The 113,955-nt window shown below is 62.5% G+C and carries 102 protein-coding genes (1 of these 102 only partly in view); 51 read left to right on the forward strand and 51 right to left on the reverse strand.

The window, feature by feature from the left end; translation table 11 throughout:
• Positions 1–1,491: dipeptide ABC transporter ATP-binding protein (locus M0654_RS02985; protein ID WP_248681773.1), on the reverse strand; the 1,491-nt coding region annotated here is incomplete at its 3' end.
• 18 nt (positions 1,492–1,509) lie between these two features.
• Positions 1,510–2,673, reverse strand: a complete 1,164-nt coding sequence (locus M0654_RS02990; protein ID WP_248681774.1) for a M20 aminoacylase family protein — start codon at positions 2,671–2,673, stop codon at positions 1,510–1,512.
• Between the two features lie 328 nt (positions 2,674–3,001).
• Here M0654_RS02990 and M0654_RS02995 point away from each other — a divergent pair, with 328 nt between their 5' ends.
• The 3 genes from M0654_RS02995 (at position 3,002) to M0654_RS03005 (ending at position 6,716) form a co-directional block, all read left to right on the forward strand.
• On the forward strand, positions 3,002–4,711 hold the full coding sequence (locus M0654_RS02995; protein WP_118850531.1) for a peptide ABC transporter substrate-binding protein: 1,710 nt from the start codon (positions 3,002–3,004) through the stop codon (positions 4,709–4,711).
• Positions 4,712–4,786: 75 nt separating this feature from the next.
• On the forward strand, positions 4,787–5,797 hold the full coding sequence (locus M0654_RS03000; RefSeq protein WP_118850530.1) for an ABC transporter permease: 1,011 nt from the start codon (positions 4,787–4,789) through the stop codon (positions 5,795–5,797).
• Positions 5,790–6,716: an ABC transporter permease gene (locus M0654_RS03005; RefSeq protein WP_118850529.1), complete on the forward strand. Its 927-nt coding sequence runs from the start codon at positions 5,790–5,792 to the stop codon at positions 6,714–6,716. Before M0654_RS03000 ends, M0654_RS03005 begins: the two co-directional genes overlap by 8 nt.
• 317 nt (positions 6,717–7,033) lie before the next feature.
• Here the strand turns inward: M0654_RS03005 and M0654_RS03010 are convergent, their stop codons facing one another.
• Both M0654_RS03010 and M0654_RS03015 read right to left on the reverse strand, forming a co-directional pair.
• The gene (locus M0654_RS03010) at positions 7,034–7,975 is read right to left on the reverse strand and encodes a sensor histidine kinase (RefSeq protein WP_248681775.1); all 942 of its coding nucleotides are present in this window, start codon (positions 7,973–7,975) and stop codon (positions 7,034–7,036) included.
• Between the two features lie 374 nt (positions 7,976–8,349).
• Positions 8,350–9,144: a response regulator gene (locus M0654_RS03015; RefSeq protein WP_118850528.1), complete on the reverse strand. Its 795-nt coding sequence runs from the start codon at positions 9,142–9,144 to the stop codon at positions 8,350–8,352.
• A gap of 170 nt (positions 9,145–9,314) precedes the next feature.
• Here M0654_RS03015 and M0654_RS03020 point away from each other — a divergent pair, with 170 nt between their 5' ends.
• Entirely contained in the window at positions 9,315–9,497 is a 183-nt protein-coding gene (locus tag M0654_RS03020) for a NepR family anti-sigma factor (protein ID WP_199925290.1), read from the forward strand.
• The gene (locus tag M0654_RS03025; RefSeq protein ID WP_118850526.1) at positions 9,494–10,060 is read left to right on the forward strand and encodes an RNA polymerase sigma factor; all 567 of its coding nucleotides are present in this window, start codon (positions 9,494–9,496) and stop codon (positions 10,058–10,060) included. The genes M0654_RS03020 and M0654_RS03025 overlap by 4 nt, the downstream gene beginning before the upstream one ends.
• Before the next feature lie 190 nt (positions 10,061–10,250).
• On the opposite strand, the gene M0654_RS03030 is transcribed toward M0654_RS03025, so the two are convergent.
• The 7 genes from M0654_RS03030 to M0654_RS03060 all read right to left on the reverse strand — a co-directional run bounded on the left by M0654_RS03030 (position 10,251) and on the right by M0654_RS03060 (position 16,711).
• A complete protein-coding gene (locus M0654_RS03030) occupies positions 10,251–10,706 on the reverse strand; it encodes a hypothetical protein (protein WP_150132716.1) in 456 nt (151 codons plus the stop codon).
• A gap of 18 nt (positions 10,707–10,724) precedes the next feature.
• Positions 10,725–11,069, reverse strand: coding sequence for a DUF883 family protein (locus tag M0654_RS03035; protein WP_248681776.1), 345 nt, complete (start codon positions 11,067–11,069; stop codon positions 10,725–10,727).
• 219 nt (positions 11,070–11,288) lie between these two features.
• Positions 11,289–12,683: an amidase gene (locus tag M0654_RS03040; protein ID WP_248681777.1), complete on the reverse strand. Its 1,395-nt coding sequence runs from the start codon at positions 12,681–12,683 to the stop codon at positions 11,289–11,291.
• Between the two features lie 33 nt (positions 12,684–12,716).
• Complete coding sequence (locus M0654_RS03045) at positions 12,717–13,535, reverse strand: ABC transporter permease (protein ID WP_248681778.1); 819 nt, start codon at positions 13,533–13,535, stop codon at positions 12,717–12,719.
• The gene (locus tag M0654_RS03050; protein ID WP_248681779.1) at positions 13,532–14,482 is read right to left on the reverse strand and encodes an ABC transporter permease; all 951 of its coding nucleotides are present in this window, start codon (positions 14,480–14,482) and stop codon (positions 13,532–13,534) included. The genes M0654_RS03045 and M0654_RS03050 overlap by 4 nt, the downstream gene beginning before the upstream one ends.
• Before the next feature lie 160 nt (positions 14,483–14,642).
• Positions 14,643–16,142 carry an ABC transporter substrate-binding protein gene (locus M0654_RS03055; RefSeq protein ID WP_390919562.1) on the reverse strand — a complete coding sequence of 500 codons (1,500 nt, stop codon included), beginning with the start codon at positions 16,140–16,142 and terminating at the stop codon, positions 14,643–14,645.
• Between the two features lie 152 nt (positions 16,143–16,294).
• Positions 16,295–16,711: a DUF1801 domain-containing protein gene (locus M0654_RS03060; protein WP_248681781.1), complete on the reverse strand. Its 417-nt coding sequence runs from the start codon at positions 16,709–16,711 to the stop codon at positions 16,295–16,297.
• Positions 16,712–16,798: 87 nt separating this feature from the next.
• Between M0654_RS03060 and M0654_RS03065 the strand changes: the two genes are divergently transcribed.
• Positions 16,799–17,545 (forward strand): sulfate transporter family protein, encoded by a 747-nt coding sequence (locus M0654_RS03065; protein WP_248681782.1) that lies wholly within the window; start codon positions 16,799–16,801, stop codon positions 17,543–17,545.
• On the opposite strand, the gene nth is transcribed toward M0654_RS03065, so the two are convergent.
• Positions 17,498–18,301: an endonuclease III gene (gene nth / locus M0654_RS03070; RefSeq protein ID WP_248681783.1), complete on the reverse strand. Its 804-nt coding sequence runs from the start codon at positions 18,299–18,301 to the stop codon at positions 17,498–17,500. The genes M0654_RS03065 and nth overlap by 48 nt on opposite strands.
• 23 nt (positions 18,302–18,324) lie before the next feature.
• Here nth and M0654_RS03075 point away from each other — a divergent pair, with 23 nt between their 5' ends.
• Positions 18,325–18,822 carry a DUF2244 domain-containing protein gene (locus M0654_RS03075; RefSeq protein ID WP_248681784.1) on the forward strand — a complete coding sequence of 166 codons (498 nt, stop codon included), beginning with the start codon at positions 18,325–18,327 and terminating at the stop codon, positions 18,820–18,822.
• A gap of 126 nt (positions 18,823–18,948) precedes the next feature.
• Positions 18,949–19,845 (forward strand): methylated-DNA--[protein]-cysteine S-methyltransferase, encoded by an 897-nt coding sequence (locus M0654_RS03080; RefSeq protein WP_248681785.1) that lies wholly within the window; start codon positions 18,949–18,951, stop codon positions 19,843–19,845.
• Positions 19,846–19,851: 6 nt separating this feature from the next.
• Here the strand turns inward: M0654_RS03080 and M0654_RS03085 are convergent, their stop codons facing one another.
• The gene (locus tag M0654_RS03085; RefSeq protein WP_390919564.1) at positions 19,852–20,784 is read right to left on the reverse strand and encodes a sugar-binding transcriptional regulator; all 933 of its coding nucleotides are present in this window, start codon (positions 20,782–20,784) and stop codon (positions 19,852–19,854) included.
• 249 nt (positions 20,785–21,033) lie between these two features.
• Here M0654_RS03085 and tal point away from each other — a divergent pair, with 249 nt between their 5' ends.
• Positions 21,034–21,999 carry a transaldolase gene (tal, locus tag M0654_RS03090; protein WP_248681787.1) on the forward strand — a complete coding sequence of 322 codons (966 nt, stop codon included), beginning with the start codon at positions 21,034–21,036 and terminating at the stop codon, positions 21,997–21,999.
• Positions 22,000–22,217: 218 nt separating this feature from the next.
• Complete coding sequence (locus tag M0654_RS03095; RefSeq protein WP_248681788.1) at positions 22,218–23,351, forward strand: hypothetical protein; 1,134 nt, start codon at positions 22,218–22,220, stop codon at positions 23,349–23,351.
• Between the two features lie 58 nt (positions 23,352–23,409).
• On the opposite strand, the gene lysS is transcribed toward M0654_RS03095, so the two are convergent.
• The 5 genes from lysS to M0654_RS03120 all read right to left on the reverse strand — a co-directional run bounded on the left by lysS (position 23,410) and on the right by M0654_RS03120 (position 30,246).
• Positions 23,410–24,909, reverse strand: a complete 1,500-nt coding sequence (gene lysS / locus M0654_RS03100) for a lysine--tRNA ligase (RefSeq protein WP_248681789.1) — start codon at positions 24,907–24,909, stop codon at positions 23,410–23,412.
• Positions 24,910–25,112: 203 nt separating this feature from the next.
• Positions 25,113–26,570 (reverse strand): glutamate--tRNA ligase, encoded by a 1,458-nt coding sequence (gltX, locus tag M0654_RS03105; RefSeq protein WP_248681790.1) that lies wholly within the window; start codon positions 26,568–26,570, stop codon positions 25,113–25,115.
• A 152-nt stretch (positions 26,571–26,722) separates the two neighbouring features.
• Positions 26,723–28,513 (reverse strand): SLC13 family permease, encoded by a 1,791-nt coding sequence (locus tag M0654_RS03110; RefSeq protein ID WP_256371651.1) that lies wholly within the window; start codon positions 28,511–28,513, stop codon positions 26,723–26,725.
• Positions 28,514–28,676: 163 nt separating this feature from the next.
• Positions 28,677–29,447, reverse strand: a complete 771-nt coding sequence (locus M0654_RS03115; RefSeq protein ID WP_248681791.1) for a TerC family protein — start codon at positions 29,445–29,447, stop codon at positions 28,677–28,679.
• Between the two features lie 97 nt (positions 29,448–29,544).
• Positions 29,545–30,246, reverse strand: coding sequence for a TetR/AcrR family transcriptional regulator (locus M0654_RS03120; protein WP_118850511.1), 702 nt, complete (start codon positions 30,244–30,246; stop codon positions 29,545–29,547).
• Positions 30,247–30,378: 132 nt separating this feature from the next.
• Between M0654_RS03120 and M0654_RS03125 the strand changes: the two genes are divergently transcribed.
• The 9 genes from M0654_RS03125 to M0654_RS03165 all read left to right on the forward strand — a co-directional run bounded on the left by M0654_RS03125 (position 30,379) and on the right by M0654_RS03165 (position 42,324).
• Positions 30,379–31,587, forward strand: a complete 1,209-nt coding sequence (locus M0654_RS03125) for an HlyD family secretion protein (RefSeq protein ID WP_248681792.1) — start codon at positions 30,379–30,381, stop codon at positions 31,585–31,587.
• An 18-nt stretch (positions 31,588–31,605) separates the two neighbouring features.
• Entirely contained in the window at positions 31,606–33,195 is a 1,590-nt protein-coding gene (locus tag M0654_RS03130) for a DHA2 family efflux MFS transporter permease subunit (protein ID WP_248681793.1), read from the forward strand.
• 137 nt (positions 33,196–33,332) lie between these two features.
• Positions 33,333–34,358, forward strand: a complete 1,026-nt coding sequence (locus M0654_RS03135; protein ID WP_248681794.1) for a LacI family DNA-binding transcriptional regulator — start codon at positions 33,333–33,335, stop codon at positions 34,356–34,358.
• Between the two features lie 24 nt (positions 34,359–34,382).
• Entirely contained in the window at positions 34,383–35,837 is a 1,455-nt protein-coding gene (gene xylB, locus M0654_RS03140; protein WP_248681795.1) for a xylulokinase, read from the forward strand.
• A gap of 122 nt (positions 35,838–35,959) precedes the next feature.
• Entirely contained in the window at positions 35,960–37,270 is a 1,311-nt protein-coding gene (gene xylA / locus M0654_RS03145) for a xylose isomerase (protein ID WP_248681796.1), read from the forward strand.
• Between the two features lie 231 nt (positions 37,271–37,501).
• Positions 37,502–39,025 carry a sugar ABC transporter ATP-binding protein gene (locus tag M0654_RS03150; RefSeq protein ID WP_248681797.1) on the forward strand — a complete coding sequence of 508 codons (1,524 nt, stop codon included), beginning with the start codon at positions 37,502–37,504 and terminating at the stop codon, positions 39,023–39,025.
• A 2-nt stretch (positions 39,026–39,027) separates the two neighbouring features.
• A complete protein-coding gene (locus M0654_RS03155; RefSeq protein WP_118850504.1) occupies positions 39,028–40,041 on the forward strand; it encodes an ABC transporter permease in 1,014 nt (337 codons plus the stop codon).
• A 75-nt stretch (positions 40,042–40,116) separates the two neighbouring features.
• Positions 40,117–41,079: a substrate-binding domain-containing protein gene (locus M0654_RS03160; RefSeq protein WP_118850503.1), complete on the forward strand. Its 963-nt coding sequence runs from the start codon at positions 40,117–40,119 to the stop codon at positions 41,077–41,079.
• Positions 41,080–41,271: 192 nt separating this feature from the next.
• Complete coding sequence (locus M0654_RS03165; RefSeq protein ID WP_248681798.1) at positions 41,272–42,324, forward strand: sugar phosphate isomerase/epimerase family protein; 1,053 nt, start codon at positions 41,272–41,274, stop codon at positions 42,322–42,324.
• A 5-nt stretch (positions 42,325–42,329) separates the two neighbouring features.
• Here the strand turns inward: M0654_RS03165 and M0654_RS03170 are convergent, their stop codons facing one another.
• Positions 42,330–42,965, reverse strand: coding sequence for a CatB-related O-acetyltransferase (locus tag M0654_RS03170; RefSeq protein ID WP_248681799.1), 636 nt, complete (start codon positions 42,963–42,965; stop codon positions 42,330–42,332).
• 197 nt (positions 42,966–43,162) lie between these two features.
• Between M0654_RS03170 and M0654_RS03175 the strand changes: the two genes are divergently transcribed.
• The 6 genes from M0654_RS03175 to M0654_RS03200 all read left to right on the forward strand — a co-directional run bounded on the left by M0654_RS03175 (position 43,163) and on the right by M0654_RS03200 (position 51,062).
• Positions 43,163–44,335 (forward strand): Gfo/Idh/MocA family protein, encoded by a 1,173-nt coding sequence (locus M0654_RS03175; protein WP_248681800.1) that lies wholly within the window; start codon positions 43,163–43,165, stop codon positions 44,333–44,335.
• Positions 44,336–44,512: 177 nt separating this feature from the next.
• Positions 44,513–45,895, forward strand: a complete 1,383-nt coding sequence (locus M0654_RS03180) for a GH1 family beta-glucosidase (RefSeq protein ID WP_248681801.1) — start codon at positions 44,513–44,515, stop codon at positions 45,893–45,895.
• A gap of 310 nt (positions 45,896–46,205) precedes the next feature.
• The gene (locus tag M0654_RS03185; RefSeq protein ID WP_248682000.1) at positions 46,206–47,246 is read left to right on the forward strand and encodes a methionine ABC transporter ATP-binding protein; all 1,041 of its coding nucleotides are present in this window, start codon (positions 46,206–46,208) and stop codon (positions 47,244–47,246) included.
• On the forward strand, positions 47,236–47,904 hold the full coding sequence (locus tag M0654_RS03190; protein ID WP_118850497.1) for a methionine ABC transporter permease: 669 nt from the start codon (positions 47,236–47,238) through the stop codon (positions 47,902–47,904). Before M0654_RS03185 ends, M0654_RS03190 begins: the two co-directional genes overlap by 11 nt.
• Before the next feature lie 68 nt (positions 47,905–47,972).
• Complete coding sequence (locus tag M0654_RS03195; RefSeq protein ID WP_118850496.1) at positions 47,973–48,749, forward strand: MetQ/NlpA family ABC transporter substrate-binding protein; 777 nt, start codon at positions 47,973–47,975, stop codon at positions 48,747–48,749.
• Between the two features lie 120 nt (positions 48,750–48,869).
• A complete protein-coding gene (locus M0654_RS03200) occupies positions 48,870–51,062 on the forward strand; it encodes a bifunctional diguanylate cyclase/phosphodiesterase (RefSeq protein WP_390919505.1) in 2,193 nt (730 codons plus the stop codon).
• A 29-nt stretch (positions 51,063–51,091) separates the two neighbouring features.
• Here the strand turns inward: M0654_RS03200 and trhO are convergent, their stop codons facing one another.
• The 3 genes from trhO to M0654_RS03215 are packed head-to-tail and all read right to left on the reverse strand — an operon-like array spanning position 51,092 to position 53,539.
• Positions 51,092–52,036, reverse strand: coding sequence for an oxygen-dependent tRNA uridine(34) hydroxylase TrhO (trhO, locus tag M0654_RS03205; protein WP_248681803.1), 945 nt, complete (start codon positions 52,034–52,036; stop codon positions 51,092–51,094).
• Positions 52,037–52,080: 44 nt separating this feature from the next.
• Positions 52,081–53,067, reverse strand: a complete 987-nt coding sequence (locus M0654_RS03210; RefSeq protein ID WP_248681804.1) for a CHAD domain-containing protein — start codon at positions 53,065–53,067, stop codon at positions 52,081–52,083.
• Positions 53,042–53,539 carry a CYTH domain-containing protein gene (locus M0654_RS03215; protein ID WP_248681805.1) on the reverse strand — a complete coding sequence of 166 codons (498 nt, stop codon included), beginning with the start codon at positions 53,537–53,539 and terminating at the stop codon, positions 53,042–53,044. Before M0654_RS03215 ends, M0654_RS03210 begins: the two co-directional genes overlap by 26 nt.
• Positions 53,540–53,701: 162 nt before the next feature.
• Here M0654_RS03215 and M0654_RS03220 point away from each other — a divergent pair, with 162 nt between their 5' ends.
• The 4 genes from M0654_RS03220 to M0654_RS03235 all read left to right on the forward strand — a co-directional run bounded on the left by M0654_RS03220 (position 53,702) and on the right by M0654_RS03235 (position 56,150).
• Positions 53,702–54,352 carry a 2-dehydro-3-deoxy-phosphogluconate aldolase gene (locus M0654_RS03220; RefSeq protein WP_248681806.1) on the forward strand — a complete coding sequence of 217 codons (651 nt, stop codon included), beginning with the start codon at positions 53,702–53,704 and terminating at the stop codon, positions 54,350–54,352.
• 110 nt (positions 54,353–54,462) lie between these two features.
• Positions 54,463–55,179: a tellurite resistance TerB family protein gene (locus M0654_RS03225; RefSeq protein WP_248681807.1), complete on the forward strand. Its 717-nt coding sequence runs from the start codon at positions 54,463–54,465 to the stop codon at positions 55,177–55,179.
• 75 nt (positions 55,180–55,254) lie between these two features.
• Complete coding sequence (locus M0654_RS03230) at positions 55,255–55,944, forward strand: GNAT family N-acetyltransferase (protein ID WP_248681808.1); 690 nt, start codon at positions 55,255–55,257, stop codon at positions 55,942–55,944.
• Positions 55,941–56,150, forward strand: coding sequence for a hypothetical protein (locus M0654_RS03235; RefSeq protein ID WP_248681809.1), 210 nt, complete (start codon positions 55,941–55,943; stop codon positions 56,148–56,150). Before M0654_RS03230 ends, M0654_RS03235 begins: the two co-directional genes overlap by 4 nt.
• 22 nt (positions 56,151–56,172) lie before the next feature.
• Here M0654_RS03235 and M0654_RS03240 read toward each other — a convergent pair whose 3' ends face one another.
• The gene (locus M0654_RS03240; RefSeq protein WP_248681810.1) at positions 56,173–57,054 is read right to left on the reverse strand and encodes an aldo/keto reductase family oxidoreductase; all 882 of its coding nucleotides are present in this window, start codon (positions 57,052–57,054) and stop codon (positions 56,173–56,175) included.
• Between the two features lie 99 nt (positions 57,055–57,153).
• On the opposite strand from M0654_RS03240, the gene M0654_RS03245 reads away from it, so the two are divergent.
• Positions 57,154–58,062: a LysR family transcriptional regulator gene (locus M0654_RS03245; protein ID WP_248681811.1), complete on the forward strand. Its 909-nt coding sequence runs from the start codon at positions 57,154–57,156 to the stop codon at positions 58,060–58,062.
• A 4-nt stretch (positions 58,063–58,066) separates the two neighbouring features.
• Here the strand turns inward: M0654_RS03245 and M0654_RS03250 are convergent, their stop codons facing one another.
• The 3 genes from M0654_RS03250 to M0654_RS03260 form a co-directional block, all read right to left on the reverse strand.
• Complete coding sequence (locus tag M0654_RS03250; RefSeq protein ID WP_248681812.1) at positions 58,067–59,122, reverse strand: nickel/cobalt transporter; 1,056 nt, start codon at positions 59,120–59,122, stop codon at positions 58,067–58,069.
• Positions 59,116–59,757 carry a DUF1007 family protein gene (locus M0654_RS03255; protein WP_248681813.1) on the reverse strand — a complete coding sequence of 214 codons (642 nt, stop codon included), beginning with the start codon at positions 59,755–59,757 and terminating at the stop codon, positions 59,116–59,118. Before M0654_RS03255 ends, M0654_RS03250 begins: the two co-directional genes overlap by 7 nt.
• A gap of 86 nt (positions 59,758–59,843) precedes the next feature.
• Complete coding sequence (locus M0654_RS03260) at positions 59,844–60,740, reverse strand: LysR family transcriptional regulator (protein ID WP_248681814.1); 897 nt, start codon at positions 60,738–60,740, stop codon at positions 59,844–59,846.
• 546 nt (positions 60,741–61,286) lie between these two features.
• On the opposite strand from M0654_RS03260, the gene odc2 reads away from it, so the two are divergent.
• Positions 61,287–62,420: an ornithine/lysine decarboxylase gene (gene odc2, locus M0654_RS03265; RefSeq protein WP_248681815.1), complete on the forward strand. Its 1,134-nt coding sequence runs from the start codon at positions 61,287–61,289 to the stop codon at positions 62,418–62,420.
• A 96-nt stretch (positions 62,421–62,516) separates the two neighbouring features.
• Entirely contained in the window at positions 62,517–63,086 is a 570-nt protein-coding gene (locus M0654_RS03270) for a GNAT family N-acetyltransferase (RefSeq protein ID WP_248681816.1), read from the forward strand.
• Positions 63,087–63,096: 10 nt separating this feature from the next.
• On the opposite strand, the gene M0654_RS03275 is transcribed toward M0654_RS03270, so the two are convergent.
• Both M0654_RS03275 and M0654_RS03280 read right to left on the reverse strand, forming a co-directional pair.
• On the reverse strand, positions 63,097–63,756 hold the full coding sequence (locus tag M0654_RS03275) for a glutathione S-transferase family protein (RefSeq protein WP_248681817.1): 660 nt from the start codon (positions 63,754–63,756) through the stop codon (positions 63,097–63,099).
• Between the two features lie 113 nt (positions 63,757–63,869).
• Positions 63,870–64,610 (reverse strand): SDR family oxidoreductase, encoded by a 741-nt coding sequence (locus M0654_RS03280; protein ID WP_248681818.1) that lies wholly within the window; start codon positions 64,608–64,610, stop codon positions 63,870–63,872.
• Between the two features lie 104 nt (positions 64,611–64,714).
• Between M0654_RS03280 and M0654_RS03285 the strand changes: the two genes are divergently transcribed.
• On the forward strand, positions 64,715–65,608 hold the full coding sequence (locus tag M0654_RS03285; RefSeq protein WP_248681819.1) for a LysR family transcriptional regulator: 894 nt from the start codon (positions 64,715–64,717) through the stop codon (positions 65,606–65,608).
• An 11-nt stretch (positions 65,609–65,619) separates the two neighbouring features.
• Here M0654_RS03285 and M0654_RS03290 read toward each other — a convergent pair whose 3' ends face one another.
• A complete protein-coding gene (locus M0654_RS03290) occupies positions 65,620–65,859 on the reverse strand; it encodes a hypothetical protein (protein ID WP_248681820.1) in 240 nt (79 codons plus the stop codon).
• Positions 65,859–66,125: a hypothetical protein gene (locus tag M0654_RS03295; RefSeq protein ID WP_118851614.1), complete on the reverse strand. Its 267-nt coding sequence runs from the start codon at positions 66,123–66,125 to the stop codon at positions 65,859–65,861. The genes M0654_RS03290 and M0654_RS03295 overlap by 1 nt, the downstream gene beginning before the upstream one ends.
• Before the next feature lie 162 nt (positions 66,126–66,287).
• Here M0654_RS03295 and M0654_RS03300 point away from each other — a divergent pair, with 162 nt between their 5' ends.
• Positions 66,288–67,358: a serine hydrolase domain-containing protein gene (locus M0654_RS03300; protein WP_390919566.1), complete on the forward strand. Its 1,071-nt coding sequence runs from the start codon at positions 66,288–66,290 to the stop codon at positions 67,356–67,358.
• 395 nt (positions 67,359–67,753) lie between these two features.
• On the opposite strand, the gene M0654_RS03305 is transcribed toward M0654_RS03300, so the two are convergent.
• The 5 genes from M0654_RS03305 to M0654_RS03325 form a co-directional block, all read right to left on the reverse strand.
• The gene (locus tag M0654_RS03305) at positions 67,754–68,740 is read right to left on the reverse strand and encodes a WD40 repeat domain-containing protein (protein ID WP_248681821.1); all 987 of its coding nucleotides are present in this window, start codon (positions 68,738–68,740) and stop codon (positions 67,754–67,756) included.
• Positions 68,740–69,879 carry a CobW family GTP-binding protein gene (locus M0654_RS03310; RefSeq protein ID WP_248681822.1) on the reverse strand — a complete coding sequence of 380 codons (1,140 nt, stop codon included), beginning with the start codon at positions 69,877–69,879 and terminating at the stop codon, positions 68,740–68,742. Before M0654_RS03310 ends, M0654_RS03305 begins: the two co-directional genes overlap by 1 nt.
• 107 nt (positions 69,880–69,986) lie before the next feature.
• The gene (locus tag M0654_RS03315; RefSeq protein WP_248681823.1) at positions 69,987–70,385 is read right to left on the reverse strand and encodes a type II toxin-antitoxin system VapC family toxin; all 399 of its coding nucleotides are present in this window, start codon (positions 70,383–70,385) and stop codon (positions 69,987–69,989) included.
• On the reverse strand, positions 70,382–70,645 hold the full coding sequence (locus M0654_RS03320; protein WP_248681824.1) for a type II toxin-antitoxin system Phd/YefM family antitoxin: 264 nt from the start codon (positions 70,643–70,645) through the stop codon (positions 70,382–70,384). Before M0654_RS03320 ends, M0654_RS03315 begins: the two co-directional genes overlap by 4 nt.
• A gap of 66 nt (positions 70,646–70,711) precedes the next feature.
• Positions 70,712–71,503: a creatininase family protein gene (locus M0654_RS03325; RefSeq protein WP_248681825.1), complete on the reverse strand. Its 792-nt coding sequence runs from the start codon at positions 71,501–71,503 to the stop codon at positions 70,712–70,714.
• Between the two features lie 84 nt (positions 71,504–71,587).
• Here M0654_RS03325 and M0654_RS03330 point away from each other — a divergent pair, with 84 nt between their 5' ends.
• Entirely contained in the window at positions 71,588–72,088 is a 501-nt protein-coding gene (locus M0654_RS03330; RefSeq protein WP_248681826.1) for a MarR family winged helix-turn-helix transcriptional regulator, read from the forward strand.
• 96 nt (positions 72,089–72,184) lie between these two features.
• Positions 72,185–73,207, forward strand: a complete 1,023-nt coding sequence (locus M0654_RS03335; RefSeq protein ID WP_248681827.1) for a LacI family DNA-binding transcriptional regulator — start codon at positions 72,185–72,187, stop codon at positions 73,205–73,207.
• A gap of 10 nt (positions 73,208–73,217) precedes the next feature.
• Here M0654_RS03335 and M0654_RS03340 read toward each other — a convergent pair whose 3' ends face one another.
• Positions 73,218–73,991 (reverse strand): gamma-glutamyl-gamma-aminobutyrate hydrolase family protein, encoded by a 774-nt coding sequence (locus M0654_RS03340; RefSeq protein ID WP_248681828.1) that lies wholly within the window; start codon positions 73,989–73,991, stop codon positions 73,218–73,220.
• 305 nt (positions 73,992–74,296) lie between these two features.
• Here M0654_RS03340 and M0654_RS03345 point away from each other — a divergent pair, with 305 nt between their 5' ends.
• Positions 74,297–75,403 carry a TRAP transporter substrate-binding protein gene (locus tag M0654_RS03345; protein ID WP_118850467.1) on the forward strand — a complete coding sequence of 369 codons (1,107 nt, stop codon included), beginning with the start codon at positions 74,297–74,299 and terminating at the stop codon, positions 75,401–75,403.
• Positions 75,404–75,554: 151 nt separating this feature from the next.
• On the opposite strand, the gene M0654_RS03350 is transcribed toward M0654_RS03345, so the two are convergent.
• Positions 75,555–77,342, reverse strand: a complete 1,788-nt coding sequence (locus M0654_RS03350; RefSeq protein ID WP_248681829.1) for a TRAP transporter large permease — start codon at positions 77,340–77,342, stop codon at positions 75,555–75,557.
• A 1-nt stretch (position 77,343) separates the two neighbouring features.
• Positions 77,344–77,904, reverse strand: coding sequence for a TRAP transporter small permease subunit (locus tag M0654_RS03355; protein ID WP_248681830.1), 561 nt, complete (start codon positions 77,902–77,904; stop codon positions 77,344–77,346).
• Between the two features lie 400 nt (positions 77,905–78,304).
• Between M0654_RS03355 and M0654_RS03360 the strand changes: the two genes are divergently transcribed.
• The 8 genes from M0654_RS03360 to M0654_RS03395 all read left to right on the forward strand — a co-directional run bounded on the left by M0654_RS03360 (position 78,305) and on the right by M0654_RS03395 (position 85,740).
• A complete protein-coding gene (locus M0654_RS03360) occupies positions 78,305–80,626 on the forward strand; it encodes a putative bifunctional diguanylate cyclase/phosphodiesterase (protein WP_248681831.1) in 2,322 nt (773 codons plus the stop codon).
• 198 nt (positions 80,627–80,824) lie between these two features.
• Entirely contained in the window at positions 80,825–81,580 is a 756-nt protein-coding gene (locus M0654_RS03365; protein ID WP_248681832.1) for an N-acyl amino acid synthase FeeM domain-containing protein, read from the forward strand.
• Between the two features lie 176 nt (positions 81,581–81,756).
• The gene (locus M0654_RS03370; RefSeq protein WP_248681833.1) at positions 81,757–81,981 is read left to right on the forward strand and encodes an aa3-type cytochrome c oxidase subunit IV; all 225 of its coding nucleotides are present in this window, start codon (positions 81,757–81,759) and stop codon (positions 81,979–81,981) included.
• Positions 81,982–82,066: 85 nt separating this feature from the next.
• Positions 82,067–83,293: a Re/Si-specific NAD(P)(+) transhydrogenase subunit alpha gene (locus M0654_RS03375; RefSeq protein ID WP_248681834.1), complete on the forward strand. Its 1,227-nt coding sequence runs from the start codon at positions 82,067–82,069 to the stop codon at positions 83,291–83,293.
• A complete protein-coding gene (locus tag M0654_RS03380) occupies positions 83,293–83,691 on the forward strand; it encodes a proton-translocating transhydrogenase family protein (protein ID WP_248681835.1) in 399 nt (132 codons plus the stop codon). Before M0654_RS03375 ends, M0654_RS03380 begins: the two co-directional genes overlap by 1 nt.
• Before the next feature lie 18 nt (positions 83,692–83,709).
• Entirely contained in the window at positions 83,710–85,110 is a 1,401-nt protein-coding gene (locus M0654_RS03385; protein ID WP_118850459.1) for an NAD(P)(+) transhydrogenase (Re/Si-specific) subunit beta, read from the forward strand.
• Positions 85,111–85,196: 86 nt separating this feature from the next.
• The gene (locus tag M0654_RS03390) at positions 85,197–85,457 is read left to right on the forward strand and encodes a ribbon-helix-helix domain-containing protein (protein WP_248681836.1); all 261 of its coding nucleotides are present in this window, start codon (positions 85,197–85,199) and stop codon (positions 85,455–85,457) included.
• The gene (locus M0654_RS03395; protein WP_248681837.1) at positions 85,450–85,740 is read left to right on the forward strand and encodes a type II toxin-antitoxin system RelE/ParE family toxin; all 291 of its coding nucleotides are present in this window, start codon (positions 85,450–85,452) and stop codon (positions 85,738–85,740) included. Before M0654_RS03390 ends, M0654_RS03395 begins: the two co-directional genes overlap by 8 nt.
• Positions 85,741–85,755: 15 nt before the next feature.
• Here the strand turns inward: M0654_RS03395 and M0654_RS03400 are convergent, their stop codons facing one another.
• Positions 85,756–86,646: a tetratricopeptide repeat protein gene (locus M0654_RS03400; protein WP_390919515.1), complete on the reverse strand. Its 891-nt coding sequence runs from the start codon at positions 86,644–86,646 to the stop codon at positions 85,756–85,758.
• Between the two features lie 126 nt (positions 86,647–86,772).
• Entirely contained in the window at positions 86,773–87,021 is a 249-nt protein-coding gene (rpsU, locus tag M0654_RS03405) for a 30S ribosomal protein S21 (protein WP_118850455.1), read from the reverse strand.
• A gap of 244 nt (positions 87,022–87,265) precedes the next feature.
• Between rpsU and M0654_RS03410 the strand changes: the two genes are divergently transcribed.
• From M0654_RS03410 to M0654_RS03435, 6 genes are all read left to right on the forward strand, one after another.
• On the forward strand, positions 87,266–88,240 hold the full coding sequence (locus M0654_RS03410) for a zinc-binding dehydrogenase (protein WP_248681838.1): 975 nt from the start codon (positions 87,266–87,268) through the stop codon (positions 88,238–88,240).
• 174 nt (positions 88,241–88,414) lie between these two features.
• Complete coding sequence (locus M0654_RS03415; RefSeq protein WP_248681839.1) at positions 88,415–89,095, forward strand: hypothetical protein; 681 nt, start codon at positions 88,415–88,417, stop codon at positions 89,093–89,095.
• 193 nt (positions 89,096–89,288) lie between these two features.
• Complete coding sequence (locus M0654_RS03420) at positions 89,289–90,542, forward strand: sarcosine oxidase subunit beta family protein (RefSeq protein ID WP_118850452.1); 1,254 nt, start codon at positions 89,289–89,291, stop codon at positions 90,540–90,542.
• Between the two features lie 15 nt (positions 90,543–90,557).
• On the forward strand, positions 90,558–90,899 hold the full coding sequence (locus M0654_RS03425; protein WP_248681840.1) for a sarcosine oxidase subunit delta: 342 nt from the start codon (positions 90,558–90,560) through the stop codon (positions 90,897–90,899).
• Positions 90,896–93,874, forward strand: coding sequence for a sarcosine oxidase subunit alpha (locus tag M0654_RS03430; protein WP_248681841.1), 2,979 nt, complete (start codon positions 90,896–90,898; stop codon positions 93,872–93,874). The genes M0654_RS03425 and M0654_RS03430 overlap by 4 nt, the downstream gene beginning before the upstream one ends.
• The gene (locus M0654_RS03435; RefSeq protein ID WP_248681842.1) at positions 93,867–94,415 is read left to right on the forward strand and encodes a sarcosine oxidase subunit gamma; all 549 of its coding nucleotides are present in this window, start codon (positions 93,867–93,869) and stop codon (positions 94,413–94,415) included. Before M0654_RS03430 ends, M0654_RS03435 begins: the two co-directional genes overlap by 8 nt.
• 64 nt (positions 94,416–94,479) lie before the next feature.
• On the opposite strand, the gene M0654_RS03440 is transcribed toward M0654_RS03435, so the two are convergent.
• The 11 genes from M0654_RS03440 to M0654_RS03490 all read right to left on the reverse strand — a co-directional run.
• Entirely contained in the window at positions 94,480–94,965 is a 486-nt protein-coding gene (locus M0654_RS03440; protein WP_248681843.1) for a MaoC family dehydratase, read from the reverse strand.
• A gap of 77 nt (positions 94,966–95,042) precedes the next feature.
• A complete protein-coding gene (glgX, locus tag M0654_RS03445; RefSeq protein ID WP_248681844.1) occupies positions 95,043–96,977 on the reverse strand; it encodes a glycogen debranching protein GlgX in 1,935 nt (644 codons plus the stop codon).
• Between the two features lie 33 nt (positions 96,978–97,010).
• The gene (locus M0654_RS03450) at positions 97,011–98,639 is read right to left on the reverse strand and encodes an alpha-D-glucose phosphate-specific phosphoglucomutase (RefSeq protein WP_248681845.1); all 1,629 of its coding nucleotides are present in this window, start codon (positions 98,637–98,639) and stop codon (positions 97,011–97,013) included.
• 3 nt (positions 98,640–98,642) lie between these two features.
• Positions 98,643–100,088, reverse strand: coding sequence for a glycogen synthase GlgA (glgA, locus tag M0654_RS03455; protein WP_248681846.1), 1,446 nt, complete (start codon positions 100,086–100,088; stop codon positions 98,643–98,645).
• A gap of 6 nt (positions 100,089–100,094) precedes the next feature.
• Positions 100,095–101,357, reverse strand: a complete 1,263-nt coding sequence (glgC, locus tag M0654_RS03460; RefSeq protein ID WP_248681847.1) for a glucose-1-phosphate adenylyltransferase — start codon at positions 101,355–101,357, stop codon at positions 100,095–100,097.
• A 19-nt stretch (positions 101,358–101,376) separates the two neighbouring features.
• Positions 101,377–103,587: a 1,4-alpha-glucan branching protein GlgB gene (glgB, locus tag M0654_RS03465; RefSeq protein WP_248681848.1), complete on the reverse strand. Its 2,211-nt coding sequence runs from the start codon at positions 103,585–103,587 to the stop codon at positions 101,377–101,379.
• Positions 103,587–106,046, reverse strand: coding sequence for a glycogen/starch/alpha-glucan phosphorylase (locus tag M0654_RS03470; RefSeq protein WP_248681849.1), 2,460 nt, complete (start codon positions 106,044–106,046; stop codon positions 103,587–103,589). The genes glgB and M0654_RS03470 overlap by 1 nt, the downstream gene beginning before the upstream one ends.
• Positions 106,047–106,231: 185 nt before the next feature.
• Positions 106,232–107,506, reverse strand: coding sequence for a TadE/TadG family type IV pilus assembly protein (locus M0654_RS03475; protein ID WP_248681850.1), 1,275 nt, complete (start codon positions 107,504–107,506; stop codon positions 106,232–106,234).
• Between the two features lie 144 nt (positions 107,507–107,650).
• A complete protein-coding gene (locus M0654_RS03480; protein ID WP_248681851.1) occupies positions 107,651–108,529 on the reverse strand; it encodes a transglutaminase family protein in 879 nt (292 codons plus the stop codon).
• Between the two features lie 17 nt (positions 108,530–108,546).
• Positions 108,547–110,964 carry a circularly permuted type 2 ATP-grasp protein gene (locus M0654_RS03485; protein WP_390919520.1) on the reverse strand — a complete coding sequence of 806 codons (2,418 nt, stop codon included), beginning with the start codon at positions 110,962–110,964 and terminating at the stop codon, positions 108,547–108,549.
• 9 nt (positions 110,965–110,973) lie between these two features.
• Positions 110,974–113,955, reverse strand: partial view of a transglutaminase family protein gene (locus tag M0654_RS03490; protein WP_248681852.1) — the 3' portion only. It continues 357 nt past the right edge of the window; 2,982 of the gene's 3,339 nt are visible here — the last part of the coding sequence; its start codon lies beyond the right edge, outside the window; it ends in the stop codon at positions 110,974–110,976.

Genomic DNA, 113,955 nt, shown 5'->3' on the forward strand with positions numbered 1-113,955 from the left:
AACGTCGAGCGCCGAGACCGCTTCGTCGGCGACGATCACCTTGGGGTCGAGCATCAGCGCCCGGGCGATTGCGATGCGCTGCCGCTGGCCGCCGGAAAACTCGTGGGGGAAGCGCTTCATCATGTCGGCGGAAAGGCCGACTTTTTCGAGAAGCGCAGCTGCCTTTTCGCGCGCCTGCACCTTTGTGCCCAGCCCGTGTTCGATGAATGGCTCCATTACGGCCGAGCCGATGCTCATGCGCGGGTTGAGCGAGGCGAACGGATCCTGGAACACCATCTGGATCGAACGGCGCATCTTGCGAAGCGACGGCTGGTCGAGCTTCATGACCTCGAACCCGTCGACGCGCACTTCGCCGCTGGTCGGCGTGATCAGCCGTGTAACCGAGCGTCCGGTGGTGGATTTGCCGCAGCCTGATTCGCCAACGAGCGACAAGGTTTCACCCTCGAAGAGGTTGAACGAGACCTTTTCCACCGCGTGGACGGCGCCCGACTTGCGGCCGAACAAACCGGAATGGATGTCGAATCGCGTCGTCAGGTCCTTGACGTCGAGGATCGGCGTCTTGGTCTTGGCGACGGTATCGGTGACATCCTCCAGCACCTGCTGCTCGCCGGTCTTCACGTCGATCAGCGGGAAACGCAGCGGCAGCTTGCGATCGCCCATCGAACCGAGCCGCGGCACGGCCGAGAGGAGGGCGCGCGTGTAAGGGTGCTTGCCGTGGTTGAAGATCTCGTAGGTCGGGCCGGTTTCCACCGCATCGCCGCGGAACATCACGATGGTGCGGTCCGCCACCTCGGCCACCACGCCCATGTCATGGGTGATGAAGAGGACGGACATGCCTTCCTCTTCCTGCAGCGTCTTGATGAGGTCGAGGATCTGGCCCTGGATCGTCACGTCGAGCGCCGTGGTCGGCTCGTCGGCGATCAGCAGCTTCGGCTTGGAAGCGAGCGCCATGGCGATCATCACGCGCTGGCGCATGCCGCCGGAGAACTGGTGCGGGTATTCGTCGAACCGGTTCTTGGCGTTCGGGATGCGAACCTTTTCGAGAAGCCGGATGACCTCCGCCTTGGCCTCGGCGGTGGAGATGTTCTTGTGGACCGTCAGGGCCTCGGCGATCTGCTTGCCGATCGGGAAGATCGGGTTGAGCGAGGTCATCGGCTCCTGGAAGATCATCGAGATCTCGTTGCCGCGCACCCGGCGCATCTGTTCTTCTTGAAGCCCCAGCAGTTCGCGACCGTTCAGGAACACCTGGCCCTCGATGCGGCTCGAGTTCTTCGGCAGGAGGCGCATGATCGACAGCGAGGTGACGGACTTGCCTGAACCTGATTCGCCGACGATCGCCACCGTTTCGCGCGGCGCGACATCAAACGAGATGTTGCGCACCACGGTGCGCCACTCGTCGTTGACGCGGAAGGAGGTGGACAGGTTGCGGACGGAAAGGACGGGGGTTACCGAGCCGCCGCCTTCTTCCATGGACGTGCCGGAAAGCAACATGGGCCTCTCCTTCCTGGCTCAGGCCGCGAGGGCGGTTTCAGCGAGCGTCACCCAGTAGCTCACGCCATAGGGGATCGCTTCGTCGTTGAAGTCGTATGCGGCGTTGTGAAGGTTGGCGGTGTCGCCGTTGCCGATGAAGATGAAGGCGCCCGGACGCTTCTCCAGCATGTAGGAGAAATCTTCCGCGCCCATATGCGGCGCCATGCCGGTTTCAACAGCCTTCGGACCGGCCACCTTGGAGGCGATCTCGACAGCGAAATCAGTTTCCTGGTCGTGGTTGAAGGTGACGGGATAACCGCGGCCGTAGACCACGCTTGCGGTGGCGCCGTGGGCGGTGGCCGTTGCCTCGGCCACTTCCTTCAAGCGTTTTTCGGCGTAGTCACGGGTTTCGGGAAGCAGCGTGCGCACCGTGCCCGTCATCTTCACCGAAGCGGGGATGACATTGCTTGCCTCGCCACCGTGGATGGAGGCCACCGTCACCACGAGCGACTTCAGGGGATCGGTTTCGCGAGAAACAACCGACTGCAACGCCAGGATCACGTGCGAGGAAACGAGAACCGGGTCGACCGACTTGTGCGGCTGGGCGGCGTGGCTGCCGCGGCCGTTGATGGTGATCTCGAACGTATCAGCCGCGGCCATGATGCCGCCCTTGCGGATTGCGAAGCTGCCGACCGGAAGCTGTGGCTCGTTGTGCATGCCGTAGACCTGGCTGATGCCGAACTTTTCCATCATGCCATCATTGATCATGGCAAGCGCGCCGGCGCCGCCTTCTTCGGCGGGCTGGAAGATCAGCGCCACGGAACCCTTGAAGTTGCGGGTTTCTGCGAGGTACTGGGCAGCGCCCAGAAGCATCGCGGTATGGCCATCGTGGCCGCAGGAATGCGCCTTGCCCGGTGTCTTGGATGCCCAGGGCTTTCCGGAGGTTTCGAAGATCGGCAGGGCGTCCATGTCGGCGCGGAAACCGATCACCGGCCCTTCGCCGCGATTGCCCTTGACGACGGCCACCACGCCGGTGCGGCCGATGCCGGTTTCCACCACATCGCAGCCGAAGGACTTGAGCTTCTCGGCGACGAAAGCGGAGGTCTGGTGAACGTCGTAAAGCAGCTCCGGATTTTCATGCAGGTGGCGCCTCCACTCTGCAACCTGATCCTGCATTTCTGCGACGCGATTGATGACCGGCATGCCAAAATTCCCCGTTGTTTTTCTCGTGTTCGAACAGTGGTCGGATGAGATACTGCGCTGCGAAACGGCGACTTTGCAAGCTTCAATTTTCCGTCTTGAACGTAAAATAGGCCTATGCTTAGATGGCTCAAAATTTGTTCAAGCTCGCACAAGACGAGCAGGACAGAACTTGTTCTTGAGGCTAAGTCTAAGGAGAAAGAACAGGGAATAAATCTGCAACGTCAATATGTTGAGGAATGAGACGTTGCAGCGGCGGCACGCGCATATACCGGCAGGTCCGGGCGCCATGCACACAACTCACAAGAGAACGATAAAGGGGAATATCAGCATGAAAAACCTCAAGCTTCTTCTGGCCGGCACCGTCGCCGCGCTTGCCTTGGGCGGCACTGCCGCGCAGGCAGAACGCGGAACGGACGGGGATCTCAAGATCCTCTTCTGGCAGGCGGTTTCCACCATGAACCCGTACCTGTCGGGGGGCACCAAGGAAGTCTACGCGTCCTCGATGGTGATCGAGCCGCTGGCGCGCTACGACGAGAAGGGCGAACTGGTTCCGACGCTGGTGACCGAGATCCCGACGCTCGAGAACGGTGGGGTTGCCCAGGACCTCCTGAGCATGACCTGGAAGATCAAGCCGGACGTGAAGTGGTCGGACGGCACGCCGTTTACCGCGGAAGACGCGATCTTCACCTGGAAGTACTGCACGGCGCCGGACGGCGGCTGCGCGCAGGCGGCCCAGTATGAAGGCGTCAAGAGCGTCGAGGCTCCGGATCCGCAGACGATCAAGATCACCTTCACCGAGCCCAAGCCTTACCCCTACAGCGCATTTGTCGGCGCCCAGTCGCCGATCATCCAGAAGAAGCAGTTTGAAAACTGCGTTGGCGCCAAGGCGCCGGGCTGCACGGACGCCAACTTCAAACCGGTCGGCACCGGCCCCTTCGTCGTCAAGGACTTCAAGCCGAACGACGTGATCACCCTGACGGCCAACGAAAACTACCGTGACCCGGCCAAGCCCGCCTTTGCAAGCGTGACGCTGAAGGGCGGCGGCGATGCGGCCTCTGCTGCCCGTGCGGTTCTTGAAACCGGCGAATACGACTACGCCTGGAACATGCAGGTCGAGCCGGAAGTGCTCGCAACCATGATGAAGGCCGGCAAGGGCACGCTGGTCACCGCCTTCGGCACCCAGGTCGAGCGTATCAACCTCAACCACTACAATGCCGATCCGGCACTCGGCGCGAAGCGCTCCACCAAGGAAGCAGGTCCGCACCCGTCCTTGTCTGATCCTGCCGTTCGCCGCGCGCTTTCGCTCGCGATCGACCGCGACATCATCGATGAGGCCGGTTACGGCGAAGCTGGCAAGCCGACCTGCAACATCGTCCCCGGCCCGCCGGCCTATGCTTCGACCAAGAACGACAGCTGGTGCCTGAAGCAGGACATCGAGGGCGCCAACAAGCTGCTCGAAGATGCAGGCTGGAAGAAGGGTCCGGATGGCATCCGCGCCAAGGACGGCGTTCGTCTTTCCTTCCTCTACACCACCTCCACCAACTCGGTTCGCCAGGCGACCCAGGAACTGGTGAAGGCGATGTGGGCTGAGATCGGCGTTGACGCCGAACTGCGCAACGCTTCGGCTTCCGTCTTCTTCGGCGGCGATCCGGCAAGCCCGGATACCTTCCAGAAGTTCTATGCCGACGTTGAAATGTACACCAACAACTTCGACGGCACCGACCCTGAAAAGTACCTGGCCGAATGGCTTTGCGACAAGGTTCCGGGCCCGGAGAACGGCTGGCAGGGCCAGAACATTCCGCGCTATTGCAACCCGGAATACGACAAGCTCGTCAACGAGCTTTCCAAGACCGCGGACATTTCCAAGCGTGAAGAGCTCGCCAAGCAGCTCAACGACATGCTGACGGAAGAGGGCGCCCATATCCCGCTCATCTACCGCGGTCAGATCTCCTCGCATTCCGTCACGCTGGAAGGCGTGAAGATGAATGCCTGGGACTCCGAACTGTGGAACGTCGCCGACTGGTCGCGCAAGAAGTAACGCCACAGACCGGGCCTGCCTTCCAGGGCGGGCCCGGTCGCTGGTTTTTCTCCCGCGCCAGCTCGGAGACATTGCATGTTCACATACACTCTGCGGCGATTGCTGTTTGCAATCCCGACCCTGCTGATCATCAGCTTCGTGATTTTCGCCCTCCTGGATCTCGCTCCCAATGATCCGACGGGCGACCTGCCCCTGACCATTCCGCCGGAAGTCCGCGAACAGATCAGGGCCTCGCTTGGTCTCGACCAGCCTTTCTTCATCCGTTACCTCTACTGGCTGCAGCAGTTCTTCATCAACGAACCGCTCAATATTCTCGAAAGACTGACCGGCTGGCAGTTCGGCGATGGCGACCGCATGCGCGTCCTGTCCTGGGCAACGCGTAGCCCGGTGGTCGACCTCATCGTGCAGCGCCTGCCGCAGACGCTGTGGGTTGTTGGGCTCGCCTATCTCTTCGGCGTGTTGCTGGCGATCCCGATCGGGGTGATTTCCGCTTATCGCCAGTATTCGATCTTCGACCAGATCGGTACCTTCCTGGCGATGGTCGGTTATTCCGTCCCGACCTTCTTCACCGGCGTGCTCCTGATCGTCATCTTCTCGTCCTACCTGCAGTGGTTCCCGTCGGTCTATGACACGAACCTGGTGGTGACGGACGTGTCGAGCTTCATCCAGCAGGTAAAGCAGATGGCCCTGCCGGTGACCGTGCTGGCGCTCTACAACGCCTCGCAGATCACCCGTTTCGTGCGTGCCTCGATGCTGGACAACCTGCATCAGGACTATGTGCGCACGGCGCGTGCCAAGGGCGTGAAGGAAAAGGCGGTTCTGCTGGTGCATGTGCTGCGCAACAGCTTGATCCCGGTCGTCACCGTCATCGCACTGGGCGTGCCGACGATCTTCTCGGGCGCCATCATCACCGAACAGATCTTCCGGGTGAACGGGCTTGGCCAGTTGCTGATCACGGCAGTGCAGGGGGCGGATATCCCGCTCGTCCAGACGCTGACCTTCATCTTCGCCGTGCTGATCGTGTTCTTCAACCTCATCGCCGACGTACTTTACGGCATTCTTGATCCGAGGATCCGTTATGACTGATGCGACCATTGCCGATGCGCCGCCGGCCAAAGCGGCCACGCCTGCCCGATCCGCCTTTGCCGACATCTGGCGCCAGTTCCGCTCCCACAAGGGCGGGGTGGCCGGGCTGATCGTCTTCACCTTCATCGTGCTGGCGGTTTTTGTCGGGCCTTACATCCACCGCGTGGCGCCAAACGCCATCAACATCAAGGACAAGAACCAGTGGCCGTCGCTGGCGCATCCTTTCGGGACCGACAATCTCGGCAAGGACATGCTGGCGCAGGTGCTGGCCGGCGGGCGGATCTCGCTTGCGGTCGGCATCACGGCGATGCTGCTTGCGCTGGTGCTCGGCACGCTCGTGGGCGTGCTGTCGGGTTACTTCCGCAGGCTGGATGGTCCGCTGATGCGGCTGACCGACTTGTTCCTCGCCTTGCCGCTGTTGCCGCTGCTCCTGGTGATCCTGATGCTGTTCCGTGATACGCTTCGCGCAGCATTCGGCCCCGAGACCGGCATCTTCATCCTGATCGTGGGGGTGATCGGCATCACAAGCTGGATGCATACCGCCCGAATTGTGCGCGGCGATGTGCTGGCGGTGAAAAGCCAGGAATTCATCCTGGCGGCCAAATCGAGCGGCATGCGGGAATATCGGATCATCCTGAGGCATATCCTGCCCAACGTGCTGAGCTCGATCATGGTGTCGGCGACGCTCGGCATCGCCTCGGCGATCATCACGGAATCGGCGCTCAGCTTCCTCGGGCTCGGCTTCCCGTCCGACTTCCCGACCTGGGGGCGCCTGTTGTTCGATGGCGCAAACTTCCTGCAACTGACGCCGTCGCGCGTCCTGTGGCCCGGTCTGGCGATCTCGCTCACCGTGCTCAGCGTCAATTATATGGGTGACGCGATCCGCGATGCGCTGGATCCACGGGCGCTCAAACACTGAGGCTCACGCCGGAAACGCGCGGAAATGGCGGCCTTGTGCCGCCATTTTATTTTTCTTCGCCGACCCTCAAAAATAATTGCGACGGAGCGGAACCAAAGTCCGGGCGGCCCGTTATGTGAGTGTTCGAAGGCGACCCCCCGTCCCCCGCCCTACAAAGCCTTCGGACATACTCTTCAATCCCCCTCGAAGAGACGAACTGGGTCGGCTCCGCAAAATCGGAACCGACCCAGCTCAGTTTTGGGCATCTGTTTCCTCACGACATTCGGATAACCGCGGAAGCGGCACGGTGTGCCTGCGCATTTGCAGATGCCGTGCGCCTATTCTGCGCCGGTTTCCAGCGGGAAGGTGAGGCGGTAGCTGATGCGCTCCTTGGAGATCACATAGGTCGCCTTGCCGTTCACCGAAGCGGGAACGACGCGCTCAAGCACCGTGCTGCCGAAATGCGCCTTCAGCGCCTCGTCATGCTGGTCCGGCTCGCTGCCCTCGTCGAGCACCTCGTCCCACACCATTTCAAGCATGTCGTGATCATTGATCTGCGTGCGCGTGCACGTGACGTTGATCACCCGGCCGCTTCGCAACAGCGAGCCGTGGCTGACGGCGTTGACGATGAGCTCGTGTAGGGCAAGGCCGAGATGCAACGAGGCATTCGGAGTGAGCAGCAGGTTGTCGCCGTGAACGCGCACCAGGTGCTTGTTCTCCGGCAGGTATTTCTCCGTCTGCTGCTGCACCAGTTCAAAGAAATAGGCGCCGCGCCAGCTGGAATCGGTAATCAGGTCCTGGCTCTGCGAGAGCGAATAAAGCCGCCCGCGGAACTTGTGCAGGAAAAGTTCCAGCGATCCGGAATAGCGTGCGGTCTGCAGCGCAATGCTTTGGATGATCGCGAGGAGGTTCTTCGAGCGGTGGCTGACTTCACGGAGAAGCGCGCGCAACAACCTTTCGCGATGGCGCTCCTCGGAGCGGTCGATGATGGTGGTGACGAGATGCACGCCACCCTTGGCGAATTCGACGGCCTGGACGCGGAACTCGTAGACTTGTTCTGTTCCGACGATGATTTCGATATGACCCTTGTTGCCCGCTTCCCGGATGTCAGCCTTCAGCGCAGCCAGGCGCGCGGCAACCTCCTCGCCAAACAAGCTGAGGTCACTCGGGGTGGACTTGTGCTCCACCGCCCAGATCTCAGGAAGGTTGGTGACGAACAGATATTCGCGGTCGGCGTTCTGGATGATGATGCTCGCCCCTAGGTCCACCAGGGCCGGCATGAAGAACTCGCGTAGCTTGTCATCACTCTGACCAGCTTGCTGCCATGTCAGGGGATGCACCAATTCATTCACTCCGCCTGGTTGCTTCTGGGACCGCCGGACGCCTCGAATATACGGCATCCAAAATGTGCGAGCATCCGTTTCTTCGGGGCATCACATGTGCCGGCATCCGACAGTATGTGCCTGACAAGGTAAAGAAAGTCGTGCCAATGGCTCCGTCACAGCCGGTCGGGCCAGCAGCGAAGCGAACCGAGATCCGGCAGAAAAAGCGGCAGATGCATTCGACGTCATAGGTATCTCCGTTTGAATACCCACAACATCACGCAGTTGCCGTTTGTTCCTGCCGGTCATTTCTTCATCTGTGGAAGATCGTCTTATGCAGCCGCCTTCACTGCCTCATTGAAGAACAGCGCCTGGCTGATCAGCGCCTTCACCATGTCCGGGTTGAACGGCTTGGTGACCAAGAAGGCCGGCTCCGGACGCTCGCCGGTGAGCAGCCGCTCCGGGAAGGCGGTGATGAAGATCACCGGTACGCTCGACGACTTCAGGATTTCGTTGACCGCGTCGATGCCCGAGCTGCCGTCGGCGAGCTGGATATCGGCGAGCACCATCTTGGGGTTCGACGAGTTGAACAGTGCCACGGCTTCCTTGTGGGTGCGGGCAATGCCGGTGACGCGGTGGCCGAGGTCCTGTACCATCTGTTCGATGTCGAGCGCGATCAGCGGCTCGTCCTCGATGATCATGATATCGGTTGCGACCTGGCGCGAGATTTCGCGGGTGGCTTCGTCGAGCAGGCGGTTCACTTCGGCAACGCTGACATCCAGTACTTCCGCAGTTTCTTCAATGGTGAAGCCTTCAACGGAGATCAGCAGGAATGCGTGGCGCGCCTGAGAGGGAAGAGCCGAAAGATTGGCCGCAGCGCGCTGTTCCCAGGCAAACGGCGACTCGATCGGGCGGATCTCGATGTTCGTGGAACCAAAAATTGCGACGAACAGTTTGTAGAGCGAGACGCGATCCTTCGACGACTCCGGAAAAATGGACACGTCTGCGATCAGAGCTTCCAAGACAGCCGCAACGTAGGCATCTCCCGAAGTTTGTGATCCGGTGACAGCTCGAGCGTAGCGGCGCAGATATGGAAGGTGAGACGCAACGCGTGTGGTAAGTGACATACAAAATCTCCCCTGGTGCCCAGACGGGCAATTGACCTGTAGTGAACGTGGGTACCAAAAAAATGTTCCGCAAGGTGGGAACTTTTTTTCTCGTCGCGTATTATCCGCGGACGATATCGTAACAGGCTGCCCGCGTGATGAGTGACGAAGAGAACAGAAACCCGAATGATATGACAGTTCTACAATCGAGTGAAGTCAAACCGGGAGCGGTGCAGCCAAACGCATCGATTTCTAGAAAACTGCGCGAGTTTTACGACGCCGTGCAGGAAGAAGGCATCCCCGATCGTTTCCTTGATCTTCTTGAACGTCTTGAACAGGCGGAAAAGAACGCAAAGTCGGTGAATGCAAAATGAGCCAGGAGGAAGAGATCGACGACCGCGGCTTCAAGCGGGACCTCCTTTCGTCTCTGCCCAACCTGCGTGCCTTCGCCGTGTCCCTGACCGGACGACACGACAAGGCGGATGACCTTGTGCAAGACACGATCATGAAGGCCTGGGCCAACCAGTCCAGCTTCACCGCCGGCACCAATATGCGCGCCTGGCTCTTCACCATCCTTCGCAACGAATTCTACAGCCAGATGCGCAAGCGTGGCCGCGAAGTGCAGGACAGCGATGGCCTGTTCAGCGAGCGCTTCTCTGTGCACCCGGAACAATATGGTCGCCTCGACTTGCAGGATTTCCGCAAGGCGCTCGACAAGCTGCCGGATGACCAGCGTGAAGCGATTGTCCTGGTTGGCGCTGCGGGCTTTGCCTACGAGGAAGCAGCGGCGATTTGCGGATGCGCCGTTGGCACCATCAAGAGCCGCGTGTCGCGTGCACGCACCAGGCTCCAGGAACTGCTTGGCGTTTCCGGCGAGAGCGACTACGGCCCGGATGCCGGTGACGCAGCAATCACCGCACGCGCCTTCGGAAGCTGATCGCTTCCACCTCACCAAAACAAAAGCCGTCCGATGATCCATCGGGCGGCTTTTTCTTTGCCGGATGCCAAGCTGAGGTGTCACTGAGAGCCGCAGATCGTAGGGCGGGCGTACCGTCTTGGAGCCGGCACAAAAGAAATCGGCCGCCTGACGAACAAGCGGCCGATCCAGATAAACAATATTGTTTCGATCAGTAGTCGGTGGGGTCTTCGTAGCGGCGCTTGGTGCCCATCGTCTTCATCATCAGGAAGCCAAGCCCACCCGCAGCAGACAAAAGTAGCAGCGGCTTCGACTTGATGACCGCCGGCAGTGCAGAAAGCGCGGCCGTCATCATCAAGGCCTTGCTGCTGTTGGCGGAAGCGGCTTCACGCTTGCGGCGTTCTTCAGCGCGGTTGGCGGCAGAGGCCCAGATCATCAGGATGAGCGCCAGAAAGAATGCGCCGCCGGCCACGGAAAGGAGCGCGATTGGTAGGCCCAGAGTCTGGCCGAGATAAATGGCAAGTGCTGCAACCGCCAGAACATAGGCCGTTAGCAGAAACAGCAGCGCGACCGAATAAAGCAGCGCGTTGCGTTTCAGCTTGCGGGTGAATGTCGCGATGTCGACTGCGGCAAACGAAGCCAGAACCGGCCCCAATCCTGTGAGCATGTCAGCCGTCCTATGCTGTTAGCGGCGGGTGATCAGCGCGAAAAGGAAACCAACGCCGGCAGCGATCGCAACAGACTGCAGCGGGTTGCTGCGGATCTGGCGCTCGAGGTCGCGCTCCAGCGACTTTGCCTGCTCGCGGGCGGCATCCACCATCTGCAGCGAGGCATCGGCGGCATCGCTTGCGGCGCGGCGAGCCTTGCCCTTCACTTCGTCCGCCTTCTCGTTGCCTGCCGCGGCGACGCTGCGGGCAAGGTTGCGGATGTCTTCACGAAGCTGCTGGAGCTGTGCCTCGATGTCGCTGGCCGAGCCATCGGTCCGATTGCTGTTGAAATCGCTCTGGCTACCGGTCGTCGTCGTAGGCATGTCTGTCTCCTTTGGATCGGGCGTTGGAGCGCACCGCGAAAGCGGCGGCTTTCAGAAATCATCTGCACCGAGCGGCCGAGGGAGATGGATCAGGATCCACTGTATGTGAGAATGCCTCTTGTCCCCGTCCACCTCCGCAAGCGTCATCGGCTCGCGTGGTGCTGCGGGCGGTAAACGCGGCGAAACCGTGAAGGTTCCCGTGTACGTGAAACAAAGTCGCTACGCTGTCGGCGGTTCCGGCCAGCGGGTGATGCCGCCCGTCCATTGCTCGAAAGCGCGCGACAGCTTCAGCACCGCGAGGTCGCCAAACCGCGGCCCGACGATCTGCAGGCCGATCGGCATGCCGGAAGAGGAGAAGCCGCAGTTGATCGAGGCCGCGGGCTGCTCCGACATGTTCCACGGTACGGTGAAGCCGATGTGCTCGAAGGGTTTGGACGGATCGTTCGTGGGCGAGGCCCAGTCGGCGGGATAGGATACGATCGGGTTGGTGGGAGACAGCACGGCGTCGACGCGGGTGAACAGGGCGCCGGCGGCCTTGCGCATCTCGATCGTCTGGTTGAAACCGCGCACCGCCTCGACGCCGGAGATATAGGTGCCGCCTTCAGCCCATTGGTGGATGTAGGGCAGGATGAGTGCCCGCCGTTCCTCCGGCATCTTCTCGATGTCGCCCCAGAAGCGTGCCCGCCAAAAGTTGTCGAGCCCGTCCAGCATGACGCGTGTCATGATCGGCTCGACGGGGATGATCTCCGCGCCGGCCTCCTCGAAATGCCTGGCGGCCATGGTGACGGCATCGCGCACCTCGCCCTCGACGGGCAGGCCGATGCCGGCCTCCAGCATCAGCCCGATCTTCATCCCCTTGAGGTCGATTTCGAAATCCATCCAGTCGAAGTCGTTCGGGGGCAGCGACGTCCCGTCCCGCCAATCGGGCCGCGACAGGGTGGCCATGGAGATTGCCGCGTCATCCACCGTGCGCGTCATCGGGCCGGCGCAGCGACCGACATAGAACGGGTCGACCGGGATGCGGCCGTGGCTCGGCTTGAAGCCATAGAGGCCGGTCCAGCCGGCGGGCAGGCGGACGGATCCGCCGATATCGGTGCCGATATGGAGGGGGCCAAAACCGGCAGCGCCGGCAGCCGCTGCACCCGCACTGGAGCCGCCGGGGTTCTGCGTCAGGTCCCATGGATTGCGGCTCAGGGGGTGGAAGCTCGACAGGCCGGAGGAGAGCATGCCGTAGTCCGGGCAGGTGGTCTTGGCAAAGATCACCGCGCCGTCTTCGCGCAGGCGCGCTGCTGCCGGGGCATCCTCGGCGGCAGGCACAAGCTCGACCGCGGCAGTGCCCAATGGCACCGGGTCGCCCTTGGTGGCAATCAGTTCCTTCAGCGTCACCGGGATGCCGTCGAGCAGGCCAAGCGTCTCGCCCTTCATCCAACGGTCGGTCGAGGCTGCCGCCTGCTGTCGCGCGCTCTCGGGATTGTAGAGATACAGCGCCTGGACATGCGGCTCGAACGCCTCCACGCGCGCCTCCACCGCCGACCAATATTCGGAAGGAGAGAGCGTTTTCGCTGCGTACAGCGCAAGGATTTCCCGGATCGTCAATTTCAACAGGTCATGCATGGCAGTATCTTCTTCTCGTCATGAAAATCGGGATCAGCCGTCGTTGCGAGGGTCGAGCAAGTCTCGCAGCCCGTCACCCAGCATGTTGAGACCCAGAACGGCAAAGGCAATGGCAAGGCCCGGCATCAGCGCAAGCCAGGGCGCCTGGCCGAGATAGGTCTGGGCATCGGCCAGCATGCGGCCCCAGGTCGGGTTTGGCGGCGGCATGCCTAGCCCTAGGAAGGAGAGACCTGCTTCCGTCAGGATGGCCAGCCCGAGCTGGATGGTGACCTGCACGATGATCTGGTTGGAAATGTTGGGCAGGATATGGACGAGCGTGATGCGGCTTTTGGAGCGCCCCATGCCGATCGCCGCGACCACATAATCGCGCGTCCAGATCTGCAGGGCCGCACCCAGCGTCAGCCGCGCGAAGACCGGCACCATGAAGGTGCCGATCGCGACGATGGCGGTGAAGCGGCCGGAGCCGATGAAGGCCCCCAGCATCATGGCGGAAAGGATCGGCGGCACGGCAAAGATGATGTCACAGCCGCGCATGACGAAGACTTCCAGCCAGCCGCGACGCATGGCGACGATGACGCCGATCGCGGTGCCGACACAGGCGCCGAGCGCTACTGCGAGAAGCGATGTCGAGAGCGAGTTCCAGGCGCCCACCATCAGCATGGAGGCAACGTCGCGGCCGAACTGGTCAGTGCCGAGCAGGCCGAATTCCAGCGGCGCCTTCAGCTTGTGGACGATATTCATCTTGGCCGGTGGCAGCGGCGTCCAGACCAGCGACAGGAGCGCAACCGCAAACAGCGCCACGGTGATGACAAAGCCGATGATCAGGACGGGGCGGTGCAGGGCGCGGATCATTGCGCATCCGCCCGCAGGCGCGGGTCGATCAACAGGTAAACGAGATCGACCAGGAAATTCATGAGGATGACCAGCGCGGAGAAGAACAGCACGACGTCCTGCATGACGATGATGTCGCGCTGGGAAAGCGCCTGGTAGGCGAGCCGGCCAAGGCCCGGCAGGTTGAAGACATTCTCCACCAGCACCGCCCCGGCGATGAGGAAGGTGAATTGCAGGCCGAGCATGGTGACCACCGGGATCGCCGCATTCGGCACCGCATGACGCCAGATCGCGGTGCGTTGGCTGACGCCCTTTGCAAGCGCGGTGCGCACGTAATCCTCGTTCATCACCTCCAGCACGGCCGCGCGGGCGACGCGGGTCAGCACGCCGGCCTGCGGCAGGGCGAGCGCAATGGCTGGCAGGAGCAGCGCCTGCAGCCCGGCAAGAAGGCCGGCGTCCCATCCGGGGAAGCCGCCCGCCGGCATCCAGCCCAGCATGGAGGAAAACAGGATGATGAGCAGCAGGCCTACCCAGAAGGCGGGCACTGCAATGCTGACATAGGAGAGGAGACCGACGACATAATCGAACAGGCCGTTGTGGCTGCGCGCGGCCTGTACGCCGAGCGGGATGGCGATGAGGATCGACAGGAGGACCGCCATCAAGGCAAGCGGGATGGTGACCGCCAGCCGCTCCGCGATCAGTCCTGCGACCGGCACGCCATAGGTATAGGACTGGCCAAGGTCGCCCTGAAAGACGCCGGAGAGCCAGCCGAGGTAACGCAGCGGCAGCGGTTGATCGAGCCCGAGCTGGGTCCTGAGCGCCGCCAGCGTGTCGGGGCTCGCCGACGTGCCAAGCATGATGGAGGCCGGGTCGCCCGGAAGCAGGTCCATCACCGTGAAGATCAGCAGCGACACGACGATCAGCGTGACGATGAGGCTGATGATGCGGCGGATGAGGATGGCGATCATGTTTGTGTCCGCCTCGCATCTAACTGCCGCCACCTTCTCCCCGCTTGCGGGAAGAAGGGCGATGCCGCTTCCTCACCGGATGGCACGCGGGGAATGACTGGGAGGAGATTCCCTCTCCCTGTCAGAACGAGGAACGGGCTAGGGTGAGGGGCAAAGCGCTTCACTCTTCCCAATGCACCTCCGTCAGGACGTTGGAAGGAATGGGCTCGTTTTCCCAAAGGCCTTTGACCTTGGCGTCCCAGATACCGAGCTTCGGCATGACGAACAGGAACAGCGCCGGCACGTCATTGGCGAGGATCTCTTGAGCCTCACCATAAAGCCGTTCCTGTTCGGCCGGGTCGGCCGTTGCCTCGATCGCCTTCAGCACCTCATTGAAGGCGGGGTTCTTGTAGTTGAAGTAGTAGGGATCGCGGGCATAGATATCGATGTCCATCGGCTCGGCATGCGCCACGATGGTCATGTCGTAGTCGGCGGCCTTCAGCACGTCCGCCACCCACTTGGCCGGAAACTCCGTGGTCTCGATGTTCATCGTCACGCCGACCTCAGCGAGCATCGCCTGCAGCACCTGCGAGGTGCGCTGCGCATAGGCCATCTGCGGCGCCTTGATCGTGAAGGTGAGGCCGTTCGCATACCCGGCTTCCGCCAGAAGCGCCTTGGCCTTTTCCGGATCGTAGGGATAGACGCCGGTCAGGTCCTTGTAGCCGCGGTCGTTCGGCGTGTAGTGGCTGCCGATCGGCGTGCCGTAGCCCGACCATGCGCCTTCAACCACCGTGGCGCGATCAACCGCCATCATCAGCGCCTGGCGCACGCGCTTGTCGTCAAACGGCTTGCGGCTGTTGTTCATGCCGGCAACGACCTTGAGTTCGGTATTGCCGATGACGGTTGCGAGCCGCTTGTCGCCCTCGAAGGATTTGACGAGTTCCGGCGCACCGAATTCCGGGAAAGCATCGACGTCGCCAGCGCGAAGCGCGGCAGCCTGCGCCTGCGGATCGCCGATGAAACGGAAAGCAGCACTCTCGAGCTTCACCGAGACAGACTTGTTCCAGTAGTCGGCGTTTTTCGCCAGGTCCACCTTGGAGCCCTTGGCCCAGCTGACGAACTTGAACGGCCCGGTGCCGATCGGGGTCGTCTTGTTGTCGGCAGCGGATTTCGGTTCGACCATGCTGGAGGCGGGCCAGCCCAGCCAGTAGAGCAGACTTCCGGCGGGTTCGCTGAGCTTCAGCACCAGGGTCGACGCATCCGGCGTTTCGACAGCTTCAATCGAGGCGAAGTAGCGCTTCTGCGGGTTGACGGAGTCGTTGCCGCGGGCTCGGTCGATCGAGAACTTTGCGACCGAACTGTCGAAGGGAACGCCGTTGTGGAAGGTCACGCCCTGGCGCAGCTTGAAGGTATAGGTCTTGCCGTCTTCGGAGATCTCCCAGCTTTCGGCAAGCTGCGGCTGGACCTTGCCATCCTTGTCGATGGTGGTCAGGCCTTCGAAGATATTCTGCCAGGTTACCTGGCCGATCGCGACCGGGGCGGCGACCGTCGGATCGAGGCCGGTCGGCTCGATGGCCATGCCAATCGTGATCGCAGTCTTCGGGGCAGCGAACGACGCCGGCGCACCGGCAAACACGGCTGTCCCCGCTAGGGCCAGCGCCATCAAGCCGCGTCGCGACATCATCCCCAGAGCGAACATACCCTTCATACCCAACGTCCCCTTATTCGTTAAGCAATTGGCCACAAGCAGTCGTAGTCTAAGGGCATTTCGCAGATGCACAATGGAGAATCTGACGGAACGCAGTGCCGTCCACGTTCCCGTCACGACCCCCGTCAAGCCTGCTTCTTCTTGCCCGGTTTTGGCGCCGTGTTCAGCGCAATCGCCGCGCGCACCAAAGCCTGGAGCGCCTCGCCATTGATCCGCTCGCCCTCATGGAGGTCGATCGCGCGGCGCGTGTTTCCCTCAAGGCTGGCGTTGAAAAGCCCGGCAGGATCCTCGAGCGCCGCGCCCTTGGCAAAAGTCAGTTTCACCACCGTCTTGTAGGTTTCGCCGGTGCAGATGATGCCGCCCTTTTCCCAGACGGGAACGCCGCGCCATTTCCACTCCTCGACGATCCCGGGCTCTGCCCCAAGGATGAGCTTTCGAACATTCGCAAGCGCCTCGCCGCGCCAGTCGCCGAGTTCGCGGATACGCTCGTCGATCTTGACGGACGGGCTGGTCTCGGTCGCTGCATTCGCTGGTCTCTCCATGTGCTGACCTCCTCACCGTCATCACGCCTGGCAACTTGCCCCCGGTTTTACGCCATCCTACATCTGTGCGGCAACCGGAGACCGTTCATGATCCTCGAGGCCGCTCGTCTTTCACTCGTCAATCTTTTCGCGCAGGAAACACGCGCGGCATTCTGGAAGACGCTGGGGCTGACGCTGCTTGTGCTGGTCGCGCTGTGGTTCGGCTTGCGCGAGATCTTCATCCTCTATGCCTGGCCATGGTTTGCCGCCTTTTTTCCGGACCTGCCGGAATGGGCCGGCTGGCTCACGCTTTTTGCGGCGATTGCCGCCGGTCTCGGGCTTGCGCTTGCGTTGGCATTGCTGATCGCGCCCATCACCGCGCTGATTGCCGGCCTGTTTCTCGATGACGTGGCGGAGGTGGTCGAGAAGCGCGATTATCCTAACGAGCCGCCGGGGAAGGCGCTGCCGCTCGGGCAGGCGATCCTCGGCTCCATTCAGTTCTTGGGCGTGGTGATCGTCGGCAACATCATCGCGCTCTTCTTGCTGTTCATCCCGGGCGTCAACCTGATCGCCTTTTTCCTGGTGAACGGTTACCTGCTCGGCCGCGAATTCTTCGAGTTCGCGGCGATGCGCTTCCGCTCGCCGAAGGAGGCGCGCGCCTTCCGCTCCAAGCATTCTTCGACAGTGTTCATCGCGGGGCTGCTGATCGCCTGCTTCCTGGCGATCCCGATCGTCAACCTGCTGACGCCGCTGTTTGCTGCAGGATTGATGGTCCACCTGCACAAGGCGGTCAGTAAGCGCGATCCGTCATTCACCCTCGACGGCGGCGCCGGCGCCAATCAACTGCGGCGGTAGCTCCACCAGCGGCGCCGGGATGTCGCAGGATTTTTCCGGCGAGCGGCAGAGATCGGCGATCACGCAGTGCTCGCATTCCGGGCGGCGCGCCTTGCAGGTGTAGCGCCCGTGCAGGATGAGCCAGTGGTGAGCGTGGAAGAGATATTGCTCCGGAATGACCTTGAGGAACTGCTCCTCCACCTCATCCGGTGTCTTGCCCGGCGCCATCAGCAGCCGGTTGCCGAGCCGGAAGACGTGCGTGTCGACGGCAAGCGTCGGAATACCGAAGGCCATGGACATGACCACGTTGGCGGTCTTGCGGCCCACACCCGGCAGCCGCGTCAGTTCTTCGCGCGTTCGCGGTACTTGTGATCCGAATTCGTCGATCAGCATGCGACAGAGCGCGATGACGTTCTTGGCCTTGTTTCGATAAAGCCCGATCGTCTTGATATGCTCGATGACGCCTTCTTCGCCGAGGGCCAGCATCTTTTCCGGCGTATCGGCCACCTTGAAGAGGCCGCGCGTCGCCTTGTTCACGCCGGCATCGGTCGCCTGCGCCGACAGCGCCACCGCCACCACCAGCGTGAACGGGTTTACATGCTCCAGCTCGCCCTTCGGCTCCGGCCGCTGGACGGAGAAGCGGCGGAAGATTTCTTCCATCTCGGCGGGCGTATAGGCAGACTTGAAGCGCTTCGGCCGGCGCTCGACCTTCTTGGCCGGAGCGCGATTTGACTTTTGCAAACTGCTGATGCTGGATTTCGGTTTGGGGCTTGCCATATGCACCTCTATAGCCAGCCTCCATGAAGGAACGCAACGTGGACGTCACCAATGACACGCCTGTCTTTGCGGCTGAACTGACGCCGTATCGCTCGCTCGGCAAGACCGGGTTTCGCGTCGTGCTGGCGCTGACGGGTGTCATCTGCCTCGGCTATGGCGTGTTCTTCTTGGCAACCGGCGCCTATCCGATCGGCTTCTTCTTCGGGCTCGATTTCCTCGGCCTCTATCTTGCGCTGAAGATGAGCTACCGGTCCGGGCGGCAGCGGGAAGAGGTGGTCGTGTCACGCACCGACCTGTCCATCCGCAAGTTCTCACCGGCGGGCCGCATGGTGGAGCACCGGTTCAACCCGTTCCGGGCGCGTTTCGACGTCAGGCGTCACGATGAATTCGGCATCATCGGCATGTATGTGACGGGCGAGGGCAGGGCGACCGACATCGGCTCCTTCCTTAACCCGGATGACCGCGAAAGTTTCGCCAAGGCCTTCATGGGCGCGCTTGCGACGGTAAAGCGCCGGATCTGACAATTTCTCGCAAAGCCACAAGAAACGGGTGGTTCGTGCGGCACTGAAGGGGCATGTTTGGCATCACGAACAGGCGATGAAGGTAGTCAGCGCGAGCTGATGACTTTGTCGCGGAGGAGAATGACCATGAACATGCTTGCAGAGATCACCGAAGCGAAGCTCGCCGAAACCGCGATCGACGTGACGCCGGAGGGTTCCGACTACGAGACGGTGCGCCAGGTCATCGAACTGGTAACGCTCGATTATCGCAACCAGCCGACGCTGGAGGCGATCGCCGCCGAGATCGGCCAGTCGCCGACGCAGCTGCAGAAACTTTTCACCCGCTGGGCGGGGCTGTCACCAAAAGCTTTCCTGCAGGCCGTGACGCTCGACCATGCCAAGCGCCTGCTCGGCAAGGAGGAACTGCCGTTGCTCGAGGCTTCCTATGAACTGGGGCTTTCCGGTCCGGGCCGCCTGCACGACCTTTTCGTGACCCACGAAGCGATGTCTCCCGGTGAATGGAAGGCACGCGGCGGCGGCTTGACGATCCGATACGGTTTCCACCCGTCACCCTTTGGGCAGGCGCTGGTGATGGCGACGGAGCGTGGCCTCTCCGGGCTCGCCTTTGCCGATCTTGGCGGCGAGACCGCGGCCTTCGAGGACATGGCGCGGCGCTGGCCAAATGCGCAATACGTGCATGACCAGGAAGCAACGGCTCCGTTTATCCGGCGCATCTTCGACCGTTCGCAGTGGTCGGCGGACCAGCCGTTGAAGGTCGTGCTGATCGGCACGGACTTCCAGGTGCGCGTCTGGAAAAGCCTGCTGAAGATCCCGTTCGGCAAGGCGGTGACCTATTCGCATGTCGCCAATGACATCGGCCAGCCAACGGCAAGCCGTGCGGTGGGTGCTGCGATCGGTGCCAATCCGATTTCCTTCGTGGTGCCCTGCCACCGGGCTTTGGGAAAAAGCGGGGCGCTGACCGGTTACCACTGGGGGCTCACCCGCAAGCGGGCGATCCTCGGCTGGGAAGCGGGGAATGCCTGAGGCGCCTCAGGCCTCTTCCGCCAGCCGCAACAATTCCCGCGCCGCCGTCTCGTCGGTAATCAGCGTATTGCAGCCGATGCGGCGGATGGTGGCGCGGATGGCCACCGCCCGGTGGGCGCCGCCCGAAGAAAGCACGATGTGCCTGGCTTTCTTCAGCGTATCGAGATCGACCGACATCACCCGGTCGTTCAGCGCGTGATCGACCGAACGGCCGTCCTCATCGAGGAAGTTGAACATCGTGTCGCAGACGCAGCCGGCGGCGATCAGCCGTTCCAGCTCCGCCTTGGAGATGAAACCTTCGGAAAGCGATGTGGAATGCGGGCCGATGTCGCCGCAGCTGACGACCGCGAGGTCGAGGTTTTCCGCCAGGTCGTAGATCGCCTTCAGACCGCATTTTTCGATCAGCGCCTGCTTTGTCTTCACCGAATCGACAAGCAGGGGGGCGAGGAACATGTAACACTCGGCGTTCAACTGTCCGGCAAAACGCCATGTATAATCGATCGGGTTCGTCTGGTGCACGGCGACGATGCCGCCAAGCAGGGAGACGACCTTGCAGTTCTCCTTGCGCTGCGGGCGAAAGCTTGAAAGCGAGGCGGTCATGGTGCGCCCCCAGCCGACGCCAATCGTCATGTTGTCCTGCACCGATTCGGTCAGGAACTGGCCGAGCGCCAGGCCGACAGCCGTTGCAATCGATTCCGCGCTCGTGTCCTTGGGCTCCGGCACGACCAGCGCCTCGTCCAGCCCATAGGCCTTTTCCAGCCGAGTGCTGAGGTCAAGACAGCTGTCGATGCCCTCGCTGATCCAGATCTGCACCTCTGACCGCTTCATCGCCTCGTCGAGCATGCGAATGACCGTGGACCGGCTGATTCCCAGCCGTTCGGCCACGTCCTTCTGCGTCAGGCCCTGGTTATAATAGAGCCACGCTGCGCGCAGCCGCATCGAGGCCGCGTCGGAATAGGCATTATGGGTCTCGCGTCTCAGTCTCGCCAAAGGGCCGTCCTAATATTCATTCCATCGTCCCTTGCATATTGTTCGAGATGGAACATATGTCAATTCGTGAAGACAAATGTCTTGACTTGCTAACCATGAAGCGGTGATAGTCAGTCATCGCGCTGCGGCTCTCCCTTGAGGAGCCAATCGAAGCCGCCTGCGTTCAGGGCTTACGCTTCCCAATGAGGATTTATTCGGATGACGTCGAAACTAGAGCAACTTCGTTCCATGACTGTAGTCGTCGCCGATACCGGCGACATTGAAGCCGTCGCGCGGCTGAAGCCGGTGGATTGCACGACCAATCCGTCCATCGTGCTGAAGGCGATCGGCTCACCGGCCTTTGCCGACAAGTTCAAGGAAGCCGTTTCCTGGGGCCGCAAGCAGAACGGCAATGACGATGCGATCGTGGCAGCCGTTGCCGACCGCCTGGCGATCAGCGTTGGTGCCGCTCTCGCCGAAATCGTCCCTGGCCGCGTTTCGACCGAAGTTGATGCCGACCTGTCCTTCGACACCGAAGCCTCGATCGCCAAGGCGCACCAGATCATTGCCGCCTACAAGGAGCTCGGCATCGAGCGCGAGCGCATCCTCATCAAGCTGGCGTCGACCTGGGAAGGCATCCGCGCTGCCGAAGTGCTGCAGACGGAAGGCATCGATTGCAACCTGACGCTTCTCTTCAGCCAGGCCCAGGCGATCGCCTGCGCCGAAGCCAAGGTCTTCCTCATTTCGCCCTTCGTCGGCCGCATCCTCGACTGGCACAAGAAGGCGACTGGCCAGGACTACACGGCTGAAACGGATCCGGGCGTCATCTCGGTTCGCAACATCTACAACTACTACAAGGCCAACGGCATCTCGACGATCGTGATGGGCGCGTCCTTCCGCAATGTTGGCGAAATCGAAGCGCTGGCGGGCTGTGACCGCCTGACGATTTCGCCGAACCTGCTCGACGAGCTGGACAAGGCCGAAGGCAAGCTGGAGCGCAAGCTGAGCCCCGAAACCTTCACCGCCGAACCGATGCAGTCGATCGACGAGAAGACCTTCCGCTGGATGCTCAACGAAGACCAGATGGCGACCGAAAAGCTGTCGGACGGTATTCGCCTGTTCTCCAAGGACCTCACGGCGCTCCGGGAACTCGTCCGCAAGGAACTGCTGCGCGCCGCCGCCTAAGGCGACCTGAAGCTGACGAATTGAGAAAGTCGGAGCCCGCCCTTGCGCGGGCTTCGGCTTTTTTATGTGCCGCCTGAACTATTGCCGAAACAACGGCCGGTCGTTCAAAATTCAGCGCGCCGCTTAAACCTTCATCAAGAACAATGACCCATGTTAGCGGCCATATTCCATTTGTTGGTTTTTGCGTTCGTGGAGTTGTTCATGCCGGAGCTCGGCACGTGAAGGGTCTCAAGTTCCGGTTATCGAAGAAGCTCATCTTCGTCTTGATGGGCAGCATTGTCGTGCTTGGCGGGGGCAGTGGCGCGGCGGCCGTATTTGTCGGCACCGACAAGATCCTCGGCCCTTCCTATCTGGAACTTAACGGCCTTTCCTGCACCACCATCGAGACGGTCAAGATCAAGCGCAACAAGCGTTATTGGGTCCGTAAATTCGTTGTTGCCGACGGGCAGGGCGACGGCATGGCGCGGCTGAAGACGGCGCTTCGTGTTGCCAAGGCCGTGCAGGAAAAGGAAAAGGCGGACCTCGTCCAGGTGGCCATGCTCGACAAGAGCGGCCCGACGACGCGCGCGCAGATGCGCGGTCGTATGATCGGCGCGCAGGTGATCTACATCCCTGATACGTCCAAGGCGCCCGATGGCGTCACGGCGCAGACCTATTCCGCTTATTATGTCGATGGCACTGCGGCGCCCTCCGGCGAGTTCTACGGCATGCGCATCGACTTGCCGCTCGAAGACGTGGAAGGCATGACCGCACGCCTTACCGACACTGCAGATTGCGTCGATCCGCCGTCCGCCATTCCCGCGGATGGTCATGGCGCCGCGTCCGGCCACGGCGACAAACCGAAGGGCGATGCGCACGGCGAAGCCAAGGACCACGGCAAGACGGAAGGCTATGGCGAAGCGTCCGGACATGATGCGGCCCCCACCGCGGAAGGCCATGACGCGCCGGCCGAAGGCCATGGCGAAGAGGTGGCTGCCAAGCAGAGCGGTGGTTTCCTGAGTTCGATCACCGGCATGTTCTTTGGCGGCAGGCAAGAAGCGCCCGCGGAGGATCATGCTGTGGAAGGCGCCGAGCATTCCGCACCGGAAGACGAACCTGCCCAGGCCGCGCATGCACCCGAGCCTGCGCCGGAACCCCGCACGTCTGCTGAAGGCGGAAAACGCTGGTCGAAACAGACGGCGGCTGATGCCTTGCATTCCGACACGCTAAAGCCGGAAGTAGAACACGCCGAAGCTGCACCCAAGCCGGTGGACGGGTCAACGGAGGCGGATGCCGCCGGTGCCGCCTGGCTTGCAAAATTGCGCGGTGAAGCCGCCGCAGAACATCCCGCGGAGCCTGCACCCACGCATTGAGAGACAAACGAAAAAGGCGGCCGTTGAGCCGCCTTTTCTTGTTTCACTTGTCCGACAGTTAGTCCGCCTTGGCCCGGCGTGCCGGGAAGAGGATGACGTCGCGGATCGACGGCGCGTCGGTCAAGAGCATCACCAGCCGGTCGACGCCGATGCCGAGGCCGCCTGCCGGCGGCATGCCCTGGTCGATCGCGTCCAGGAACTCGTCGTCCAACTGCTTGTCCTTTTCGCCACGCGCATGCGCCTGCTCGAGCTGTTCGACCATGCGCCTGCGCTGCTCTTCCGGGTCATTGAGCTCGGAGAATGCGTTGCCCAGTTCCCAGGCATTGCAGTAGGTCTCAAAACGTTCAACGAGGCGCGGCTCGCCCGGTACTTCCTTGGCGAAGGGCGAGATGTCCTTCGGGAAATGCGTGACGTGGCTCGGCTGGATCAGCGTCGGCTCGACCTTTTCCTCAAAGATGAAGGCAAGGCATTCGCCCCAGGTCCAGTCCTTCTCGACCTCGAAACCGGCAGCCTTGGCGGCGGCGCGGGCTTCCTCGTCGGTCTTGATCGCCAAGAAGTCGATGCCCGTCGCTTCCTTGACGGCATCCGGCATAGGCACGCGCTTGAACGGGCCCTTGAAGGACAGTTCCTTGTCGCCGAACTTGAACTCGGTGGTGCCGTGGATGGTCATCGCAAGCCGGGCAAACAGGCGCTCCACGAGATCCATGATGTCCTCGTAGTCGGCGTAAGCCCAGTAGCACTCCATCATGGTGAACTCGGGATTGTGCCGGGTCGACACGCCCTCGTTGCGGAAGTTGCGGTTGATCTCGAAGACCTTGTCGGTGAGGCCCGATACCAGCGTGCGCTTCAGGAACAGTTCCGGCGCGATGCGCAGGTACATGTCGAGCTTCAGCGTGTTGTGGTGGGTCTTGAACGGCTCGGCGGTCGCGCCGCCATAAACCGAATGCAGCATCGGCGTTTCGACTTCCATGAAGCCGTCGTCTTCCATGAAGCGGCGGATGCCGGAGACAATGCGCGAGCGCTGCTGGAAGCGGAGCTTGGATTCCTCGTTCGTCATGATGTCGAGGTGCCGCTTGCGGTAGCGCAGCTCGATGTCGGAGAGACCATGCCACTTTTCCGGCATCGGCAGCAGCGATTTGGTCAGCATGATGATCGACTGCGCGTTGATCGTCAGCTCGCCACGCTTGGTGCGACGCACGACGCCGGTGACGCCGATGATGTCGCCGAGATCGATCAGCGGCAGCATAGCGCGCGCCTCTTCCGGCGTGGTGTCCTTGTGGGAGAAGATCTGAACCTTGCCGGAAGCATCATGGATATCCATGAACATGCCGGAGTTGCGCGAGGAATAGACACGGCCGGCAACGGTCACGACATCCTGCGTTTCGACGTCCGCCTCGAGGTTCTTGTACTTCTCGGCCAGCTCCGCATTGGTCATGGTGCGGTGGAAATGCGCCGGATAAACGTCGCCGATCTTCTCGCGCAGGATAGCAAGCTTCTGGGCGCGCACCTGGGTGGCATCGGAGGAGAGGGCGGTTTCGGTCGTGGTGTTCTCGGTCATCGTTCAAATCCTGTTGCGGCGGTGCCGCGCGGCCAACGTCTCCGTATCCGTCATTCCTGTGCTTGTCACAGGAACCCAGTGCGCCCGACTCCTTGGGCGCGAGAGACCTTATGCATTCCTTACGGCGCCGACGCGCCGTAGCTGGGTTCCTGTTACAAGCACGGGAATGACGGAGGGAAGGGAGTGCCTTGCCTCCGCAGGCATTATTTCCCGTCGCCGACCATCGAGGCGACGACCGTCGCGGCAACCTTCAACCGCTGGCGCACGACCGAGCGGCCGAGGATCGCCATTGAATCGAACAGTGGCAGCGACCGCGACGAACCGGACATGGCAACGAACAGCGGCGGGGTTACCACGCGCAGCTTCTTGCCGAGCTTGTCGGCGACGTTACGCAGTTCCGCGTCGATCGACTCGACGTTCCACTCGACCATCTTTTCGAAATCGGCCTGGACCGTGTTGATGATCTCCAGCGTCTCCGCCGGGCTGGTCTTCAGGCCCGCGAAGGAAGCCGGCGTCAGGCCGACATCGCTCGAAAGGAGGAAGCCGGCCAGGTTCGGCAGTTCGCCAAGCTTGGAAATGCGGCTCTGCGAATGCTTCAGGCCTTCCGTCAGGCGGCTGTTTTCCATCGCCCATTCGAGCGTGCGGGACACGAATTCTTCCGGCGAAAGCTTTTCACGGATCCAGCGACCGTTCAGCCAGTCGAGCTTCTGGATGTCGAAGATCGCACCGGCCTTGGACAGGTTGTCGGCATCGAACTTTTCGATCAGCTCGTCCATGGTGAGCAGTTCCTCGCCTTCCGCCATCTGGATGAAGAAGAGGCCGAGGAAGTTCATCAGCGCTTCCGGCAGGTAGCCGAGGGCCGAGTAGTAGGAGATCGAGGTCGGGTTCTTGCGCTTCGACAGCTTCGACTTGTCGGCATTGCGCATCAGCGACAGGTGCATGAAGACCGGCTGTTCCCAGCCGAAATAACGGTAAAGCAGGATGTGCTTTGGCACAGATGCCAGCCATTCCTCGCCGCGCGCCACATGGGTGATCTTCATCAGGTGGTCGTCGATGACGTTCGCCATGTGGTAGGTCGGCATGCCGTCGCCCTTGATGAGAACCTGCATGTCCACCGAGTCCCACGGGATCGACACGTCGCCGTAGACGCCGTCGGTGAAGTCGCACGAACCTGAGGTCGGGATCTTCATGCGAATGACCGAGGTCTCGCCGGCTTCCATCTTGGCCGTCACTTCCTCAGCCGTCAGGTTGAGGCAGAGGCCATCGTATTTCGGCGGCTTGCCGGCGGCGCGCTGGCCTTCGCGCATCTGTTCGAGACGTTCCGGCGTGCAGAAGCAGCGGAAGGCATGGCCCTTGTCGAGCAGTTCCTGCGCGTAGGGCTGGTACATGTCCTTGCGGTCGGACTGGCGGTAGGGGCCGTAGGGCCCGCCGATATCCGGGCCCTCCGCCCAGGACAGGCCGGTCCAGCGCAGCGCGTCGAGGACCTTTTCTTCGAACTCGCGCGTCGAACGCGTCGCGTCGGTGTCTTCAATGCGCAGGATGAACTCGCCGCCATGCTTCTTGGCGAAGAGGTAGTTGAACAGTGCGATATAGGCCGTCCCGACATGCGGCTCGCCGGTGGGCGACGGTGCGATACGGACGCGGGGTTTCGTGGCAATCATGGAAAATGCTCTATCTGCGGCGCAAAGGCGCCAGCCTGTCTTCAAACAATGCGGATTGGCGCAGGCTTAGGCCATAATAAGGCGCAAGCGTCAAGATTATGTGGGAAAAGTCGTCGCGGGGCGGGTGGTGAAGCGTCCCTCAGATCACGCCGTCAGTTCACGGGCCACACATATAGCAGCGCGGGGATGCTGACGAGCACGATCAGGCAGGACAGCGGCAGGCCGAGCCTCGGATAGTCCGAGAACTTGTAGCCGCCGGGGCCGAAGACAAGCGTATTGCACTGATGGCCGACGGGGGTGAGGAAGTCGCAGCCGGCACCGATCGCAACGGCCATGAGGAAGGCTTCCGGCCTGAAGCCAAGATTGGTCGCAAAGCTTGCGGCGATCGGCGCCATGACCAGCACGGTCGCGGCATTGTTGAGGAACGGGGTCACAGCCATGGCGGTGACGAGGATCAGGCCGAGAGCGCCCCAGGCCGGCATGCTCGCAGCCGCCTCGCCGAGCCAGCCGGCGATCAGGTCGCTGCCGCCGGTCGTCCTCAGCGAGTCCGATACCGGGATCAGCGCCGCCAGCATCACCAGGATCGGCCCATCGACGGACTTGTAGATATCGGCCAGCGGGATCACCCGGAACACCACCATTCCCAGTGCCGCAGCAAAGAAGGCGACGGCAACCGGGGCCAGGCCGACCGCGGTCGTTGCCATGGCGAGCGCCAGGATGATGAGCGGAATGAAGGCGCGGCGCTTCGTGCCGAGCATGATTTCCTGCTGTGCGAGCGGCAGCAGGGCAAAGTCCTGCATGACCCGCGGAAGGTTTTCACGCGTTCCCTGCAGTACCAGCACGTCGCCGCCGGAAAGGGTCAGCGAACCAAGGCGTTCCTTGACACGTTCGCCGCGGCGGCTCACCGCCAGGATGTTGACGCCGCGCGTATAGGAAAGCGCCATCTCCTTCGCCGACAGACCTTTAAGCGGCGAGTCCTGGCTGATGATCGCCTCGATCGAGATCAGGTCCTCGGCAAGCTGGCCGTTGTGCTTGAGCGGCTTGCCGGACAGCTTCAGCTTGCCGGACGAGATGATGCGGTCGAGCGCCGAGGATGGGCCTTCGAGCAGCACGATGTCGTTCTCCCGCAAGGTGAGGTCCGGGAAGGGCGACATGCGCACCGTCCCGCGTAGCACGGCAGTCGCGATCGCCTCGCCGTCGCCGAGCTTCAGAAGCTCACTGACCGGGCCATTCAGCACCGTGGAGTCGGCCTGCACCATGGCTTCGGAGGTGTAGTTCTTGATCTCGATGGCATCCTCGATCGATGAGTTCTGCTTGGTGCGGCTCGGGACGAGCCAATGGAAGAAAATCAGGAAGGTGACGCCGACAAGGGTCAGGATCACGCCCATCGGCGTGAAGTCGAACATGGTGAAGGAGGTGCCGGTCATCTCTTCGCGCAGCCGCGACACGACGATGTTGGGCGAGGTGCCGATCTGTGTCATCAGGCCGCCAAGCAGCGCCGAAAACGACATCGGCATCAGGTATTTCGAAGGCGACACGCCGGACTTCTTGGCGAACTGGAAAGCGACCGGCATCATGATCGCCAGCGCGCCGATATTCTTGATGAAGGCGGAGAAGACCGCGACCACGATCATCAGCAGCGCCAGCTGCAGGTGGACCGAGCCAAGGTTCGGGAAGAATTTCTTGATTGCGGTGTTGACGATGCCCGAGCGCGCCACGCCGGCGCTCACGACCAATGCGCTGCCGACGATGATGACGATATCGTCCGAAAAGCCCGAAAATGCCTTGTCTGCCGGCACGACGCCAAGCACCACCGCCACAATCAGGGCGCAGCAGGCGACGACGTCATAACGGAAGCGATCCCAGATGAAGACGACCATCATCGCAGCGATGACGGCGAAGGCGAAAATCTGCGGCTGGGTCATGCGGCTCCGGGCAGGCAGGATCGGCAAGAACTGCCGAACGTGTTGAAGTGCTCTTCAACTTCCATCTGCCCGTGAAGTTCCGCTGTCGATAGGCTTGCCCGATGAATGTCCGGAAACGGACGTTGCTGGCGTCAATAAGCGGTGGCGGCCGTCACGCAACGGCCGCCACCGTGTCACTATCTCAGTGCAGCGTCTTTGCCACCTGCCCCGCCTTTTTCTTCGCCCGGGCGTTGCGCGCAAACATGTTGAGCGCTTCGACGCCGGCGGAAAACGCCATGGCCGCGTAGATGTAGCCCTTCGGCACATGCACGCCGAACCCTTCGGCAATCAGCGTGCCGCCAATCATCAGCAGGAAGGCGAGCGCCAGCATGACGATGGTTGGGTTGCGCTCGATGAAGTTGGCAAGCGGTGTTGCGGCCACCAGCATCACCGTGACGGCAGCCACGACGGCGACGATCATGATCGGCAGGTGAGGGGTCATGCCGACGGCGGTGATGATGCTGTCGATCGAGAAAACGAGGTCGAGGACCAGGATCTGGCCGATCGCCGAGGTGAACGTCATCTGCGCGACATCCTTGCCGGCGCCGACCAGGTCTTCCTTATGGTCGACCACGTCCACCGAGTGGTGGATTTCCTTGGTCGCCTTGTAGACGAGGAACAGGCCTCCGGCGATCAGGATCAGGTCCTTCCAGGAGAAGGCATGGCCGAAGGCCTCGAAGATCGGGTTGGTCAGCTTGACGATCCAGGCGACGGTGCCCAGCAGGCCCAGGCGCATGATCAGCGCCAGTCCGATGCCGATCTTGCGTGCCCGTTCCCGGTGCTCGGGAGGCAACTTGTTCGTCAGGATGGAAATGAAGATCAGGTTGTCGATGCCAAGCACGACTTCCATGACCACGAGTGTAACGAGCGCTACCCAGGCCGCCGGGTCTGCTACGAGCGCCGCAATGTCCATCCATATCTCCTGTCTCAATCAGAGCGCGTAAATGCGGCCCCGATCTAGGAAGCGGAGGATGAAAAACAAGATGAAGTTGTACCTGGACCGCCTGAAATCAGGCGGGTTCGGGCACTTTTGCGATCACGGATGCGTCATGCGTGCCATATGCTGCCATAAAGACGCGTATCGCACCCTTCACTGCTCGTGAAAGTTCGTGTTCCGGCGGCACGTCCAGCAGGTCCCCAAACAGGCGCGCCTTGAAGAAGGTCGCGCTCGACATGTCGATGAACTGGCGTGCTGCAAGCTCCTTGTCGTCCACCTTCAGGTTCCCGAGCTCGATATGGCGCTCGATGAATTCCTCCAGAACGGTTCGCACGTTCTGAGAAGGCGAATTGAAGAAGTGCTGACAGAGGCGCGGCAGCCGGTCAACGACGCCGATCACGGTGCGCATCGCATCGATCACCTGAGGAGCGGTGATGTGGCTCGTGAAGCCCATGCCGAACCGGTATAGACCGTCCTCGACTTCCTCACTGCCAGCGAGGATGTCGCGCATCTGGTGGGTGATGCGTTCCTTTTCCTGCGCAACGATCGCGCCGAACAGGGCTTCCTTGTTTTCGAAGTAGACGTAGATGGTGCCCTTGGAGACACCTGCTTCGCGGGTAATGTCGTTCATGCTGGCCGCATCGAAGCCGAGACGCATGAAGACAGCCTTGGCGCCTTCTATGATCTGCTCACGTTTGGCCGGATCCGCACCCGCGGCGAAACGCCCCGCTGGAACGGGATCGGCTTTTTCTTGTTTCCTTTTCTGGCTGGCCATGTTGCGCCCTTTTTAACCTTTTCGAACCGCGTGGTTCGATTGGACTTGATATGTGGCATCGAAAGGTCTATGTCAAGGCCACTGAACCGATCGGTTCGATTTGATCACGCTCCCAAACACGGTATCGAGACGATGACGGCCTCTCATAATTCCAGCGCCCTTCGCGCTGTAAAGACGGAAAATGCTGGTCCGGAGACCGAGGCACGGCAGGAGCCTGCGCAAGAGCAGCCGGCGGCAGCCGACGCCGTTGCGGCTCCCGCTGCGCATCAGGCCCCTGAAAAGAAGAAGCGTCGCGGCTTCATCTTGCCCATTATCGCTCTTGCTGTTCTGGGTGCCGGCGGCTGGTATGGCTATGGCTGGTGGACCGATGGTCGCTTCATGGTTTCGACCGACGACGCCTATGTGGAAGGTGACATTGCGGTCATTTCTCCCAAGGTTTCCGGTTATGTCGCCAAGGTGAACGTGGTCGAGAACCAGGCGGTGAAGGCAGGCGATCCGCTGGTCACGCTGGATGACGAAGATTACCAGCTGGCGCTGCGCAAGGCGCTGACCGCAATCGAATCCGCCAAGCTTGCGGTGTCGCGCATCGATGCACAGATCGCCGGCGCCGAAGCCGCACTCGCCCAGGCGAAGGCGCAGGAAGGTGCCCTTCAGGCCGCCGTTCGTGGCGCCGAGATCAATGAAAAGCGCGCCACTAGCCTGCAGCAGAGCTCGGTCGGTACCGCCGCCTCGCTCGACAATGCGCAGGTCGCATTGGAGCAGGCGCGGGCCAACCTCGTTGCCGGCCAGGCCGGTGTCAGCTCGGCCGAAGCCAATATCGGCCTCCTCAAGGCTCAGCGCGCCGAAGCGATCAATACGATCCGCATCCAGGAATTGGCACGTGACCAGGCGCAGCGCGACCTCGGCTTCACGGTGCTGAAGGCGCCTTATGACGGCGTGATCGGCAACCTGTCGGTCCAGACCGGCGATCTGGTGTCTGCGGGCAAGCGCCTCGCATCACTGGTTCCGCTGAGCGAGCTGTATATCGAGGCTAATTTCAAGGAAACGCAGATCGGCAATCTGCAGCCTGGTTCCAAGGTTCGCGTCCATGTCGACGCCTACGAGGAACACACGATCACCGGCACGGTGGAGTCGATTGCTCCGGCCTCCGGCGCTGTGTTCTCCATGCTGCCGCCGGAAAATGCGACCGGCAACTTCACCAAGGTGGTGCAGCGCGTCCCGGTGCGGATCTCGATCCCGAAGGAAGACCTGGAACGTCAGCACCTGCGTGCAGGGCTCTCGGTTGTCGTTGATGTCGATACGCGCACGGCGCCCGGCAACACGGCCGTGGCCCAGAACTAACACCCAAGGAGAACGGCCATGGCAGGAGCAACGGCCGTAGCGGGCGCGCCTCAGGCGATGCCCGACGATCAACCTATGGATCGCCGCAAGCTCATCGCGTTCTTCGCGATGGTCTTCGGCATGTTCATGTCGATCCTCGACATCCAGATCGTGTCGGCATCGCTGGCCGAGATCCAGGCCGGTCTGTCGGCCGGCTCGGATGAGATCGCCTGGGTCCAGACCTCCTACCTGATCGCCGAAGTCATCATGATCCCCCTGTCGGGGACCCTGGCGCGCATCATCTCGACGCGCTACCTGTTTGCGATCTGCGCCGCCGGCTTCACGATCGCCAGCGCGCTCTGCGCCACCGCCTCGAACATCGAGGAAATGATCGTCTACCGCGCCCTGCAGGGCTTTATCGGTGGCGGCATGATCCCGTCGGTCTTCGCGGCAGCCTTCACCATTTTCCCGCCATCCAAGCGCAGCATCGTTTCGCCGCTGATCGGTCTCGTGGCAACGCTTGCGCCCACCATCGGCCCGACGGTCGGTGGTTATCTTAGCCACGCCTTTTCCTGGCACTGGCTGTTCCTGGTCAACATCATCCCCGGCGTCATCGTCACCGCCGTCACCTTCACGATGATCGACTTTGACAAGCCGCAGCTGCAGCTCATCAAGAAGTTCGACTGGTGGGGGCTGGCCTCCATGGCGGTCTTCCTCGGCTCGCTCGAATACGTGCTGGAGGAAGGCAACAACAAGGACTGGTTCAGCGACGAGCATATTGTCATGGGCACGGTCTTCGTTGTGCTCGGCGCGGTCGTCTTCTTCTGGCGGGCGTTCAAGGTCGAGTTCCCTGTGGTGGAACTGCGCGCCTTCGGCAATGCCAACTTCGCCTTCGGCTCGCTGTTTTCCTTCATCATGGGCGTCGGGCTTTACGGCCTCACCTATCTCTACCCGCTCTATCTCGGGCGCATCCGGGGATATGACTCGCTGATGATCGGCGAGACCATGTTCGTTTCCGGTATCGCCATGTTCGTGTCGGCGCCGATCGTCGGCAAGCTGTCGAACAATATGGACTTGCGGGTGATGATGGCGATCGGCTTTGCGGCGTTTGCGGCCGGCACCTGGCTGATGACCGGGATCACCGCCGACTGGGACTTCTATGAACTGCTGCTGCCGCAGGTGCTGCGTGGCTTCGGCATGATGATGTGCATGGTGCCGATCAGCAATATCGCGCTTGGTACGCTTGCGCCGCATCGCATCCAGGGTGCATCGGGTCTGTTCAACCTGACCCGTAACCTTGGCGGCGCCGTCGGTCTTGCCATCATCAACACGGCGCTCACCCAGCGTTCCGACCAGCATTATGCACGGCTTTCAGAACACGTGAATTACGGCAACCCCGCCGCCATGAACTGGCTGGACAGCGTCGGAGCGAACTACGATTCCTTCGGGCTCGATGGCGCGGCCGTGGCGCTCCAGAAGCTTTCCGGCATCCTCACCCAGCAGGCCTGGCTCCTGTCCTTCATGGACGTGTTCCTGGTGCTGACGGTGCTGTTTGCCAGCCTGATCCTGTTTGTCTTCATGATCGCCAAGCCTGCTCGGCCCGCCGGTGCCGGCGGCGGCGGCCACTGACCGCCAGAACACATTCCACCGCCGGAAAAGGGCCGCCACGCAAGTGACGGCCCTTTTTCTTTGCAAACGTTCCAACCGGCCAATTTTCTGATTTACGTACCTCAAATTCTGCGCTACGACCTCCTGCGGAGGAACGCATGAAGCCTACAGTCCACGACATCGCGCGATCCGCAGGCGTCAGCCTTGCCACCGTCGATCGCGTGCTGAACGGACGTCCAGGGGTGCGGGCGGTGACGCGTAGCAAGGTGGAGGAGGCCATCGCCGCACTCGGTTTCGTGCGCGACCTGGCGGCCGCAAACCTTGCCAAGAGCCGCACCTATTCCTTTGTTTTCATCCTGCCGGACTACGACAACTCCTTCATGAAGGGGTTGCGCCGCGAGGTGGTGGCGGCGAGCGAACGTGCCTCGACCGAACGCACCGAAATCCGCATTGTCGCCGTGCCGCATTTTGATCCGCATGCACTCGTGGCAGCACTGGAAGAGGTTCTGGCGGACAAGCCGAACGGCGTCGCCTTCGTGGCGATCGACGCCCCGGAAGTGAGGGAAATTGCCGCCAAGCTGAACGAGGCGGGCGTGCCGATGGTAACGCTGGTCTCCGACCTGCCGGCCTCGTCGCGTGATCATTATGCCGGCATCGACAACATTGCCGCCGGACGCACCGCCGGCAGCCTGCTGGGGCGCTTCCTGAGCGGCCGCGAGGCGCAGGTCGCGGTGCTGGCGGGCTCGATGCTGGTGCGCGACCACCGCGAGCGCGTTGAAGGGTTTCTTGCGGTCATGGCGGAAGCCTATCCCAATCTCCGCGTCCTGCCGGTGATCGAAGGCCGCGACGACAGCGCGCTCGTCGAGGAAAAGGTCTCCGAAGCATTCGAAGTGACGCCGGGTATCGCCGGTATCTACAGTCTCGGCGGCGGTAACCGCGGCTTGCTCCGCGTGCTGCGCAAGGTCCCTGTGGAGGCGCGGCCGGTTGTGGTTGCCCATGACCTGACGGACGCCACCCGCGCCGCACTCGGGGAGGGCATCATTGATGCCGTTCTCAACCAGGATGCGGGCCATGAGGTGCGCAGCGCCGTGCGCGTGCTGAAAGCGAAGGCCGACGGGCTGCCGGTGATCGAGGCCCAGGAGCGCATCCGCATCGACATATTCTTGAAGGACAATCTGCCGTGAAGGCGGAGGATTAGGAGAAACACCATGTATCTTGGTCTCGATCTCGGCACGTCCGGTGTCAAAGCCATGCTCATCGACGGCGATCAGAAGATCATCGGCTCGGCCAGCGGTTCCCTCGACGTCTCGCGCCCGCATTCCGGCTGGTCGGAGCAGGATCCGGCACACTGGATCCGGGCGACGCAAGAGGCAGTCGCCGGGTTGAAGGCGAAGTTCCCGCAGCAGCTCGCGGCCGTGAAGGGCATCGGCCTGTCGGGACAGATGCATGGCGCCACGCTGCTCGATGCTGACGACAAGGTCCTGCGGCCGTGCATTCTGTGGAACGACACGCGTTCCTTCCGCGAGGCGGCGGAATTCGATGCTAACCCGATCTTCCGCAATCTCACCGGCAATATCGTGTTTCCCGGCTTCACCGCGCCGAAGCTTGCCTGGGTGAAGAACAACGAGCCGAAGATTTTTGCCAAGGTGGCCAAGGTGCTGCTGCCGAAGGACTATCTGCGCCTCTGGCTGACGGGCGAGCACATCTCCGAGATGTCGGATTCGGCCGGCACCTCCTGGCTCGATACCGGCGCCCGCAAATGGTCGAGCGAGTTGCTCGCCGCAACCGATCTTTCCGAAGACCAGATGCCGAAGCTCGTGGAAGGTACCGAGCAGGCGGGCATGCTGCGCGGTGAGCTGAAGCTCGCCTGGGGCATCCCGGGCGATGTCGTCGTGGCCGGTGGGGCAGGCGACAATGCCGCATCCGCCTGCGGCATGGGTACGGTTGCCGAAGGAAATGCCTTCGTGTCGCTCGGTACCTCGGGCGTGCTGTTTGCCGCCAACGCCTCATACCTGCCGAAGCCGGAAAGCGCGGTCCACGCCTTCTGCCATGCGCTGCCGAAGACCTGGCACCAGATGGGCGTCATCCTGTCCGCGACCGACGCGCTCAACTGGTATTCGCATATCGCCGGCAAATCCGCCGCCGAGCTGACGCAGGAACTGGGCGATACGCTGAAGGCGCCGACCGGCGTCACCTTCCTGCCGTATCTTTCCGGCGAACGGACCCCGCACAACGACGCCGTCATCCGCGGCTCGTTCATCGGGCTGGGGCATGAAAGCAGCCGCGTGGTGCTGACCCAGGCGGTGCTCGAAGGCGTCACCTTCGCCATCCGCGACAACCTCGAAGCGCTGAAGTCTGCGGGTACGTCGATTTCCCGCGTCACCGCCATCGGCGGCGGCTCGCGGTCGCGCTACTGGCTGGCGTCGATTGCGACGGCGCTCGGCGTGCCGGTCGATATTCCGGCCGACGGAGATTTCGGTGCAGCCTTCGGGGCAGCGCGCCTTGGCCTGATTGCGGCGACGGGCGCCGATCCGGTTGCCGTCTGCTCGGCTCCGAAAACGGAAGAAACCATCGATCCGGTGACAAGTCATGGCGAGGCATACGAGGCTGCCTATGCCCGCTACCGTGCCGCCTATCCCGCGATCCGTACGATTGGACATTGAGTTAGGAGCCCCCTCATCCGGCCCTTCGGGCCACCTTCTCCCCCGCGGGGAGAAGGTGCCGGCAGGCGGATGAGGGGGCCACCCCCGCGACCAACAACTTCAGATATCTAAGGAGGAATATCATGAGCACTGGCTTTTTTGGCGATATCCAGAAGATCAAATACGAAGGCCCGGACAGCACCAATCCGCTCGCCTTCCGCTTCTACAATCCGGACGAAATCGTCGCGGGCAAGCGGATGGAAGACCATCTGCGTTTTGCGGTTGCCTACTGGCACACGTTCACCTGGCCGGGCGGTGACCCCTTCGGTGGTCAGACCTTCCAGCGCCCGTGGTTCGAGGACAGCATGGCGGCGGCGAAGATGAAGGCGGATGTCGCCTTCGAATTCTACCAGCTGCTCGGCGCACCCTTCTACTGCTTCCATGACGCCGACGTTCGCCCTGAAGGCAAGACATTTGCCGAGAACACCAGGAACCTCAACGAGATCGTCGACTACTTCGAAAAGAAGCAGGCCGAGACGGGCGTGAAGCTTCTCTGGGGTACGGCGAACCTCTTCTCGCACCGCCGCTTCATGGCCGGCGCCTCCACCAATCCGGATCCGGATGTGTTCGCCTTCTCCGCGGCGACGGTGAAGACCTGCATGGACGCCACCAAGCGCCTCGGCGGTTCCAACTACGTGCTGTGGGGTGGTCGGGAAGGCTACGAGACCCTTCTTAATACCGACCTGTCGCGCGAGCTCGACCAGATGGGCCGCTTCCTCAACCTCGTCGTCGAATACAAGTACAAGATCGGCTTTGAAGGCACGATCCTGATCGAGCCGAAGCCGCAGGAGCCGACCAAGCACCAGTATGACTACGACGTCGCGACCGTTTATGCCTTCCTGCAGAAGCACGGGCTGGACAAGGAAGTGAAGGTCAATATCGAGCAGGGCCACGCCATCCTTGCCGGCCATTCCTTTGAGCACGAGATCGCGATGGCCAATGCCTTTGGCATCTTCGGGTCGATCGACATGAACCGCAACGACTACCAGTCCGGCTGGGATACCGACCAGTTCCCCAACAATGTGCCGGAAATGGCGCTCGCCTATTACCACATCCTGCAGGCTGGCGGCTTCAAGAACGGCGGCACAAACTTCGATGCAAAGCTGCGTCGCCAGTCGCTCGATCCGCAGGATCTGCTGATCGGCCATATCGGTGGCATGGATTGCTGCGCCCGCGGCCTGAAGGCTGCGGCCCGCATGGTCGAGGAAGGCGCGCTCTCGAAGCCGCTCGAAGAGCGTTACGCCGGCTGGAACAGCCCCGAAGCCCAGAAGATGCTGCGTGGCGAATACAAGCTGGACGACATCGCCGCCATGGTGGAACGGGAAAACATCAATCCCGAGCCGCGCTCCGGCCGCCAGGAATACCTGGAGAATGTCGTCAACCGCTACGTCTGAGCGGTTCAGGAAACGGAGGCTGCGGGAGAACCCGCAGTCTCCCCATCCCGCCTGCGGATAAGTGAGGGTTTGCGGGGAGGGACGACCAGTTGTTGCTTTACGTACCTCAAAAACTGCGCTAGCTTTTTGGCCGGGAGGAGTTTGCGTGCGTTTTCATATGCCAGAGTCTGTCCGTGACGTTTGCGCGGGGCGAGCCGTCGCGCGCGCCTTCCCTGTTGCGGGTGAGCCACGATGAAAGACGTTCCCGCTCCCGCCGGGTCTCCGCTCCTGGAGGCAATGGGCCTTTCAAAGACGTTCGGCGTGGTCGAGGTCCTGAAGGACATCAACATCACCGTGCGTGCAGGCGAAGTGCATGCCATCATCGGCGAAAACGGCGCCGGCAAATCCACGCTGATGAAGATCCTTGCCGGCAACCAGCCGCCGACCCGCGGCGAGATGCGCATGGATGGCGAGGTCGTCAGCTTCTCCGGGCCGGTCGACGCCGAGAACCATGGCATCGTCCTGGTGCACCAGGAAATCCTGCTCGCGCCGGACCTGACGGTGGCGCAGAACATCTATCTCGGGCGCGAGATCCGGAAGGGGCTTTCGCTCGATGATCGCGCCATGAACGAGGGTGCGGAAAAGGCGATCCGCGACCTCGGCGGCGACCTCGACCCCCGCACCATCGTGTCCAGCCTTTCAATTGCCCAGCGCCAGCTCGTGCAGATTGCCCGCGTGCTTCTCGTGCCGCATCGCCTCGTCATCTTCGACGAGCCGACCGCCTCGCTGACGCCGCATGAGACCGAGGCGCTGCTGAAGGTGATCAACGACATCCGCGCCAAGGGCGTCGGTGTCCTGTACATTTCCCACCGCCTGCCCGAGGTGAAGGAAATCGCTGACCGCGTGACGGTGCTGCGCGATGGCCGGCTCGTCGCCTCGCATGAAGCGAGCGAACTGCAGCCGTCCGACATGGCGCGGCTGATGGTCGGACGCGATGTCGCCAAGCTTTATCCCGATCGCCAGGCGGCAACGGTGCGCGAAACCGTGCTGGAGGTCGAGCATTTCGATGTGCCGGGTTTCGCGCATGACGCGTCGTTCCAGCTTCGCCGCGGCGAAATCCTCGGCTTTGCCGGCCTGGTGGGCGCCGGTCGCACGGAACTGATGGAAGGCATCGTAGGCCTGCGCTCCGGGCGCGGCAGCGTGCGCTTCAACGGGCACCCCGTCAGCTTCACCGATGTCCATACAAGCCTCAAGGCTGGCGTTGCCTATCTGTCGGAAGACCGCAAGGGCAAAGGCCTGCTTCTCGCCAAGGACCTGCTCGTCAACCTGACGCTCGCCTCGCTCAACAAGTTTAGCGGGATGTTCCAGATCGATGCGAAGAGGGAAGCCCAGGCGCTCGACCAGGCGATCCGCGATTTCGACATCCGCACCGGCAACAAGTCCATCCTGGCCGGGCAGCTTTCGGGTGGCAACCAGCAGAAACTGCTGCTTGCCAAGATGATGCTGCTCGATCCGAAGGTCGTCATCATCGACGAGCCGACACGCGGCATCGACATCGGCAACAAGGAACAGATCTACAAATTCATCGCCAAGCTGGCAGAGGAGGGGCGCTCGATCATCGTCGTGTCCTCCGAAATGCCGGAACTGATCGGCATCTGCGACCGCATTCTGGTGATGCGGTCCGGCCAGATCGTTGGCGAGGTCACGGGGGAGCACATGAACGAAAACGAGATCGTCCAGCTGGCGACGGGCGTGAAGATCGGGGAGGCTGCGTAGGCATGTCATCCGCTGCAACCGATACGCCGAGCAATCCGACCAAGGCGCCGAAAACCTCGCGTGACTGGGACATGGCGGCGATTGCGCCCTTCATTGCACTCGCCCTGCTGCTGGTGCTGGGCTATTTCGCCAACCCGAATTTCGTGACCGTTGCCAACCTCAGCAACGTCGTCACCCGCAGTGCCTTCATCGCCATCATCGCGCTCGGCGCGACCTATGTGATGACCGCCGGCGGGCTCGACCTTTCGGTTGGCTCCATGCTCGCCTTCGTGGCGAGCCTGATGATTATGTTCATGAATTCAGGGCAGATCGCCGACCCGATGCTGATGCTGCTGGCAGCGATGGGCTTGGCCCTGCTGCTCGGCGCAGCCTGCGGCCTGTTCAACGGCATCATCACGACTGTCGGCCGGATCGAGCCGTTCATCGCCACGCTCGGCACGATGGGGATCTATCGCGGCCTGACCTACTGGCTGAGCCAGGGCGGCGCCATTACCGTGCGAGACCGCGAGCTCATCACGCTCTACCGGCCCTTCTATTCCGGCTCGCTGTTCGGCGTGCCTGTGCCGATCATCGTCATCCTCGCCACGGCTGCGATCTGCGCCTTCGTGCTTTACCGCACCCGCTACGGGCGGCATGTGACGGCAGTTGGTTCGAACGAGGATGTGGCACGCTACTCCGGCATTTCCATCAACCGGGTGCGCACGATCACCTATGTGATCCAAGGCCTCTGCGTTGGCGTGGCGGTGCTGCTTTACGTGCCGCGTCTCGGCTCCACCTCGGCGACCACCGGAAGCTTCTGGGAACTGCAGGCGATCACGGCCGTCGTTGTCGGCGGCACGGCCTTGCGGGGCGGCGTTGGGCGCATCTGGGGGACGGTGTGCGGCGCGATCATTCTGGAGGTTGTCGGCAATATCCTGCTCCTGTCCAACTTCATCAGCGAATACCTGATTGGCGCCATGCAGGGTGCGATCATCATCATCGCCATGCTCGTCCAAAGGTCGCTGATGCGCAAATAACCGTGAAATCGACCGGGCCTAGGGGTCGCGTCCGGTCCTCATCTTAGAAGACCTCGTTTTAATGGGAGAGAGAAAATGCGTAGAAGAACATTCGGTCTGGCTGCTGCGGCGCTCGCCGCAACGGTTGCCATCGGGCCGAGCTTCGCCATGGCACAGGACAAGAAGGTCACCATCGGCGTTTCTATTCCGGCCGCCGACCATGGCTGGACCGCCGGCGTCGTTTACCACGCCGAGCGCGTCGCCAAGCTTCTGATGCAGGAGCACCCGGGCCTCAACGTCATCGTCAAGACCTCGCCGGATGCCGCAAGCCAAGCCAACGCCGTGCAGGACCTTTCGGTACAGGGCCTTGACGCTCTCGTCATCCTGCCGACCGATCCGGACCAGCTCGTCAACTCCATCAAGGACGTGAAGGACGCGGGCACGTTCGTTGCTCTCGTCGACCGCGCGCCTTCGGTCAACGACAACTCGATCCGTGACCTCTACGTCGCCGGCAACAACCCGGCTCTCGGCGAAGTCGCCGGCAAGTACATTGCCGAAACCACGCCGGACGCACAGGTCGTCGTCATCCGCGGCCTGCCGATCCCGATCGACCAGCAGCGCCAGGACGGCTTCGACAAGGGCATCGAAGGCTCCAACGTCAAGGTTCTCGACCGCCAGTTCGGCAACTGGAGCCGCGACGACGCCTTCAAGGTGATGCAGGACTTCCTGACCAAGCACCCAAAGATCGACGTTGTCTGGTGCCAGGACGACGACATGGCCGTCGGCGTGCTGGAAGCCATCGAACAGGCCAAGCGCACCGACATCCAGTATGTCGTGGGCGGCGCCGGCTCCAAGGACATGGTCAAGCGCGTCATGGACGGCGACAAGATGATCCCGGTCGACGTTCTGTATCCGCCGGCAATGGTGGCGACTGCCATGCAGCTCACCGCGGGCAACTTCTATGATCAGGTTCCGGTCAGCGGAAACTACATCCTGGACGCAACCCTGGTGACCAAGGACAACGCCAAGGACTTCTACTTCCCCGACTCTCCGTTCTGATCTCCAGAACCGGATCGCTTATCACTTGAAACCCTTTCCCCGCGTCATGCGGGGGAGGGGACGTGCCCTGCGCGGCGCATATGGTCGAAACCGCAGGGTGCCACATCGTGCCTCTCCCCCGTGGGGGAAAAGGTACCGGCAGGCGGATGAGGGGCAGGCCCCCGTCCGAGCGACAATATCACGGAGGTTTTCATGAAGACGATCAAGGGCCCTGCCATCTTCCTCGGCCAATTCGCGGGAGATGCCGCGCCGTTCAACTCCTGGGACGCCATCACCAAATGGGCAGCCGACAAGGGTTACGAAGGCGTCCAGGTGCCGACCTGGGCCGGCCAGCTGATCGACCTGAAGAAGGCGGCCGAATCCAAGGATTATTGCGACGAGTTTGCCGGCGTGGCGCGCCAGAACGGCATCGAGGTCACGGAACTTTCCACCCACCTGCAAGGCCAGCTGGTCGCCGTCCACCCGGCCTATGACGAAGCCTTCGATGGCTTTGCCGTTCCGGAAGTGCGTGGCGACCCGAAAGCCCGCCAGGAATGGGCCGTCAACCAGGTGAAGATGGCGCTGTCGGCCTCCAAGAACCTCGGCATCAAGGCGCATGCGACCTTCTCCGGCGCGCTCGCCTGGCCCTTCATCTACCCCTGGCCGCAGCGCCCGGCAGGTCTTGTCGAGACTGCGTTTGACGAGCTCGCCCGCCGCTGGACGCCGATCCTCGACCATGCGGAAGAGTGCGGCGTCGACGTCTGCTACGAGATCCATCCGGGCGAAGACCTGCACGATGGCGTGACCTTCGAGATGTTCCTCGAGCGGGTGAAGAACCACAGCCGCGCCAACATGCTCTACGATCCGTCGCACTACGTGCTGCAGTGCCTGGATTACCTGGACAACATCGACATCTACAAGGACCGGATCAAGATGTTCCACGTCAAGGACGCGGAATTCAACCCGACCGGCCGGCAGGGCGTCTACGGCGGCTACCAGGGCTGGGTGAACCGCGCCGGCCGCTTCCGGTCGCCGGGCGATGGCCAGGTCGATTTCGGTGCGATCTTCTCCAAGATGGCCGCCAATGACTTCGACGGTTGGGCCGTGGTGGAATGGGAATGCGCACTGAAGAACTCCGAGGACGGAGCCCGCGAAGGCGCCGAATTCGTCCGCGCGCATATCATCCGCGTGACCGAGAAGGCGTTCGACGACTTCGCATCAGGCGGCACGGACGAGGCCGCAAACCGCCGGATGCTGGGTCTGTGACAGGCTCAGCCGGCTTTCAGGGCGGCAAGGTCGCCGCCCTCGATTGCCGGCAGCGCGGCCTCGATCCGGTCGATCGGCCAGTCCCACCAGGCGATCGCGAGAAGCTCATCGATCACATCCTCGGTGAACCGCCGGCGGATCAGTTTGGCCGGGTTGCCGCCAACGATGCTGTAGGGCGCGACATCACCGGTGACGACCGAACCGGCCGCGATGATCGAGCCGGCGCCGATCGTGGCGCCGGGCATCGCCAGGCTGCCGTAGCCGATCCACACGTCCGGGCCGACCACCGTGTCCTTGGCCGGAAGGTCGGCATAATCGGCCATGGTATGCGGCTTGAAGATCCGAAAGGGGTAGCAGCTGAAGCCCTGCATCGGGTGGTTGGCCGAGCTCGTAATGAACTTCACCCCATGCGCCAGTTGTACGAAGGGGCCGATCACCAGCTTCTCGCGGCTGAAGGGGTAAAGATAGGGCGCGATCGCGCCGGCGACGTCCGCCGGCTCGTCGAAGCTCGAATAATAACTGTAGTCGCCGACGGTGATGCGCGGATGCTCGATCACCCGGTTGAGGTGGACGGTGCCTTTGACGGTGGTGCCGTCGGCAAGCGTGATGGGATGGACGGCGTCCGCATGGAGCAATGGCATGATGGGACCTTTCAACGGAGGAGTGTCCGCAGCGCTTGAGGCGCGACGGCAAGGGCTTGGTGTTGAAGCCTCCTCGGTGGAGGCGGGTCCTAGATGTTCACTGCCAGGGCATCCTTCTGTGGGCGAGGCCGAAGACTGATACGCCGATGAGGCAAAGTTAAGAGCAACTTCGGTTGCGCAGCGAAAGGGAGAAGACGATGGCTATCGAAGGCAAGGACGAACAGGCACGCGAGCCGCGCATCCGGCTTGGAATGGTTGGCGGCGGGCAGGGCGCCTTTATCGGCGCGGTGCACCGCATGGCCGCACGGCTCGACGATCAGTTTGATCTCGTTGCCGGCGCATTGTCCTCCACACCGGAAAAGGCAATCGCCTCGGGCCGCGACCTCGGGCTTCATCCGTCGCGCACCTATGGCTCCTACAAGGAGATGGCCATCCGCGAAGCGCGGCTGAAGGACGGCATCGAGGCCGTGTCCATCGTCACGCCGAACCACGTGCATTACGAAGCGGCCAAGGAGTTCCTGCGCCGCGGCATCCACGTCATCTGCGACAAGCCGCTGACCTCGAACCTCGCCGACGCCAAGAAGCTGAAGAAGGTGGCCGACGAGAGCAAGGCGCTCTTCATCCTCACCCATAACTACACCGGTTACCCCATGGTGCGGCAGGCGCGCGAAATGGTCGCCAACGGCGATCTCGGCAAGATCCGCGTCGTGCAGGTGGAATATCCGCAAGACTGGCTGACGGAAGCCGCCGAGCAAACGGGCGCCAAGCAGGCCGTTTGGCGCACCGATCCGGCGCAGTCGGGTGCGGGTGGCTCCACGGGCGATATCGGCACGCATGCCTACAACCTTGCCTGCTTCGTGACTGGCCTGACGCTGACGAGCCTCGCGGCCGACCTTGATAGCTTCGTTCCTGGCCGCCGGCTGGACGATAACGCCCATGTCATGCTGCGCTTCGATGGTGGAGCCAAGGGCATGCTGTGGTGCAGCCAGGTGGCGCCGGGCAACGAAAACGGACTGAAGCTGCGGGTCTATGGCGAAAAGGGCGGCATCGAGTGGTGCCAGGAAAACCCGAACTACCTGTGGTTCACGCCGTTCGGCGAGCCGAAGCGCCTCATTACCCGCAACGGCGCCGGCGCCGGTGCCGCCGCAGGACGGGTGTCGCGCATCCCATCGGGTCACCCGGAAGGTTATCTCGAGGCCTTCGCAACGATCTACACGGAAGCCGCGCGCGCCATCAACGCCGCCAAGAAGGGCACCAAGCTCGACAAGGACGTCATCTATCCGACGGTGGACGATGGCGTGAAGGGCGTGGCCTTCGTCGAGGCCTGCGTTGCCTCCTCCAAGAAGAACGGCGCCTGGGTCAAGCTCTAGGCCCCGGCTTTGGCCCACGGGTTTTGCACGCGCAGGGTCGCTGAAGATCCTGCGCGACCCGCGCCCCGTGGGCAAGCCAGCATTGCGTGTCTTGCGCTGTACAACCACTGGCGCCTCGGCTACATCGCCGTCGCAAGAGGCCCCCATTGGGCGAAATCCTGAAAGGCTGGCCAGGTTATGACCAAGACACCCGATCCCAAGCAGTTTGCAACCCGCTTCCCCGGCGACTTTTTGTGGGGCGTGGCGACGGCCTCCTTCCAGGTCGAGGGGGCGACGAAGGCGGATGGCCGCAAGCCCTCCATCTGGGATGCGTTTTCCAACATGCCGGGGCGTGTCTTCCAGGGCCATAACGGCGATGTCGCCTGCGACCACTACAATCGCTGGGAAGAGGATCTCGACCTCATCAAGGACATGGGCGTCGAAGCCTATCGGTTTTCGATCGCCTGGCCGCGCATCGTTCCGGAAGGCACCGGCCGCATCAACGAAAAGGGCCTCGATTTCTACGACCGTCTGATCGACGGCTGCAAGGCGCGCGGCATCAAGACCTATGCGACGCTCTACCACTGGGACCTGCCGCTTTCGCTGATGGGTGACGGTGGCTGGACGGCACGCTCCACCGCGCATGCCTTCGAACGTTACACCAAGGTGGTGATGGAGCGACTTGGCGACCGGCTCGATGCGGTCGCGACCTTCAACGAGCCCTGGTGCATCGTGTGGCTGAGCCACCTCTACGGCATCCATGCGCCGGGCGAACGCAACATGCAGGCGGCCCTTGCGGCCATGCACCACGTCAACCTGGCGCATGGCCTCGGCGTGGCGCAGATCCGTGACATCGCACCGGACGTGCCGGTCGGCCTGGTGCTGAATGCGCATTCGGTCATCGCGGCTTCCGACAAGCCGGAAGACCAGGCGGCGGCCGAACGCGCCCACCAGTTCCACAACGGCGCCTTCTTCGATCTGGTCTTCAAGGGCCAGTATCCCGACCAGTTCCACGAGGCCTTGGGGGCTCGCATGCCCGCCGTGGAAGAGGATGACCTGAAGATCATCAGCCAGAAGCTCGATTGGTGGGGCCTCAACTATTACACGCCGATGCGCGTCGCCGACGATTGCGCCCGCACCGGGGACTTCCCCTGGACGGTGGATGCCAAGCCGGTCAGCGATGTGAAGACGGATATCGGCTGGGAAGTCTATTCGCCGGGCCTGAAGCTTCTCGTTGAAGATCTTTACCGCCGCTACGATCTGCCGGACTGCTACATCACCGAAAACGGCGCCTGCTACAACATGGAGGTGGTCGACGGGGAGGTGGATGACCAGCCGCGCCTCGACTATTATGTCGAGCACCTGTCCGTCGTTTCCGACCTCATCGTCGACAACTACCCGATGAAGGGGTACTTCGCCTGGAGCCTGATGGACAATTTTGAATGGGCAGAAGGGTATCGCATGCGCTTCGGCCTCGTTCATGTTGACTATGAGACGCAGGAGCGGACGGTGAAGAACAGCGGCAAGTGGTATCGCCAGCTGGCCGCTGAATTCCCGCGGGGGAACCACAAGCCGGGCTGACCGCGAAGAACTTGGAACGTTTTTCTCGTTCTGCCCGATAATTGAAATACTGTCCCTGTCAAAACCGATTGGGGCGGGGCATCTATGCGGCCGTTAAACTTCTTGTTCTTTAGTGAAAGCCGAATTAGATGCTCCGGAAAGTCAACTGTCATCGAATGTGCTGCCTGGCTGCATGACGTGCCCGGCGCCTGTGCCGTGATGACCAGACTGAAAACGTGAGCCTTACATGACGATCCCTTTAGCTGCGACACCAGTCGCGCCTGCCCCTGTGGGCGAACAAGTGGCTGACCGAGCGCCCGGCCAGGCGCCCATGGTCGACTTTCAATCCGTAACCAAGCGCTTCGGCAGCAGCCGCGACGAGAACCAGTTCACCGCACTCGATGGCGTTGATCTTTCCGTGGCGCGCGGTGCCATCACCGGCATCATCGGCCGCTCCGGCGCCGGCAAGTCGACCCTCATCCGCCTCGTCAACGGGCTGGAGAAGGCAACGTCGGGCCGCGTCGTCGTCGATGGCGTCGAGGTCGGCAGCCTGTCGGAAACGGGCCTGCGGGACCTGCGCCGCCAGGTCGGCATGATCTTCCAGCACTTCAACCTGCTTTCTTCGCGCACGGCCTTTGACAACGTCGCGCTGCCGCTCGAGATCGCCGGCGTCGACAAAAACGAAATCCGCGCCAAGGTCGGGCCGCTGCTCGATCTCGTCGGGCTCGGCGACAAGGCCGACCGCTATCCCTCGGAACTTTCGGGTGGCCAGAAGCAGCGCATCGGCATTGCCCGCGCGCTCGCCACCTCGCCCAAGCTGCTGCTTTCCGACGAGGCGACCTCGGCGCTTGACCCGGAAACCACCCAGTCGATCCTGGCGCTCCTCAAGCAGATCAACGCCGAGCTCGGGCTCACCGTTCTGCTCATCACCCATGAGATGGAAGTGGTGAAGACCATTGCCTCGCATGTCGCGGTGATCGATCGCGGCAAGATAGTCGAACAGGGCCGAACCTTTGACGTCTTCACTGGCGCCAAGCATGAAACGACGCGCTCGTTGCTCTCGGCTTCGCTCGGCACGCAGCTGCCGGAATGGATCCGCGGTAGCATGAAACCGCAGCCCGGCGCCGGCGACCGGATCCTCGTGCGGCTCATCTTCTTCGGCGACACGGCGTTCCAGCCGCTTACCGGCCGCCTGGTGGCTGAGCTTGGCGCGGATGTGAACATCCTGGCCGGCAGCATCGAAGAGATTGCCGGCGAACCCTATGGCTCGCTCGTGGTGGCTTACCCCGCCGAACCTGCGGTCGTCGAGCGCGCCAACCGTTTTTATGCCGAAAGCGGCCTTTCCACGGAGGTGCTCGGTTATGTCGCTTGATATGCTCATCGGCCTGCTCACCAAGTCGCTCGGCCAGACGCTGCAGATGGTGGTGATCGCCGGCCTGATCGGATCGCTGATCGGCCTGCCGATCGGCATCTTCCTTGCCACCAGCGGCAAGGGCGAACTTTTTCCGGCCCCGATTGCCAACCGCATCCTCGGCGCGATCGTCAACGCGACGCGCTCGACGCCGTTCATCATCCTCGTGGTGGCGATCATCCCGTTCACCCGCTTTGTCACCGGCACCTCGATCGGCACCTATGCCGCCATCGTGCCGCTGACCATCGCAACCATCCCTTTCTTTGCGCGCCTGGTCGAAGCGGCGATCCGCGAAGTCGACAAGGGGCTGATCGAGGCTGCCCGCGCCATGGGCGCCACCCCGATGCAGATCGTCTTCAAGGTTCTGCTTGCAGAAGCACGCCCCAGCATCACGCTTGCCATCACGATGACCCTCGTCAGCCTCATCGGCTACTCGGCCATGGTCGGCGCGGTCGGCGGCGGTGGCTTGGGCGACCTCGGTATCCGTTACGGCTACCAGCGCTTCATGCCGGAAGTCATGCTTGCCGTCGTCGTCGTGCTGATCGTGCTCGTGCAGATCGTGCAAAGCGCCGGCGATGCACTGGCCCGCCGTTTCGACAAGCGCAACCGCAAGACCTGAGTTTTCTAAATCCCGCAATACCAGCCTCCCAAGACTGGCCTGACAACCAAACGACAAGGAAGCATCCCATGAAAAAGCTTATCGTTGCTGCGGCACTCGCCGCATTTGCTGCCGGTTCGGCGCTCGCTGAAGACATCAAGGTCGGCGTCACGCCCGGCGAACACGCCCAGATCATGGAAAAGGTGAAGGACGTTGCGGCCAAGAAGGGCCTCAACATCGAGATCCTCGAGTTCTCCGACTACGTCGTGCCGAACCAGGCGCTCGCCGATGGCGACCTCAACGCCAACTCCTTCCAGCACCAGCCCTACCTCGACAACCAGATCGCTGACCGCGGTTTCAAGATTGTCAGCGTCGGCACGACCATCACCACCCCGATGGGCGTCTACTCCAAGAAGGTGAAGAGCCTCGACGAACTGAAGGAAGGCGCCACCGTCGCCATCCCGAACGACCCGACCAACGGCGGCCGTGCGCTTCTCGTTCTGGCCAGCAAGGGCCTGATCAAGTTCAAGGAAAACCCGGGCCTCAAGGTGACCTCGGCTGATATCGTCGAGAACCCGAAGAAGATCGAGTTCGCCGAAATCGACGCTGCCCAGCTGCCGCGTTCGCTCGACGACGTCGACGCTGCCGTCATCAACACCAACTACGCCATGGAAGCCGGCCTGCACCCGAAGACCGATGCAATCGCCATCGAAGGTGAAAAGTCGCCTTACGCAAACGTCATCGCCGTTCGCGAAGAAGACAAGGACGCTCCGTGGGTCAAGACGCTGGTTGAAGCCTACCATGACGATAGCATCCGCACCTTCATCAACGAAGAGTTCAAGGGCGCGCTGATTCCGTCCTTCTAAGACACTCGCGTTTAAACTCTTGAAAATGGCCGGTTCTCTTGCGGGAGAGCCGGCCATTTCTGCTTTAACGGCTTCTGAAGGAATCCCGGAGTAGGATTTTATTGCTCCACGAGGTACTCCATGCGGCTTCTTCCGCCACGAATTCGCCGGTCCAGTGCAATCGGCCGCCGCCTGGCTGTAACATGCATGTTGCTGGCCTTCGCGGTGGTGGTTCTCCTCGTGACGACCTTCATCCTGACAGCGCTGAACCGCATCGCCGACTACGCCAATCGGCTCGATGACGGACGCTCGTGGGAAACCACGACCGGTGCGGTGAAGACCTTCGAACGCCAGCTGCACGCGACGCTCAACGACTACGCCGCATGGGACGACGCAGCGCGTTATGTCTACGACAACGATGCCGACTGGATGGTCAGCAATCTCGGGATCATGACCGCCAACAGCAACCTGTTTGATGTCGCGGTCGTCATGGACAGCCAGCAGAACGTCATCATGACGTATGAGAACGGCCAGCCGGCTGCCTGGTCGCCAAACCAGTATTTCGATGAATCGCTGTCGACGCTGTTCGACAAGGCAAGCTCGGCCGGCAAGGACCAGCTTCCGGAAGCTTCCGGCTTCATCCAAACTTCGCGCGGCATGGCGGCTGTTGCGATCGGCCTCGTGCGCGAAAAGTCGGGCCGCCTGACGGTGGCGCCGGACGCGCGCCGCTTCCTCGTCTTCGCCCGTCATCTCGACGCGGAGACGATCGAGGATCTCGGCCGCACCTACATCATCGATGGTCTGCGTCTCGCCGGTGAAGACGACGTCACCTCCAAGGCCGTCGAGATCCGCAGCCGGCACGGCCAGATGCTGGCGCGGCTGACCTGGGATTCACGGCTTCCCGGCAACCTAGGTTACGTGGAGGTGAAGCCGCTCGTCTATTATGCGCTCGCGATGGTCGGGCTGTTTTTCCTGCTGCTGGTGGTGGGCGGCAGCAATACGCTGAAGAAGCTCAAGGCAGACGAGGCGGCGGCGCGGCATCTGGCGATGCGCGATCGCCTCAGCGGTCTCCTCAACCGCACCGGTTTCTTCCTGTCGCTCGACGAACTCGTCACCGAGGCGCAAAGCCGCGGCACCAATGTCGCGCTGCTTTATCTCGATCTCGACGGCTTCAAGGAAGTCAACGACGCCTATGGCCATGGCACCGGCGACCAATTGATCCGCGGCGTAGCGGCGGGCCTGAGGGCTCTCGTCGGTGAACGGGACGTGCTGGCGCGCGTCGGTGGCGACGAGTTCGCCATTGCCATCCAGGGCATCGAGGTCGGGCGCCTGGCGGATGAACTCAGCGACCGCATCCTTGGCTTCTTCGATGAACCTTTCATCATCGGCGAGCGGGTTGCGACGATCGGCACCTCGATCGGCATTGCGGTCTCGATCCGCGGCAAGGTCTCGGGCGAGGAACTCGTGCGCCGCGCCGACATGGCGATGTACCGCGCAAAGGAAACCGGCCGTGGCCGCGCCGAATATTACCGCAAGGAAATGGATGCCGAGCGTGAAGAGCGCAACAAGCTCGAGATCGACCTGCGGATCGCCATCGAACGGCGCGAGCTCACGGTGCTCTACCAGCCGGTCGTTGAGGCCGGTACGTGGCGGCTGGTCGGGCTGGAAGCGCTTTGCCGCTGGGATCGTCCAGGTTACGGCTACGTCTCCCCGGACGTCTTCATTCCGATCGCGGAATCTACCGGCTTGATCGACCAGCTCGGCCTCTTCGTGCTGCACCGGGCCTGCGAGACGATCGCCGCCTGGCCGGAGCTGAAGCTCGCGGTCAACATCTCGCCCGGCCAGTTCCGCGATCCGGCCTTCGCCGTCCATGTCGGTTCCGTGTTCCGCAAGACCGGGACCAAGCCTTCGCGTGTGACTTTGGAAATGACCGAAGGGTATTTCATCCAGAACCCGGAGCGTGCCCGCGGCGCACTCGCCAAACTGCGCCAGCTCGGCGTGAAGATCGCGCTCGACGATTTCGGCGCAGGCTTCTCAAGCGTCGGTTACCTTCGCCAGTTCGGCTTCGACCGGATGAAGATCGACAAGTCGCTGGTGCATGCGCTGGCCGAGGGAAGCCGTGCAGTCGACATGCTGCACGCCACCGTTTCGCTTGCCCGTTCGCTTGATATCCCGGTCACTGCCGAAGGTGTCGAAACGAAGGACCAGGCGGTTGCGCTGAAGCTCAGCGGTTGCGATGAGTTGCAGGGTTATCTGTTCGGCAAGCCGATGACGGCGCAGGAAGTCGACGCGCTGTACCGCAAGCGCTCGGAGGGGGAAGCGGGCGCAGCCTGACCAGGCCCGCCCGACTCAGTTTCGGCCCATCAGCTGCCGATATGTTTTTCGCCGCGCTTCTTGGCGAGCGCGATCTGGTGCTGGCGCTGGCGGTAGCGCAGCCGGTCTTCTTCGGTGCGCGTGTGGTAGCACTTCGAGCAGGACACGCCTTCCTCGTAGAGCGGTGAGGTGACTTCTTCGGCCGTGATCGGATTGCGGCAGGCGTGGCAGAGCTTGTGGTTGCCTTCCTTCAGGCCATGCTCGACGGACACGCGCTCGTCGAACACGAAACACGCGCCTTCCCACAGGCTTTCTTCGGCCGGCACTTCCTCCAGATATTTCAGGATGCCGCCCTTGAGGTGGTAGACTTCGTCGAAGCCCTGTTCCTTCATGAAGGCAGTGGCCTTTTCGCAGCGGATGCCGCCGGTGCAATACATGGCGATCTTCGGCTTGTTGTGCAGGCCGGGATTGTTGCGCACCCAGTCCGGAAACTCGCGGAAGGTCTTGGTCTGCGGATCGACCGCGCCCTTGAAGATGCCGATCGCCGTCTCGTAATCGTTGCGCGTGTCGATGACGATCGTCTCGGGATCGGAAATCAGCGAATTCCAATCCTTCGGGTCGACATAGGTGCCGACGATGCGGTTGGGGTCGATGTTGTCGACGCCCATGGTGACGATTTCCTTCTTGAGGCGCACCTTCATGCGCAGGAAGGGCATCTTCGAAGCGCGGCTTTCCTTGTGCTCCAGATGCGCGAACTCCGGCTGGGCGCGCAGGTAAGCGAGCAGCCTGGCGATTGCCTCGTCGGTTCCGGCCACCGTGCCGTTGATGCCCTCGCGGGCGAGCAGCAGCGTGCCCTTGATGCCGTTCTCGTCGCAAAGCGCCTGCAGCGGCTCACGGAAGCTTTCGCAGCGTTCGAAACGGGCAAAATGATAAAGCGCGGCCACGAGGAAAGGGCCGGCAGCTTCCGGTCTGGCGAGTGTCTGGTTTTCGGTCATGCCGGCTGAAATACAGCCAGATGCGCCGTGGCGCAACGGATTGCTTAAGCGGCGGGGGCGCTTTCTTTTGCCGCAGGCTGGCTCGTCTTGTGCTTTTTCTTCGCCTTGCGTTGCTTGCGCGCGTTGATGATTGCCTCGTGCCACAGCGTGGCGATGAGATCGCTTTCCCGCTCGGCCGTCTCGGAGAACACCTCGTGCGCCCGTTCCAGCGCTTCCTGGCGCAGGGCCTGCTGGCGGGCGATGATCGCGCCCAGCACCCGCGCCAGCGTATCGCTGTCGCCAAAGAGGTCGGGGCTTTCGTTGACGAGCCCGGTCAGCACCGACAGGTCATGTTCGTGGCCAAGAATGTCGACCAGTTCCTTGGTCTTCTGTTGCTTGGCGAGCATCGCCGACGGCCAGGCGTCGCGCAGCAGCGACAGATGCATCCAGTAGGCTTGGCCGGCTTTTCGCAGTTCGTGATAGTGCTCGGCATCCGACTGGCTATCGCAGGCGGCAAGGGCGGTGTCTGCCTTCTCGCGCTGCTTCTTCCAGGCCTTGGCAAGCCGCTTCGCGGTTGGCCCCGGCCGGTCATCGAGATCGAGCTCTTCCAGCGCTGCAATCGCCTCCCGGCAGGCCGCACTTGCGGCGGTTATCTTTGCGGGTAAGTCGTGTTCCTCCTCGGCGATGCGGTTGCGCCGCACGGTCAGCGCTTCGGACGCCAGCTTCAGGGCGGCGAGCTCGTCGTCGGAACCTGCATGGGTTGCCAGGTAATCGACCGTCTCGATGAGTGCGGTGGCATCCCGCACGGCCGACAGTGTCTTGGCGACATCGCGGATGCGGGCGTTTTCCCGATGCCGGAAGGTTTTGGCATCCGGTGCGACAAGGCGATAAAGCGCCCGCAGCCGCTTGAACCGCTTGCGTGCGGCATGCACGGCCTCATGGGGTGTGTCGGGCTGGTCTTCCAGAAGCCGGATGGCGCGGGAAAGCTGGCTTTCGGCAACGGCGCGGAATTCCGCGGTGAAAGGCTTAGAGGCTCGCAGACGATACGCCATGGACCAACTCCGAACTCATGTCCTCTGTCGCCATCACCAGGTTGGAAAAGCGCCGGTCGCCGGTCACTTCCTCGCCGATCCAATCCGGCAGGTCAGGCTGGGCAGCCTCATCCTCCATCTCCACCTCGGCAATGACCAGCCCCTGGTAGGCGCCTCCATAAACGTCGATCTCCCAGGTGTAGCCGTGGTGCTCCACCTCGTAGCGGGTTTTTTCCAGTACGACGCCCACGGCGCAATCGGCCAGTTGTTCGGCATCCGCCAAGGGGATCTCGTATTCGAACTCGTCGCGCGACATGAACTGGCGGCCGACCTTGATCGTCAGCTTGGCGCGCTCGCCGTCCATGATCCGCACCCGCACCGACCGATCCTCGCCCGAGGCGATATAGGCCTGGCGAAAGCTCGATGACGACACCGTCTGCGACCGCCACCCGTCGCCCACCACCTTGAACTTGCGCTCGATTTCCTTGGCCATGCACCCGCCTGCGTTACGCTCGCGCTTCGACGCGCAGCCTAAAGCAAAGGTTCCGATCCGCAACCACCGCAAATGTCGCAGATCCGGTTTTTTCTCGACAAGGGGAGCCCGCGGCGATATTCCCGCAAGCAGAATTTCAATCGTTTTAGCGGGAGAAGCGCCATGGCTGGCCAGACCGAAACACGGACCGAGAAGCTGCTTTCCATCCTCAAGCTCCAGCCCGTCGTGCCGGTGCTCATCGTCGAGGACGCAAAGTCGGCCGTGGGCCTTGCAAAGGCTTTGGTCGCAGGCGGCCTGAAGGCGATCGAGATCACCATGCGCACGCCGGCGGCCCTCGATGCCGTCAAGGCCGTAGCGGCCGAAGTCGAAGGCGCGCATGTCGGCGCCGGTACGATCCTGAACGGCCGCGACTGGGACGCAGCCGTCAAGGCTGGCTCCACCTTCATCGTTTCCCCGGGCGTCACCCCGGGCGTGCTCGCCGCCGCCAAGGATGGCGCCGTGCCGCTGCTTCCGGGTGCGGCAACCGCCAGCGAAGTCATGACGCTGCGTGAAGCAGGCTTCGACGTGATGAAGTTCTTCCCGGCCGAGCAGGCCGGAGGCGCCGCCTACCTGAAGGCGCTGTCCTCGCCCCTCGCTGGCACGCTGTTTTGCCCGACCGGCGGCATCTCGCTCAAGAATGCGAAGGACTACCTGTCGCTGCCGAACGTCGTCTGTGTTGGCGGCTCCTGGGTCGCGCCGAAGGACCTGGTTGCCGCAGGCGACTGGGCGGGCATCACCAAGCTTGCCGCCGAGGCAGCCGGCCTCAAGGCCTGATCCAAAGTCCGACTGCGCCTCAAGCCCATGCATCATCCGGCGCGGAGAAATTGTTTTCCGCGCTTGGGCTTCCTATCTCCACCGGACGTTCAAACGGTGAGGAGATAGCCATGTTCGATGCCAAGAAACTGCTGGACCAGTTCCTAGGTTCGCAGATATCCGGAATGTCGGGCGGAAACCTGAAGGATCGGGCAGGGCAACTCGGCGAGTATGCCCGCAACAATCCGTGGAAGGCAGCGGGGCTGGCAGCCGCCATGCTCGGCACCAAGACGGGCCGCAAGCTCGCGGGCAATGTCGCGTCCGCCGGCGGCCTTGCCGCAATTGCCGGCCTTGGCTACCTCGCCTACAAGAACTACCAGTCCGGCCAGTCGCCGCAGTCTGTGCCGCAACCACAACCGGCCACCAGCGAGCCGATCAGCCTGCCGCCGCCGGATTCGCCGTTCAGCCCGCAGTCGTCGCACCTGTCGAACGACTTTGCGCTGACACTGGTGAGGGCCATGATTGCCGCCGCCAAGGCCGATGGCCATATCGATGCCTCCGAACGTGCCAGCATTATGGAAAAGGTGCATGCGGTGGATCTTGGCTCGGAGGCCGAAGCCTTCATCCAGAACGAGCTCGCCAACCCCGTCGATATCGATGATCTCGTCGCCGCTGCCCGCACGGAAGAACAGAAGGTCGAGCTTTATACCGCGACCCGCATGACGATAGATCCCGACACCCGCGCCGAACGCGGTTACCTCGACCTGCTTGCAGGCCGCCTGGGGCTGCCGGACGCGCTGATCGATCATATTGACGCCACCGTTTCGGCCGCCAAGGTGCACGTCTAGCGACAGCGACAACTGGCCGGTTGCCTTTCCGGAGGCGCTGGCCTAAGCCTCTTGCCTCCTGGGAAAGAGGCCTTCATGCGCGACCTGACGAATTATAAAGTTTCCGCTCCGGGCCCGGTCACCCTGACCGGCCGTTTCGTGACGCTCGAGCCCTATGATCGCGACACGCATCTGGCGGGGCTCTGGGAAGCGCTGGGCGGTGCAGGGGCGATCAACGAGCTCCTGAAATATTTCCCGAGCGAGGACTATCACCAGCCCGAGGACCTCGATCGCTGGCTGCAGTCGGTGCGGCCGTCCGGTTACGTCACGCTGATCGCCCGCGAAAACGCCAGCGGCAAGATCGTCGGCATGGCAAGCTACATGCGCCCGGACCCGAAGAACGGCGTCGTGGAGGTGGGTTCGGTGGCGCATGGCGCCGCCATGAAGCGCTCGCCGATGGCGACTGAACTGCACTACCTCATGGCGCGCCACGTCTTCGATGACCTCGGCTATCGCCGCTACGAGTGGAAGTGCCACAACGAAAACGAGGCGAGCAAGACCACGGCTCGCCGCTACGGCTTCACCTTCGAGGGCGTCTTCCGCCAGCATGTGATCTCGCGCGGCCGCAACCGCGACACCGCCTGGTTCTCGATGATCGACAGCGAATGGCCGCTCCTGAAGGCGGCCTTCGAGGCATGGCTGGCACCGGAGAACTTCGACGGCGAGGGGCGGCAGAAGCGCCGTCTCGAAGAGATCCGCGCCGAGATTACGAAGGAGATGGCATGACGCCGGAAGCCAAGTCACACGCCATCGCGGCAGGGGTCATTCTCGTCGCCGCGATCCTGGTCATTTATTTCCTGCCGACCATCGTGATCGGCATCGGCCAGTATTCGCCGATCCTCGGCTTCGTGGTGGGCGCGCTCTTGCTGCTCGGCTTCTTTGCCGTCTTCTGGCTGCGGGCGCGTTACCAGAAAAACAGACGCGGCGAGTAACGCCGCGCCTTTTCTTTGACCATCAGGCAGCGGCTGCGGCCGAACCGATCTGGTTGAGTTCGGCGATCGCATCGGCCGGCAGCTCGAGATCTGCCACGGCGAGGTTTTCCCGAAGATGCCCGCGGGACGAGGTGCCCGGGATCAGCAGGATGTTCGGCGAGCGGGCAAGCAGCCAGGCGAGCGCCACCTGTAGCGGCGTGGCGCCAAGGCGCGATGCCACGTTCGACAGCGTTTCCGACTGCAAGGGCGAAAAGCCACCGAGCGGGAAGAAGGGCACATAGGCCGTTCCTTCCTTCGCCAGCTGGTCGATCAGCGCGTCATCCTCGCGGTGGGCGAGGTTGTACTGGTTCTGCACGCCGACGATCCGGGTGATCTTGCGGCCGTCCTCCACCTGCTTGCGGGTCACGTTCGACAGGCCGATATGCTTGATGAGGCCTTTCTGCTGCAGTTCGGCCAGCACCGTCAGCGGTTCTTCGAGCGACCCTTCCGCCGGGCCATGGACGTCGAACATGGCGCGCAGGTTGACCACCTCGATCACGTCGAGCCCGAGATTGCGCAGGTTGTCGTGAACCGCAGCTTCGAGATCCTGCCTGGAGAACGCCGGGTTCCAGGAGGCATCGGGGCCGCGTCGTGCGCCGATCTTGGTGACGACCACCAGGTCGTCGCGGTAAGGGTGCAGCGCCTCGCGGATGATCTGGTTGGTGATGTGCGGCCCGTAGAAGTCGCTGGTGTCGATGTGGTTGACGCCGCTTTCGACCGCCTCACGCAGCACCGCGACAGCTTCGGCACGATCCTTCGGCGGGCCGAAGACGCCCTTGCCGGCGAGCTGCATGGCGCCATAACCAAGCCGCTTCACGCTGCGATCACCAAGGGTGTAGGTTCCGGATTTTTCGATGTTGGTCATGTCTGTGCTCCTTGTTTCAGCTTCCGAAACAAAGATAGAGGCAGAACATCCTCAGGATAATCGGCTATAATCCGAACGGGTTGTACGGAGATTCGGACAATGACGATCGAGCTGGGAGACCTTGAAGCCTTTGTCGCGGTGGCGCGTGCCGGCGGCTTTCGCGAAGCGGCGCGCGTGACCGACCGCAGCGCCTCCAGCCTCAGCGACGCGATCCGCCGCCTTGAGGCGAGTGTCGGCGCGCGGCTCCTCAACCGCACCACCCGCTCGGTGCAGCCGACGGAGGTGGGGCGCGGCCTGCTTGACCGGCTGAGCCCGGTGTTGAGCGAGATGGAGGCGGCGCTGGATTTTGCCCGTGGCTCGGGCGACAGGCCCGCCGGCACCTTGCGGATCAACGTGCCGGTGAGTGCCGCACGGCTCGTCTTGCCACAGATCGTGCCGAGCTTCCTCAGGGCCTATCCCGACATCCAGTTGCAGATCTTCACGGACGAAAGCTTCGTCGACGTCATCGCCGCCGGCTGCGATGCCGGCATCCGTTACGAGGAGCGGCTGGAGCAGGACATGATCGCGGTGCCGATCGGACCGCGCGAACAGCGGTTTGCGGCGGCAGCCTCGCCCGAATATCTTGACGCCAACGGACGGCCGGAGCATCCGCGCGATCTCCTGTCCCACACCTGCATCCGCGCCCGGTTTGCGAGCGGTTCCATGGCGGTCTGGGAGTTCGAGCGCGACGGGGAGGAGGTCACGGTCGACCCCTCGGCGCAATTCGTGGTGCAGGCCGGTGGCGGCACCCAGCTTTCCGTCGATGTGGCGGTGGCCGGCGGCGGCATCGTCTACCTGTTCGAGGACTGGCTGCGCCCGCATCTCGACAGCGGTGTGCTGCAGCCGGTGCTGGAGGAGTGGTGGCCACGGTTTTCCGGACCATTCCTGTATTATCCGGGCCGGCGGCTCGTGCCAGCGCCGCTGCGCGCCTTCATCGATTTCGTCAAGGAGAACCGCTCGCGGGCGTGAGGCTTCAGCCGCCCACCCCCGGCGCCTGCAGCGAAGCCCCAAGCAGCGACAGCCCGATCAGCAGCACGAACAGCGCGCCGCCGATCTCGATGGCATGCCCCAGCCACCCTGCCTTGCGCGATCCGGGCCCGGCGAGCTTCAGCGCCATGTCCTTGGCGCCGACGGCGAGGATGGCGAGCAGGGCCACGGTGATCGCGGTGCCGATCGACATCGCCAACACGGAGAGCACGCCGCCGAGGTAGAGGCTGTTCAGCAGCGAAAAGCTCATCACCAGGATGGCGCCAGAGCAGGGGCGAAGGCCGACCGCAATGATTGCCGACCATGCTTCCCGGAGGCTGAACTCCCTGGCGCGCAGCATGGCGGGGTCGGGCATGTGGCTGACGCCGCAGGTCTCGCAGTATTCCGTCTCGCCCTTGTGGGCATGGTCATCGACCGCGACCGCCTGGAACTTGAGGCCGGTGGAGGTCCGCGCGCTGCCGGCGCTGTTGAACAGCATCGCCGTTGTTGGCGCGCGCACCACCCGCAATCGCAGTGCCCGTAGTTTCCTGACGAGCAACCAGGCTCCGAACAGCGCCACCATGGCAAAACTTGCGATCTCCATCGCCCGCGTCGCGGCCGTCATGGTGATGCCGGAGCCGCGCAGCAGGAAATAGGCAGCGCCAACGAGACCGATCGCAACAGCGCCCTGCAACAGCGCCGAAACGAAGGAGATGACGATACCGCGCTTCAACTGCACTTCGTTGGCGATCATGTAGGACGAGATGACCGCCTTCCCGTGGCCGGGACCCGCGGCATGGAAGACGCCATAGGCAAAGGACAGGCCGACAAGGCCGGACAGCGCCCATGGATCGTCGCGCATGGCCTTGAGCGCCGTCGTCAGCGATCTGTAGAAGGCCTGCTGGTGGGTGTTGATCCAGGCGAGGAAGGGGCCGAAAAGGCCCCCGGTCGAAAACGAGGGTTCGGCCGAGCCAACGCCCAGCGGAGACTGGGCAAGCGCGATGTTGGTCAAGGCAAAGGCAGTCAGAACGGCAAGGGCAAGCCCGTGTCGTCGTGTCAGCATGTCAGTTCCAGTCTTGTGGCGAACAGTTTTGTCATGTCGGTGCCGGTCGGGTCGTTGAAGAACGCGTCCGTCAGCGTGGCGCTGTTTTGCTCGATGATCTCGTCGGGGTCCGGACGCACCACCTTGTGCTGGCAGTGCCCGAAACCCTCTCCCTTGACCGCCAGGTCCTCATCGGTCGGGAAATCGATCGAGGTGTACATGGTCGGGTCATAGATGCCAAAGGTGAGCCTTCCCTTCACCGGCACCGGCTTCACCGGCTTGATCGCGAAGATCACCAGCAACTGGTTGTCTTGCAGCGTCACATGCAGCACGTCGGGCTTCGTGACGTCGACCGTCTCGCCATTCATGGTGATGGTGGTGAAATAGCTGTAGTCAGCAAGCGAGGTGCGCATCGTCTCGCCAAGTTCGGCAAGTTCGGCCTCGTCGAGCTTCAGGTCGGTGTTCTTGTCGAAATCTAGGATGACGCTCGAGGAGAACATCTCGTCGAACCGCCAGACGTTGTGGAGTTCGGCGACATTGCCGTCAGCACCGGCCACCACTTCCAGGCGGGCTTCGGCGAAGACATGCGGATGCGCCAGCGCGGGCAACGGCGCCAAGGCGAAAAGACCGACTGCCGCCGCTCGAAGATAGGTCATGAAGGAAGGCCGCCCCGCTTCTTGTTTTCCGATTGGGTGATCTGACGCGCAAATGAGACGGAATTTCGGCTCCGGTCAACGCTGGCTCAGTGGTTCTGGCGCCGGAACCAGGCCGACAGGAAATCCACGAAACTGCGGACCTTTGCCGGAAGATAACGGCGATGCGGGTAGACGGCATAGATGCCGCGATCCTTGGTGATGTAGTCATCAAACAGGGTCACCAGTTCGCCCGACTGGATGGAACTGCCGGCAATGAAATCCGGAATGATGGCAACGCCGATGCCGGCACGCGCGGCGCGCAGGGTTGCCTGCGGGCTGTTCACCTCGATCGGGCCGCTCACGGCCACCGAAATCGTCGCGCCGTCGGTGTCGGAGAACCGGACGTTGTTATGCCAGCGGGAGTTGGTGTCGATGATGAACGGCACCCGGTTCAGGTCCTGGGGATGCTCCAACGGGCCATACTTGGCAACGAAGTCCGCCGTCGCCACCGCGTAGACCCGGAAGTCGGAGAGCTTGCGGGCAATCAGTCCCGAATCCTCAAGCTTGGTGATTCGAATCGCAAGGTCGAAATTTTCCTCGATGAGGTCGACGAATCGGTCCTCGGCGACGATTTCGAGCGAGACTTCGGGATGATCCTTGGCGAAATCGATCAGCGACTGGCCAACCTCGGCATCCACGAAGGTGCGTGGTGCGGAAACTCGCAGGCGACCCTTCAGGTCGGCGTTATTTTCCCGCACCAGGTCAGCTAAGTTGTCAATTTCCTTGAGGATATCGGCGGCCGTCCGATAATAGGTATGGCCTGCCTCCGTCATCGAGAACTGGCGGGTGGTGCGATTGAGCAGCAGCGCGCCCAGATCGTCCTCAAGCTCACGGACGTATTTCGAAAGCAGCGCCTTCGAGCGTCCCGTGCGACGTGCGGCGGCGGAAAACCCTTCCGCTTCAACCACATCGATGAAAGCGCGCATACGCGTCAAAGTATCCAAACGTCACCCCACTTCTCCGGCGGTTACTAGTTGGGAACTCGCTGGAAATTGTGCAATGCGAATTTTAGGCGAAAGCAAAAAATCTCTTGATTATGACCTCGTTTATTCTTATTTCCCGTGCTGCCCAAAGTCGCACGTGCCTGTGGGTGTCCGCCGACCCTCGAATTGGGATCTAAGTCCCTAAGGTGAGGTCATCGGTAAGGTACCTGGAACTAACCGCTCCAGTCGCTATTCCGGCCAACCGGGAAATGCGAGGACATCTTGAAGCAACGACGGTGCGGGCCTTTCTGGTCTCTGTAGGCTTTCCATCAGCCTGCAATTCTGAAGAGGCACACCATCATTGCCGGAAGTGCGGTAGGGACCACCCTCCAATCCAAGGCAGACAAAGCCGGATCAATGCTCATGGCAGGGCGTTGGTCTACATATCGCGCGTATGGGCGTGTTTAGGTTCCGGGATCTCCATCGGCCGGGGCCTTGCGCATACTCATCCGTCCTTTGTCCTCCGGTTTGACCGCCGGAGCTTTGAGATTTCGAAGGGACTGACCGATGACCACAGCTCGCATCCTCGACTTTCTGCAGACCCGACGTCCTGAAGGCCCGTGCCTCGTCGTTGATCTCGATGTCGTCCGCGACAACTTCACCGCCTTCCGTCATGCCCTGCCGGACAGCGCGATCTATTATGCCGTCAAGGCAAACCCGGAGCCGGAAATCCTGAAGCTGCTCGCTTCCATGGGTTCGAGCTTCGATTGCGCCTCCGTGGCCGAAATCCAGATGGCTCTCGATGCCGGCGCCACGGCCGACCGCATCTCCTTCGGCAACACGATCAAGAAGGAGCGCGACGTTGCGCGTGCCTTCGAGCTCGGCGTTGGCCTTTATGCCGTCGACAGCCACGAGGAAGTCGAGAAGGTTGCCCGTGCCGCCCCCGGCGCCAAGGTATTCTGCCGCGTGCTGACCGATGGCGAAGGCGCCGAATGGCCGCTGTCGCGCAAGTTCGGCTGCGTGCCGCAGATGGCGGTCGACGTGCTCGTCTACGCACACCAACTGGGCCTTGAGTCCTACGGCGTGTCGTTCCACGTCGGTTCGCAGATGACCAAGCTCGACGCTTGGGATGCCGCCCTTGCCGATGCCAAGCGCGTCTTCGCGCAGCTCGCCAAGCAGGGCATCTTCCTGCAGATGGTCAACATGGGTGGCGGTTTCCCGACCAAGTACCTGCGCGACGTGCCGACGGCGGAAGCCTACGGCCAGGCGATCTTTGCTGCGCTGACCAAGCATTTCGGCAACAACCTGCCGAAGACGATCATCGAGCCGGGTCGCGGCATGGTCGGCAATGCCGGTGTCATCAAGGCTGAAGTCGTCCTCGTGTCGAAGAAGTCGGACAACGACAACCATCGCTGGGTCTTCCTCGACATCGGCAAGTTCGGTGGTCTCGCCGAAACCATGGACGAGGCAATCCGCTATCCGATCCGCACCGTGCGCGATGCGGACCAGATGGAGCCTTGCGTGCTGGCCGGCCCAACCTGCGACAGTGCCGACGTGCTCTACGAGAAGAACATGTATCCGCTGCCGATCTCTCTGACGATCGGTGACGAAGTTCTGATCGAAGGCACCGGCGCCTATACGACGACCTATTCGGCAGTCGCCTTCAACGGCTTCGAGCCGCTCAAGGCCTACGTCATCTAGGGCGTTCATCCTCGCCGGCCCCGTAACCAGTCGGGGCGGCAAACCCACCATTTTCGCTGATACCGTCTGAAACGGTTTTGGGTTCGGGAGGCCACGATGGCCACTGTTCTTGATTCTGTCCGCGCGACCCTTGCGCCGAACGCCACCTTCACGATCGACGCCGAAACGGCGGGCGATGTCCTTGCGCGCGAGAGCCTGCTCGACCGCGCGATGGGGGCGGACCGCCGCACCAAGTCGTCTGAGAAGATCCGCCGCGGTCGCCTGCCGGCCGACGGCTTGGCGCTTGTTGCGCGTGATGCCGACGCCCAGGTGATCGGCACCGTTCGCCTGTGGGACATCCAGGCTGGTATTTCGCCCGAAGGTAAGCCGATCCCGGCCCTGCTGCTTGGGCCGCTGGCGGTCGATCCGAACCATGAAGGAAAGGGCATCGGCGGCGCGCTGATGCGAGCTGCCATTGCCGAGGCGGCAAGCCGCGGCCATGGCGCGATCCTGCTGGTCGGCGATGCCGCCTATTACGAGCGCTTCGGTTTCCTGGCGGAAAAGGCCCAGCATCTCGTGATGCCGGGCCCGTTTGCCCGCGACCGGTTCCTCGGCCTCGAATTGAAGGCCGGCTGGCTGGATGGTGCGGCCGGCATGGTGGTCGCCAGCGGCCGCAGCCAGGCCTGATCCTCTTGCCTCAGGCCTTGCCGCGCGCCTTGGCGTAAGCGTATTCGCCGCCCTTGCTCAGGGCCGTCTGATAGGCCGGGCGCGCACGGATCCTCTCGAGCCAGCCGATCGTCGCCGGCCGGCTTTCACCAAGTCCTGCACGGCTTCGCGCTGCTTCCAGCGGAAAACTCATCATGATGTCGGCGGCGGTCATCTCGCCGCCGGCAAACCATGGCCGCCGGCTCAACTCCCGTTCCACGAACTCGAGATGCACGTCCACCATCGGCTGGATGCGCTGGGCTGCCTTCTTGCCGAGGAAGGGCACGCGGCTCACCACCAGCTTGGCAAATAGCGGCGGCATCAACGAGCCTTCCGCGTAATGCATGAACTGGCGGTAGAGCAGGTGGCCCTCGCCGCTCGGCGGAGGGCCGAGCCTGCCGCCCGCCTTGTCGACCAGGTATTCGCAGATCGCACCGGTCTCGACGAGCGTCACCCCCATGCCGCCGGGGCCATCGGTGTCCTCCAGGATCGGCGACTTGCCGAGCGGGTGCACCTGGCGCATCTCCCGCGGGGCCAGCATGGTTTTCGGGTCCCGCTTGTAGAAGCGGATCTCGTAGGTCATGTCGAGTTCCTCAAGCATCCAGAGGATGCGCTGGGAACGGCTGTTGTTGAGATGATGGACGATGATCACAACGCAGCTCCGAAGTTGGGGCGCATACCGGCGCCTCAACCTATTACGCATGAAAACCGCATCCGGACCAACCGGTAAAAGCGAAATCCGCGTCCGGCGGCTGTGCCGAAGCATCAGATCATGCCGCCATTGGCGCGCAGGATCTGGCCGTTTACCCAGCCGCTGTCCGGGCTTGCGAGGAACGACACGACCGGGGCAATGTCGTTCGGCTGGCCAAGACGCCCCAGCGGGATCAAGCCGACGATGCGCTGGAGCAGGTCGTCCGACTTGCCGTTCATGAAGAGCTCCGTTTCCACCGGACCCGGTGCCACGGTATTGACGGTGATCTTGCGGGCACCGAACTCCTTGGAAGCAACATGCGTCAAGGCTTCGACGCCGGCCTTGCTGGCGGCATAGGCGCCATAGGTCGGGCCATAAACGCCGACGACACTGGACGACAGGTTGATGATCCGGCCGCCTTCGCGCAGCCGCTTACCACCCTCGCGGATGCCGCGGAAAGTGCCGGTCAGGTTCACCGCCAGATGCTGTTCGAAGGCGTCGTCGCTGGTGTCCGCCACCGGCGAGAGCGCCATCATTGCGGCATTGTTGACGAGGACATCGACGCCGCCAAAGGCTTGTTCCGCGGCATCGAAAAGCCGTGCCATGGCATCGGTCGCACCGACATCGGCCTGCACGGCAATGGCCTTGCCGCCAGTAGCCTCGATCTCCGCCACGGCCTCGTCGGCTGCTGCGCGGCTCGATGCATAGTTGACGACCACAGCAAGCCCGTCCTGCGCGAGCCTCAGGGCAATCGCCTTGCCGATCCCCTTGGAAGCGCCGGTAACGATGGCAACACGTTGAACTGGATTGGTCATGGAATTTCTCCTGTTGTTGTGGTGACCAAGAGATATGACTGTCGTGCAGGCAGAACAATTGGCGCCAACTTGACATCAAAATTCGGCTGTGGTGAACAACGGAGATGGATCGTCTCGGGCGCATGCAGCTCTTTACGCGGATCGTCGAACGGGGAAGCTTTGCTGCCGCCGCGGCCGACCTGGGGCTGGCGCGTTCCACCGTCACCGCCGCCATCAAGCAGCTTGAAGACGATATTGGCGTGCGCCTCCTGGAGCGGACGACGCGGCATGTTACGCCGACGCTTGACGGTCGCGGTTTCTACGAGCGTTGCCTGTCGATCCTCGCCGATGTGGACGAGGCGGAGAATATCTTCCGCGATGCGCAGCCGCGCGGGCTCCTCAGGGTCGATGCCCATCCGCATCTCACCCGCACGCTGCTTGTGCCGCGGCTGCACGAGTTCCTCGATCGTTATCCGCTCATCGACCTGCAGATCGGCCAGGGTGACCGGCTGGTCGATCTCGTGCGCGAGGGGGTCGATTGCGCCATCCGAGCCGGAGAACTCGAAGACACCGGGCTCATCATGCGCCGGCTCGGCCAACTCACCGAAATCACCTGCGCCAGCCCTGCCTATATCGAAAAGCACGGCATGCCGCGCTCGCCGGACGAGCTTGAAGGCCACCAGGCGGTCGGCTTCATCTCGTCGCGCACCGGGCAGATCATGCCGCTCGAATTCACCGTGGACGGCGAGTTGCGGCACGTCACCTTGCCGTGCCGGCTCACCGTCAACAACTCCGACACGATGGTGGATCTGGCGCGCCAGGGTTACGGCCTGATGCAGGCGCCGCGCTACCGCTTCCGTGACGACCTGGAGGCGGGCCGCCTCGTGGAGGTGCTGGCAGATTTCCCGCCATCGCCCACGCCGCTTTCGGCACTTTACCCGCAGAACCGCCAGCTTTCGCCGCGCGTGCGGGTGTTTATCGATTGGATCGCAAGGGTGTTCGCAGAAGCCGAGCTATAGGGCAGGGCGCGTCACGGCTGGTAGATCGCCTGCAGCTTTGCCAGGTCCGCCGCCTTCAACTCCACAGGGTCGGCATCGTCGCGCAGCGGCTTGAACCATGATGCCGCCTCCTGGACGCGCTTTCCATGCGGCTCCGGATAACTGCCGAGCCCCAGCACCCATTGGCGAACAATATCGCGTTCCATGCGTCCGGCGGCATAACGGTCATGCATCGTCCGGGCGGACGTAATCAGGTCTTCGACCTTCTTCATCAGTGCACCATCGGCTCCGGGTCCGGTTCGCCGAAGAAGGAGCGGATGCCGTCGCGCTCCACGGTCGCCAGGAACTCGTCGAAGGCCTCGCGATCCGTGGCGAAGGGTTCCTCCCAGGAGGTCACATCCTCATCCGGGGTGATGACTTCGAGGGTCCAGTCGCCATTCGTCCCTGCCTCGCGATAGATATCGACGAGAACGGTAATGTCGTCCTGCGTGAACTCGCCCGCAAGTTCAGAATGTTCGGTCTTGGGTGCCTTGGCCATTGAGTGTCCGATCATTGAGCCGATGCCGGCTGCTTGCCCCGAAGGCTGGCAACCGATGCCCTTCATCGCCCTGTTTGGCGATTCCGGCAAGAGTTATTCCGCCACCTGCTTTGCCACGGCAAGTGCTCACGGTGCGTCACCATGGCGTGAATCCGGCTGATGATGGTACAAGAGCAGCCCACATCACCCTATCTGCCGCGCATGTTGACCCGACGCCACACCCTCCTTGCCCTGCCGGCGCTGCTCGCCACGCGTCCCGGCCTTGCCCAAGACACAAGGCAACTGCCGGTGCCACAACCTCCGACGTCCGTCGATGCGGTGCTCGCCGGTGCGGGCGAACTCGAGCCGCTCAAGGTGGTTATGGTATCGCGGGAAGGGCGGATCGTGGCACAGCGCGCCTTCAACGGCCATTCGCTCGATGCCTCGACCAACATCAAGTCCGCCTCCAAGTCGATCATCTCCTGCCTCGTCGGCATTGCCATCGACCGAAAGCTGCTGGACGGCACGGAGCAGAAGATCGCGCCGATCCTCCAATCCGAGCTGCCGCGCAACCCGGATCGGCGCATCCACGAGATCACCATCGGCAATCTCCTGTCCATGCAGGCGGGGCTGGCGCGCATGTCGGGCCCGAACTACGGCCGCTGGGTCTCGAGCCGCAATTGGGTGCGCTTTGCGCTGTCCGAACCCTTCGATGGCGAGCCCGGCGGTGCGATGCTGTATTCCACGGCCTCAACGCATCTCTTGTCGGCCATCCTCACCCGGGTCAGCCGCAAGCCGACGCTGACACTGGCGCGCGAATGGCTGGCACCGCTGGATGACTTCCGCATCGGCTCATGGGAGCGCGATCCGCAGGGCATCCATCTCGGCGGCAACCAGATGGCGATGACTGCACGCTCGCTCCTGGCCTTCGGCGAGCTCTACCGCAACGGCGGCAAGGCCCCGAACGGCAAGCAGGTCGTGTCGCAGAGCTGGATCGAACAAAGCTGGACGCCGCGCACAAACTCCCGTTTCTCCGGCGATGGATATGGCTACGGCTGGTTCCTGCGCTCGATCGGCGGCGAAGACGTGAAGTTCGGCTGGGGTTACGGCGGCCAGATGGTGTATGTTGTGCCGTCGCTGGCGCTCACCGCCGTCATGACTTCCAGCGACAGCGGACCATCGGCGCGAAGCGGTTATCGCGACGACCTGCACGACCTGCTTGCCGAGATCATCGACGCGGTTCGCCAAGCTTGATCAAACGTGGAAAATTTCGGGGTGCTGCCCGAGCAACTTCAACCGCATAGCTGAAAAACAGGGGCCGTTTTTCCACGGGGTCCGGCCGGCGCTTATTCTGGTCCCGTCATCGGACAGGAAGTCGGGTCGCGAACCGGCTTTTCCTCTTGGGGAAGTAACCATTGTCCGATGATGGCTGTTGATGCAGGAAGGCGCTGTCAGGGCGCCGACCACCGAAAGGAACCGGTTTCGTAATTTGGACCCTCCGGAACCAGCCTCTCGGAAAATGCAAAAGCAGTCGGGCAGGCGGCAAGCCTGACATACTACCTCTAGCCTACCAACTGCCTGCCCATGTCACATGGATCCGGCCGCGGCGGAGTTATCTCCGCTGCGGTTATCCGTGCTGCTCAATTTTCTTAAGCCGAGATGTCGACCACGCCGCAATCGCCAGCTTCGGATGAGAAGGCCAGAAGCCTGCCATTGGCGCTCCAGCTCATGCCGGTGATCGCGCCCTTGCCGGGGCGGCGCAACAGCGCCTCCTTCTGGTCAGCGATGCGAACGCCAAGGATCATCCCATCGACAAAACCGATCGCAAGAACTTCTTCGGCCGGGTGGAAGGCAACCTGTGTGACCAGGATATTGGCGCGGGTGCCGAGTTCGAGCGGCGCCTTGCCCATCGGCCCGTCCTTCGACGAGAAGGGCCAGACGATCGCCGCCGGTGCACCGGAGGAGGCAAGCCACTTGCCCTTCGGGGACCACGACAGCGACTTCACCTTGGCCGGGTAACCGGTCATCCGCATGTGGCGATTTTCGCCGGGCTTGCCATCGAGCTTCCAGCCGTGCAGCGCGTTTTCCTGCATGGTGGTGACCAGGAAGCGTCCGTCGGGCGAGAAGGTGACGCCGGTATGGGCGCCCTTCCATTCGAGATCGACCGGTGCGCCCGAGGTCGCAACCCAGTGCAGCGTCACGCCATTGTAGCGGGCGGCGGCAATGCGCAGCCCCTTGGTGGCGAAGGCCAGCCCTTCAACGCTGCGCTCTTCCTTGAACTCCTTGATGGTGCCGTCATTCTGGCGAACGAAGCTCGACTTGCCATGCGCATAAGCAACGGCGCCCTGCGGACCGCCAGCCACCACGGAAATCCACTTGCGCGGCGCTTCGGCGAGCACCGTCGCCGTGCCGTCCGCGGCAATCCGAACCACCTTGCCGTCCTCGCCGCCGCTGATGAGCGACGGGCTATGCAGATCGCGGATGCAGGTGAGCAGCCCCTGGTGGGCCTCTGTTACCTTTTCGCCGCTGTCCAGCCGGTGGATCGTGCCCGATGCATTGGCGAAGAAGGGCGTGTCGCCGAGGAAATGAGCCGCGACGACATGGCCTTCGATATCAAACGGTGCAACTGTCGGCATCAGGCGGCGGTCGTTACGGCAGCCTGGCAGGCGAGGAAGCTCTTCTCGATCTTGTCGAAGTCAAGCTCGCGGCCGATGAAGACGAGGCGGCTTTCGCGCTTTTCGCCATCCTTCCACGGACGCTGGTGATCGCCTTCAACGATCATGTGCACGCCCTGCACCACGTACCGTTCCTCGTCGCCCTTGAAGGCGATGATGCCCTTGAGGCGCAGGATGTTCGGGCCCTCCGTCTGGGTGATCTTCTGGATCCAGGGGAAGAAGCGCTCCGGGTTCATCTCGCCGCCACGCAGAGAGATCGACTTCACCGTCACGTCATGGATCGGCGACATGGCGCCATGCTCATGGTGGTGATGGTCGTGATCATGGTCATGATCATGATGATGGTGGTCATGATCGTGGTCGTGGTGATGATGGTGGTGCCCGTGGTCATGATCGCAGTCGGGGCCGCAGACATGGTCCTCGTGGTCGTGGTCCAGGAAGTGCGGATCGTTTTCCAGCGCACGTTCCAGGTTGAAGGCGCCTTGGTCCAGCACGCGGGCGAGATCGACGCCCGAACGGCTTGTCTTGTAGACACGCGCGGTCGGGTTGATGGCGCGCACGACATCCTCGACGACGGCCAGTTCTTCCGGCGAAACAAGGTCGGTCTTGTTGATCACGACGACATCGGCAAAAGCGATCTGGTCTTCGGCCTCGCGGCTGTCCTTCAGGCGAAGCGGCAGGTGCTTGGCATCGACCAGCGCCACCACGGCGTCGAGTTCCGTCTTGGCGCGCACGTCGTCGTCCATGAAGAAGGTCTGCGCAACCGGCACCGGATCAGCCAGGCCGGTGGTCTCGACGATGATGCCGTCGAAGCGGCCAGGGCGGCGCATCAGGCCTTCCACGACCCGGATCAGGTCGCCGCGAACGGTGCAGCAGACGCAGCCGTTGTTCATCTCGTAGATTTCTTCATCCGACTCGACGATCAGGTCGTTGTCGATGCCGATCTCGCCGAATTCGTTGACGATGACGGCATATTTCTTGCCGTGGCTTTCCGACAGGATGCGGTTCAGGAGCGTCGTCTTGCCGGCGCCGAGATAGCCGGTCAGCACAGTCACGGGTACGGGCTTCGGAGCGGCTGCTTCGGATGTGTTTTCGGCCATGGGAAACCTCGAATTCTTTGGGAGTTCGTCCGGCATCGCGGACAGGTTGGCCTCATATAAGGCTAAGCCCGGAGGAGTTCAAAGGGTTTCGATGTTATATAATCACATCAGCTGGAGGAGGGAGGAAGGGCGGAGCGGACGTCGGTTTGTGCAAAGTCATTGCCGATGTAAAGCAGCGGGCAGTCGAACTCTTGGGCGGTCGCATAGGCGAAGCAATCACCGAAGTTGAGGCCGGCGCGGTGAAAGCCTTTGCCCCATCGCCGATAAACATCCGAGACGAGACGCGCCCGTTCATCCGTCACTGGTATGACTTCCGCTATCGAGCCCGCGATGATCTCGTCTAGAGTTGAGAGACGACGTGCACCGAGAGCGACAATCCTCGCCTCAACAAGCGTGCCTGCAGACATGATGATACGCGGCTCTCGCGCCATGATGTTGGAACACGCCCAACCCATCTCTTCATCTTTGATGATTGCGATGAGAGCGGACGTGTCGACGACGATCATTTAGGTAAGCCAAGCTCGTCGTAAAGAAAATCTTGGCTCCTTGCCGCGTCCGTACCAAAATCCGGTGGATCGTCCTTGGCACTTTGTCGGATCTTTTCAAAGAGCTTCAAGCGTTCTTCCGTAGGCAGCGGGGAGCGCGAGATCGGCTCCAGCCTTACCGACGCCCCGCCGTCCTGCGTCAGGACGACCTCCTCGCCTTGGGTGGCGAGCTTCACCAGTTCCGTCAATTGGCCTTCCGCTTCCGCAATGGAAATGCGCATGGGCGCCTCCTTCGGGCGTTTCATCCAGACATAATATGCGCAGGCGATGAGGGCTTACAAGCGGGCTCAACGCAGGCGTGTCACGTCGAACGCGGCCACGTCTTCCAGGAGTTCAGTGATCCCCTGCACGGCATGGGTAACCAGTTCTTCCCCCCGTTCGGCGGTGGCGGCGGAGGCATCGCCCGCCACGCCTTCGTCGTTGAGGTCCGACATCTTCCAGCCGAATGCATGTGGCCCATAGGCGCGCAGGTGTTTGAAGCTTTGTGCGAATGCGGACTGTCGCGAGCCAAAATTCTTGGTCTTCGTCATGTCGACGCGGTCCGGCCACAGCGCCAGCATCACGGAAGTCTCGATGTCGCCGCCGTGGATGTCGACGGCCTTCTTCTCCGGCGTGATCCAGCCCGGTGGCTGGCCGAAGCGCGTCCAGCTGGTCGCCACAACAAGCATGTTGAGCCGCACCCGCGCTTCCGTCGCGACGATTGTCATGAGCGGGGAATTGCCGCCATGGGCGTTCAAAAGCACGAGCTTGCGGATGCCTCGCGCGTACAGATCGGCGGCAATGCCGAGCCAGCGGTTCACCGCTTCGTCAAAGGCCAGCGTCCTGGTGCCGGCAACGTCCATGTGTTCGATCGAATAACCGACCTGCTCCACGGGCAGGAAGGTCACAGGCAGATCTTCGGGAAGCGCGGCGATCAGCCGGCTCACCAGCCCTTCGGCGATCAGCGTATCTGTTTCGAAGGGAAGATGCGGTCCGTGCTGCTCATGCGCGCCAAGCGGCAGGACGGCGATCCAGTCCTGCCTTTCTGTGGATGCAATCTTCGTATCGTTGTCGTGATAACGTCGCTTTGGGCCTGGCATCTGGCGATGGTTTCCCGGTTTGGTTATGGATGTCGCGACACAGGTAGTTCAGTTTCTTCTTGAGGGCAAAGCAGGCGGTTGGCAATGAGCAAGAAGAAGGGCGACAAGAAGGGCAAGTCCGGCAAGAAGAAGGCCGCGGAGGCGAGTTTGGTTGCCGATCTTGCGCCGGCCATCACTCAAGCCGCCCGTTCGATGCGCACCCTGCTCAGCCGCAGCCTTGGCGAAACCGGGCTCTATGCCGGCCAGGATGGTGTGATCCTGACGCTCGCGGAAGAGGATGGGCTGACACCGGGCCAGCTTGCAGCGCGGCTTGGGGTCAAGGCGCCGACGATGACCCGCACGATCGGCCGCATGGAAGCGCAAGGGTTTCTTGAACGGCGCGCCGACGGCACGGATGGCCGGCTGACCAAGGTGCACCTGACCGAAACGGGGCTGAAGACGGTGGACCAGATCGGCCGCTCGGTTGCCGATTGCGGCGCGCTCGCCGCCAAGGGCCTCACCGACAAGGAGGTGCGCACGCTCCTCAAGCTGTTGAAGGCAATCGAGAACAACGTCCAGCCAGCGCTTGGTAACGATGACAGTTGAAACCTGAAGGACCATATTGTCGGGCCGAATTAAATTGTTTATTTAAAGTTTAATTCGGCGCCGGACCTTCGGCGCCTGCCGCTGCGGGTGGGGGACATGGCGCAAAAGGTCAAACTGTCGACGATTGCCGAAAGCCTCGGCCTTTCCACTGCGACCATTTCCCTGGCATTGCGCGACAGCCCTCTGGTGGCGGTCGATACGCGCGAAAAGATCAAGGAACAGGCGCGGGCGCTGGGCTATATCTACAATCGCCGCGCCGCCAGCCTCCGGACCTCGCGTTCCGGCATCATCGGGGTCGTGGTGCACGACATCATGAACCCGTTCTACGGCGAAATCCTCAAGGCGATCGAAACCGAGCTCGATCGCAGCCGCCACACCTTCATCCTCTCGAACCACTACGACTCGGTCGAGAAGCAGCGGATGTTCATCGAAACGCTGCTGCAGCTTGGCGGGGATGGCGTCATCATGTCGCCGGCGATCGGCACGCCGGTTGAGGACATGCGGCTCACCGAAGACAATGGCATGCCGGCCGTGCTCATCGCGCGTTCGATCGACGGCGTCGACATGCCGACCTATCGCGGCGATGACAGCTATGGCATTTCGCTTGCCACCAACCACCTGATCGGGCTCGGGCACCGGACGATTGCCATGATCGGCGGCACCGACCAGACCTCGACCGGCCGTGACCGTTACCAGGGTTACGTCAACGCCTTGCGCAAGGCCAATATCGAGGTCGATCGGGACCTGCGCATTCCCGGGCCACGCACCATGCAGGGTGGGTTCGAGGCTGCGGTGCATTTCCTGTCGCTGCCGCAAAAGCCGACGGCCGCCGTCTGCTGGAACGACCTTGTCGCCATCGGCCTGATGAACGGCATCGGCCGCGCCGGTCTTGTTGTCGGGCAGGATATCTCGGTAACGGGCTACGACGACCTGGAGCAGGCGTCGATTGCGACGCCATCGCTCACCACCGTCTCGAACGGGCAGGCGGAAGTTGGGCGGCTCGCGGCGCGCGCCCTGCTGGACCGGCTGGCCGGCAGCCATGAGCCGGACGGCATCCACCTGATCAAGCCGGAAATGCGCATCCGCCAGTCGACCGGTCCCTACCGCCCGAGAGCCTGATCAGTCTGGATCAGGCGGCAACGCTCTTGACGGTGTTGCCGGCGGCATAGGTGCGAACCGCGTCGCCGAAGGCCTGGAAGAGGGCGCGCGAAGGCGCGTCGGTTTCGGCCCAATATTCCGGATGCCATTGCACGCCGACGGCGAAGTTCTTGGCATCGATCACCGAGACCGCCTCGATTGTCCCGTCTGCCGCCGTTGCCTCCACCTTCAGTCGCGGGGCAGTTTCGGCGATTGCCTGGCGGTGCAAGGAGTTCACCTGCACTTCGCCGGTCAGCCCGAGATATTGCGCCATGCACGAGCCTTCCTGCACGAAGACCGGCTGGCGGATGGCATACATGCCGTCGCGCTCAAGGACCGGCGGCTTGCGGTGGTCCCAGATGCCGGGCTGGTCCTGGATTTCGCTGGCAAGCGTGCCGCCCAGCGCCACGTTCAGTTCCTGGATGCCACGGCAGATGGCGAGAAGCGGAATGCCGCGGTCGATTGCGCGGCGAATGAGCGGTAGCGAGGTTGCATCGCGCGCGGTGTCGAACGGCCCGTCACTTTCCGTCGCTTGCCTGCCGTAGAGGGAAGGGTGGACATTGGTCGCCGAGCCCGAGATCAGCACGCCATCGACCCGGTCGAGGATGGCATCGATGTCATTGCCTTCCTCGAAGGCGGGGATGATGAAGGTCATCACCTCGGCCACCTTCAGCGCGGCTTTCACATACTGGTTTGGCGATGCATGCCACACGCCTCCTTCGATTTCTCTGATGTCGGCAGGAAGAGCGACGATCGGCATGGGCATGTGGGTCTCCAGCAGTCGAAAAGCGATTGGTCATTGATGTGGCGCTTCGAACCTTGCCAAGTCAAGATGATGCGGGGCTTGGCAGTCGTGGCCGATCCCACGGCAACCAATGTTGCCCCTTGAAACTATTTGCGGTTTTTGCAGGCAGACGTCGTCCGACCAAAGTCTAAGAAGATTAGACCACACGCATTAAGGAATGTGAGCGGTGCCGCTTGCACGCAAATAGATGTCATGGTTACTTCGCAAGCATATCCGCGGGATCTCGAGGGCAGACCTGTGGTTTCGTCTTCAAGGGAGGTTAATTTATGGATCGTCGTTCATTCTTTAAGAAGGCTGCCGTTACCGGCACCGGGGCCGCCGCCGCATCGGTGCTTGCTGCTCCGGCCATTGCGCAGGCAAATCCGAAAGTCACCTGGCGTCTGACCTCGTCCTTCCCGAAGTCGCTCGATACCATCTATGGTGGCGCCGAGGATATTGCCAAGCACGTCGCCGAAGCGACGGACGGCAACTTCACGATCCAGCCTTATGCCGCTGCTGAAATCGTCCCCGCCATGCAGGCGGCCGACGCCGTCACCAACTCGACGGTCGAGATGGCCCATACCTGCTCCTATTACTTCGTCGGCAAGGACCCGACCTTCGGTATCGGTAGCGCCATCCCGTTCGGCCTCAACGCGCGCCTGACCAATGCCTGGTTCTACCAGGGCAACGGCAACACGCTGATGAACGAGTTCTTCGCCAAGCATAACATCTATGGCATCCTGGCCGGTAACACCGGTGCCCAGATGGGTGGCTGGTTCCGCAAGGAAATCAACACGGTTGACGACTTCAAGGGTGTCAAGATGCGTATCGCCGGCATTGCCGGCCGCGTGCTTGAAAAGCTCGGCGCCGTGCCGCAGCAGATTGCTGGCGGCGACATCTATCCGGCGCTCGAAAAGGGCACGATCGACGCGGCCGAGTGGATCGGTCCATATGACGACAACAAGCTCGGTTTCGCCAAGGTCGCCAAGTATTACTACTACCCGGCCTTCTGGGAAGGCGGCCTTGCGATCCACGCATTCGTCAACCTCGACAAGTGGAACAGCCTGCCGAAGCAGTACCAGGCGGCGCTGACGGATGCCTGCGCCTTCGCCAACACCAACATGATGGCGAAGTACGACCTCAAGAACCCGGGCGCGATCAAGCAGATCGTTTCGCAGGGAACGACGCTGCGCCCATTCAGCCAGGAAATCCTGGAAGCCTGCTACCAGGCCTCGCTCGAGGTCTACAAGGAAATTTCCGAGACCAACGCCGACTTCAAGAAGATCTACGAAGACCAGGTGGCCTTCAAGAAGGAAGGTTATCTCTGGATGCAGCTGTCGGAATACACCTTCGACACCTTCATGATGATCCAGCAGCGCGCCGGCAAGCTTTAAGCACTACCCAAGCCGAACACGAAAAACCCCGGGTCGCGAGGCCCGGGGTTTTTGTTTGTCCGCTGAACAGCCGAAGCCCTCGGCGGAGGAGGGCGGTGCCCCGCCTTCCGGATCAATGGCTCGCCCGGATTGCCGGGCGAGCGCCAGCCCGTCAGGGGTTGATCTTGGGTGGCTCGCCGAAGTTCGGCATCGGCGGCATGGCTGGCTGTGCCGGCTGAGCTGGCTGGCCTTCTGCAGGCGCACCCGGTGCCGGGGCTTCCGGTGCCGCGCCACCGAAGTTCAGCGGCGGAAGACCGAAGGGCTCGGAGCTCGTGTTGCCGCCACCGAGTGCCGGCAGGTTGATCTCCACGTCATCCGCATTGACCGGATGGTCGTTCTTGTACCCCATCACCAGGCCCGGGAAGGCGATCACGATCATGATGATCAGGAACTGGATGACGATGTACGGGAACACGCCCTTGTAGATCTCGGTGGTCTTGATGCCGGACATCGTCTTGCCTGTCACCTTGTCCACCCAATTGCCCGCAGGCGCGATGGAGCGAAGGAAGAACAGCGAGAAGCCGAAAGGCGGCGTCAGGAACGAGGTCTGCAGGTTGATGCCGAGGATGATGCCGAACCAGATCAGGTCGATGCCAAGCTTTTCGGCAACCGGGGCCAGCAGCGGCACCATGATGAAGGCGATCTCGAAGAAGTCGAGGAAGCAGCCGAGGATGAAGATGATGATCGTCACGACGATCAGGAAGCCATACTCGCCGCCCGGCAGAGCGAGCAGCAGCTCCTCGATCCAGACGTTGCCGTTGATGCCGTAGAAGGTGAGGCCGAAGACGCGGGCACCGATCAGGATGATCATCACGAAGGCGGAAAGACGCGTTGTGGCGTCGAGCGCGCTCTTCACCGTGCCGAAGTTCAGGCGACCCTTGGCAAGCGCCAGGATGAGCGCACCGGTGGCGCCCATGGCGCCGCCTTCGGTCGGCGTTGCGATGCCGAGGAAGATCGTCCCGAGAACCAGGAAGATCAGCGCCAGCGGCGGGATGAGCACGATGATGACCTGCTCGGCCAGCCGCGAGATCAGCTTCTTCTCAAGCTTGCCGTTGATGATCGCCACGAGATAGGCGACGCCAACCGCAAAGGCCATGGCGGAAACAAGCCGCCATTCAGGGCTCTGCACGCCCGTGAAGAGGACGTAGAGGCCGAGGTAGTAGAGTCCGACCGAGACTGCGACCATCACCGCAAGCGAGGTGACGCCGGTGCCGAGCGTGCGGGCTTCCACCGGCAGGCTCGGCGCCCATTCCGGCTTCACCATGGTGATGGCGAAGACATAAAGGCAGTAGGCGCCGATGATCAGCAGAGCAGGGTATAGCGCGCCGACATACATGTCGCCGACGGAGCGACCGAGCTGGTCGGCCATGACGATGAGGACGAGCGATGGCGGGACGATCTGCGCCAGCGTGCCGGAAGCTGCAATGGTGCCGGAAACGAACGGCTTGTTGTAGCCGTAACGCAGCATGATCGGCAGCGAGATGAGGCCCATGGCCATGACTGAGGCGGCAACGACGCCGGTCGTGGCGCCGAGCAGCGCGCCGACGAAGATCACCGCATAGGCAAGGCCGCCGCGGATGGGGCCGAACAGTTGACCAATCGTGTCCAGCAGGTCTTCCGCCATGCGGGACCGCTCGAGGATGATCCCCATGAAGGTGAAGAACGGGATCGACAGCAGGGTGTCGTTGTACATGATCCCGTAGATGCGATCCGGATGGCTCTGCAGGAGCGGCCAGAACAGCTGGATCTGCGGTGAGATGTGGGAGAGTTCCACGCCGATCACGAAGTAGAGCAGGCCGCCTGCCGCAAGGGTGAATGCGACGGGGTAACCGAGCAGCAGCATGCCCATTACGCTCGTGAACATGACGAGCGGCAAATTATGCGCGATAAGTTCGATCATCTCAGACCTCGGATGCAGCGGGCGGCATTTCGCCGGCAGTGTCTTCGCGCGGGTCGTCCATCTTGCCCGTCAGAACTGCGAAGCGCTTGATGATCTCCGAGATGGCCTGGAGAAGCAGGAGAGCGAAGCCGAGGAGGACGGCGAGCTTGGCCGGCCAGATGATCAGGCCGCCGGCATTGGAGGAAACCTCACCGGAAAAGAAGGAGCGCCAGAACCAGGGCCAGGCGAGCCAGGTCATCAGGCTTGCAAACGGAAGCAGGAAAAGGATGTGGAGGATGAGGTCGATCGTGTCCCGGGTCTTTTTCGACCAGGTGGACGACAGGATGTCGATGCGAACATGCTCGTTCTTCAGCAGGGCATAGGCGCTGGCCAGCATGAATACGGTGCCGAAGAGATACCACTGTACCTCGAGCCAGGCATTCGACGACATATCGAGCGCCTTGCGGAGCACCGCGTTTCCGGCACTGATGAGAACGGCTGCGAGCAGCAGCCAAGACACTGATTTTCCAATCGCAGTCGTCGTGGCGTCGACAATGCGACTGAACGCTATGAGAGCGCCCATTTGTCCCTTCCTTCGAGGCGCTCGATTGCCCTACGCCCCTGATCGCTTTTCAAACACCCCTGCAGCGAGCTGACGTCAGCTCGTGCAATTCCAGCGTGACCTCTAGGATATTAGCGGCTTCAACGCAATGACGTGTCCACTGATCCTTAAGCATAAGACCAGATGAATCGGGGCGCCGATCCGGGCGGAAGATGAAGATCCCGCCATTGAATCGCTCCATTGCTGGTGCAGCATTGCAGGCTTCGGGCAAGACTAAGCTTTAAATTACCGAGATTGGCTTCAAGGTTTGTTCAGCACATGCCGAGCGAGCGCGTGTCTCATCCGGCGTGACGTGGCGGGAACAAGCAATTCTTAAAGGGTTTTACCCCATCGTGAGCTGGTAATCGAGGGAACGGACCCTATGAAAGAGAATGAGGCGAACACGTTGGCGACAGATGTTTATCTGTCCTTCGTCACTTCGCTGTTTGGAAATCGCGGCACTCTCTGGACCGGCGTGGTTGTCCATGTCTGGTGGTGCCTGGTTGTATTCCACTATAGCAGTGCCCGGTTCTACCTCGTCTTTGCGGCGGGCTTCATCGCCGTGTTCGCCTATCGCATGTACGTGTTCCAGCGCTTCGACAAGGCGGACAAGACCACCATCACCGGCAAGCAGATCGCCTCGTGGGAGCTGCAGAATGTGGTTGGCGCCTTCCTGGCCGCCCTGCTTCTCGGCACCGCCAGCGGTTATGCGCTGATCGTTCTGGTCAATCCCTTTGTCGGTTTCACCTGCATTGCGATGACGCTCGGCTCGATGATGTCGATCGTCGGCCGCAATTATGGTTCGCGCATCGCCGTCGACCTCCAGACGCTCGGCTGCACCGGCCCGATCCTGATCGCCTGCCTGTTTACCGAAAACATCCATCTCGTGCTGATGGCGCTGCTGCTGATCCCGTTCGGCCTGACGACCCGTTCCATGGCGAACGGCGTGCGCGAATTCCTCTACGAAAACGTCGTTGCCTCGCGGCAGATGACCATCATCGCCAGTCGCTTCGATACGGCGCTGAAGACTGTCGCGCATGGTGTCGTCATGCTCGATTCCAAGGGCCGCGTCGAAGTCATCAACCGCCAGGCGCTGGACCTTTTGAGCCTTGGCCGTTCGGCTGACGTGAAGGACCGCGTGCTGGCCGAACTCCTGCCGAAGAGCCCCCGCAACCTGTCGGGCGCCAACCTGGCGCGGATCACCGCGCTGATCGATGGCAGCCAGCAGCGTGCGCTGCTTCAGGTGGCCGACGAGCAGCATCTGGAATTTTCCGCAAGCCGTCGTGCCGATGGCGGCGTGGTGCTGGTGTTCGAAGACGTCAGCGCCCGGGTGGCAGCCGAACAGCAGATCCTGCACATGGTGCGCTTCGACTCGCTGACCGGCCTGCCGAACCGCAACCACTTTGCAGAACTCGCCGAGGAGCGCCTCAAGGGTCGCGACGACGCGCTGGCGGCATTTGCCGTGTTCAATGTCGATGGCTTCAAGCATGTCAACGACGTACGTGGCCACGTGGTCGGCGACCGGCTGTTGTCGATGATCGCCGAACGGCTGCGGGCGCTCGAAGCGCCGAACATGCTGGCCGGACGCCTGGTTGGCGACGAGTTTGCCGTGCTCCTGCTTGGCGACGATTGTGCGCATGACCTCGAACAGCAGATGCGCGAGCTTCATGAAGAGCTGCAGGGCGGCTACCAGGTGGACGAACTGCGGCTGCCGGTGTCATTGAACAGCGGTTGCGTCATTCTCCCCTCGCGCGATTTTGCGATGGAGAACTGCCAGATCAAGGCCGACCTCGCGCTCAACCATGCGAAGAGCGTCGGCAACGGCACGCTTACCGTGTTCCGCCCGGAAATGGACGCCCAGTATATCGCCGAGCAGAAGCTGCGCACCGACCTTCGCCACGCGGTGGAACATGGCGGGCTGCATATCGTCTACCAGCCGATGTACAAGCCGGATGGTTCGAGCATCGAATGCTGCGAGGCGCTGGTGCGCTGGCGCCACCCCGAGCGCGGCATGGTCGGCCCGAATATCTTCATTCCGATGGCCGAAGACATGGGCATCGTCTCCGCCATCAGCCGTTTCGTTATCGAACAGGCGTGCCGCGATTGCGCCGCCTGGCCGGAGCCGCTTGCAGTTTCCGTCAACCTTTCAATCCAGGACTTGCGCAACAGCGACATCCTGGCCTTCGTTGCCGATGTGCTGGAACGGAACGGTTTGAGCCCGAAGCGCCTGCATCTGGAAGTTACCGAAAGCGTCTTCATGGACGAGCCGGTTTCCGTCAGTGCCATTCTGAACCAGTTCCGGGCGACCGGCGTCACCGTTGCGATCGACGACTTCGGCACGGGCTTCTCCAGCCTCAGCTATCTCGACACGCTGCCGCTTGATATCGTCAAGATCGACCGTGCCTTCATCCGCAACGTCGCCGAGGACGAGCGCAAGCGCAAACTGTTGCGTGGCATCGTCAACCTGTCGCGCGATCTCGGTCTGCGGATCGTTGTCGAAGGCGTGGAAACGCAGGAACAGCTTTCGCTGATCAATGCCCGCGGCTTTGCCGATCTCGTGCAGGGTTACGTCTTCTCGATGCCGGTGGCCCCGGAAGAGATCGACGAGCTTCTGAACGGCTCCCTGCGTGGCGGCAAGCGCTCGCGCCTGACGTCGCGCAACAAAACCGATATGCCCGGTCCGCTGATGGCTGCAGCCGGCTGACGGCCGGCTTCAGAAGCCCTCTGGGGCGCTCTCCCACGTTAGATCAAACTGTCAATTCTTAACAGCAGCTGCCATTCGGTAAGCTGCTGTTAATGTTTCATTAACCATGCTTTTTAAAAGCTGATTAAGTATTAGCGCTTCTTCTTGCGGCGGCGCGGTTGTGAGGGTTAATTCTTCGTTAAAGACGGGGAATGACCAATGCCATTTAATAGATCTTTTGTTAACGATAACTTTTCTGCCAAGCTTCTTTCGACACTCGACCATGTTGAATACCGGCGGATCGAAACCCAGGAAGATTTCGAGGATATCGCGCGCCTGCGTTACAAGGCCTACAAGACGCACGGAGTATTGCCGGTCAATGCAACGAAGCTGATCGACGAGATCGACTTCGACCGCAATGCCCATGTGTTCGGCGTCTATTACGACGAGCAGTTGGTGAGCACGATCCGCCTGCATGTCGTGACGCCCGAGCACCGGGTGTGCCAGTCGATCCTCATCTTCCCCGAAGCGGTCAACGAAATGCTTGATGCGGGCATGACGCTGATCGACTCGGCCCGGTTTGCCATTGCACCGGAGTTTGCCGGTGAGCTCTCGGCCATGCCGTACCTGACGGTGCGTTTGACGCCGGTTGCCGCAATCTACTTTGATGCCGACCGCGTTCTCCAGCCAATCCGCCCGGCGCATGCCGCCTTCTACCGCCGCTTCTTCTATGCCCAGCCGCTGGTGGAGCCGCGTCGCGTGCCGACCTACGACTTCGACCTGATGCTGCTCGCCTCCAAGACGCGCGAACTGCGCTCGAAGATGATGAAGCGCTTCCCGGCCTTCCAGTCGGAGGCCTGCGAGCGCCGCATGCTGTTCGATCGTTCGAACTTCGAAACCGCGCCGCTGACGATCCTTCCGACCGCGCGCATCGCCGGTCGCCCGCAGTCGCCCGAGATGGCATATCTCGGTTAATGGATGTCGGGCGCAGCGGCGGACTTTTTGTCACCATTGCGCTTTGACAAGCCATTGTGTAAGGCCTGAGTCAGTGCCAAATGGGCTGCGCCTTGCGCAGATTCTTGTCGGCGAAGGGCTTTTTCTGCGATCGGCGCTTCTGCGGCAGGTCGTGGCTGATCAAGGAGATGGGATCGATGGACAATCACCAAAGCGGACCGGTCGAAATGGGTGCTCCGATGGACTACCAGGAGCATGAAAAGACCTACAGCATGTTCCTCGCCGGGGCCAAGTGGGGCACCATGGTCGTCGTGGTCCTGCTGATTGCCATGGCGGCCGGCTTCTTTGGCGGCGCCGGCATCATCGGCAGCCTGCTGGTCTTCCTCGTCCTGAATGCCGCCGGCGCCTTCCTGCTGCGCTGAGCCTGAGATGGCGGCCCTCGCGGCCGCCATCTGCCTTTGGCGAACCATTCTCGCCTGACGCGAATCGACTGGGAGGAGACAGTCTTTGGCGAAGGTCATATTCGTGTGCCGTGAAGGCGCAGACGAACCGCGTGTTTCTGCTTCGCCGGAAACGGTGAAGCGCTTCATTGGCCTCGGGTTCTCGGTGCTCGTGGAGGCGGGCGCCGGAGATGCTTCCGGTTTTCCCGACCGCGACTACCAGACTGCCGGCGCAACGATCGGCACGGCCGCCGATGCCGGCGGGGCGGACATCATCCTGCGGGTCAACCGTCCGGATCCCGCGGAGTTTTCATCCTACAGATCAGGCGCCATCGTTTTCGCTGTCATGGATCCCTATGGCAGTGAAGCGGCGCTTGCCGCCATGGCCAAGGCCGGGCTGACGACATTTGCGATGGAACTGATGCCGCGCATCACCCGCGCGCAGTCGATGGACGTCCTGTCATCACAAGCCAACCTTGCCGGCTACCGCGCCGTGATCGACGCGTCGCACGAATATGGCCGCGCCTTCCCGATGATGATGACAGCGGCTGGCACGGTTCCGGCCGCCAAGGTCTTCGTCATGGGTGCCGGTGTTGCGGGGCTGCAGGCGATTGCCACCGCGCGCCGCCTCGGCGCGGTCGTGTCGGCAACCGACGTTCGCCCAGCCGCCAAGGAGCAGGTCGCCTCGCTCGGTGCCAAGTTCATTGCCGTCGAGGACGACGAGTTCAAGGCGGCCGAAACGGCAGCCGGTTATGCCAAGCCAATGTCGGAAGCCTATCAGGCCAAGCAGGCGGCGCTGGTGGCCGAACACATAGCCAAGCAGGACATCGTCATCACCACGGCGCTCATTCCCGGACGCCCGGCGCCGCGGCTCGTGACCCGCCCAATGCTCGCCTCGATGCGGCCGGGATCCGTGGCAGTCGACCTTGCAGTCGAGCGCGGCGGCAATATCGAAGGTTCGCAAAAGGGCAAGATCACCACCGTCGAGGGCGTCTGCGTCATCGGTTACACCAATGTGGCGGGCCGGATCGCGGCTTCCGCCTCGGCGCTTTATGCCCGCAACCTCTACGCCTTCCTCGAGACGATGGTCGACAAGAGCACCAAGGACTTCGCGCTGAACCTCGAGGACGAACTGGTGAAGGCAACCATGCTGACCCATGGCGGCAGCGTGGTTCATCCGACTTTTGCTGCTGCGGTGGCTTCGGGTGACGCCATTGAAAAGCCGGTCGTTACGGAGAAGACGGCGATTGATCCGATCGCCGGCGATGCCGCCGTGGACAGGGAGGAGCTGTGATGGCCAACGAGGCTTTGAACAACGCACTCGAACAGTTGGACCAGGCGGTCAATGCCGTGGTTGCGGCAGCCGCCCATGCACCGGAAGCGGCAAGCGTCGCGACCGGCGGAGCGATCGATCCCTTCGTGTTCCGGCTAGCGATCTTCGTTCTGTCGATCTTCGTCGGTTATTACGTCGTCTGGTCTGTCACGCCTGCGCTGCACACGCCGCTGATGGCTGTTACCAACGCCATCTCCTCGGTGATCGTCGTCGGCGCGCTGCTCGCCGTCGGCATTTCCGCCAGCGGTTATGCCACCGGCTTCGGCTTCATCGCGCTCGTGCTTGTTTCGGTGAACATCTTCGGCGGCTTCCTGGTGACCAGCCGAATGCTTGCCATGTACAAGCGAAAAGACCGCTGACGGGTTCTGGGAGGATTAATGTCACAGAATCTCGCAGCCTTCCTTTACCTCGTCTCCGGCGTGCTGTTCATCATGGCGCTGCGCGGGCTCTCCCATCCGACGACGAGCCGCAGGGGCAACGTCTACGGCATGGTCGGCATGGGGATCGCCATCCTCACGACGCTGTTGCTCGCGACGCCTTCCTTCGGCGGGTTCGTGCTGATCGTGCTGGCGCTGGCGATCGGTGGTGGAGCGGGGGCTTACATCGCCCGCACCATCCCGATGACGGCGATGCCGCAGCTGGTGGCCGGCTTTCACTCGCTGGTCGGCCTCGCGGCCGTGATGGTGGCGGCGGCAGCCCTTTATGATCCGCTGTCCTTCGGCATCGGTGCGATCGGCGAGATCCATGGTCAGGCGCTCATCGAGATGGCGCTCGGCGCGGCGATCGGCGCCATCACCTTTACCGGCTCGGTCATCGCCTTCCTCAAGCTCGACGGGCGCATGTCCGGCAAGCCGATCATGCTGCCATACCGGCACGCCATCAATATTGGCCTGCTGCTCTTGATCGTCGTCTTCATCTTCGGCCTGGTGCAGACCGAGAGCCACTTCGATTTCTGGCTGATCGTGTTGCTCGCGCTGGCGCTTGGCGTGTTGATCATCATCCCGATCGGCGGCGCCGACATGCCGGTCGTCGTGTCGATGCTGAATTCCTATTCCGGCTGGGCGGCGGCGGGCATCGGCTTCACCCTCGGTAACCTCGCGCTGATCATCACCGGTGCGCTGGTCGGCTCGTCTGGTGCGATCCTCTCCTACATCATGTGCAAGGGCATGAACCGTTCCTTCATTTCCGTCATTCTCGGCGGCTTTGGCGGCGAGAGCGCGTCCGCCGGTGCGGACGACGGCATCCAGCGCACGGTGAAGCAGGGGTCTGCCGACGACGCGGCCTTCCTGATGCAGAACGCCTCCAAGGTCATCATCGTGCCGGGCTATGGCATGGCGGTGGCGCAGGCGCAGCATGCACTGCGCGAACTTGCCGACACGCTGAAGGAGCATGGCGTGGAGGTGAAATACGCGATCCATCCGGTGGCCGGCCGCATGCCGGGACACATGAACGTGCTGCTTGCCGAAGCCAATGTGCCCTATGACGAAGTGTTCGAACTGGAAGACATCAATGCCGAGTTTGCGCAGGCGGACGTCGCCTATGTGATCGGCGCCAACGACGTCACCAACCCGGCGGCGCGCGACGACAAGTCCTCGCCGATCTACGGCATGCCGATCCTCGATGTCGATCGCGCCAAGACCTGCCTCTTCGTCAAACGCTCGCTCGGTTCCGGTTATGCCGGCATCGACAACACGCTGTTCTACAAGGACGGCACGATGATGCTGCTTGGCGATGCCAAGAAGATGACGGAAGACATCGTCAAGGCGATGAAGCAGTGAGATTATTAGGTGAGGAAAAGCCCGGCCGATGCCGGGCTTTTTTGCTGGAGGCTTTTGTGCCAGACTGACTGGATCAGGAGGCCGCTATGGCAGACATAACCGTTTCAGACACCGTCAAGGACCTGATCGAAGACCGCGTACGCGCGGGTGAATATGCAAGCGCTGGTGACTATGTGCGCGACCTCGTGTTGAGGGAACGCAGCAGGCAGGGTGACGAGCTTTCGCTTGAGGAACTGAAGGAGATCGTTGCCGCAGGGCGGGCGAGCGGCGTGAGCCCTCATAGCGTGCACGACATCTTCGAAAGGGCAAAGAAGAGGTTCGACGCCAGTCAGAAGGCCCGTGGCTGAGTACCGGCTGAGCAATAATGCGGAAGATGATCTTGAGGACATCTTCCTGTTCAGCCTGCACACGTTCGGCGAGCGACAGGCAGTTCAATATGTGGATGATCTCCACCGGTGTCTGGAGCTTTTAGCTGACAATCCCCGTATGGGACGCCGCGCCGCGGGCTTCGATACAGAAGTCCACCGGCACGAACATCAGAGCCATGTCATCTTCTATGAGATTGACGACAATGGCATCTTCGTCATCACTGTCATCCACAAACGCCGTCTCGTACGGGTCACGACGTAGGGTGACAGCGTCACCTCAGCTCGAGGCGCGGGTGCGGGCGGCGCCGTCCTTGGCCGGCTTGTAGTTCGGGTCGAGGCGCACGGCGTGCGAATAGGACTTGTAGGCGCGGGCGCGGTCGCCGCGACGTTCGTAGACGAGCGCCTGGTTGGCCCAGGATTCGGCGAGCTTGTCGTTGAGCTCGATGGCGCGGTTGAAGTCGGCGAAGGCGTTTTCGTCATCGTTCAGCGCCACGTAGGAGATGCCGCGGCCGTTGTAAGGTTCTGGCGAGCTCGGCGACAGCGAGATGGCGCGCGAGAAATCCTCGATCGCCTGCGCATGCTGGCCGCGCAACTGGTAGATCAGGCCGCGGTTGTGCCAGGCGCGCCCATCGGTGGTTTCCAGCTCGATCGCGCGGTTGAAGTCGTTGAAGGCTTCGTTGTTGCGGCCAGCCTGGCGGTAGATATTGCCGCGGCCGATATAGGCGACGTCATAGCTCGGATTGATCTGCAGGGCGCGATTGTAATCGTTTGCGGCTTCGACCGGCTTGCCGAGGTTGCGGTAGGCAAGCGCGCGGTTGGCGTAAGCCTGGTAGAACTGCGGATTGATCTGGATGGCGCGGTTGAAATCGGCAAGAGCCCGCTGGAAGTCCCCGGCGCGGCCATAAGCGGAGCCGCGGACGTTGTAGCCTTCCGGATCGTTCGGGTTGGACTGGATAACGGCCGAGAGCGAGGCGATGTTTTCCTGGCTGCCCTGTGCGCGATCAACGGTGATGAGGTCGGTGGTCGTCGGGGTCGTGGAGCAGCCGGCAAGTGCTAGCGCTGCCATCAGGGCCGCGGGAAGTGCCGTCCTGGTGCTTGCTTTCGAGAGGCGATTCGAGAGGCCGAAGGTTCGTGTTGCACCCGTCACAACGATTGTCTTAGCGGCCATCAGGCACGTATCCCCCAATCAAGCACTGGACCGGACAGATTTGTTCGGTCCCAAATCAAAAAGAGCGGCGGCGCCCAAAGTCGCCACCGCCCTCAGAACATATGAAAACGTCGAAAAAGCGGCCGATCAACGAGCCGAACGCGAAGCCGACGCAGATTTCGCAGGCGCTGCAATCAGGCCTTCGCGCTGCATGCGCTTGCGGGCCAGCTTGCGAACGCGGCGAACAGCTTCAGCCTTTTCGCGGGCGCGCTTTTCGGACGGCTTTTCGTAGTAGTCGCGCATCTTCATTTCGCGGAAAATGCCTTCGCGCTGCATCTTCTTCTTGAGAGCGCGAAGCGCCTGATCAACGTTGTTGTCGCGGACTAGTACCTGCACGTGAATCCCGTTCCTTTGGTTTGGTTGCTCGCCGTCATCGGTACGATTTGAGGCGAAATGGTAAGGTTCGCGCGGCGCAGGCCGTGCGATTGGTGCGTGCAAATAGCAGATGACTTGGCTGAAGTCCAGATGTTGCCGCGGCGCTTTGAACGAAAAAGCTTATGAAAGCGGCCGCCTTCCCGTCACGGGCCACGTCTCTATATCAGGGGCGAACCGAAACGGGACATAAGCAAGGAGACATCCCATGAGAAGCGCCAGCTTTTCCACCTTCGGCAAGCCGTCGGACGTGCTGAAGATCGAGGACCGGCCGCTGCCCGAGCCGGGACCGGGACAGGTGCGCGTGCGCATGCGGATGTCGGCGATCCACAACCACGACCTGCTGACGGTGAGCGGCGACTACGGCATCAAGCCGCAGCTTCCGGCGGTGGCTGGCACCGAGGCGACGGGCGTGGTCGATGCGGTGGGAGAGGGCGTCACCCATCTTCAGCCGGGGCAGCGAGTCGCGGCATCCGGCCAGGGCGCGTGGGCGGATTATTACCTCGCCTCGGCCGGCAGTGCCGTGCCGCTGCCGGATGCGATCAGCGACGAGGCGGCCGCGCAGATGATCTCCATGCCGCTGAGTGCCTTGGCCCTTCTCCATTATCTTGAGGCGAAGCCGGGCGAGTGGATCATCCAGAACGCGGCCAATGGTGCAGTCGGTCGCACGCTTGCGATGTTTGCCAAGCGGCGCGGCGTCCACGTTGTCAATGTCGTGCGGCGGGAAAGTGCTGTTGAGGAGATGCGTGGACTTGGCATCGACCACGTCGTTTCCACCGACAGCGCCGGCTGGAAGGACGAGGTCGCCCGCTTCACGGGCGGGGCGCCGATCAAGGCCGCAATCGATGGCGTCGGCGGCGCGTCTTCCGGTGAGCTTTTGTCGCTGCTGGGGCAGAAAGGCGTGCTCCTGTCGTTCGGGCTGATGTCGGGCCAGCCGATGCAGCTTTCGCCGAGCGACCTGATCTTCAAGGAGACGGTGGTCAAGGGCTTCTGGCTAGCCAAGGTCGGGCCGGCGCTCGGTCCGGAAAAGATCGGCCGCCTGGTGGGCGAGATCGTCGAGAGCGTGGCCAAGGGCGAGATCGACCTGCCGGTATCCGGTATCTTCGATCTTGCGGATGTGTCCAGGGCCGTTGCCGCGGCTGCCGAAGGTCATCGCAAGGGGAAGGTGCTGATCAAGGCCTGAGCCCAAGCCTGCGCCCCTTCAATATAATCGCAGGTTGTGTATGATTGAGTGATCGCATTTTGGTTGCATTGGTTCGCAACTTGATGCAGATTTGCCGTCACGGGGCGCGCTCCAAAACCCGTCGGATCATCTTCCAAGAGGGAAACCGGTTTTGGCCGGTGGAGGGGCGCAGGCATGTTCAAGACATCGAAATGGATCATTCCGGCCCTGGTCATGGGGCTCGCCGGATGCAACTCACCCAACAGTCGCGTTTCACCCGTCAGCTTCGGCTCGTCGACGGGGATCGTCACGAGCGGCAACCTCAGGCTCGTCACGGAACGGCATAAGAAGGATTACCCGCCGGTCGTCTGCACCGAGCCGAGCCCGGACTATATGGTGGCCTTTGACCAGACACGCAGTTTCACCAACACGCGCCCGACCGAGCAGGGGGAGCGTAAGCTGGAAATCAACCTGTCGTCGGTGGAGGATGTCGAAAAAGGCGAGGGCCGGGAGGCGGCCGTGCTTGCGCTCCGCGACGGGCTTTATGTCGCCTGCCAGAGTTACGCCAATGGTGTGATCGGGCAGGATGCCTATGCGATCATCCTCAGCCAGTACGGCAACCTTCTGGTGGCGCTGGTGGGCAAGGACACCGCCCCAGGCAAGGTCGAAGTTTCCGGGCCCAATGCGGCGATTTCGGCCATGACGGTAGCCTGCATCAGCGGCCACGATCCTTCGCGCGACGATTCCGGCCGCAACCCGTTGCTGACAGTCGGCTTCTGCCGCGACCTTCTGGGGCGCGTGGCGCAGCGGGGGCTGGCGGGCGCTGCCCGGCCGCAGGTGACCAAGGTCACCACCACGACGACCGCGACCAAATAGCGCCACAACCCGGATCGGGCGCCGTCCCACGTCTTCGTGATGCCGTGCTTGTGAAGCCGGTCTTTCAGCCTTGTCGAAACAATCGCGTCTTGCGTCGCAATAAAGCTATTGCGACGCATATTGATTTGCGATGGCTATCGCACTAACCCAAGGCCCGACCACCACATTCATCCTGCGAGGAGTTGAAGGCGAAATGCGCAAATATTCGGTTTTCGCCATAGCCCGGGAGGCGTTGCGCGCCCACAAGGGCTGGGAAGCGCAATGGGTTTCGCCTGAACCGCGCTCGAGCTACGACGTGATCATTATCGGCGGCGGTGGCCACGGCCTGGGCGCTGCCTATTACCTGGCCAAGGAGCACGGCATCACCAATGTGGCGGTGCTGGAAAAGGGCTGGATCGGCGGTGGCAATACCGGCCGCAACACCACCATCATCCGCTCCAACTATCTCTATGAAGAGAGCATGGACATCTACGAGCATTCCCTCAAGCTTTGGGAAGGCCTGAGCCAGGATCTCAACTACAACACCATGTATTCGCCGCGTGGCGTGATGATGCTCTCGCACAACACCCACGACATGCAGAGCTTCAAGCGGCACATCAACGCCAACAGGCTCTACGGCATCGACAATGAATGGCTGACGCCGGAACAGGCGAAGGCCTTCGTCCCGGTTCTCGATATCTCCAAGACGGCGCGTTACCCGATCAATGGCGCGGCGCTGCAGCGGCGCGGCGGCACGGCACGTCATGATGCGGTGGCCTGGGGTTATGCGCGTGCGGCGTCTGATCGCGGCGTGCACATCATCCAGAACTGCGAGGTCACCGGCATTCGTCGCGGGCCGAACGGCGAGGTGCAGGGTGTCGATACCAACCGGGGTTTCATCGGCGCCAAGAAGATAGGCGTCTCTGCCGCCGGCCATTCGTCGGTGGTCATGGAAATGGCAGGCGTTCGCGTGCCGCTGCATTCCAACCCGCTGCAGGCGCTCGTTTCCGAGCCGCTGAAGCCGATCTTCCCTTGCGTGGTCATGTCCAACACGGTGCACGCCTACATCTCCCAGTCCGACAAGGGCGAACTGGTGATTGGCGCGGGCACCGACCAATACAATTCCTACAGCCAGACCGGCGGCCTGCAGATCATCACCCACACGCTCGATGCGATCTGCGAGCTCTTCCCGATCTTCCGCCGCGTCAAGATGATGCGTCAGTGGGGTGGCATTACCGACAACACGCCGGATCGTTCGCCGATCCAGGGTGTGACACCGGTGCCGGGCCTGTTCGTCAACTGCGGCTGGGGCACGGGGGGCTTCAAGGCGACGCCGGGTTCGGCCCATCTCTTCGCGCACCTGATTGCGCGCGGCGAGCCGCATCGTCTGGCGGCGGGCCTGACGCTCGACCGTTTCCGCACCGGTCGCCTGATCGACGAGGCAGCCGCGGCTGCCGTGGCGCACTAAGCGAGAGCCATCACAATGCTTCTGATCCACTGCCCCTATTGCGAAGAAGATCGCGCCGAGCTGGAATTCCGCTGGGCCGGCGAGGCGCATATCGCCCGCCCGACCAACATCGCGGAGATTACCGACGAGGAGTTCGCCGAGTTCTTCTTCCTGCGCAACAACGAAAAAGGCCTCACCTATGAGCGCTGGCGCCATATCCATGGCTGTGGCCGCTTCTTCAATGCGGCGCGCGACACCGTGAGCGACAAGTTCCTGATGACCTACAAGGCAGGGCTGCCGAAGCAGCCGGTTCCGGGCGTTGCGGCGACGGAACACACGGTCGAAACCTATGAAGCCACCGAAGGAGATGCACGATGAGCGCTGCATCCAAGAACCTCGGCGCGTTTCGCATCAAGGGTGCCGGGCGTCTGACCCCGGCGCGCACCGCCCGCTTCACCTTCGACGGCAAGACCCATACCGCCATGGAAGGCGACACGGTTGCCTCGGCGCTTCTGGCGCATGGCGTGCACCTGACCGGCCGTTCCTTCAAGTACCATCGGCCGCGCGGCATCCTGACCGCCGGCCCGGAAGAACCGAATGCGCTGCTTGACGTTGCGCGCGATGCGGCACGCCGGCAGCCGAACGTGCGGGCAACCGTGCAGGAAGTGTTCGACGGCGCCAGGATCTCATCGCAGAACCGCTGGCCATCGCTTCGCTTTGACATCGGCGCGTTCAACGACCTGCTCTCCCCGTTCTTCGCGGCCGGCTTCTACTACAAGACCTTCATGTGGCCGAAGGCGGCATGGCACAAGCTTTACGAGCCCTTCATCCGCCGCGCGGCGGGCCTCGGCCAGGCACCGCGGGAAGAGGATCCGGACCATTACGGCAACCGCTTTGCGCATTGCGACGTGCTGATTGCCGGGGCCGGTGTTGCGGGCCTCACGGCCGCGCTTTCCGCCGCCGCGACGGGTGCTTCGGTGATCCTTGTCGACGAGCAGCCGGAAGTGGGTGGTGCACTGCATGCCGACAATGCGACGATCATCGACGGCCAGAACGGTTATGATTGGGCGCAGGCGACCGCCGCCAAGCTGAAGGCCATGCCGAACGTCACCGTACTGACGCGCACAACGGTCTTCGGTTACTACAACCACGGCTTCCTGGGCCTCGCCGAGCGAGTGACGGATCATCTGGCGCGGCCGCACAAGGACCTGCCGCGCGAGCGCCTCTGGCAGGTGCGGGCGAAACGCGTCATCCTGGCGACGGGCTCGATCGAGCGCCACATGGTGTTCGCCAACAACGACCGCCCGGGCATCATGCTCGCCTCGGCTGCGCGCACCTTCCTCAACCACCATGGCGTAGCCGTCGGCCGGCGTGTCGGCGTCTATACCGCGCATGACTCCGCATACGAAGCGGCCTTCGACCTGAAGCGCGCCGGTGTGTCGATCGTCGCGATCGTGGATTGCCGTGAGCGTCCCGGTGATGCGGTGCTGGCGCAGGCGCGTGCACTCGGCATCGACGTGCTGACCGGCCATTCGGTGACGAACACGGCCGGACGGCTGCGCATCAACTCGATGACGGTGGCGCGCAACGGCAATTTCGACATCCGCAAGATGGCGGTGGACGCGCTGATCGTTTCGGCCGGCTGGACGCCCTCCGTGCATCTCTTCTCGCAGTCGCGCGGCAAGCTGCGCTACGACGACCAGAACCAGCGTTTCCTGCCGGATATCTATGCGCAGGATTGCGTTTCGGTTGGCGCCTGCAACGGCACCGATGACCTCGCCGAACTCATTGACGAGGCGATGAACGCGGGCGGCGGACGCGTGGCGCTGACCGGCGAGAACCGCTTCGAATGGACCGGCGGCATGATCGGCGCGGCGGAAGGGGCGGGGCCGGACACGACGGTGAAGGCCTTCGTCGACTTCCAGCATGACGTGACGGCGAAGGACATCCGCCTTGCGGTACGCGAAGGCATGCACTCGATCGAGCATATCAAGCGCTTCACGACGAACGGCATGGCGTCCGACCAGGGCAAGCTGTCCAACATGCATGGCCTGGCGATTGCCGCCGAGATGCTGGACCGGCCGATCCCGCAGGTGGGGCTCACGACATTCCGTGCGCCGTACACGCCGGTGACCTATGGGACGCTGGTCGCCCACTCGCGTGGTGATCTGTTCGACCCGGCGCGCAAGACGCCGATGCATGAGCTTGAAGCGGCCGAAGGCGCCGAGTTCGAGGATGTCGGCAACTGGAAGCGCGCCTGGTATTATCCGAAGCGGGGCGAGGACATGTTTGCCGCCGTCAACCGCGAATGCCGCACCGTGCGCGAAGTCGGCGGCGTCTTCAACGGCTCGACGCTCGGCAAGATCGAGGTCGTCGGCCCGGATGCGGCCCAGTTCCTCAACCTCATCTATACCAATGCCTGGGATACGCTGAAGCCCGGCAAGGCACGCTACGGCATCATGACCCGCGAAGACGGTTTCGTATATGATGACGGCGTTGTTGGACGGCTGGCCGAGGACCGTTTCCATGTGACGACCACGACCGGCGGTGCGCCGCGCGTGCTCAACCACATGGAAGACTATCTGCAGACGGAATTCCCGCATCTCAGGGTGTGGCTGACCTCGACCACCGAGCAGTGGGCGGTGATTGCCGTGCAGGGCCCGAAGGCGCGCGAGATCATCCAGCCGTTCGTCGAAGGCGTGGACATTTCCAACGAAGCCTTCCCGCATATGAGTGTCGCCGAGTGCACAGTGATGGGCGTGCCGTCGCGGCTGTTCCGCGTTTCATTCACGGGCGAGCTGGGCTACGAAATCAACGTGCCGTCGGATTACGGCCCGGCGGTCTGGAAGGCCGTCTGGGAGCGCGCGAGGGACATGGGCGCCTGCCTCTATGGTACCGAAACCATGCACGTGCTGCGCGCCGAGAAGGGCTATATCATCGTTGGCCAGGATACGGACGGCACGGTGACGCCGGATGATGCCGGCCTCGGCTGGGCGGTCTCCAAGAAGAAGACCGACTTTGTCGGCATCCGCGGTTTGAAGCGGCCGGATCTCGTGCGCGAGAACCGCAAGCAGCTCGTCGGCCTGCTCACCAACAAGCCGAGCGATGTGCTGGAAGAAGGCGCGCAGATCGTTGCCGATCCGAACCAGCCGAAGCCGATGACGATGCTTGGCCATGTCACCTCGGCCTACTGGTCCGAAAACTGCGGTCGGGCGATTGCGCTGGCGCTGGTGGCAGGCGGCCGCAGCCGCATCGGCCAGACGCTTTATGTGCCGATGAAGGACAAGACGGTGGCGGTGGAAGTGACGGACATGGTGTTCTTCGACAAGGAAGGGGTGCGCATCCATGGTTGAGATGGCAAACCGAGTGCTTCCGCTTTCCGGCTTCTTCGGCGGCTCGTCTGCCGTGCGGCTGGAAGCGGCCCCTGTCGCGGAACGCATTTCGCTGCGCGCGCGGCCTGAGGATGTGCCGGCTCTCTCTTCGGCGCTCGGGCTCGAACTGCCGGTGCGGCCAAAGACATCCGCTTCCGCAAACGGACGCACGGCGCTTTGGCTCGGTCCGGATGAGTGGCTGGTGATTGGCGAGGTCGGCGGCGGGCTGTTGGATGCGCTGGTTGGCACGAGTGCGCTGCATTCGGCCACCGACTTGTCTCATCGCAACACGGCGATCCTGGTTTCCGGCCCCGGTGTTGCGAACGCGATCAACGGCGGATGCCCGCAGGACCTGTCGCTGAAGGCCTTCCCGGTCGGCGCCTGCTCCCGCACGCTGTTCGGCAAGGTGGAGATCGTTCTGCTGCGCACGGCGGAAGATGCCTTCCGGGTCGAAGTCTGGCGTTCCTTCTCCGACTATGCCTTCGGCCTGCTGGCTGAGGCGGCGCGCGACGCCGGGCTCTAGGCTCCGGTCATCTGCGAGAAAAAAACGAAGGCGCGGTGATGAGCCGCGCCTTCGGTCGTTTCGGTCAAACGGTTTCCGGGCGATCCTTCGGGTCGAACTGGACGATGGTGATCCAGGTCGCCGTCATCGCCGGTTTCTTTTCGTTCTCGATTTCGACGCTCACGTCGTAGGTGGTCATCAGCATGCCGGCGCCGCGAAAACGCGTGTCGGCGAGCTTGAAATGGCCGCGAATACGCGCGCCCGGACGCACCGGCGACATGAAGCGGATGCGATCGAAGCCATAGTTGAGGCCCATCGTCTGCTCGCGGATCTTCGGGACGCAGTCGAAGTTCATGGCCGACAGGAGCGAGAGCGTCAGGAAGCCATGCGCGATGGTGCCGCCGAAGGGGCTTTCGGTCCTGGCGCGTTCTTCATCGACATGGATGAACTGATGATCGAGCGTGGTGTCCGCGAACATGTTGATCATCGACTGCGGAACCGTGATCCAGTCCGATACTCCGACAACGGTGCCAACAAGGCCGGGCATATCGGCAAGCGAAACTTCAGGCATGCTACCTCACGAGGCTCAGGGAACTGCCGCGAACTCTAGCGAAATCAGCGCGCCAAGCGAGCGATTTTTGCATCGCATCATGCGGGGAAACAGAAGCGCACCGATCGCGGCGGAAGCATGCCCTGCCAGGCTTCGCCGGTGACCACATCCGTCCAGCCTTCGCCGGGCAAAGCGAAGGCGAAGGGCTCATGGCTTCGGTTGATGAGGACGGCCAGATGCGTGGCCTGGTCGGTGGTTCGATCGGATGTCGAGAGCATCATGCCGAGCACCGGATTGCTGGCGTTCTCCCAATCACCCACCTGCATCGGCTGGCCGGCAGCGTTCAGCCATTCGACATCGCCTTCGCCGGTGAAGAAGCTCGTCTCCGAGAAGACGGAGAAGCGCTTGCGCATCGCGGAGAGCGCGGCGGTATGCTCGACCAGGCTTTCGTCGATCGTGCTCCAGTCGAGCCAGGTGATCTCGTTGTCCTGCGCATAGGCATTGTTGTTGCCGCGCTGGGAGCGGCCTGCCTCGTCGCCCATGGTGAGCATCACATGGCCGCGCGTGGCAAAGAGGGTCGAAAGGAGGGCGGCAACGTCGCGGCGGCGGTGCTCGAGGATCGCCGGGTCCTGCGTCTCGCCCTCCACGCCGTTGTTCCAGGAGAAGTTTTCGCCGTGGCCGTCGCGGTTTTCCTCGCCGTTCGCCTCGTTGTGCTTGTGCTGGTGCGACACGAGATCAATCAGCGTGAAGCCGTCATGGGCGGCCAGGAAATTGACCGAGCGTGTGTGCCCGTTGCGGAAGACGTCCGAGGAGCCGGCAAGCCGGGTCGCAAGCGCGCCGGTCATCCAGTTATCGCCGCGCCAATAGCGGCGGATGTCGTCGCGGGCGCGGTCGTTCCATTCGAGGAAGGGTTGCGGGAAATTGCCGAGCTGGTAGCCGCCCGGGCCGATGTCCCATGGTTCGGCGATCAGCACGCGGTCCTTCAGCACCTCGTCACCGAGCATCGCCGTCAACGTTTCGGCGTTCGGGTCGAAACCGTCGGCCGTGCGGCCAAGGATCGGCGCGAGATCGAAGCGGAAGCCGTCGACGCCAGCCGACAGCACGAAATGCCGCAGCGTATCGAGGATCAGCTGGCGTACCACGGGATGGTCGCAGGCGATCGTGTTGCCGGTGCCGGTGTCGTTGATCAACTGGCCGGGATTGTCACGGGCATGGCGGTAATAGGTTAGGTTGTCGAGCCCGCGCATGGAAAGTGTTGCGCCATAACGGTCGCTTTCGCCCGAGTGGTTGAAGACGAGGTCGAGGATGACGCCGATGCCAGCCGCATGCAGGGCGGCGACGGTTTCGCGTAGCTCCGTCATGCCGCCCGGGCAGATGCGCGGATCAAGCGCCATCAGCGCGATCGGGTTGTAACCCCAGCCGTTTGTCAAGCCCAGCGCCGGCAGGTGGCGCTCGTCGATCCAGGCGGTGATCGGCATCAACTCGATCGCGTCGACGCCGATCCTCTTCAGGTGCGCGATGACGGATGGATGGGCGAGCGCCGCGACCGTGCCGCGCTCAACTTCGGGCACATCCGGGTGCAGCATGGTGAAGGGCTTGACGGCGACCTCGTAGATGAAGCCGCCCGGCGGCAGGAGCGGCTTTCCTACCCTGGCCGGCTGGTCGCGCGTGACGATCGCCTTCGGCACGAGGTCGGCGGTCTCGACGCCGTATTGCGACAGGCGCTGATCGTGGCGGAAAGGCCCGTCGAGCTCGCGGGCGTAAGGGTCGACGAGGAGCTTCGACGGGTCGAACCAGAGGCCGCGATCCGGATCATAGGTGCCGTGGGCGCGGTATCCGTAGCGCTGTCCGGGATGGATCGAGGGCACGTCGATACGATGAACGGCATCCTCGCCACGCTGCATGGCCAGTGCCTGCTCACGGCCATCGGCGTCGAAGAGGCAAAGTTCGATGCGCTTGGCGTGCTGCGAGTAGACCGCGAACTGCGCCATCTTGTCGGTGAGGGTGACACCGAGCTGGCGGGGTGAGAACATCCGCGGCCTCCCAGGGTTTCAGGTCTTACGCGATCACGTGATGACCGTGGGCTTGTCGCGGCCGGTGCGTGTCTTGAGCTCCGAAATCTCGTTCGCCACGGCGATCAGGTCGGCGAGTGCCGCCTGGGTTTCGATGCCGTGCTTGGCCGGGTCGGGTTCGTAGCGCTCGACGTAGACGCGGATGGTGGCGCCCGAGGTGCCGGTGCCGGACAGGCGGAAGACGACGCGGGAGCCGCCCTCGAACAGCACGCGCACGCCCTGATTCTTCGACACGGATCCATCGACCGGGTCATGGTAGGCAAAGTCATCCGCGGCCGCGACCTTCAGCGCGCCAAAGCTCTGGCCCGGCAGGGAAGCGAGCTTTTCGCGCAGCGCCGCGACAAGAGCGTTGGCGGCCTCGGTGTCGACTTCCTCGTAGTCGTGGCGGGAATAATAGTTGCGGCCGTATTCCGCCCAATGTTTGGTGACGATCTCGGCGACGCTCTCCTTGCGGGCGGCCATGATGTTCAGCCAGAAAAGCACTGCCCAGAGGCCGTCCTTTTCTCGCACGTGGTCGGAGCCGGTGCCAAAACTCTCTTCGCCGCAAACGGTCGCCTTGCCGGCATCGAGCAGGTTGCCGAAGAACTTCCAGCCGGTCGGCGTCTCGTACATGCCGATGCCGAGCTTTTCGGCGACGCGGTCGGCGGCGGCGCTGGTTGGCATGGAGCGGGCGATGCCGGCGATGCCCTTGGAGTACCCGGGAGCGACGGTCGCATTGGCGGCAATGATCGCAAGGCTGTCGGACGGGGTCACGAACATACCCTTGCCGACGATCATGTTGCGGTCACCGTCGCCATCGGAGGCGGCGCCGAAATCGGGGCCGTCGGCGCTCATGACGTCGTCATAAAGGTCCTTGGCGTGGACGAGGTTCGGGTCCGGGTGATGGCCGCCGAAATCCGGCAGCGGCGTGAAATTGCGCACCGAGCCTTCCGGCGCGCCGAGGCGCTTTTCGAAGATCTCCTTGGCGTAGGGGCCGGTCACGGCGCCCATGGAATCGATCGCAATGCGTACTCCGCCGGCGAGCAGGGTGCGGATGGCGCCGAAGTCGAACAGTTGCTCCATCAGTTCGGCATAATCGGCGACCGGATCGATGACCTCGACCGTCATGCCGGCGACGTCGAAGGATCCGAGCTGGTCCAGGTTGAGGTCCGGGACATCAGCGATCCTGTAAGCGTCGATGACCTTGGTGCGGGCAAAGATCGCATCGGTGATCTTCTCCGGTGCGGGGCCGCCATTGCCGATATTGTACTTGATGCCGAAATCTTCGGTCGGGCCGCCCGGATTGTGGCTGGCGGAAAGCACGATGCCGCCGAAGGCCTTGTACTTGCGGATGATGTTGGAGGCGGCGGGCGTCGAGAGGATGCCGCCCTGGCCGACCATGACCTTGCCGAAGCCGGCGGCGGCGGCCATCTTGATCGCCTTCTGGATGACCTCGCGATTGTAATAGCGGCCGTCGCCGCCAATTACGAGCGTCTTGCCCTGAAAGCCTTCCAGCGAATCGAAGATCGACTGGATGAAGTTCTCCGCGTAGTTCTCCTGCGAGAACACCGGCACCTTCTTGCGCAGGCCCGAGGTGCCCGGCTTCTGATCCTGATAGGGGGCTGTCTTGACGGTCTTGATCATCGGTCAGGATCCTTTTTTGGCAAGCAATGTCTTGTAGAGATTGGCGTAGAGCGCAGCGCTCTTCATCCAGGAAACGTCGGTTTTCATGCCCTGCTTCTGCAGCGCGGTCCAGGTTTTCGACTCCCCGTAGAGCGTGACCGCCCGACGCAGCGCGCGGCGCAGGTTCATGGCAGTGATGGGGCCGAAGGCGACGCCGGTGGCAGCGCCCGCCGCAAGCCCGGCATGGCTTGCGTCGATCACGGTGTCGTTGAGGCCGCCAGTACGGGCCACGATCGGCACGCAGCCGTAGCGCAGGCCGTAAAGCTGAGTCAGGCCGCAGGGCTCGAAGCGGGACGGAATGATGATCGCATCGGAACCCGCCTGCATAAGGTGGGAGAGCGGCTCGTCGTAACCGGTGACGAGCGAAACGCGGCCGGGGTGGCGGGCGGCAGCGGCCTGGAAAGCCTGTTCAAGCGCGGCATCGCCCGAGCCGAGGATAGCGAGCTTGGCGCCTGCGTCCACCAGGTCGTCTACCGCCTTGGCCAGCAGATCCATCCCCTTCTGCCAGGTGAGGCGGGACACGACGCAGAAGAGCGGCGCCCGGTCGCGGTCGAGGCCGAAACGTTCCGCAAGCGCGATCTTGTTCGCGGCGCGGTTCTTGAGGGTCGTCGCGGTGTAGTTGGCGCGCAGATTTCTGTCGGTTGCCGGATCCCAGACCGCGTCATCGATGCCGTTGACGATGCCATGGAGATCGCCGGCGCGGTGGCTGAGCAAACCTTCGAGCCCCATGCCAAATTCCGGCGTGAGGATCTCTTCCGCATAGGAGGGGCTGACGGTGGAGATCGCCCAGCTCGCCTGCAGCCCGGCCTTCAGGTAACCCACACCGCCGAAATATTCGACACCATCGATACCGAAGGCGTGCTGCGGCAGGTCGAGGTCGGGGAAGATCTCGGCGCCGTACTGGCCCTGGAAGGCGATGTTGTGGATGGTGATGAGGGACGGAACCTCGCGGGCATCCGAGAAGCGCATATAGGCGGGCACCATCGCCGCCTGCCAGTCATGCACATGCACGATGTCCGGGCGCCAGCCGCCGATCCCGTCCTGTGCGGTCTGCGCGCCCGCTTTCGAGAGCGCCGCAAAACGCAGCCAGTTGTCGGCGTGGTCCTTGCCGTTCGTGTCGAGATAGGGGCCGCCCGGCCGGTCAAACAGAGCGGGCGCATCAAGAACAAGGAGATCGAGGCCCTGGTGCTCGACGGCGAGGACATCGGCCTTTGCGCCGAGCAGGTCGTCGAAACTCCCGACCACCTTCGGGTTGTTGATGGCGCGCATCACGGCCGGGTAGCCCGGCATCAGCGTTCTTACCGAGACGCCATTCTGCTTCAGCGCCAGCGGCAGCGCACCGGCAACATCGGCAAGTCCGCCGGTTTTCACCAGCGGATAGACTTCGGACGCGACCGAAAGCACTTCCATCGTGAATTACAGGTCCAGTTTATCGATCATTGCCTGGGTGATGAGGCATATGCCGCTGTCGCTGCGGCGGAAGCGTTTGGCATCGAGTTCCGGATCCTCGCCGACGACAAGGCCTTCCGGAATGGTGACGCCGGCATCGATGACGACGTTGCGAAGCTGTGCGCGGCGGCCGATCCGCACGTTGGGCAGCACGACCGCCCCGTCGAGGCGCGAATAGGAATTGGCGCGCACGCCGGTAAACAGCAGGCTGCGGTGCAGCGACGAGCCGGAAATGATGCAGTCGCCCGACACGACGGAGGATATCGCCGAACCGCGGCGGTTTTCGTCGTCATGCACGAACTTGGCCGGCGGGGTGATCTCCGCATAGGTCCAGATCGGCCAGGACTTGTCGTAGATGTCGAGGCCCGGCACGATCTCGGTGAGGTCGATATTGGCCTGCCAGTAAGCGTCGATCGTGCCGGCGTCGCGCCAGTAGGGCTCGCGTTCGAAATCGGAGCGGACACAGCTGTCGGCGAAGCGGTGCGCCACGGCTTTGCCATGCTCGACGATGTAGGGAATGATGTCCTTGCCGAAGTCGCGGCTCGACCCCGGCGTATTGGCGTCGCGCTTCAGGGCTTCCATCAGGAACTTGGTGTGGAAGACGTAGATGCCCATGGAGGCAAGGGCAAAACCCGGATTGCCGGGGATGCCCGGCGGGTCGGCGGGCTTTTCAACGAAGGCGATGATCTCGTCCTTCTCGTTGACATGCATCACGCCGAAGCCGGTGGCTTCCATGCGCGGCACTTCCAGGCAGCCAACCGTGACATCGGCGCCGGAATCGACATGCTGCTGGAGCATGTATTCGTAGTCCATCTTGTAGACGTGGTCGCCGGCGAGGATGACCATGTATTCCGGCGCATAGGCCTCGATGATGTCGATGTTCTGGAAGACCGCGTCGGCGGTGCCCTCATACCATTGCGTTTCGGACACGCGCTGGGAGGCGGGCAAGATGTCGAAGCTTTCATTGCGTTCGGGACGGAAGAAGTTCCAGCCGCGCTGCATGTGGCGGATCAGCGAATGCGCCTTGTACTGGGTGGCAACACCGATGCGGCGAATGCCGGAGTTGAGAGCGTTCGAGAGTGCGAAATCGATGATGCGCGCCTTGCCGCCGAAATAGACTGCGGGCTTGGCGCGCCGGTCAGTCAGTTCCTTCAGGCGGCTGCCACGCCCCCCGGCCAGAACATAGGCCATCGCATCACGCGACAGGGGCTGGATTCTCTTTTCGTGCATTCTTGTCCCTCCCAAAAGCTTATGCCTGTTCCAGTTCGAGCATGATCGTCGCAAGCGGCGGCAACGTGACGTCGGCCGATATGCTTCCACCTGCGTTCATGGCCTGGACGCGCCCGCCATTGCCCTTGCCGCTACCACCGTAGATCTCCGCATCGGTGTTGAGAATTTCCCGCCATCTACCCTCGTTTGGCAAGGGGACCCGGTAGTTTTCCCGATAAACCGGCGTGAAATTCGTGATCACCGCCACAGGCTTTTCGCCCGGTGCCATGCGCAGCCAGGCATAGACCGAATTGTCCGCATCGTCGGCGATCAGCCAGCGGAAGCCTTCGCCTTCGCAATCACGCGCGTGGAGCGCGGGCTTGGAGCGGTAACAGAAGTTGAGGTCGCGCACCAAGCGGCGCATGCCCTCGTGCGGGTGGTATTGCAGCAGGTTCCAGTCGAGCGAGCGGCTTTCGCTCCATTCCGCCCATTGGGCAAATTCCTGGCCCATGAAGAGCAGTTTCTTGCCGGGATAACCCCACATGAAGCCGTAATAGGCGCGAAGATTTGCGAACTTCTGCCAGTCGTCGCCGGCCATCTTGGCAATCAGCGAACCTTTGCCATGCACCACCTCGTCGTGGGACAGCGGCAGCACGAAGTTCTCCGAATAGGCATAAACGAGCCCGAAGGTCATCTCGTGGTGATGATGCTTGCGGTGGATCGGCTCACGCTTCAGGTAGCTCAGCGTGTCGTGCATGAAACCCATGTTCCACTTGAAGCCGAAGCCAAGCCCGCCTTCGTGCACCGGATGCGAGACCTTCGGCCATGACGTGGATTCCTCGGCGATCGTCATCACGCCGGGATGGGCGCCATAGGAGAGCGAATTCATCTTCTGCAGGAAACGCACGGCTTCCAGGTTTTCACGCCCGCCATATTCGTTCGGTACCCATTCGCCTTCCTTGCGCGAATAGTCGAGGTAGAGCATGGAGGCGACGGCATCGACGCGGAGCCCATCGAGATGGAATTTCTCCGCCCAATAAAGCGCGTTGTTGACGAGGTAGGAGAGGACCTCGATGCGGCCGAAATTGTAGATCGCCGTGTTCCAGTCGGGGTGGAAACCCTGGCGCGGGTCCTCGTGCTCGTAAAGCGCGGTGCCATCGAACTGGCGCAGGCCGAACTCGTCTGTCGGGAAATGCGCCGGCACCCAATCGAGGATGACGCCAATCCCGACCTTGTGGCAGCCGTTGACGAAGCGCGCGAAACCTTCCGGTTCGCCGAAACGGGCGGTCGGGGCAAAGAGGCCGGTCGTCTGGTAACCCCAGGACGGATCGAACGGGTGCTCGGTGATCGGCAGGAATTCAATATGGGTAAAACCCATGTCGGTGCAGTAGGGGATCAACTGGGCGGCAAGTTCGTCCCAGGACAGGAAAGTGCCGTCGTCGCGTTTGCGCCAGGAGCCGGCATGCACCTCGTAGATGCTGATCGGCTGGCGACGATGGTCGGCCTTTTCCCAGAAGGCGCGGTGCGCATCGTCTTCCCATTCCTGGACGAGTTCCGGTGCCGTCACGGAGGCCGTTTGCGGCCGCAGTTCGGCGCGACGGGCGTAAGGGTCCGCCTTCAGCGGCAGCAGTTCGCCATTCTTGCCGATGATCTCGAACTTGTAGGGCGAGCCGGGGCGCACGTCGGGCGCAAAGATTTCCCAGATGCCGGTATCCATCCGCAGCCGCATGACGTGGCGGCGGCCGTCCCAGTTGTTGAACTCGCCAACCACCGAGACGCGCTTGGCATTCGGCGCCCAGACGGCGAAGTGGAAACCGTCGACGCCCTCGTGCTTCAGCGGGTGGGCGCCCATCTTGTCGAAGAGCCGCAGGTGCGAGCCTTCACGCAGCAGGTAGTCGTCCATCGGGCCGAGCACCGGGCCGAAGGTATAGGGGTCGGTGACGGCCCATTCGACATCGCCGCGGCGGGCGCGGTAGCGCACCGGTTGAAGATGCGCGACCTCGACCAGGCCTTCGAAATAACCGGCCTCGTGGCGGCATTTCAGTTCGCCAAGATCGGTGCCGTTCAGCGTCAGCGCCGTAACCGCCTCGGCGCCGGGAATGAAACATCTGAGGCGGTAGGCATCCCTGAGCCGGTGAAGCCCGAGGACGGCAAACGGATTGGCATGCCTGCCTTCGATGATCGCCTCGATCTCTGATAACGGGATTTCGCCAGGGGCTCGTCCGTCATCGACACGGGGCGATTTCTTCATCAGGCTCTCCAGATTTCCGACGCGTACTGGCGAATAGTTCTGTCAGAGGAGAACCATCCCATGCGGGCGGTATTGCGAATCGTTTTCGAATACCAAGACTTAGGGTCTGACCAGATTTGGTCAACGTGCCGCTGTGCTTCCGCATAGGCGTCGAAATCGGCCGCGACCATGAACCAGTCGTGGTTATAGATGCCGTCCATCAGGCCTGTGAAACGCGAACGATCATCGGGCGAGAAGACGCCGGAGCTGATGGCGCTGAGCGCCTGGGCCAGTTCGCGGGACTTTTCGATGATGGCGCGGGGCTGGTGGCCCTCGTCGCGCACCTTCTGAACCTCTTCGGCGGTGAGGCCGAAGATGACGATGTTGTCCTTGCCGACATGATCGCGCATCTCGACATTGGCGCCATCGAGCGTGCCGATGGTGAGCGCGCCGTTCAGCGCGAACTTCATGTTGCCGGTGCCGGATGCTTCCATGCCGGCGGTCGAGATCTGCTCGGAAAGATCGGCTGCCGGGACCATGATCTCGGCGAGCGAGACGTTGTAGTTCGGCACGAAGACGACCTTGAGCAGGCCACGGACGGCCGGGTCGTTGTTGATGGTGCGTGCCACGTCGTTGGCGAGCTTGATGATGAGCTTGGCGTTGTGGTAGCTCGGCGCCGCCTTGCCGGCGAAGAGTTTTACGCGGGGCACCCAGTCCTGTTCCGGATGCGAGCGAATCTGGTCGTAGAGCGCGACCGTCTCGATGATGTTGAGCAGCTGGCGCTTGTATTCGTGGATGCGCTTGATCTGGATGTCGAACATGGCCGACGGGTCGAGCCGGATGCCCATGCGGCTGCCGACGAGGTTGGCAAGCTGCACCTTGTTCGCCCGCTTCACCGCCGCGAACTTTTCCTGGAAGGTCTTGTCGTCGGCGAACTTGTCGAGTTCGCGCAGCGCCTCGGTGTCGTCGAGGAACTTGTCGCCGATCGCGTCCTGCACCAGCGCGGTGAGGCCCGGGTTACACTGCATCATCCAGCGGCGCGGCGTAATACCGTTGGTCTTGTTGTTGATGCGGGCCGGGTAAAGCTTGTGAAGGTCGGAGAAGACGGTGACCTTCATGAGATCGGTATGGAGTGCCGAGACGCCGTTCACCGAATGCGAGCCGACAAAGGCAAGGTTGCCCATTCGTACGCGTCGCTCGCCGCCTTCGTCGATCAGCGAGATCGAGCGGATCTGGCCATCCGAGAAGCCCTGCTTGCGTGCCTGCAGCAGGATCACCGCGTTGATCGCATAAACGATCTGCATGTGGCGCGGCAGGAGGCGCTCGAAGAGCGGCACGGGCCAGCTTTCCAGTGCTTCCGGCAGGAGCGTGTGGTTGGTGTAGGAGAAGGTCTGGCGGGTAATCTCCCAAGCCTGCTCGAAATCCATGCCGTGGATATCGGTGAGCAAGCGCATCAACTCGGCAATCGACACGGCCGGGTGCGTATCGTTGAGCTGGATCGAGACCTTCTCATGCAGGTTGGTGAAATCCGGATATTGCTGCAGGTGGCGGCGCAGGATGTCCTGGAGCGAAGCCGAAGAGAAGAAGAACTCCTGGCGCAGGCGCAGTTCCTGGCCAGCCGGGTTGGCGTCGGCCGGGTAAAGGACGCGGGTGAGTGCTTCCGCCTTGTTGCTCTCGCGCAGGGCGCCGATATGGTCGCCGGCATTGAAGGCATCGAGCAGGATCGGGTCGATCGGCTGGGCCGACCAGAGGCGCAGCGTGTTGACGCGCTTGCCGCGCCAGCCGACGACCGGGGTGTCATAGGCCATGGCGATGACGCGTTCGGCCGGCTTCCAGACATAACGCGGCGATTCATCATACGCACCGACCGTTTCGACGCTGCCGCCGTAGCCGATTTCGTAAGCGCTTTCGCGGCGCTCGAATTCCCAAGGGTTGCCGTGGGCAAGCCAGGTTTCCGGCAGTTCCACCTGCCAGCCATCCGCCATCTGCTGGCGGAACAGGCCGTGGACATAACGGATGCCGTAGCCGTAAGCGGGGATGTCGACGGTCGCCATGGATTCCATGAAGCAGGCGGCAAGGCGACCAAGGCCACCGTTGCCAAGCGCTGCATCCGGCTCAAGGCCCGCAATGACGTCGATATCGACCCCGAGCGAGATCAGTGCATCTCGCAGTTCCGCCATCAGGCCAAGGTTCGACACGGCGTCGCGCATGAGGCGGCCGATCAGGAACTCGAGCGACAGGTAATAAACGCGCTTGCCGCCGGTGCGGTAGACCTTGCGGGTCGACTCCATCCAGTGGTCGATGATGCGGTCGCGGATGACGAGGATGGCGGCGGTCAGCCAGTCATGCGGTTTTGCGACCTTCGCGTCCTTGCCGATGCGGTAGGTGAGACGCTCGATGATCTCCTCCGCCATGATCTCTGGTCGTGAGCTACGCGGAGCCGGCTGGGGAATATCAACGGAGGAAATGGTTTTCTGCATTAAGTCGCCAACTTTCTGGAGAGCGGAGGTGCGTCCGATTCAGTCAATCCGGCATGATCTATCGATAGAGTTTATGCACCGTTATGAATCGGTTGCAATCATCCATCTATGTTTGACTATCTTGCGGCAGGCAAAGCAAAATGCCCCGCCGTTTCCGGCAGGGCATTTCTCAAGGTTTGCGACCGTTAGTTGGTGAGGCGCGTGCCGGTCTTGGCGGCCTTGCGGGCGATTTCGCCGAAGGTCTGCACGAGCTGCGTCATGTTGTTGGGCTCGTAGTAGAATTCCTTGCCGCTGGAGCAGGCTTCGAGCAGTTCCTTGCCCTTTGCTGGCGCCATGAAGGCGATCGTGTAGATCTTGATCGGGTTGCCGCCGGCGTCCTTGTCGTTCTTGGCCTGCTCGCAGATCCCCATGACCTGGTCGTGGATCTTCTTGCTCCAGATGCCGCCGTTGCCGGTCATCTCGCCATCCGTCATGAAGACGATGAAGCGTTCAAAGCTCTTGTTCTTCTTGGCGTCGTGGGCGTTCTTTTCGCGGGTGTTCTCCGCCTTCAGGGCTGCATAGGCATTGGTGAGCGCGCCGCTTGCGTCCGTCCCGCCATCCGGCTTTGCCGGCAGCTTGGTGACGTATTTGGAGACCTCGGAAGTGCCCCATTCGATCTTCTGCTCAGACTTCGTCTTGTCGTCGTAGGACGAGGCGCCGACGCGGATGAGACCGCTGTTCGGATCGGCCTTCTTGAGCTCGTCGAACATGACGCCCGCGGCCGTCTTCAGCGACGCCATCTTCACGATGTAGTTCGGCGCATCGACATATTCTTCGACCAACCGCTCGCACATGATGGCCTCGTTGTCCGGGCAAGGATACTTTTCCTTGCGCTGCTTCTTGACCTTCTTGGACGGCGCCACCGGGTCGATGGTCGTGGTATCCCAGGCCATGGAGCCGGATTCATCGAGCACGAGATACATGGAAAGCGCATTGCCTTCACGGCCACTGGAGGCGCGGCTTTCGACGGTCACCTTGAGGGTCTTGAAGCCGACGACGGCGCTCATGCCGTTCATCGGGATCTCGTAGGTCGACTTCATGAGGACGTCGTAGCTGTCCGAGTTGTTCGACGAGGTGGAGGTCGTCTGGAAGGTCGTGGCGTCGCGGAGCTTCTTTTCTTCTTCCGCGCGCTGTTCCGGCGTCAGGGAGCCGTCGGAGGCAAGCGTCTGCGAGATGAAGGTCTTGAGGCCGAGCGCTGCGGCCTCCTGCTCGCTCATGTTGCCCTTGTCTGCCATGGCGGAGGCAACCGCGAGCGTGGCCGCATCGGCCAGTGCCTGGATCCGGCTCTTCTGGTCAAGAGCATGGCTGACATCAACCGCGATGCCAGCAAGTCCAAGCATAACGGGCAACATCACGGCAGTAATGATGCCGAAATTGCCGGAACGATCCTTCAGAAGACGCTTAAACTGAATGCTTTGCATGGTGCACCTTGGATCCTGACCCAGAGCCCTCAAACATCTGATCAGCGACGTTTAGAAGGTACGGGTATAGGAACTCCTAAGCTTTTACCTGCAATTTTACCGGATAAGCAGAATCAGACCCAAAACGAGGCTATTTCTACTCGGCTATTTTACCGGGACAACATCGACAGCCTGGATGACCTTCTGGTTACCATAACCCTTGAGCACGCCGATGACAGGTGCGACGTCGGAGTAATCCCTGCCGTAACCGACGACGATGTGGTCGCTGCCGGCCGGCATGTTGTTGGTGGGGTCGAGTTCGATATAGCCCATGGTCTCGCCGCACCAGACGCGCACCCAGGCATGCATGGCGTCGGCACCTTCCAGCCGCTCCTTTCCCGGCGGCGGCAGCGTACGCAGGAAACCGGAAACGTAGCCGGCGGGGATGCCGAGGCTGCGCAGCGCGACGATCATGATATGCGCGAAATCCTGGCAGACGCCGCGCTTCAGGCGAAAGGCTTCCCTGGCGGTGGTGTCGACCGTGGTCGCCTCGCCATCATAGGTGAAGTCCGAGTGGATGCGGGCGCAGAGCGCGGTGGCGATCTCGCGCACCGTCTGCCCGGGCGTCAGGATCTCCTGCGCGTAAGCCGCGATCAGCGGCTCTTCGGGAAGCCGCGGGCTGACGCCGGCAAAGTGGTGCGGTGAATCCGGTTCGACCGACCATAACGCCGCAAGCTGCTCCTTCAGTTGCGCGAGCTCCGGCGAGAAGTCTGCCGTCAGTGGCTGCGCTTCCACCTGGACACGGGCCTGCATGCGGATATCGAACCGCTCATGCGGGGCGCGCACCAGCACGGAGGTTGCCTGCTGTCCGAAGAAATCCACGAAGGTGGTTTTCTCGTCTGCATTCGGGGAAACGCTGACCGAGCCCGCGATAAGGCGCTGGCGATCCGGCAGGGAAAGAGGCAGGAGGCGGATGACATGACGCGCACCGGATGCCGGCACGTCATAGACATAGCCCATGTGGAGATTGAGGTCGTAGAGCATCCCGTCGTCCTGCGGCCTCAGTTGAAGTAAGTCTGGCCGAGGATATCGGACAACTTCTCCATCTCCTGTTCGAGCTTGCGATAAACCTCTTCGGTCATGGCGTCCGGCGTCATGACGGCAAGGCTGGAGTGAAGGCGCATGGCCTCGCGGTAGAAGGGCGACATCTGGCCGTTCACATAAGCGTTCGGCAATTGCTCGACTTCGGCGCGGATCTCGTTCAGCTGGAAGAGGATCGAGCGCGGATTGAGCGCATCGAGCGCGAGCAGATCGGCCACCGTCAGCCGGGCGGTTGCCACGTTGTAGCGCCGCCGGTGGGTCATGACGCTGTCGCCGATCTCGATCAGCATGTCGAGCGAGCCGTCGGGCGCGTACGGCCCCGACATGTGGCCGAGCAGCCGGGTCATGTGAAGTCCGCGTTCGAGGTAGCGGCCGATCGACAGGAAACGCCAGCCGGTGAAGCGGTACATGTTTTCGTGCACGAGGCCGGCAAAGCCCGCGAGCTTGCGCAGCAGCACCGTCATGGCATGCGCCGCGTCATCGCCGGGCTGGACGCGGTCGTGGAAGCGCCGGGCAGTCTTCGAAAGGTCGTTGAGCGCCAGCCAGCCGTCCGGCGAGAAGCGGTCGCGCAGGTTGCTGGCGGAATAGATGGCGCTGTCGATGTTCCGGAGCAGGGTTGCCGGCACCGCCTTCGTCATGTCGAGGTCGATGCCCTTGAGGTAACGGGCAATGTCGGCGAGCAGCGGCGTATCCGGATCGGCGGCTTCCGCATAACGCAGATGCCAGGCGCGCAGGATGCGCAGCGCCCCCTCGGCGCGCTCGATATAACGGCCGAGCCAGAAGAGGTTGTCGGCCGCGCGGCTCGGCAGCGAGCCCGGCATGTTGCGGGTGAAGCTTTCCTCCGGCGGCAGGAGCGTCGACTTGTTGACCGGCTTGTCGGAGACGATCCAGACATCGGCGGCGGTGCCACCGGCCTGCATGGCGATTGCGGCGACGTTATCTCCGGTGCCGATCCGCGCAAAGCCGCCCGGCATGATCTGCCAGCCGGTTTCGGTGCGGGCGGCATAAACGCGCAGCGACATCGGCCGCGGCGTCAGCTTTCCGTCCACATAGGCCGGCGTGGTCGAGAGCGTCACGACTTCCTGGCCGACGAGCTTGGCGCCTTCATTGGCGAGCCACTCGCCGACCGCATGCTTGGCTGTATTGCGCAACGAGGCGCCGAGCACCGACTGGCCGTTATCGTCGAAGAAGGGCAGGCGCGAATAGGCAGGGCCGATGACCATGCGCTCGATGTTCCTGGCCACATGCTCACGCTCGTCCTTCTGGCCACACCACCAGGTGGCGATCGACGGCATGATGAGGTCCTCGCCGGTCAGGCGGCGGCAGATCGACGGCATGAAGGCCAGCAGCGCGCGGGTTTCGAGGATGCCGGAGCCGAGCGCATTGACGAAGGTGACCGCGCCGGAGCGCAGCGCCTGCACCATGCCGGGGGTGCCGATATGGGAATTCTGGTTCAGCTCCAGCGGATCGGCATAGGATGCATCAAGCCGTCGCCAGAGCACGCCGATTGGCTTCAGGCCTGCCACGGTGCGGACCATGACGCGGTTGTTGACGACCGTCAGGTCCTCGCCCTCGAGCAGCATGAAGCCGAGGTAGCGGGCGATATAGGCGTGTTCGAAATAGGTCTCGTTGGCCGGACCCGGAGAAAGGACGGCGATCCGGTCTTCCGGATATTGCTTGTGCTGCTGAAGCGCATCGCGGAAGGCACCGAAGAAGGAGGCCAGCCGATGCACATGGCTTTCGGCATAGATGTCGGAAAAGGCGCGGGTGGTGGCGACGCGGTTCTCCAGCGCAAAGCCTGCGCCCGACGGCGCCTGGGTGCGATCGGCAAGCACCCACCAGTTGCCATCCGGGCCACGGCCGATCTCGAAGGAACAGAAGTGCAGGTAGTGGCCGCTCACAGGCTTGACGCCGACAAGCGGGCGCAGGAATTCTGAGTTGTTGGCGATGAGCGCCGGCGGGATGCAGCCTTCCTTCACCAGCCTGTTGTCGCCGTAGATATCCGCGATCAGCGCTTCGAGCACTTCGGCGCGCTGGGTCAAGCCCTTGCAGACGGTGTCCCATTCCTTGCCGTCGATGAGGACCGGCACGTGGCTGATCGGCCAGTTGCGCTCAGCATTGCCACCGCCAGGTGCGTCATAGGTGCGGTAGAAGACGCCGGCATCACGCAGGTAGCGGTCGGCGCGAGCGAAGCGCTCGTGCAGCTCGCTTTCGCTCATGCGGCCAAGGTGGTTGATGAGGTTGCGCCAGACGGGCCGGATCTGGCCGCTCGGGTCCATCATCTCGTCGGCAACGCCGGGCAGCGCCGCATAACCGCGGACGGGATCGGCAAGCACCGCCCCTTCGCTCACCCGTTCCATTGCCGGTGCCTTGGACATCGGTTCTTCTTACACTCCGTGCGGCCGGCGCAGGTCGAGCGTCAGCGGGAATTCCGGCGAAGGCACTTCGGCGCGCAGCGGATAGCTGCCGGCCGTGTGGCCCCAGGGTTCGAACCGGGCGAGGCGGCGTGCCTCTGCCTCGTTGCCGTTGACCGGGAAGGTCTCATAGTTGCGACCGCCCGGATGCGCAACATGGTAGATGCATCCGCCGACCGACCGACCGGACCATGTATCATAAACATCGAATGTAAGCGGCGAATTAACCGGAAGCACCGGATGAAGCCCCGACGCCGGCTGCCATGCCTTGAAGCGGACGCCGGCGACCGCGGTGCCGGAGGCGCCCGTCTCCCTGAGCGGCAGGGCGCGGCCATTGCAGGCGACGGTGTAGCGCGCCGGGTTGCTCGTCTCGAGCTTCACCTGGAGGCGTTCGACGGAGGAATCCACGAAGCGGACGGTGCCGCCGATCGCCCCCTGTTCACCCATGACATGCCAAGGCTCGAGCGCCTGGCGCAGTTCCAGCTTGCAGCCCTCGTATTCCACCTCACCGAAGAAGGGGAAGCGGAATTCCAGCTGCGCCTCGAACCATTCCGGCCGCAGGTTGAGACCGTTTTCGCGCAGGTCCTGGAGGACATCGAGGAAGTCTGCCCAGATGAAGTGCGGCAGCATGAAACGGTCGGCAAGCGCGGTGCCCCAGCGGACGAACTTGCCCTGCAGCGGGTTCTTCCAGAAACGGGCGATGAGGGCACGAACCAGCAACTGCTGGGCGAGCGACATGCGCGCATTGGGTGGCATCTCGAAGCCGCGGAACTCGACGAGACCAAGACGCCCGGTTGGGCCATCGGGCGAAAACAGCTTGTCGATGCAGATCTCTGACCGGTGGGTGTTGCCGGTGACGTCGGTCAGGAGGTTGCGGAACAGGCGGTCCACCAGCCAGGGCAGGGGAGGCTCGCCCTGTCCGGGGGCGGGCACCTGGGCCAGCGCGATCTCCAGCTCGTAGAGCGAGTCGTGGCGCGCCTCGTCAATGCGCGGCGCCTGCGAGGTCGGGCCGATGAAGAGGCCCGAGAAGAGGTAGGACAGCGACGGGTGGCGCTGCCAGTGGAGCACGATGCTCTTCAACAGGTCCGGGCGGCGCAGGAAAGGGCTGTCGTTCGGGTTGGCGCCACCGACGACGACATGGTTGCCGCCGCCGGTGCCGGTGTGGCGGCCGTCGATCATGAACTTGTCGGCGCCGAGCCGGCTCTGGCGGGCTTCCTCGTAGATCGCCGTGGTGATGTCGACGGTTTCCTTCCAGCTCGAGGCCGGATGGATGTTGACCTCAATGACGCCGGGATCGGGGGCGACGCGGATGACATTGATGCGCTCGTCATGCGGCGGCGCGTAACCTTCGATATGCACCGGCATGCCCAGGCTTTCGGCGGCGTTTTCGGCGGCTGCGATCAGTTCGAGATAGTCTTCGATGCGCTCCACCGGCGGCATGAAGACACACAGGCGCCCGTCGCGTGGTTCAACGGAGATGGCGGTGCGCACCGCGCCGCCAATTTCGCCCGCCACCTGCTCGACGCGGCCGGGATTGGCCGGGTCAGTGGCCCGGAAGGAGGATTCCGGCATGGCGCGTCCGGCGGGGACGATGGCGTCAGGGAGGGGATCACGCGGGATCGTCGGATCTGCCTCGTGGATATAGGGAAACTGCGAGGGCGGCACATGGGGCAGGGTGCCGAGCGGCAAGCGATAACCCACGGGACTGTCGCCGGGAACGAGGAAGATCTTGCCGCGCCGCGTGCGCCATTTCTCGCTCACCCAACGGCGGCTGGGTGTCTCGCCGCGCGCCTGCGAGTTCCAGGCCTGTACGGGCAGCACGTAACCGCTCGGTGTCGTCAGGCCACGTTCGAAGACGCGGGCGATGCGGCTGCGCTCTTCCGGATCTTTCAGCTTGGAGTTGGAGGGATCGACATTGTCCGGCAGGCTGCCTTCGCGCAGGATCCATTCGGCGGGATCTTCATAGGCCGGAAGCACCATCTCGGTGTCGATGCCGAGTTCGGTGGCGAGCGCGGAGAGCAGCTTTTGGGCGTCACCTTCGCCGACATGGTAGTCGCCGCCTTCCTGGGCAATCAGGTCCGGCTTGTTCCAGATCGGCCGGCCGTCCTTGCGCCAGTAGAGCGAGAAGGTCCAGCGCGGCAGGCTTTCGCCCGGATACCACTTGCCCTGACCGTAATGCAGGAAGCCGCCCGGCGCAAAACGTTCGCGCAGCCGGCGGATCAGGATGTCAGCCTTTTCCCGCTTGGTCGGGCCGACTGCGGCTGTGTTCCATTCGTCGGACTGGAAGTCGTCGATCGACACGAAGGTGGGTTCGCCGCCCATGGTGAGACGAACATCTTCGGCGGCAAGCACGGCATCGACCTGTTCGCCCAATGCGTTGAGTGCGTCCCAGCTTTCATCCGAAAACGGCTTGGTGATGCGCGGGTGCTCGGCGACACGCTCCACCTTCATGTCGAAGGCAAAGCTCGTCTCCGCTTCGCCAAAGTAGCCGCCAGAGATCGGTGCGGCATTGCGGTAATGGGGCGTCGCGGCAAGCGGGATATGACTTTCGCCGGTCAGGAGGCCCGACGTGGGATCGAGCCCGATCCAGCCGGCGCCGGGCAGGTAAACTTCCGCCCAGGCATGCAGGTCGGTGAAATCCACTTCGGTGCCGGACGGGCCATTGAGCGCCTTCAGGTCCGGCGTCAGCTGGATGAGGTAACCGGACACGAAGCGCGCGGCAAGACCGAGATGGCGCAGCACCTGGACGAGCAGCCAGCTGGTATCGCGGCAGGAGCCCTTGGCGAGGGTGAGCGTTTCCTCCGGCGTCTGCACGCCGGGTTCCATTCGGATGACATAGGCGATCTCGCGCTGCAGGCGGGCGTTGAGCCCTACCACCATGTCCACCGTCGGCTGGCCCGGCGTCTTGTCGATAGTGTCAAGGAAGGCCTGGAGGTTGGGCGTCGCCGGCTCCGG

This window comes from Neorhizobium turbinariae (genome assembly GCF_023223505.1).
Classification (GTDB): Bacteria; Pseudomonadota; Alphaproteobacteria; order Rhizobiales; family Rhizobiaceae; genus Neorhizobium; species Neorhizobium turbinariae.

What these genes read in the sequence shown, in the direction of transcription:
- M0654_RS03075 (WP_248681784.1), top strand. Translation starts at nt 18,325, where the DNA reads ATGAAGGAACGCAACGTGGACGTCACCAATGACACGCCTGTCTTTGCG.
- M0654_RS03470 (WP_248681849.1), bottom strand. Translation starts at nt 106,046, where the DNA reads ATGCAGAAAACCATTTCCTCCGTTGATATTCCCCAGCCGGCTCCGCGT.
- M0654_RS03325 (WP_248681825.1), bottom strand. Translation starts at nt 71,503, where the DNA reads ATGCCAGGCCCAAAGCGACGTTATCACGACAACGATACGAAGATTGCA.
- M0654_RS03210 (WP_248681804.1), bottom strand. Translation starts at nt 53,067, where the DNA reads ATGGCGTATCGTCTGCGAGCCTCTAAGCCTTTCACCGCGGAATTCCGC.
- M0654_RS03165 (WP_248681798.1), top strand. Translation starts at nt 41,272, where the DNA reads ATGAAGACGATCAAGGGCCCTGCCATCTTCCTCGGCCAATTCGCGGGA.
- M0654_RS03360 (WP_248681831.1), top strand. Translation starts at nt 78,305, where the DNA reads ATGAAAGAGAATGAGGCGAACACGTTGGCGACAGATGTTTATCTGTCC.
- M0654_RS03120 (WP_118850511.1), bottom strand. Translation starts at nt 30,246, where the DNA reads ATGGCCAGCCAGAAAAGGAAACAAGAAAAAGCCGATCCCGTTCCAGCG.
- M0654_RS03410 (WP_248681838.1), top strand. Translation starts at nt 87,266, where the DNA reads ATGAGAAGCGCCAGCTTTTCCACCTTCGGCAAGCCGTCGGACGTGCTG.
- M0654_RS03370 (WP_248681833.1), top strand. Translation starts at nt 81,757, where the DNA reads ATGGACAATCACCAAAGCGGACCGGTCGAAATGGGTGCTCCGATGGAC.
- M0654_RS03060 (WP_248681781.1), bottom strand. Translation starts at nt 16,711, where the DNA reads ATGGAGAGACCAGCGAATGCAGCGACCGAGACCAGCCCGTCCGTCAAG.
- M0654_RS03390 (WP_248681836.1), top strand. Translation starts at nt 85,197, where the DNA reads ATGGCAGACATAACCGTTTCAGACACCGTCAAGGACCTGATCGAAGAC.
- M0654_RS03245 (WP_248681811.1), top strand. Translation starts at nt 57,154, where the DNA reads ATGACGATCGAGCTGGGAGACCTTGAAGCCTTTGTCGCGGTGGCGCGT.
- M0654_RS03175 (WP_248681800.1), top strand. Translation starts at nt 43,163, where the DNA reads ATGGCTATCGAAGGCAAGGACGAACAGGCACGCGAGCCGCGCATCCGG.
- M0654_RS03400 (WP_390919515.1), bottom strand. Translation starts at nt 86,646, where the DNA reads ATGGCCGCTAAGACAATCGTTGTGACGGGTGCAACACGAACCTTCGGC.
- M0654_RS03185 (WP_248682000.1), top strand. Translation starts at nt 46,206, where the DNA reads ATGGTCGACTTTCAATCCGTAACCAAGCGCTTCGGCAGCAGCCGCGAC.
- M0654_RS03270 (WP_248681816.1), top strand. Translation starts at nt 62,517, where the DNA reads ATGGCCACTGTTCTTGATTCTGTCCGCGCGACCCTTGCGCCGAACGCC.
- M0654_RS03220 (WP_248681806.1), top strand. Translation starts at nt 53,702, where the DNA reads ATGGCTGGCCAGACCGAAACACGGACCGAGAAGCTGCTTTCCATCCTC.
- M0654_RS03250 (WP_248681812.1), bottom strand. Translation starts at nt 59,122, where the DNA reads ATGCTGACACGACGACACGGGCTTGCCCTTGCCGTTCTGACTGCCTTT.
- M0654_RS03335 (WP_248681827.1), top strand. Translation starts at nt 72,185, where the DNA reads ATGGCGCAAAAGGTCAAACTGTCGACGATTGCCGAAAGCCTCGGCCTT.
- M0654_RS03225 (WP_248681807.1), top strand. Translation starts at nt 54,463, where the DNA reads ATGTTCGATGCCAAGAAACTGCTGGACCAGTTCCTAGGTTCGCAGATA.
- M0654_RS03475 (WP_248681850.1), bottom strand. Translation starts at nt 107,506, where the DNA reads ATGCAAAGCATTCAGTTTAAGCGTCTTCTGAAGGATCGTTCCGGCAAT.
- M0654_RS03050 (WP_248681779.1), bottom strand. Translation starts at nt 14,482, where the DNA reads ATGATCGCCATCCTCATCCGCCGCATCATCAGCCTCATCGTCACGCTG.
- M0654_RS03135 (WP_248681794.1), top strand. Translation starts at nt 33,333, where the DNA reads ATGAAGCCTACAGTCCACGACATCGCGCGATCCGCAGGCGTCAGCCTT.
- M0654_RS03385 (WP_118850459.1), top strand. Translation starts at nt 83,710, where the DNA reads ATGTCACAGAATCTCGCAGCCTTCCTTTACCTCGTCTCCGGCGTGCTG.
- M0654_RS03155 (WP_118850504.1), top strand. Translation starts at nt 39,028, where the DNA reads ATGTCATCCGCTGCAACCGATACGCCGAGCAATCCGACCAAGGCGCCG.
- glgX (WP_248681844.1), bottom strand. Translation starts at nt 96,977, where the DNA reads ATGTTCTCACCCCGCCAGCTCGGTGTCACCCTCACCGACAAGATGGCG.
- M0654_RS03025 (WP_118850526.1), top strand. Translation starts at nt 9,494, where the DNA reads ATGAGCCAGGAGGAAGAGATCGACGACCGCGGCTTCAAGCGGGACCTC.
- M0654_RS03365 (WP_248681832.1), top strand. Translation starts at nt 80,825, where the DNA reads ATGCCATTTAATAGATCTTTTGTTAACGATAACTTTTCTGCCAAGCTT.
- M0654_RS03230 (WP_248681808.1), top strand. Translation starts at nt 55,255, where the DNA reads ATGCGCGACCTGACGAATTATAAAGTTTCCGCTCCGGGCCCGGTCACC.
- M0654_RS03295 (WP_118851614.1), bottom strand. Translation starts at nt 66,125, where the DNA reads ATGGCCAAGGCACCCAAGACCGAACATTCTGAACTTGCGGGCGAGTTC.
- glgB (WP_248681848.1), bottom strand. Translation starts at nt 103,587, where the DNA reads ATGAAGAAATCGCCCCGTGTCGATGACGGACGAGCCCCTGGCGAAATC.
- odc2 (WP_248681815.1), top strand. Translation starts at nt 61,287, where the DNA reads ATGACCACAGCTCGCATCCTCGACTTTCTGCAGACCCGACGTCCTGAA.
- M0654_RS02990 (WP_248681774.1), bottom strand. Translation starts at nt 2,673, where the DNA reads ATGCCGGTCATCAATCGCGTCGCAGAAATGCAGGATCAGGTTGCAGAG.
- trhO (WP_248681803.1), bottom strand. Translation starts at nt 52,036, where the DNA reads ATGACCGAAAACCAGACACTCGCCAGACCGGAAGCTGCCGGCCCTTTC.
- M0654_RS03315 (WP_248681823.1), bottom strand. Translation starts at nt 70,385, where the DNA reads ATGATCGTCGTCGACACGTCCGCTCTCATCGCAATCATCAAAGATGAA.
- M0654_RS03115 (WP_248681791.1), bottom strand. Translation starts at nt 29,447, where the DNA reads ATGGACATTGCGGCGCTCGTAGCAGACCCGGCGGCCTGGGTAGCGCTC.
- M0654_RS03195 (WP_118850496.1), top strand. Translation starts at nt 47,973, where the DNA reads ATGAAAAAGCTTATCGTTGCTGCGGCACTCGCCGCATTTGCTGCCGGT.
- M0654_RS03300 (WP_390919566.1), top strand. Translation starts at nt 66,288, where the DNA reads ATGGTACAAGAGCAGCCCACATCACCCTATCTGCCGCGCATGTTGACC.
- M0654_RS03380 (WP_248681835.1), top strand. Translation starts at nt 83,293, where the DNA reads ATGGCCAACGAGGCTTTGAACAACGCACTCGAACAGTTGGACCAGGCG.
- M0654_RS03430 (WP_248681841.1), top strand. Translation starts at nt 90,896, where the DNA reads ATGAGCGCTGCATCCAAGAACCTCGGCGCGTTTCGCATCAAGGGTGCC.
- M0654_RS03065 (WP_248681782.1), top strand. Translation starts at nt 16,799, where the DNA reads ATGATCCTCGAGGCCGCTCGTCTTTCACTCGTCAATCTTTTCGCGCAG.
- M0654_RS03215 (WP_248681805.1), bottom strand. Translation starts at nt 53,539, where the DNA reads ATGGCCAAGGAAATCGAGCGCAAGTTCAAGGTGGTGGGCGACGGGTGG.
- M0654_RS03035 (WP_248681776.1), bottom strand. Translation starts at nt 11,069, where the DNA reads ATGCCTACGACGACGACCGGTAGCCAGAGCGATTTCAACAGCAATCGG.
- tal (WP_248681787.1), top strand. Translation starts at nt 21,034, where the DNA reads ATGACGTCGAAACTAGAGCAACTTCGTTCCATGACTGTAGTCGTCGCC.
- M0654_RS03125 (WP_248681792.1), top strand. Translation starts at nt 30,379, where the DNA reads ATGACGGCCTCTCATAATTCCAGCGCCCTTCGCGCTGTAAAGACGGAA.
- M0654_RS03040 (WP_248681777.1), bottom strand. Translation starts at nt 12,683, where the DNA reads ATGCATGACCTGTTGAAATTGACGATCCGGGAAATCCTTGCGCTGTAC.
- xylA (WP_248681796.1), top strand. Translation starts at nt 35,960, where the DNA reads ATGAGCACTGGCTTTTTTGGCGATATCCAGAAGATCAAATACGAAGGC.
- M0654_RS03285 (WP_248681819.1), top strand. Translation starts at nt 64,715, where the DNA reads ATGGATCGTCTCGGGCGCATGCAGCTCTTTACGCGGATCGTCGAACGG.
- M0654_RS03425 (WP_248681840.1), top strand. Translation starts at nt 90,558, where the DNA reads ATGCTTCTGATCCACTGCCCCTATTGCGAAGAAGATCGCGCCGAGCTG.
- M0654_RS03305 (WP_248681821.1), bottom strand. Translation starts at nt 68,740, where the DNA reads ATGCCGACAGTTGCACCGTTTGATATCGAAGGCCATGTCGTCGCGGCT.
- M0654_RS03020 (WP_199925290.1), top strand. Translation starts at nt 9,315, where the DNA reads ATGACAGTTCTACAATCGAGTGAAGTCAAACCGGGAGCGGTGCAGCCA.
- M0654_RS03170 (WP_248681799.1), bottom strand. Translation starts at nt 42,965, where the DNA reads ATGCCATTGCTCCATGCGGACGCCGTCCATCCCATCACGCTTGCCGAC.
- M0654_RS03480 (WP_248681851.1), bottom strand. Translation starts at nt 108,529, where the DNA reads ATGCTCTACGACCTCAATCTCCACATGGGCTATGTCTATGACGTGCCG.
- M0654_RS03485 (WP_390919520.1), bottom strand. Translation starts at nt 110,964, where the DNA reads ATGTCCAAGGCACCGGCAATGGAACGGGTGAGCGAAGGGGCGGTGCTT.
- M0654_RS03200 (WP_390919505.1), top strand. Translation starts at nt 48,870, where the DNA reads ATGCGGCTTCTTCCGCCACGAATTCGCCGGTCCAGTGCAATCGGCCGC.
- M0654_RS03080 (WP_248681785.1), top strand. Translation starts at nt 18,949, where the DNA reads ATGAACATGCTTGCAGAGATCACCGAAGCGAAGCTCGCCGAAACCGCG.
- M0654_RS03010 (WP_248681775.1), bottom strand. Translation starts at nt 7,975, where the DNA reads ATGCCGGCCCTGGTGGACCTAGGGGCGAGCATCATCATCCAGAACGCC.
- M0654_RS03450 (WP_248681845.1), bottom strand. Translation starts at nt 98,639, where the DNA reads ATGATCAAGACCGTCAAGACAGCCCCCTATCAGGATCAGAAGCCGGGC.
- glgA (WP_248681846.1), bottom strand. Translation starts at nt 100,088, where the DNA reads ATGGAAGTGCTTTCGGTCGCGTCCGAAGTCTATCCGCTGGTGAAAACC.
- M0654_RS03030 (WP_150132716.1), bottom strand. Translation starts at nt 10,706, where the DNA reads ATGCTCACAGGATTGGGGCCGGTTCTGGCTTCGTTTGCCGCAGTCGAC.
- glgC (WP_248681847.1), bottom strand. Translation starts at nt 101,357, where the DNA reads ATGCACGAAAAGAGAATCCAGCCCCTGTCGCGTGATGCGATGGCCTAT.
- nth (WP_248681783.1), bottom strand. Translation starts at nt 18,301, where the DNA reads ATGGCAAGCCCCAAACCGAAATCCAGCATCAGCAGTTTGCAAAAGTCA.
- M0654_RS03340 (WP_248681828.1), bottom strand. Translation starts at nt 73,991, where the DNA reads ATGCCCATGCCGATCGTCGCTCTTCCTGCCGACATCAGAGAAATCGAA.
- M0654_RS03085 (WP_390919564.1), bottom strand. Translation starts at nt 20,784, where the DNA reads ATGCGGCTGCGCGCAGCGTGGCTCTATTATAACCAGGGCCTGACGCAG.
- M0654_RS03345 (WP_118850467.1), top strand. Translation starts at nt 74,297, where the DNA reads ATGGATCGTCGTTCATTCTTTAAGAAGGCTGCCGTTACCGGCACCGGG.
- lysS (WP_248681789.1), bottom strand. Translation starts at nt 24,909, where the DNA reads ATGACCGAGAACACCACGACCGAAACCGCCCTCTCCTCCGATGCCACC.
- M0654_RS03255 (WP_248681813.1), bottom strand. Translation starts at nt 59,757, where the DNA reads ATGACCTATCTTCGAGCGGCGGCAGTCGGTCTTTTCGCCTTGGCGCCG.
- M0654_RS03150 (WP_248681797.1), top strand. Translation starts at nt 37,502, where the DNA reads ATGAAAGACGTTCCCGCTCCCGCCGGGTCTCCGCTCCTGGAGGCAATG.
- M0654_RS03005 (WP_118850529.1), top strand. Translation starts at nt 5,790, where the DNA reads ATGACTGATGCGACCATTGCCGATGCGCCGCCGGCCAAAGCGGCCACG.
- M0654_RS03045 (WP_248681778.1), bottom strand. Translation starts at nt 13,535, where the DNA reads ATGATCCGCGCCCTGCACCGCCCCGTCCTGATCATCGGCTTTGTCATC.
- M0654_RS03290 (WP_248681820.1), bottom strand. Translation starts at nt 65,859, where the DNA reads ATGAAGAAGGTCGAAGACCTGATTACGTCCGCCCGGACGATGCATGAC.
- M0654_RS03160 (WP_118850503.1), top strand. Translation starts at nt 40,117, where the DNA reads ATGCGTAGAAGAACATTCGGTCTGGCTGCTGCGGCGCTCGCCGCAACG.
- M0654_RS03015 (WP_118850528.1), bottom strand. Translation starts at nt 9,144, where the DNA reads ATGTCACTTACCACACGCGTTGCGTCTCACCTTCCATATCTGCGCCGC.
- M0654_RS03355 (WP_248681830.1), bottom strand. Translation starts at nt 77,904, where the DNA reads ATGGGCGCTCTCATAGCGTTCAGTCGCATTGTCGACGCCACGACGACT.
- xylB (WP_248681795.1), top strand. Translation starts at nt 34,383, where the DNA reads ATGTATCTTGGTCTCGATCTCGGCACGTCCGGTGTCAAAGCCATGCTC.
- M0654_RS03130 (WP_248681793.1), top strand. Translation starts at nt 31,606, where the DNA reads ATGGCAGGAGCAACGGCCGTAGCGGGCGCGCCTCAGGCGATGCCCGAC.
- M0654_RS03440 (WP_248681843.1), bottom strand. Translation starts at nt 94,965, where the DNA reads ATGCCTGAAGTTTCGCTTGCCGATATGCCCGGCCTTGTTGGCACCGTT.
- M0654_RS03055 (WP_390919562.1), bottom strand. Translation starts at nt 16,142, where the DNA reads ATGTCGCGACGCGGCTTGATGGCGCTGGCCCTAGCGGGGACAGCCGTG.
- M0654_RS03240 (WP_248681810.1), bottom strand. Translation starts at nt 57,054, where the DNA reads ATGACCAACATCGAAAAATCCGGAACCTACACCCTTGGTGATCGCAGC.
- M0654_RS03320 (WP_248681824.1), bottom strand. Translation starts at nt 70,645, where the DNA reads ATGCGCATTTCCATTGCGGAAGCGGAAGGCCAATTGACGGAACTGGTG.
- M0654_RS03280 (WP_248681818.1), bottom strand. Translation starts at nt 64,610, where the DNA reads ATGACCAATCCAGTTCAACGTGTTGCCATCGTTACCGGCGCTTCCAAG.
- M0654_RS03000 (WP_118850530.1), top strand. Translation starts at nt 4,787, where the DNA reads ATGTTCACATACACTCTGCGGCGATTGCTGTTTGCAATCCCGACCCTG.
- M0654_RS03330 (WP_248681826.1), top strand. Translation starts at nt 71,588, where the DNA reads ATGAGCAAGAAGAAGGGCGACAAGAAGGGCAAGTCCGGCAAGAAGAAG.
- M0654_RS03180 (WP_248681801.1), top strand. Translation starts at nt 44,513, where the DNA reads ATGACCAAGACACCCGATCCCAAGCAGTTTGCAACCCGCTTCCCCGGC.
- M0654_RS03190 (WP_118850497.1), top strand. Translation starts at nt 47,236, where the DNA reads ATGTCGCTTGATATGCTCATCGGCCTGCTCACCAAGTCGCTCGGCCAG.
- M0654_RS03420 (WP_118850452.1), top strand. Translation starts at nt 89,289, where the DNA reads ATGCGCAAATATTCGGTTTTCGCCATAGCCCGGGAGGCGTTGCGCGCC.
- M0654_RS03350 (WP_248681829.1), bottom strand. Translation starts at nt 77,342, where the DNA reads ATGATCGAACTTATCGCGCATAATTTGCCGCTCGTCATGTTCACGAGC.
- M0654_RS02995 (WP_118850531.1), top strand. Translation starts at nt 3,002, where the DNA reads ATGAAAAACCTCAAGCTTCTTCTGGCCGGCACCGTCGCCGCGCTTGCC.
- M0654_RS03435 (WP_248681842.1), top strand. Translation starts at nt 93,867, where the DNA reads ATGGTTGAGATGGCAAACCGAGTGCTTCCGCTTTCCGGCTTCTTCGGC.
- M0654_RS03310 (WP_248681822.1), bottom strand. Translation starts at nt 69,879, where the DNA reads ATGGCCGAAAACACATCCGAAGCAGCCGCTCCGAAGCCCGTACCCGTG.
- gltX (WP_248681790.1), bottom strand. Translation starts at nt 26,570, where the DNA reads ATGATTGCCACGAAACCCCGCGTCCGTATCGCACCGTCGCCCACCGGC.
- M0654_RS03235 (WP_248681809.1), top strand. Translation starts at nt 55,941, where the DNA reads ATGACGCCGGAAGCCAAGTCACACGCCATCGCGGCAGGGGTCATTCTC.
- M0654_RS03415 (WP_248681839.1), top strand. Translation starts at nt 88,415, where the DNA reads ATGTTCAAGACATCGAAATGGATCATTCCGGCCCTGGTCATGGGGCTC.